89 protein-coding genes and 6 tRNA genes are annotated in these 106,510 nt (G+C 41.5%); 61 read left to right on the top strand and 34 right to left on the bottom strand.

Annotation, left to right across the window (positions count from 1 at the left end; genetic code table 11):
* The first annotated feature begins 77 nt into the window (after positions 1-77).
* From R2S08_RS27190 to R2S08_RS27165, 6 genes are all read left to right on the top strand, one after another.
* A complete protein-coding gene (locus tag R2S08_RS27190) occupies positions 78-1,511 on the top strand; it encodes a glycoside hydrolase family 30 protein (RefSeq protein ID WP_316838048.1) in 1,434 nt (477 codons plus the stop codon).
* A 6-nt stretch (positions 1,512-1,517) separates the two neighbouring features.
* Entirely contained in the window at positions 1,518-3,227 is a 1,710-nt protein-coding gene (locus R2S08_RS27185; protein ID WP_316838047.1) for a cellulase family glycosylhydrolase, read from the top strand.
* Positions 3,228-3,315: 88 nt separating this feature from the next.
* Positions 3,316-4,575: a prephenate dehydrogenase gene (locus R2S08_RS27180; RefSeq protein ID WP_316838046.1), complete on the top strand. Its 1,260-nt coding sequence runs from the start codon at positions 3,316-3,318 to the stop codon at positions 4,573-4,575.
* Between the two features lie 27 nt (positions 4,576-4,602).
* The gene (locus R2S08_RS27175; RefSeq protein ID WP_133778875.1) at positions 4,603-5,169 is read left to right on the top strand and encodes an HPP family protein; all 567 of its coding nucleotides are present in this window, start codon (positions 4,603-4,605) and stop codon (positions 5,167-5,169) included.
* A 10-nt stretch (positions 5,170-5,179) separates the two neighbouring features.
* Positions 5,180-6,469, top strand: coding sequence for a M28 family metallopeptidase (locus R2S08_RS27170; protein WP_316838045.1), 1,290 nt, complete (start codon positions 5,180-5,182; stop codon positions 6,467-6,469).
* A gap of 33 nt (positions 6,470-6,502) precedes the next feature.
* Positions 6,503-8,398: a TonB-dependent receptor plug domain-containing protein gene (locus tag R2S08_RS27165; RefSeq protein WP_316838044.1), complete on the top strand. Its 1,896-nt coding sequence runs from the start codon at positions 6,503-6,505 to the stop codon at positions 8,396-8,398.
* 9 nt (positions 8,399-8,407) lie between these two features.
* Here the strand turns inward: R2S08_RS27165 and R2S08_RS27160 are convergent, their stop codons facing one another.
* The 3 genes from R2S08_RS27160 to R2S08_RS27150 form a co-directional block, all read right to left on the bottom strand.
* Positions 8,408-9,130: a ThuA domain-containing protein gene (locus R2S08_RS27160; RefSeq protein WP_316838043.1), complete on the bottom strand. Its 723-nt coding sequence runs from the start codon at positions 9,128-9,130 to the stop codon at positions 8,408-8,410.
* Positions 9,131-9,159: 29 nt separating this feature from the next.
* A complete protein-coding gene (locus R2S08_RS27155; RefSeq protein ID WP_316838042.1) occupies positions 9,160-11,229 on the bottom strand; it encodes a TonB-dependent receptor in 2,070 nt (689 codons plus the stop codon).
* A 756-nt stretch (positions 11,230-11,985) separates the two neighbouring features.
* Positions 11,986-13,221: an NADP-dependent isocitrate dehydrogenase gene (locus tag R2S08_RS27150; protein WP_133778870.1), complete on the bottom strand. Its 1,236-nt coding sequence runs from the start codon at positions 13,219-13,221 to the stop codon at positions 11,986-11,988.
* Between the two features lie 131 nt (positions 13,222-13,352).
* Here R2S08_RS27150 and R2S08_RS27145 point away from each other — a divergent pair, with 131 nt between their 5' ends.
* On the top strand, positions 13,353-13,778 hold the full coding sequence (locus R2S08_RS27145; protein WP_316838041.1) for a hypothetical protein: 426 nt from the start codon (positions 13,353-13,355) through the stop codon (positions 13,776-13,778).
* 2 nt (positions 13,779-13,780) lie between these two features.
* Here the strand turns inward: R2S08_RS27145 and R2S08_RS27140 are convergent, their stop codons facing one another.
* Positions 13,781-15,571, bottom strand: a complete 1,791-nt coding sequence (locus R2S08_RS27140; RefSeq protein WP_316838040.1) for a DNA polymerase III subunit gamma/tau — start codon at positions 15,569-15,571, stop codon at positions 13,781-13,783.
* 128 nt (positions 15,572-15,699) lie between these two features.
* Here R2S08_RS27140 and R2S08_RS27135 point away from each other — a divergent pair, with 128 nt between their 5' ends.
* The 4 genes from R2S08_RS27135 (at position 15,700) to rplI (ending at position 18,114) form a co-directional block, all read left to right on the top strand.
* Positions 15,700-16,947 (top strand): outer membrane beta-barrel protein, encoded by a 1,248-nt coding sequence (locus R2S08_RS27135; protein ID WP_316838039.1) that lies wholly within the window; start codon positions 15,700-15,702, stop codon positions 16,945-16,947.
* Between the two features lie 90 nt (positions 16,948-17,037).
* Complete coding sequence (gene rpsF, locus R2S08_RS27130) at positions 17,038-17,397, top strand: 30S ribosomal protein S6 (RefSeq protein ID WP_316838038.1); 360 nt, start codon at positions 17,038-17,040, stop codon at positions 17,395-17,397.
* Positions 17,397-17,660 (top strand): 30S ribosomal protein S18, encoded by a 264-nt coding sequence (gene rpsR, locus R2S08_RS27125; RefSeq protein ID WP_012780908.1) that lies wholly within the window; start codon positions 17,397-17,399, stop codon positions 17,658-17,660. Before rpsF ends, rpsR begins: the two co-directional genes overlap by 1 nt.
* 10 nt (positions 17,661-17,670) lie before the next feature.
* Positions 17,671-18,114 (top strand): 50S ribosomal protein L9, encoded by a 444-nt coding sequence (gene rplI, locus R2S08_RS27120; RefSeq protein ID WP_108549805.1) that lies wholly within the window; start codon positions 17,671-17,673, stop codon positions 18,112-18,114.
* Positions 18,115-18,182: 68 nt separating this feature from the next.
* Here rplI and R2S08_RS27115 read toward each other — a convergent pair whose 3' ends face one another.
* Entirely contained in the window at positions 18,183-18,473 is a 291-nt protein-coding gene (locus tag R2S08_RS27115; RefSeq protein ID WP_316838037.1) for a hypothetical protein, read from the bottom strand.
* A gap of 132 nt (positions 18,474-18,605) precedes the next feature.
* Here R2S08_RS27115 and mtgA point away from each other — a divergent pair, with 132 nt between their 5' ends.
* The 8 genes from mtgA (at position 18,606) to R2S08_RS27075 (ending at position 30,559) form a co-directional block, all read left to right on the top strand.
* Positions 18,606-19,328 carry a monofunctional biosynthetic peptidoglycan transglycosylase gene (mtgA, locus tag R2S08_RS27110; protein ID WP_316838036.1) on the top strand — a complete coding sequence of 241 codons (723 nt, stop codon included), beginning with the start codon at positions 18,606-18,608 and terminating at the stop codon, positions 19,326-19,328.
* 177 nt (positions 19,329-19,505) lie between these two features.
* Positions 19,506-22,097: a DUF5686 and carboxypeptidase-like regulatory domain-containing protein gene (locus R2S08_RS27105; RefSeq protein WP_316838035.1), complete on the top strand. Its 2,592-nt coding sequence runs from the start codon at positions 19,506-19,508 to the stop codon at positions 22,095-22,097.
* 28 nt (positions 22,098-22,125) lie between these two features.
* Positions 22,126-22,674, top strand: a complete 549-nt coding sequence (locus R2S08_RS27100; RefSeq protein WP_166643982.1) for an RNA polymerase sigma factor — start codon at positions 22,126-22,128, stop codon at positions 22,672-22,674.
* 74 nt (positions 22,675-22,748) lie between these two features.
* On the top strand, positions 22,749-23,858 hold the full coding sequence (locus R2S08_RS27095; RefSeq protein ID WP_316838034.1) for a FecR family protein: 1,110 nt from the start codon (positions 22,749-22,751) through the stop codon (positions 23,856-23,858).
* A gap of 31 nt (positions 23,859-23,889) precedes the next feature.
* Positions 23,890-27,243, top strand: a complete 3,354-nt coding sequence (locus tag R2S08_RS27090; RefSeq protein ID WP_316838033.1) for a SusC/RagA family TonB-linked outer membrane protein — start codon at positions 23,890-23,892, stop codon at positions 27,241-27,243.
* A gap of 10 nt (positions 27,244-27,253) precedes the next feature.
* Positions 27,254-28,654 (top strand): RagB/SusD family nutrient uptake outer membrane protein, encoded by a 1,401-nt coding sequence (locus R2S08_RS27085; RefSeq protein WP_316838032.1) that lies wholly within the window; start codon positions 27,254-27,256, stop codon positions 28,652-28,654.
* 10 nt (positions 28,655-28,664) lie between these two features.
* Positions 28,665-29,690: an isoaspartyl peptidase/L-asparaginase gene (locus R2S08_RS27080; RefSeq protein ID WP_316838031.1), complete on the top strand. Its 1,026-nt coding sequence runs from the start codon at positions 28,665-28,667 to the stop codon at positions 29,688-29,690.
* A gap of 8 nt (positions 29,691-29,698) precedes the next feature.
* A complete protein-coding gene (locus R2S08_RS27075; protein ID WP_316838030.1) occupies positions 29,699-30,559 on the top strand; it encodes a cyanophycinase in 861 nt (286 codons plus the stop codon).
* A 15-nt stretch (positions 30,560-30,574) separates the two neighbouring features.
* Here R2S08_RS27075 and R2S08_RS27070 read toward each other — a convergent pair whose 3' ends face one another.
* The gene (locus R2S08_RS27070) at positions 30,575-31,054 is read right to left on the bottom strand and encodes an ABC transporter ATPase (protein ID WP_133778859.1); all 480 of its coding nucleotides are present in this window, start codon (positions 31,052-31,054) and stop codon (positions 30,575-30,577) included.
* 51 nt (positions 31,055-31,105) lie between these two features.
* Here R2S08_RS27070 and R2S08_RS27065 point away from each other — a divergent pair, with 51 nt between their 5' ends.
* Complete coding sequence (locus R2S08_RS27065) at positions 31,106-31,582, top strand: hypothetical protein (protein ID WP_316838029.1); 477 nt, start codon at positions 31,106-31,108, stop codon at positions 31,580-31,582.
* On the opposite strand, the gene R2S08_RS27060 is transcribed toward R2S08_RS27065, so the two are convergent.
* The 5 genes from R2S08_RS27060 to R2S08_RS27040 all read right to left on the bottom strand — a co-directional run bounded on the left by R2S08_RS27060 (position 31,494) and on the right by R2S08_RS27040 (position 36,718).
* On the bottom strand, positions 31,494-32,345 hold the full coding sequence (locus R2S08_RS27060; RefSeq protein WP_316838028.1) for an MBL fold metallo-hydrolase: 852 nt from the start codon (positions 32,343-32,345) through the stop codon (positions 31,494-31,496). The two genes, R2S08_RS27065 and R2S08_RS27060, sit on opposite strands and share 89 nt — an antisense overlap.
* Positions 32,335-33,135, bottom strand: coding sequence for a (Fe-S)-binding protein (locus R2S08_RS27055; RefSeq protein ID WP_133778856.1), 801 nt, complete (start codon positions 33,133-33,135; stop codon positions 32,335-32,337). Before R2S08_RS27055 ends, R2S08_RS27060 begins: the two co-directional genes overlap by 11 nt.
* A gap of 12 nt (positions 33,136-33,147) precedes the next feature.
* On the bottom strand, positions 33,148-34,443 hold the full coding sequence (locus tag R2S08_RS27050; RefSeq protein WP_316838027.1) for a 4Fe-4S dicluster domain-containing protein: 1,296 nt from the start codon (positions 34,441-34,443) through the stop codon (positions 33,148-33,150).
* Positions 34,444-34,961: 518 nt separating this feature from the next.
* Positions 34,962-35,034 (bottom strand) — tRNA-Phe (locus tag R2S08_RS27045).
* 217 nt (positions 35,035-35,251) lie between these two features.
* Positions 35,252-36,718 (bottom strand): PLP-dependent aminotransferase family protein, encoded by a 1,467-nt coding sequence (locus R2S08_RS27040; RefSeq protein ID WP_316838026.1) that lies wholly within the window; start codon positions 36,716-36,718, stop codon positions 35,252-35,254.
* 78 nt (positions 36,719-36,796) lie between these two features.
* Here R2S08_RS27040 and R2S08_RS27035 point away from each other — a divergent pair, with 78 nt between their 5' ends.
* Entirely contained in the window at positions 36,797-37,234 is a 438-nt protein-coding gene (locus R2S08_RS27035; protein ID WP_316838025.1) for a carboxymuconolactone decarboxylase family protein, read from the top strand.
* A 55-nt stretch (positions 37,235-37,289) separates the two neighbouring features.
* On the opposite strand, the gene R2S08_RS27030 is transcribed toward R2S08_RS27035, so the two are convergent.
* Both R2S08_RS27030 and R2S08_RS27025 read right to left on the bottom strand, forming a co-directional pair.
* Entirely contained in the window at positions 37,290-39,026 is a 1,737-nt protein-coding gene (locus R2S08_RS27030) for a thiamine pyrophosphate-dependent enzyme (protein WP_316838024.1), read from the bottom strand.
* A gap of 30 nt (positions 39,027-39,056) precedes the next feature.
* Positions 39,057-40,322 (bottom strand): MFS transporter, encoded by a 1,266-nt coding sequence (locus R2S08_RS27025; protein WP_316838023.1) that lies wholly within the window; start codon positions 40,320-40,322, stop codon positions 39,057-39,059.
* A 151-nt stretch (positions 40,323-40,473) separates the two neighbouring features.
* Here R2S08_RS27025 and R2S08_RS27020 point away from each other — a divergent pair, with 151 nt between their 5' ends.
* A complete protein-coding gene (locus tag R2S08_RS27020) occupies positions 40,474-41,793 on the top strand; it encodes a PepSY-associated TM helix domain-containing protein (RefSeq protein ID WP_316838022.1) in 1,320 nt (439 codons plus the stop codon).
* On the opposite strand, the gene R2S08_RS27015 is transcribed toward R2S08_RS27020, so the two are convergent.
* The gene (locus R2S08_RS27015; protein WP_316838021.1) at positions 41,786-43,024 is read right to left on the bottom strand and encodes an MFS transporter; all 1,239 of its coding nucleotides are present in this window, start codon (positions 43,022-43,024) and stop codon (positions 41,786-41,788) included. The genes R2S08_RS27020 and R2S08_RS27015 overlap by 8 nt on opposite strands.
* Before the next feature lie 99 nt (positions 43,025-43,123).
* Here R2S08_RS27015 and R2S08_RS27010 point away from each other — a divergent pair, with 99 nt between their 5' ends.
* Positions 43,124-43,999: a LysR substrate-binding domain-containing protein gene (locus R2S08_RS27010; protein WP_316838020.1), complete on the top strand. Its 876-nt coding sequence runs from the start codon at positions 43,124-43,126 to the stop codon at positions 43,997-43,999.
* A 2-nt stretch (positions 44,000-44,001) separates the two neighbouring features.
* On the opposite strand, the gene R2S08_RS27005 is transcribed toward R2S08_RS27010, so the two are convergent.
* The gene (locus R2S08_RS27005) at positions 44,002-44,577 is read right to left on the bottom strand and encodes a thymidine kinase (RefSeq protein WP_133778847.1); all 576 of its coding nucleotides are present in this window, start codon (positions 44,575-44,577) and stop codon (positions 44,002-44,004) included.
* A 101-nt stretch (positions 44,578-44,678) separates the two neighbouring features.
* Here R2S08_RS27005 and R2S08_RS27000 point away from each other — a divergent pair, with 101 nt between their 5' ends.
* Positions 44,679-45,746, top strand: coding sequence for a hypothetical protein (locus R2S08_RS27000; protein ID WP_316838019.1), 1,068 nt, complete (start codon positions 44,679-44,681; stop codon positions 45,744-45,746).
* On the opposite strand, the gene rodA is transcribed toward R2S08_RS27000, so the two are convergent.
* The 8 genes from rodA to R2S08_RS26960 all read right to left on the bottom strand — a co-directional run bounded on the left by rodA (position 45,739) and on the right by R2S08_RS26960 (position 55,069).
* The gene (gene rodA, locus R2S08_RS26995; RefSeq protein WP_410479541.1) at positions 45,739-47,004 is read right to left on the bottom strand and encodes a rod shape-determining protein RodA; all 1,266 of its coding nucleotides are present in this window, start codon (positions 47,002-47,004) and stop codon (positions 45,739-45,741) included. The two genes, R2S08_RS27000 and rodA, sit on opposite strands and share 8 nt — an antisense overlap.
* Complete coding sequence (gene mrdA, locus R2S08_RS26990; protein WP_316838017.1) at positions 47,004-48,953, bottom strand: penicillin-binding protein 2; 1,950 nt, start codon at positions 48,951-48,953, stop codon at positions 47,004-47,006. The genes rodA and mrdA overlap by 1 nt, the downstream gene beginning before the upstream one ends.
* A complete protein-coding gene (locus R2S08_RS26985; RefSeq protein WP_316838016.1) occupies positions 48,953-49,468 on the bottom strand; it encodes a rod shape-determining protein MreD in 516 nt (171 codons plus the stop codon). The genes mrdA and R2S08_RS26985 overlap by 1 nt, the downstream gene beginning before the upstream one ends.
* Positions 49,461-50,297 carry a rod shape-determining protein MreC gene (gene mreC, locus R2S08_RS26980; RefSeq protein WP_316838015.1) on the bottom strand — a complete coding sequence of 279 codons (837 nt, stop codon included), beginning with the start codon at positions 50,295-50,297 and terminating at the stop codon, positions 49,461-49,463. Before mreC ends, R2S08_RS26985 begins: the two co-directional genes overlap by 8 nt.
* Positions 50,298-50,326: 29 nt before the next feature.
* Positions 50,327-51,349: a rod shape-determining protein gene (locus R2S08_RS26975; protein ID WP_048907325.1), complete on the bottom strand. Its 1,023-nt coding sequence runs from the start codon at positions 51,347-51,349 to the stop codon at positions 50,327-50,329.
* Between the two features lie 88 nt (positions 51,350-51,437).
* The gene (purH, locus tag R2S08_RS26970) at positions 51,438-52,964 is read right to left on the bottom strand and encodes a bifunctional phosphoribosylaminoimidazolecarboxamide formyltransferase/IMP cyclohydrolase (RefSeq protein WP_316838014.1); all 1,527 of its coding nucleotides are present in this window, start codon (positions 52,962-52,964) and stop codon (positions 51,438-51,440) included.
* A 72-nt stretch (positions 52,965-53,036) separates the two neighbouring features.
* Complete coding sequence (locus R2S08_RS26965) at positions 53,037-53,615, bottom strand: phosphoribosylglycinamide formyltransferase (protein WP_316838013.1); 579 nt, start codon at positions 53,613-53,615, stop codon at positions 53,037-53,039.
* 866 nt (positions 53,616-54,481) lie between these two features.
* Positions 54,482-55,069: a phospholipid scramblase-related protein gene (locus R2S08_RS26960; RefSeq protein ID WP_316838012.1), complete on the bottom strand. Its 588-nt coding sequence runs from the start codon at positions 55,067-55,069 to the stop codon at positions 54,482-54,484.
* 264 nt (positions 55,070-55,333) lie between these two features.
* Here R2S08_RS26960 and rpsT point away from each other — a divergent pair, with 264 nt between their 5' ends.
* From rpsT to R2S08_RS26920, 8 genes are all read left to right on the top strand, one after another.
* Positions 55,334-55,588, top strand: a complete 255-nt coding sequence (gene rpsT / locus R2S08_RS26955) for a 30S ribosomal protein S20 (protein ID WP_110833310.1) — start codon at positions 55,334-55,336, stop codon at positions 55,586-55,588.
* A gap of 60 nt (positions 55,589-55,648) precedes the next feature.
* A complete protein-coding gene (radC, locus tag R2S08_RS26950) occupies positions 55,649-56,347 on the top strand; it encodes a RadC family protein (RefSeq protein ID WP_316838011.1) in 699 nt (232 codons plus the stop codon).
* A gap of 37 nt (positions 56,348-56,384) precedes the next feature.
* Complete coding sequence (pheT, locus tag R2S08_RS26945) at positions 56,385-58,784, top strand: phenylalanine--tRNA ligase subunit beta (RefSeq protein WP_316838010.1); 2,400 nt, start codon at positions 56,385-56,387, stop codon at positions 58,782-58,784.
* A gap of 41 nt (positions 58,785-58,825) precedes the next feature.
* On the top strand, positions 58,826-59,116 hold the full coding sequence (locus tag R2S08_RS26940; RefSeq protein ID WP_108553160.1) for a hypothetical protein: 291 nt from the start codon (positions 58,826-58,828) through the stop codon (positions 59,114-59,116).
* Between the two features lie 31 nt (positions 59,117-59,147).
* Positions 59,148-59,438, top strand: coding sequence for a cell division protein ZapA (locus tag R2S08_RS26935; protein WP_108553161.1), 291 nt, complete (start codon positions 59,148-59,150; stop codon positions 59,436-59,438).
* A 298-nt stretch (positions 59,439-59,736) separates the two neighbouring features.
* On the top strand, positions 59,737-61,299 hold the full coding sequence (gene rny / locus R2S08_RS26930) for a ribonuclease Y (RefSeq protein WP_316838009.1): 1,563 nt from the start codon (positions 59,737-59,739) through the stop codon (positions 61,297-61,299).
* Between the two features lie 117 nt (positions 61,300-61,416).
* The gene (locus R2S08_RS26925) at positions 61,417-61,917 is read left to right on the top strand and encodes a DUF962 domain-containing protein (protein WP_316838008.1); all 501 of its coding nucleotides are present in this window, start codon (positions 61,417-61,419) and stop codon (positions 61,915-61,917) included.
* Between the two features lie 237 nt (positions 61,918-62,154).
* Complete coding sequence (locus tag R2S08_RS26920; RefSeq protein ID WP_316838007.1) at positions 62,155-65,445, top strand: TonB-dependent receptor; 3,291 nt, start codon at positions 62,155-62,157, stop codon at positions 65,443-65,445.
* Positions 65,446-65,540: 95 nt separating this feature from the next.
* Here the strand turns inward: R2S08_RS26920 and R2S08_RS26915 are convergent, their stop codons facing one another.
* On the bottom strand, positions 65,541-65,903 hold the full coding sequence (locus tag R2S08_RS26915) for a hypothetical protein (RefSeq protein WP_316838006.1): 363 nt from the start codon (positions 65,901-65,903) through the stop codon (positions 65,541-65,543).
* A 305-nt stretch (positions 65,904-66,208) separates the two neighbouring features.
* Between R2S08_RS26915 and R2S08_RS26910 the strand changes: the two genes are divergently transcribed.
* From R2S08_RS26910 to R2S08_RS26890, 5 genes are all read left to right on the top strand, one after another.
* The gene (locus R2S08_RS26910) at positions 66,209-66,874 is read left to right on the top strand and encodes a DUF6266 family protein (protein ID WP_316838005.1); all 666 of its coding nucleotides are present in this window, start codon (positions 66,209-66,211) and stop codon (positions 66,872-66,874) included.
* 158 nt (positions 66,875-67,032) lie between these two features.
* Positions 67,033-68,277 (top strand): C40 family peptidase, encoded by a 1,245-nt coding sequence (locus R2S08_RS26905; RefSeq protein ID WP_316838004.1) that lies wholly within the window; start codon positions 67,033-67,035, stop codon positions 68,275-68,277.
* Entirely contained in the window at positions 68,267-69,406 is a 1,140-nt protein-coding gene (locus R2S08_RS26900; RefSeq protein ID WP_316838003.1) for a dipeptide epimerase, read from the top strand. The genes R2S08_RS26905 and R2S08_RS26900 overlap by 11 nt, the downstream gene beginning before the upstream one ends.
* Before the next feature lie 36 nt (positions 69,407-69,442).
* Positions 69,443-72,637, top strand: coding sequence for a SusC/RagA family TonB-linked outer membrane protein (locus R2S08_RS26895; RefSeq protein WP_316838002.1), 3,195 nt, complete (start codon positions 69,443-69,445; stop codon positions 72,635-72,637).
* A gap of 9 nt (positions 72,638-72,646) precedes the next feature.
* On the top strand, positions 72,647-74,065 hold the full coding sequence (locus tag R2S08_RS26890) for a SusD/RagB family nutrient-binding outer membrane lipoprotein (protein ID WP_316838001.1): 1,419 nt from the start codon (positions 72,647-72,649) through the stop codon (positions 74,063-74,065).
* Between the two features lie 152 nt (positions 74,066-74,217).
* Here the strand turns inward: R2S08_RS26890 and R2S08_RS26885 are convergent, their stop codons facing one another.
* Positions 74,218-75,969, bottom strand: a complete 1,752-nt coding sequence (locus tag R2S08_RS26885) for a lysophospholipid acyltransferase family protein (RefSeq protein ID WP_133778809.1) — start codon at positions 75,967-75,969, stop codon at positions 74,218-74,220.
* Positions 75,970-76,048: 79 nt separating this feature from the next.
* On the opposite strand from R2S08_RS26885, the gene R2S08_RS26880 reads away from it, so the two are divergent.
* The 4 genes from R2S08_RS26880 (at position 76,049) to R2S08_RS26865 (ending at position 79,666) form a co-directional block, all read left to right on the top strand.
* Positions 76,049-76,951: a ComEA family DNA-binding protein gene (locus R2S08_RS26880; protein ID WP_316838000.1), complete on the top strand. Its 903-nt coding sequence runs from the start codon at positions 76,049-76,051 to the stop codon at positions 76,949-76,951.
* 2 nt (positions 76,952-76,953) lie between these two features.
* On the top strand, positions 76,954-77,481 hold the full coding sequence (locus R2S08_RS26875) for an adenine phosphoribosyltransferase (RefSeq protein ID WP_133778994.1): 528 nt from the start codon (positions 76,954-76,956) through the stop codon (positions 77,479-77,481).
* Between the two features lie 166 nt (positions 77,482-77,647).
* Positions 77,648-78,820: an acyl-CoA dehydrogenase family protein gene (locus tag R2S08_RS26870; protein ID WP_316837999.1), complete on the top strand. Its 1,173-nt coding sequence runs from the start codon at positions 77,648-77,650 to the stop codon at positions 78,818-78,820.
* Between the two features lie 228 nt (positions 78,821-79,048).
* Positions 79,049-79,666, top strand: coding sequence for a porin family protein (locus R2S08_RS26865; RefSeq protein WP_316837998.1), 618 nt, complete (start codon positions 79,049-79,051; stop codon positions 79,664-79,666).
* A 55-nt stretch (positions 79,667-79,721) separates the two neighbouring features.
* On the opposite strand, the gene R2S08_RS26860 is transcribed toward R2S08_RS26865, so the two are convergent.
* Positions 79,722-80,111, bottom strand: a complete 390-nt coding sequence (locus R2S08_RS26860; protein WP_133778805.1) for a hypothetical protein — start codon at positions 80,109-80,111, stop codon at positions 79,722-79,724.
* Positions 80,112-80,590: 479 nt separating this feature from the next.
* Between R2S08_RS26860 and rpsU the strand changes: the two genes are divergently transcribed.
* From rpsU to R2S08_RS26770, 18 genes are all read left to right on the top strand, one after another.
* Entirely contained in the window at positions 80,591-80,785 is a 195-nt protein-coding gene (gene rpsU, locus R2S08_RS26855) for a 30S ribosomal protein S21 (protein ID WP_110833360.1), read from the top strand.
* A 149-nt stretch (positions 80,786-80,934) separates the two neighbouring features.
* Positions 80,935-81,819 (top strand): tyrosine-type recombinase/integrase, encoded by an 885-nt coding sequence (locus R2S08_RS26850; protein WP_316837997.1) that lies wholly within the window; start codon positions 80,935-80,937, stop codon positions 81,817-81,819.
* 14 nt (positions 81,820-81,833) lie between these two features.
* Entirely contained in the window at positions 81,834-82,181 is a 348-nt protein-coding gene (gene hpf / locus R2S08_RS26845; protein ID WP_133778803.1) for a ribosome hibernation-promoting factor, HPF/YfiA family, read from the top strand.
* Between the two features lie 211 nt (positions 82,182-82,392).
* A tRNA-Thr gene (locus tag R2S08_RS26840) sits at positions 82,393-82,465 on the top strand.
* Between the two features lie 38 nt (positions 82,466-82,503).
* Positions 82,504-82,586, top strand: a tRNA-Tyr gene (locus R2S08_RS26835).
* Positions 82,587-82,596: 10 nt separating this feature from the next.
* Positions 82,597-82,669 (top strand) — tRNA-Gly (locus R2S08_RS26830).
* Positions 82,670-82,753: 84 nt separating this feature from the next.
* Positions 82,754-82,825: transfer RNA gene (locus R2S08_RS26825), tRNA-Thr, on the top strand.
* Positions 82,826-82,946: 121 nt separating this feature from the next.
* Positions 82,947-84,134 (top strand): elongation factor Tu, encoded by a 1,188-nt coding sequence (tuf, locus tag R2S08_RS26820; protein WP_108552536.1) that lies wholly within the window; start codon positions 82,947-82,949, stop codon positions 84,132-84,134.
* 107 nt (positions 84,135-84,241) lie between these two features.
* Positions 84,242-84,312, top strand: a tRNA-Trp gene (locus R2S08_RS26815).
* A gap of 13 nt (positions 84,313-84,325) precedes the next feature.
* Complete coding sequence (gene secE / locus R2S08_RS26810; protein ID WP_108552538.1) at positions 84,326-84,523, top strand: preprotein translocase subunit SecE; 198 nt, start codon at positions 84,326-84,328, stop codon at positions 84,521-84,523.
* Positions 84,524-84,537: 14 nt separating this feature from the next.
* Positions 84,538-85,080 carry a transcription termination/antitermination protein NusG gene (gene nusG, locus R2S08_RS26805; RefSeq protein WP_108552540.1) on the top strand — a complete coding sequence of 181 codons (543 nt, stop codon included), beginning with the start codon at positions 84,538-84,540 and terminating at the stop codon, positions 85,078-85,080.
* 101 nt (positions 85,081-85,181) lie between these two features.
* Entirely contained in the window at positions 85,182-85,625 is a 444-nt protein-coding gene (rplK, locus tag R2S08_RS26800; protein ID WP_108552542.1) for a 50S ribosomal protein L11, read from the top strand.
* Between the two features lie 23 nt (positions 85,626-85,648).
* Positions 85,649-86,347 (top strand): 50S ribosomal protein L1, encoded by a 699-nt coding sequence (gene rplA / locus R2S08_RS26795; protein WP_133778802.1) that lies wholly within the window; start codon positions 85,649-85,651, stop codon positions 86,345-86,347.
* A 2-nt stretch (positions 86,348-86,349) separates the two neighbouring features.
* A complete protein-coding gene (gene rplJ, locus R2S08_RS26790; RefSeq protein WP_133778801.1) occupies positions 86,350-86,871 on the top strand; it encodes a 50S ribosomal protein L10 in 522 nt (173 codons plus the stop codon).
* 61 nt (positions 86,872-86,932) lie between these two features.
* Positions 86,933-87,307, top strand: coding sequence for a 50S ribosomal protein L7/L12 (gene rplL / locus R2S08_RS26785; protein WP_133778800.1), 375 nt, complete (start codon positions 86,933-86,935; stop codon positions 87,305-87,307).
* 156 nt (positions 87,308-87,463) lie between these two features.
* Positions 87,464-91,267: a DNA-directed RNA polymerase subunit beta gene (rpoB, locus tag R2S08_RS26780; protein WP_316837996.1), complete on the top strand. Its 3,804-nt coding sequence runs from the start codon at positions 87,464-87,466 to the stop codon at positions 91,265-91,267.
* 72 nt (positions 91,268-91,339) lie between these two features.
* Positions 91,340-95,626 (top strand): DNA-directed RNA polymerase subunit beta', encoded by a 4,287-nt coding sequence (gene rpoC, locus R2S08_RS26775; RefSeq protein WP_133778798.1) that lies wholly within the window; start codon positions 91,340-91,342, stop codon positions 95,624-95,626.
* Between the two features lie 1,034 nt (positions 95,627-96,660).
* Positions 96,661-96,975 (top strand): DUF3467 domain-containing protein, encoded by a 315-nt coding sequence (locus R2S08_RS26770; RefSeq protein ID WP_108555739.1) that lies wholly within the window; start codon positions 96,661-96,663, stop codon positions 96,973-96,975.
* Here R2S08_RS26770 and miaA read toward each other — a convergent pair.
* The 6 genes from miaA to R2S08_RS26740 form a co-directional block, all read right to left on the bottom strand.
* Positions 96,972-97,877 carry a tRNA (adenosine(37)-N6)-dimethylallyltransferase MiaA gene (gene miaA / locus R2S08_RS26765; protein ID WP_316838050.1) on the bottom strand — a complete coding sequence of 302 codons (906 nt, stop codon included), beginning with the start codon at positions 97,875-97,877 and terminating at the stop codon, positions 96,972-96,974. The two genes, R2S08_RS26770 and miaA, sit on opposite strands and share 4 nt — an antisense overlap.
* Positions 97,878-97,885: 8 nt before the next feature.
* Positions 97,886-98,542: an IS1096 element passenger TnpR family protein gene (locus R2S08_RS26760; protein WP_316837995.1), complete on the bottom strand. Its 657-nt coding sequence runs from the start codon at positions 98,540-98,542 to the stop codon at positions 97,886-97,888.
* Positions 98,543-98,601: 59 nt separating this feature from the next.
* Positions 98,602-100,005 carry a CCA tRNA nucleotidyltransferase gene (locus R2S08_RS26755; RefSeq protein ID WP_316837994.1) on the bottom strand — a complete coding sequence of 468 codons (1,404 nt, stop codon included), beginning with the start codon at positions 100,003-100,005 and terminating at the stop codon, positions 98,602-98,604.
* Positions 100,006-100,097: 92 nt separating this feature from the next.
* On the bottom strand, positions 100,098-100,664 hold the full coding sequence (locus R2S08_RS26750; protein ID WP_316837993.1) for an L-threonylcarbamoyladenylate synthase: 567 nt from the start codon (positions 100,662-100,664) through the stop codon (positions 100,098-100,100).
* Positions 100,665-100,676: 12 nt separating this feature from the next.
* A complete protein-coding gene (locus R2S08_RS26745; RefSeq protein ID WP_316837992.1) occupies positions 100,677-101,798 on the bottom strand; it encodes a glycosyltransferase family 1 protein in 1,122 nt (373 codons plus the stop codon).
* A gap of 3 nt (positions 101,799-101,801) precedes the next feature.
* Positions 101,802-102,620, bottom strand: coding sequence for a 2,3,4,5-tetrahydropyridine-2,6-dicarboxylate N-succinyltransferase (locus tag R2S08_RS26740; RefSeq protein ID WP_208300830.1), 819 nt, complete (start codon positions 102,618-102,620; stop codon positions 101,802-101,804).
* Positions 102,621-102,736: 116 nt separating this feature from the next.
* Here R2S08_RS26740 and R2S08_RS26735 point away from each other — a divergent pair, with 116 nt between their 5' ends.
* The gene (locus R2S08_RS26735; RefSeq protein WP_316837991.1) at positions 102,737-103,135 is read left to right on the top strand and encodes an RNA-binding S4 domain-containing protein; all 399 of its coding nucleotides are present in this window, start codon (positions 102,737-102,739) and stop codon (positions 103,133-103,135) included.
* Between the two features lie 14 nt (positions 103,136-103,149).
* On the opposite strand, the gene R2S08_RS26730 is transcribed toward R2S08_RS26735, so the two are convergent.
* Together R2S08_RS26730 and R2S08_RS26725 are read right to left on the bottom strand one after the other, a co-directional pair.
* Positions 103,150-103,632, bottom strand: a complete 483-nt coding sequence (locus tag R2S08_RS26730; RefSeq protein WP_316837990.1) for a nucleoside deaminase — start codon at positions 103,630-103,632, stop codon at positions 103,150-103,152.
* Positions 103,633-103,706: 74 nt separating this feature from the next.
* Entirely contained in the window at positions 103,707-104,312 is a 606-nt protein-coding gene (locus R2S08_RS26725) for an OmpH family outer membrane protein (RefSeq protein WP_316837989.1), read from the bottom strand.
* Positions 104,313-104,532: 220 nt separating this feature from the next.
* On the opposite strand from R2S08_RS26725, the gene gyrB reads away from it, so the two are divergent.
* Entirely contained in the window at positions 104,533-106,491 is a 1,959-nt protein-coding gene (gene gyrB / locus R2S08_RS26720; RefSeq protein ID WP_316837988.1) for a DNA topoisomerase (ATP-hydrolyzing) subunit B, read from the top strand.
* Positions 106,492-106,510: the final 19 nt, after the last annotated feature.

Genomic DNA, 106,510 nt, shown 5'->3' with positions numbered 1-106,510 from the left:
TTGATCAGGCTGGAGGGCATTTTTTAATGCCCTCCCCTTAAATTTGCCCAGAATTATTATTTATTATACTTAGATACATGAAGCAATTTTTTTTAGCCCTTGTCCTGGTACCCTCACTTTTAATGGCACAAAGCCGGGGAGCAGGAGAAAAGTCCGTAACCGTTTACACTACGGCAGACCAAACAGAACTCCGGATTTCAGAAACAGAAAAACTACATTTTAAAACTTTTAAACAGCCGCTGGAAACGCAGATCAGTGTCTTTGTAGATCCCGCAAAAACCTTTCAGACCTATATGGGGATTGGAGGAGCTTTAACAGATGCATCTGCAGAAACGTTTGCCAAATTACCTAAAACAGCGCAGAAGGAATTTTTAGCGGCTTATTACAGCAAGGATAAAGGAATCGGTTATACATTGGCCAGGACCTCTATTGCAAGTAGTGACTTTTCTACGGAGAGCTATGGTTATCTGGCAGAAAATGATGCGAGTTTAAAATCATTCAATGTCAGTCACGATAAAAAATACCGTATCCCTTTTATTAAACAGGCTATCGAAGCTGCCGGTGGAAAACTTCCTTTGTACGTAAGCCCGTGGAGTCCACCAGCCTGGATGAAAGACAACAACAATGTACTTCAGGGTGGAAAGTTGAAACCTGAATTCAGACAAAGCTGGGCTAACCATTATGTCAAATTTATCAAAACCTATGAAGCCTTAGGAATTCCGGTTTGGGGTTTAACGGTGCAAAATGAACCTATGGCCAAACAGAAATGGGAATCATGTATCTATACCGCAGAAGAAGAAAGAGATTTTATCAAAAATTTCTTAGGACCGACGCTTCACAAAGAAGGTTTGGCAGACAAGAAATTGATTGCCTGGGACCATAACCGTGACTTGATCTTTCAACGCGCAAGTACCTTACTTGAAGATGCCGACGCGGCTAAATACGTCTGGGGTATTGGTTTTCACTGGTATGAAACCTGGACCGGAGCCGGAATGCAGTTTGAAAACCTGAAGCGCGTTGCAGAAGCTTTCCCGGATAAGCACCTGATCTTTACCGAAGGTTGCGAAGAAAAATTTGACGCGGGCAGGCTAAAAGACTGGGCTTTGGGCGAGCGCTATGGCTATTCCATGATCAACGACTTTAATGCAGGGACAGTAGCCTGGACAGACTGGAATGTATTATTAGATGAAAACGGAGGGCCCAATCACGTGGGCAATTTCTGTTTCGCACCAATACATGCCGACACAAAGACAGGAAAACTCATCTATACCAATGCTTACTATTATATAGGCCAGTTTTCAAAGTTCATTCAAAATGGAGCAAAAAGAATTTCCAGCTCTGCCAGCCGCGACAATTTGTTGACCACCTCCTTTCTAAACCCCGACGGGTCAGTCGTTGTGGTGGTCATGAACCGTACTGACAAAGCCGTTCCTTACTACCTTTGGATGAAAGGCGAAGCCGCTGAAACCACCAGTATGCCGCATTCCATCAGTACCTTAATTATTAAATAAATGAACATGAACCAGATCAGGAAAGTTGCAGGAGCACTTTCCTTTTATGCGCTTTTATGCGCGATCCCTTTGTATACAAACGCACAGGGTTTCTTAAAGGCGGATGGGACAAAAATAGCAGATGAGAAGGGAAAAGAAGTTTTGCTCCGGGGCGTTGGCCTTGGGGGCTGGATGGTACAGGAAGGCTATATGCTGGGGCTCCAGCAGGAAGGGCAGCAATATAAGATCAGAGAAAGGATACAAGCCTTAATCGGCGAAACAGAAACGGCAAAATTTTATGAAGGCTGGCTCAGTAACCATACCACAAGGCAAGACATCAAAGCGATGAAGGAATGGGGTTTCAATTCTGTCCGTCTGCCCATGCATTATGACTTGTATACTTTACCCATAGAAAAGGAACCTGTAGCAGGAAAAGATACCTGGCTTAAAAAAGGCTTTGCCTTAACAGACAGCCTTTTGAACTGGTGCAGGGAAAATAAGATGTACCTGATCCTCGACCTTCATGCTGCACCAGGCGGGCAGGGAAATGACCTGAATATTGCCGATCGGAATCCTGAGCATGCCTCCTTATGGGACAGCAAGGAGAATCAGCGTAAAACTGTAGCCCTCTGGAAGAAGCTTGCAGAAAGGTACGCTTCAGAGTCATGGATTGGCGGTTATGATATTCTGAATGAGCCCAACTGGGGATTCGAGGATCAACAAAATGATGCCCATGGCACAAAGGAACAAAAGAATGTACTTTTAAAACAAGTACTCATCGACATTACCAAAGGCATCCGGGAAGTGGATAAAAAACACCTGATCATTATTGAAGGGAATGGCTGGGGAAACAATTATAATGGCATGCTTCCACTATGGGACAACAATATGGTCCTGAGCTTTCACCGCTATTGGAATTATAATAATGCAGAGTCCATTAAGGGAATTCTCGAAAAGCGGGAGCAATACAAAGTGCCTGTCTGGGTTGGTGAAACAGGGGAGAACTCCAACGTTTGGTTTACAGAGTCCATCTCGCTGCTGGAAAAAAATGACATCGGCTGGTGCTGGTGGCCTTTAAAAAAACTAGGTTTTAATAATCCATTGGAAGTTCCGTCTAATCCCAACTATCAGCAGGTATTGGCTTACTGGAATAAAAAAGGTCCGGAGCCATCCAAAGAAACCGCTCTTAAAGGCTTAATGCAATTGAAAGACGATTTGAAATTTGACCACAATATCCAGCATCCCGATGTGATTGATGCCATGTTCAGACAGGTAAACACCACCTCTACAAAACCATTCAAGAACTGGGTGTTAAAAGAAAAGGGAAGCCTGGAGATCCTGGCTGTAGATTATGATTTTGGAAGAAACGGCTATGCCTATTTTGATAAAGACACCGCGGATTACCACAGTTCTACAGGCCTGACCACCGCAGGCAACCGCGGAAGGGTATATAGAAACGACGGGGTAGATATCAAAAAGGAATCAAAACACCAATATTATGTCAGCGACACAGAAGAGGGGGAGTGGCTTCAATACACTTTTACAGTAGAAAAAAACGGGCTTTACGCGATTGCACTGGAAACCTCTTCCAAAGGTAAAGCCGTACTGACAGTTGATGGCCGGAAACAAACAGGGATTCCAGCAAAAGTTAAACTGAGTAAAGGAATGCATCAGTTAAGAATTTTTATCGAACAAGGCGGTATAGATTTGAAAAAAATCACTTTATCTGCACTTTAAATGAAAAGATATCGGTTTTATCACTGATATCTTTTCATAATTCAAATAATTGTCCTTACTTGGTACATATTTTATATTTTCAGGTGAAATGGATGTAGGAATTATTGGATTAGGAGACATGGGTAAATTGTATGCGAAGTGTTTTGCAAAGGCAGGATATCAAGTATATGGGTCTGATTTACCCCAGTTCAGAGACAGGTTAAAAGAAGAGCTTGACCCTTTTGGTATCGGCATTTTGGAAGACGGTCATGCCGTATCACGCAGATGTGATGTCATCATTTATGCTGTAGAAGCAGAAAAAATAGCAGATGTCCTCAGTCAATACGGGGCATCAACTAAGTTCGGCGCCATTGTCGGCGGACAGACCTCCATCAAACATCCGGAAATAGCCGCATTTGAACGGTACCTGCCCGCAGATGTAAATATCGTTACCTGTCATTCCCTACATGGTCCTGCCTTTGATCCGGTAGGTCAAACCTTGATTATTATTCCTCACCGTACCACTAAAGAAGCCTACCAGCGAATGACAGATCTGCTGTCTTCTCTTGGATCCGATATGGTAGAAATCCCGGATTTTCATGTTCACGACCAGATTGTGGCCGATACCCAGGCAGCTACACATGTCGGTTTTGAAAGTATGGGCACCGCCTGGAAAGAGGCCGGTTTCTTCCCATGGGAAAACGACTCTTATATCGGAGGCATTGATAATGTGAAAATTCTGACCACCTTAAGGATCTTTAGTTATAAAGCGCACATCTACGGTGGTTTAGCCATTCTCAATCCCTATGCCCGCCAACAGGTGAAGCGTTATGCACAGTCTGAATCCGAACTGTTCAAGCTGATGATCATGGAAGAAGAAGCTCAATTCAGAACGCGTCTGTATAAAGCCCGGGACTTTATCTTTCATGAAGACCAAAAGCCCTTGTTGCTGGATGATAAAGTCATGAAAGAGTTTTCACTGGCCGGCAGCCCAGGTACAAGAAAACCCAATTCTCACCTGAGCCTGCTCAGTATGGCCGATGCCTGGTACAGCCTTGGGGTAAATCCATATGACAACCTGATCTGTCAAACACCCCCGTTTAAATTGAGATTAGGCATTGTAGAATACCTTTTCAGAAATGAAGAACTGCTGGAAGAATCCATCACTGCTGCATTGTATGATAAGAAAATCCGTGCCGACGATCTGGAATTTCATTCTGCAGTAAGGGAATGGTCCTCTATTATTGGCTATGGCGATATGGAGGGATATAAACAACATTTTGAACAAACCAAACAGTTTTTCGGCGACAGGCTTGAACAGGGCCGGCAGCGAAGCACAGAAATGATCCGAAGACTAAATATGGATTAATTTTGTAGTACGATCATTATTTTAATTATGCCAGCAAAGAGATTTAGAAAACATTACCGCCGTGCCAGATATGTTCTATACCGGGAAACCTTAATTGATACTAAAGAGCATATTTTAACTTTCCTTGGGTCTTTTACCGGAATAGCCTTGATCTGTTTGCTCAATAGTAAATATTTTGTGGCTAGTGATAACCTATTTCTGCTGGCCTCTTTTGGGGCCTCTTCGGTATTAATTTATGGTATTATCAATAGCCCTCTTGCACAACCCAGAAATTTAATCGGAGGTCATGTTGTATGTGCCTTAGTTGGGGTTACTGTACATAAATTGATTCCTGGCGAAATCTGGCTGGCCTGTGCCTTGTCTGTTTCCATTTCTATCGTATTGATGCAGGTAACTAAAACTTTGCATCCACCGGGGGGAGCGACTGCATTACTGGCCAATGTTGGTGGGAAAAAAATCCTGGATATGGGCTATCTGTTTGTCCTTACGCCGGTGCTCAGTGGCGTGTTGATCCTGTTGGCAGTGGCGCTGATCTTTAATAATCTTCGCCACCGCAGGTATCCTCATCATGGCTGGTTCAGTAAAAAAAGATAAATATACTCCTATGAAGAAACTGATTTTAAGCGCGCTTCTTGTGAGTTGTTCCTGGGGAGTATTTGCTCAGGACATGGACTATGCCAGAAAGATCGTAAAGACATTGGCCTCTCCAGCATTTAAAGGTCGGGGATATGCGGAAAAGGGAGATCAGATCGCCTCAGCATTTATAGCCGGAGAATTTAAAAAGTCAGGCCTGCTCCCCTTAAATGGAAACGCCTATTTTCAGGATTTTGATCTTTCAGTAAACACTTTTCCTGGCGATGTGAAGGTTGAGCTTAACGGGAAAAGATTGACAACGGGAGCCGATTATCTGGTAGAAGCCTCCAGCCCCTCTATCCAGGGGCATTTTCAGGTGATCACAGCAGACCGGACTTCTCTGAACAGTGTAGAAAAAGTACTTGCTCTGGTAGAAAAGGCAAAAGATGCCTTTATACTCCTGAACGATCAGGTTAAGCCTTCAGAAGAAGGCCCTGAAGAAAGAAAAATAATCTCTCAGGCCATAGAAGCCCTGAAATACGATGAGAACTTAAAATTTAAAGGGCTGATCGTTTGCACAGCTGATAAACTGACCTGGACTACTTTATCTTTCCAAACCATCCGTCCGGTCATTGTTGTGAATAATAAAGGTCTTGATCCTAACAGTATCCAAAATATAACACTGAACATCGAAAGCCGTTTTATCCCGAAATACACCACCAGAAATGTAGTCGGAATGCTTAAAGGAACATCCGGATCCGATTCTACATTAGTGATCTCGGCCCATTTTGACCACCTGGGCTTAATGGGTAACAAAGTCTATTTTCCCGGAGCGAATGACAATGCCAGCGGCACGGCCATGCTGCTGAGTTTTGTAAAGGAATATGCTCGGCATCCACCAAAATACAATACTGTATTTCTGGCCTTCTCAGGAGAGGAAATTGGACTTTTAGGTTCAAAAGCATTTGTTGAACACCCGCTTACCGACCTGAAGAAAATTAAATTCCTGGTGAATTTTGACCTGGCCGGAACGGGAGAAGAGGGCATTAAAGTTGTGAATGGCAGTATTTTTAAAGCGCAGTTTAACCGTTTGGCCAAACTCAACCAGCAAGGCCACCTGCTGCCTAAGGTAGAGATCAGAGGTGCGGCCTGCATCAGTGACCATTGCCTCTTCTACGAAAAAGGCGTTCCTTCCTTCTTTATTTATACCCAAGGTGGGATTAAAGCCTATCACGACATCTACGACCGGTCGGAAACTTTGCCGCTCACAGAATTTGCACATTATTTCCAGTTGATACAAAGATTTTTTGCTGGTTTTTAAACTATCTTTGCCGCTCAAAACCAAACCACTATCATGCGTTTACGTGACCTGATTTTTTCTGCAGTTTTAGCGAGTCTAACTATACCAGCGCTTGCACAACAGGAAAATAAAATACAGTCTAATAAGGATACCATCAATAACCTGAATGAGGTGATGGTGAAAGAAAACCGGCTTAAATTGCCTTTCTCCAAACAAAACCGGAACATTTGGATCATCGATAGTGAAAAGATCAAGAGCTTGCCTGCCAGATCGGTTAGCGAGCTCCTGAGTTATGTTTCAGGCGTTGATGTCCGCCAGCGGGGCCCAGGTGGCACACAAGCGGACATCAGTATGGATGGAGGAACCTTTGACGAGACACTGGTCCTGATTAATGGGATTAAAGTATCAGATCCGCAAACCGGACATAATATGATGAATCTGCCCATTACCATGGAGGATATTGATCATATCGAAGTTTTGCGTGGCTCAGCCTCCCGAATCTATGGTATTAATGCCCTCACAGGGGCCATCAATATCGTCACCCGCAATCCTCAAAAAACAGGGGTGTCCGCCAACCTGTTTTCTGGAAGCAGTTTCAAGAAAGACGAAGTTTCGGGAAATACCTACGCCAATTACGGTATCCATGCCAGTGGAACGCTGGTGCAGAATGGGGCAAGTCATCTCTTGTCCGTAGGTCAGGAAGCCGGGAATGGTTACCGGTACAATACTGCTTTTAACAATCAAAAAGTATATTATCAGGGGAAATTACCAGTTGGAAAGACAGACGTTCTGGACCTGCTGGCAGGTTATACGCACAATAATTTTGGCGCAAACGGATATTATTCCGCTCCCGGCGACAAAGAATCTGAAGAGACGGTGAAAACAGCCCTGGCCTCTGTTTCTTATACCACAAAGCTGAGTGACAAGTGGACTATGGTGCCCAGGATCAGTTACCGGAACAATGTGGATGACTACCTGTACATTAAACAGACTCCGGATAAGTTTCACAATCATCACCAGACCAATGTTTTTGACGCTGAACTGAACAATACCGTTCAAACCAGTATCGGCACCTTTGGACTCGGACTGGAAGCCCGTACCGAAAACATCAATAGTACAAATCTGGGCAAAAGGGATCGCCGCAATGCGGGAATCTTTGGAGAATACAAATTTGAGCCTATAGAGCGGTTACTGATCAACGCCGGGGCGTATGTCAATTACAACTCTGATTATGGCTGGCAGGCCTTTCCTGGTTTAGACGCAGGATATAATTTTTACGGTAACTGGAGGATTTTTGCGAATCTGGGGACCGGTCAGCGCTTACCTACTTACACCGATCTCTATTATAAAGGGCCTACCAATATTGGTAACGACCAGCTTCAGCCTGAAAAATCGAAATACGCAGAAGGAGGGATAAAATTTAACGATGAAAAGCTGGCTCTGAATGCCAGTTATTTTATAAGAAGAATAGATAATTTTATTGACTGGGTCAAAGCACAGCAAACGGATCCATGGCAGCCGCAGAACTTTAGTCAGGTCAATACCAAAGGATTTACCCTGAGTGCCGATTACACGCTTAAAGCGATGGAAACAGATGTGCTAAGCCGTTTTAGGTTGGGCGCTTCTTATACAAACCTTGATCCTAGTTTTAAAACGACACTTGCAACAGCTAATTTTTCCCGTTATGCATTGGAAAGTCTAAGAAATCAGCTTAGCGGAACCCTAAATGCAGAATTCTATAACCTTGTTGCGGTAACGCTTACCGCGCGTTACAACCAACGGATCAATTATAAAGATTATACCGTAATGGATACCAGGATAACGTTTAAACAAAAGCATTATAGTATTTATGCCGATGGTGCGAATCTCTTTAATGTACAGTATATAGAAGCCGGAGCTGTACCTATGCCCGGTTCCTGGTTTACTTTAGGCATAAAAGCAGGAATTTAATTCCTGCTTTTATTTTTTTAGTTCCATTTTCTTTGTACCGGTCGCATATAATATACCGCCAAGTACATGCTTCAGGAACAGTGGGTCTGTATAAGAATCTTCCATATGACCTAACCCTGTGTAAAAGGCTCTGCCACCATCAAAATCATGGTACCATGCAAAAGGATGCGGATCCCCGTTTATACCACCTGTATAAGTCTTTTCATCCAGGGTCATCAAGATATGAAGGTCGGTTTGTATTTCTTTGAAATTATACCATTCGTCCTTTCTTTTCCATTCATGGGGTAAATGTCTGGTGGCAATTGTATTTGTGTCAATGACATGAAGGACGGCTTCTTGTTGCGCAGGGTGGCTAACGAAATAAGCACCAACGAGTTTTCCATACCATGGCCAGCCATATTCGGTATCTGAAGCAGCGTGTATCCCGACAAAGCCACCTCCCTGATGTATATAATCCTCAAAAGCTTTTTGCTGTTGGTCATCCAGTACATCGCCAGTAGTGTTCAGAAAGACAACAGCGGCATATCTTTTTAAATTTTTCAGTGTAAACTGGCTGGGATTGGTCGTGGTATCTGCCACAAATTTATGCTCAGCAGCCAGTTTCTGCAGCGCAGGAAAACCATTGGCAATGGATTGATGATGGTAGCCCGCCGTTTTCGCAAAAACGAGCAGACGTTTTTGTGCAAAAGAAGCTGTGCAGTGAAAAAACAGGAGTAGGATTAAGATTCTCATAATTAAAGATGCATAAATAATTACAAAAATTAACGAATAGTGTTCATTTTTAGGGCAATACTCCCATAAAAGTTTCTTGTTGCGGCTGTATTAAAATATCTGCCGTTTGCTGCATTCAGGTCATTGCCCAGGCTGTATTTCTGGTTCAATATATTGTCTACTCCTGCAAAAATCTCTATCGGTACACCAGAAATGTGAATATTTTTACAGCCAATTCTAGCCTGAAGCAGGTGATAGCTTTTGGCGTAGACAGTATTGGCATCATTGAGGGGAATCTTTGAGGTGTAGTTGTGCTCGATAAACACATAAAAATCTTTTGGCAGCTGCAGGTCTGCGCTGCTCACCAGTATATTCTTAGGCACACCCGTCAAGTCATTTCCAGAATAGCTGATCGTTTTATCCAGGTAATTCTTAAAATTAAACCTGCTCAACGTATATGCTGTCTTGAGCTGCAGCCCCTTAACCCACCCATCAGATTCTGGAGAAATGACCCAACAAGACATACTGGTTTCCAATCCCCATTGCCTGGTGCCGCCAGCATTAATAAAATATTCGGTATCGTTATTATTTAATCGTCTTACAATCGCATTTTTCAGGTTGTAAAAGAAACCAGTCACATCAGCAAAGAACCTTTTGTTTAAACCTTCATACCTAAAACCACCTTCATAGTTCCATCCATACTCTGGTTGCAGGTCTACATTAATGACATTGTTTGAAGCCCTGACTTCTGCAAGAGTTGGAGGAGAATAGCCTTTACTAATGGAACTGCGTAGTGATAGATGCTGGTCGAAGAGGTAGGAGAGTGCAGCCCGGGGCATGAACTGTGTGTTAAACTGATTCGTTTTTTGGCTGATTTCTATAGGGAAGCTGCTTCTATAGCGGTATTTATAGAGATTTGCACTCCCTGACAGTTCCAGGAGCCACTTGTTCAGGAAATCAAAGTCCATGTGTAGAAATGCGACATTGGATATGGCCTTTAGACGATCCGCAGCCTGTAATTTACCTGGAATTCCTGAATTATTGTCGGAGTTGTGGTAGTCGGTGGAAGTCTCCATGCTTTCCAGTCCAAGATCAAACTTCCAGTTCAGGTCTTTTAATTTTCTTTCATATTGTACATAAGTACGCAGGCCCAGTGTGAATTCTTTTCTGTGCTCGTAATTGGTGATAAAGGGATTCTTAAAATCGGTATAGGAACTGAACACAGAGGCTACGTGTTTAAATCCTTTGCTGATTTGCCAGTTGTTGGAGAGGCCTCCATAAAGTGTTTTACTGTAGATGGCTGCCTGCTGATCCGCCGCACTTTTAATCGCGCCAGCTGCAGGCCTGGATTGTTGTGGATTCTGATTATTCTGAACTTCCGTTAACCCGCCTGGGGTATCATAATGAAGGTCTGAGTAAAAAAATAAGGCTTTGACATTGGCAACAGCAGCGTAATCCAGCTTCTGGGATAATTGCACATATTTACGGTCCATCGCACTGTGGTCGCGGTAACCGTCACTATGCTGATAAGCCTGAACCAGGTTAAACTGATATTTCCCAAGATTTTTCCCAAACCGCAGGTTCTCCTGAAAAAGTCCAAAAGACCCACCCTGAAGTTTAAAATCCAATGCAGTTTTTCCTCCTGTCAATTCGGCAGGGCTAATCAATACCACTCCTCCGGAATTTGCACCGTAAAGGCTGCTTTGTGGGCCTTTGAGGATCTGTATCTGGCCAATAGCATTCACGTCGAGTGCATTCAGATAGGTGTTTCCACCAGCGTCTGTTAAAGGAAAATCATCCAGATAGATCTTTATATTTCTGATTCCGAAAGGGGAGCGGAGTAGACTACCCCTGATAGATAGGCGATAGCTGCCGGGAGAGCGTTCTTCCATTCGGATTCCTGGTACGGTGTTCATAGAGGAGACCAAACTGGTGCCTTGTTGCCGGCTAAGTATAGTGGAGTCGAGCACAGCTACAGATCCCGTAGCCCTGAGTAGCGGTTGCGGGGAAAAATACGGACGGATAATGACTTCTTTTAGTCTTTTTGTTGAATCCTGAATAGTTTGTGTATAACCGGAAAAAAACAGAAATAGAAAGAACAAGGTCAGGCACTTCTTCATAGCTTCAATATTAGTAAAGATAATTCAAAAAAACGGTCTGTGATGATAGGAGGGAGGTGAATTTTTTGGAAAATTCTGTACAGCTGCTTCAAGACTAACGATATCAGGCGGCTGAAGAAGCCGCAGATCTCTGAGGTCTTTCCGCAACGTACGAGAATTTTCCGTAGCAAATTGCAGAGGAGGGAGGAGACCAGGCAGGGCGCAGCTTTTCCTATTGTTTCGGTTTACATTGGTTGATTATTGAGCTGATAATGGTTTAAGGTAAATAAATATTGAACAAATAATATATAAGGGAAAAGTAAGGAGCAAACAGGAAGTTTATCCCTGCTTTATCCCTGTTTGGTCCCTGTTTAGTGCCTGTTTGATCCCTATTTGGAATAAGCCAATTGTTTATTTGGACAGAACCTGAACAGGACCTGTATGTGCGCGGATCTAAGCTTTTTGTTTTTAATTTTCCTGGTAGTTTTTTAGGGCTGGGTATGTGCTGGCGGATAGAATAACCGATGGATTTATACGGGAAATCAGGCTATGCTCGAAATCCAGAAAAAAAGAAGGTGTAAGGGAGAAGGCCTTTTAAGGTTTGCGGGCTTTTTCTGCCCGCCTAAGCTTAAGCAGCCTTCGAGCTTACCCTTCTTTTTTTAAAATTAAGCACCCTGTTGAAGCGACCCGGTTTCTCAGCTAGTCAACCAAAGATTTAGCCACAAAAAAGGATGTCCCAAACGAGACATCCCTTTCCAAATAAAAGTTAACAGGAAATTATCCTAATCTGCTTTGCAAATTCTCATCAATTGCAGCAAGGAATTCTTCTGTATATAAGTAATCTTTACCATGTTCCACTTTGTTACCATGGATACAAACAGCTAAATCTTTAGTCATTTTACCGCTTTCTACAGTTTCGATACAAACCTGCTCTAAAGTATGGCAGAATTTGATCAATTCCTGGTTGTTGTCTAATACACCACGGAATTCCAAACCTCTGGTCCATGCAAAGATAGACGCAATAGGGTTGGTAGAAGTTGGTTTGCCAGCCTGGTGATCACGGTAGTGACGAGTCACAGTACCATGCGCAGCCTCAGCCTCCATTGTTTTGCCATCCGGAGTAACCAGAACAGAAGTCATCAAACCTAATGAACCAAAGCCCTGAGCAACAGTATCCGATTGAACATCACCATCATAGTTTTTACAAGCCCAAACAAAGTTACCATTCCATTTCAAGGCAGAAGCCACCATGTCATCGATCAAACGGTGCTCATAAGTAATACCAGCCTCAGCAAATTTAGCTTTAAAGTCGTTTTCATAGATCTCTTCAAAGATATCTTTGAAACGGCCATCATATTTCTTAAGAATGGTGTTTTTTGTAGATAAGTACAGAGGCCATTTTTTGCTTAAAGCCTGGTTAAAACAAGCATTAGCAAAACCACGGATACTCTCATCTGTATTGTACATGGCCAAAGCAACACCATCACCTTTAAAGTTGTAAACATCAAAAGACTGAACCTCACCACCATCTTCAGGAGTGAAAGTTAAAGTCAGTTTACCTTTTCCTTTGGTTACCAAATCTGTAGCACGGTACTGATCACCAAAAGCATGACGGCCAATGCAGATCGGAGCTGTCCAGTTTGGAACCAAACGAGGAACATTGCTCATTACAATTGGTTCACGGAAAACAGTACCATCAAGAATATTACGGATGGTTCCGTTAGGTGATTTCCACATTTGTTTCAAATTAAATTCTTTAACGCGCTGCTCATCAGGAGTGATGGTCGCACATTTAATCCCTACACCATATTTTTTAATGGCTTCAGCGGCGTCAATCGTTACCTGGTCATCAGTTTCATCACGATACTCAATACCCAGGTCATAATATTTAATATCAAGATCTAAATAAGGAAGGATCAGTTTGTCTTTGATGAATTTCCAAATGATGCGGGTCATCTCGTCACCATCTAACTCTACAACGGGCTGGGTTACTTTAATTTTTTGTACAGACATATTATGGATTCAATTTTAATTGATTATAAAAAAACAAAGATATAAATTTTGAGTTTATAGCCTCGGTTTCCGGCAAATTCCGAAAACAATTAAAGATTTAATAACGTTATTATGATATAAAATTAAGCATCATGAGTACAAACAACAACAGCACCGGCGGAAATCAAAAGTCGAATGGCAGATTACATGGTTTTGAATTGGGGGAGACCAGAGATTTCAAGAATCTCTCTTACGATGAAGAGAAGAACAGTTTTGAGTACGATGTAAAAGGGAATGATAAAGAATATGATCATCCTTTGCCTTACGATACAGCGGCCGCAAATGGGGGTGATGAGAATTCAGATTATGATGAGGCCAATCCCTATATAGGAGATGAATATGCTAAACCTGCAGATAAAGCAGAACAAGGTTTAGTTGATTTGGGAATGCATGTGGATAATGGCAGTATTGTCGAGGTGGAGCCGGAAGATGAATTCCTGGCCAGAACACCCGAAGATGATCGCCCGGATCTGGATGAAGAGGGTTACCCAATCAATGATGCACCACCTAGAAAATAAAATCAGATAATATCGAGATTAAAACGTTTACGCATTTCTTCCAGCTGAGGATTCTTTTGTGCCAGGTACTGGTATTTTTCAATACTGGTATAAAGCCTGTTTTTGAGCTGGACCTCAATTTTTTTGGTTTTGATTTGTATGCTGAAGTTTTTTAGCTGAGACCTTAGAAAATTCAGAAAATAGACCATCTCTTCGTGGAGCAAGCCTTCCTGTATTTTATTTTCTATTAATACAGTGATCTCGTGCTGCTCCAGTATCGGTTCGTTACTGGTCAGTAAGGTAAATATATTGATCTTGCCTTCATCTTTGGCTTTATGGGCATAACTATTCCATAAAGACATCAGCTGCTCAAAGGTGAAAGAATCTTTATCATGACCATCTATGTATTTTGGCTCTTTGCTCTCCGCTTCCGAGGCCAGGCTTTCCAGCGAAGTTAAAGATGGAATCAGCGTGCCACCCGTCTTATTGACCAAAGGCTGCGGCTTTAAAACAATTTTATCTGTTTGAGTGACTGGTCTTGCTGGCTGAGGGGTGTTGCTTGCTGGTGCCTGCGGTGCCGGAGCAGGTTTTTCAGGTGCTTTTGGAGAGATGCCTGCAGATGGAACAACGGCAGGTATTTCAGTTTTTACATCAGTTTTTTTTTTAATCTGATCGTTGTCAGTTAAGGAATTGGATGCCGGTAATTGAGCCAATTGCAATACTGAGGGGATGTGACACATTTTGATCAGCGCCAATTCCACCTGAAGCCGCTGATTTTTGCTGTTCTTGTACGAGAGGTCAGTTTGATTGGCCAGATTCAGTGCCGTTAAAATAAAGGAGACTGAGGTTTGCTGGCTTTGATTGATGTATTTTTGTTTGATATTCTCGCTGACTTCAAGAAGTTTAACTGTCTGCGGATCTTTGCCAACCAATAGGTTTCTGAGATGGCTTGCCAATCCGTTAATAAAATTGTTGCCATCAAAACCATTGTTTAAGATCTCATCAAACAACACCAGAGACTGGCTAACATTTGCAGAGGTCAGGTATTCTGTAAGTTTAAAATAATAATCGTAATCCAGGATGTTTAAATTATCGATAACAGATTTGTACGTGAGGTTTTTGTTGGTATAACTCACAATCTGATCGAACATAGATAAGGCATCCCTCAATCCGCCATCTGCTTTCTGCGCAATAATATGCAGACCGTCTGCTTCTACAGCAATATTTTCGCGCTGAGCGATTTTATTCAGGTGGCTGGCAATATCTTCTACCTGGATACGATTGAAATCGAAGATCTGACACCGCGACAATATAGTGGGCAGGATCTTGTGCTTTTCTGTCGTTGCCAGAATGAATATGGCATAAGACGGTGGTTCTTCCAGCGTTTTTAAGAACGCATTGAATGCATTTGCAGAGAGCATGTGAACCTCATCTATAATATAGATTTTGTATTTTCCTGCCTGTGGCGGAATCCTTACCTGGTCAATCAGGCTTCTGATGTCGTCAACCGAATTGTTGGAAGCCGCATCGAGTTCATGAAAGTTAAAGGAATGTCCGGTCTGGAAAGAAATACAGGATTCACAGGTGCCGCAGGCCTCCTGTTCCGGTGTTAAATTGGTACAATTGATGGTTTTTGCCAGGATACGGGCGCAGGTTGTTTTTCCTACCCCCCTTGGCCCACAAAATAAAAAGGCCTGGGCCAGCTGGTTATTTTTAATGGCATTCTTTAAAGTTCCGGTGATGTGGTGCTGTCCTACAACGGTTTCAAACGTTGCCGGGCGATATTTACGGGCCGATACTATAAAATTCTCCATTCGACAACGAAATTATAAAATTTTTACGGAGCAAAAGATTTTTGTGGAAAATAAACGCGATCCTGTGCAAAATGAGATTCTGATTAGGAAATATGAGGAGAAAAAGTAATTTTGCTTAAAAATCAAATATGAAACGCTTTCTTGTTGGTCTGTTGATGGCTATCCCCGTGCTTTCTTTTGCGCAATCCAATTTTCAAAAAGGTTATCTGGTTACCAATAACCAGGATACCATCAAAGGATATGTTGATTATAAAGAAAGGAGTGCAAACCCATCTTCTTTTAACTTTAGAACAGATTTAAACAATGAAATAAAGGTTTATGGTGTTAAGGAATGCTCAGCCTATGGCATTGACGGAATAGAATCCAGTCAGCGTTATGTAGTCAGGATCAGTCAGAGCAGAATGACATTGAACGATCTTTCCACTGGCTTGGATACGAGCTCAAAAACAGATACGGTATTCCTGAAAGTGCTTCAAACTGGAAAAAACATCACCTTGTTTTCTTATGAAGACAACATTAAAAGGAGGTTCTTTATACGAGAAAGTGGTATGTCTGAGCCTTATGAACTGATTCAGAGTTTTTTTCTGGCGCCAAATAAGACAGGCGTTTTTGTAACCGATAATAAATATGTGCGGCAACTTAAGGAAGTTACAGAAAAATTCGGGATGGATATCTCTGAAGAAAAATTAAAGTACTATAGGTATTCTGGTGCCGATCTGATAAAGTTATCTTCCCGGATCAATGGAGACGCTGCGGTTAAGAGTACATATAAATTAACCCGGTTTTATGCCGGGGGCGGTTTAAGTATCAGTAAGGTTTCTTTTCAGGGACAAAACGATCTGGCTTCAAAAGCAGCGATTAATAATAGTTCAGCCATGCCATCATTCCAAGCCGGAATTGACCTGTTTCTCAATCCTGCCATTAGGAGATTTATTTTTAGGACAGAACTTTCCTTTTTTAGCAGTAAGAACAAGGTTTCGCTTAATGAACCGATTAACGAATATATTTCTGATCAAAGTCAGGCCTTTGACCAATTGTCACTTTGCCTGACCCCACAGTTCATCTACAACTTTTATAATACCAGTGCTTTGAAAGTTTTTCTGGGCGCAGGACTGGGATGTAACTTCTCCAAATATTCGAATGTGATTTCTTCCATGTATAATTCGCTCAGGAAAGAGTTTGATATACAGAAAGATACTTTTAAGCCAGAGAAGTTTAATTTTTCCTTTCCGATTTCTGCGGGCGTAGTTTTAAATAAAAAGATAGAAGTTTCTGCGATGTATAGTATGCCTACCTCCATTACGACTTATACGATGTTCAGTGCATCTATGCAGAGGTGGAAGTTTGGGGTCAATTATCTGTTTGGGAAGAACTAAATCTTTTGATACTCTTTGTATTAATAGAAAATAATTAATACATTTGCAGCCCCGTTCGTAGCGGGAATTAAATTATAAAAACAAATAACAATGAATCAGTACGAAACTGTTATCGTTCTAACCCCGTTGTTATCAGAAGAAGTAGCTAAAGAAACCATCGCGAAATTTAGCAAAATCATTTCTGATAGCGGAGCCGAAATTGTTCAAGAGGACAATTGGGGTTTGAGAAAATTAGCATATCCGATTGAAAAGAAAGCAAGCGGATTCTTCCACCTTACAGAATACAAATGTTCAGGTGAATTAATTAACAAGTTAGAGTTGGAGCTTAAACGTGATGAGCGTGTTTTGCGTTTCTTAACTGTAAGATTAGACCGTCACGCGGTTGCTTACAACGAGAAAAAACGTAGCGGAGCTTTTAACAAAAAACCTAAAACGGAGGCTGCAGTATAATGGCAAAGGATCAAATACAATATGTTACCGCTCCAAAAGTGGACGATAACAGAAAAAAATATTGCCGTTTCAGAAAAAATGGTATTAAATATATCGATTACAAAGACGCAAACTTTTTGTTAAAATTCATCAATGATCAAGGTAAAATTTTACCTCGCCGTTTAACCGGTACTTCATTGAAATTTCAGCGTAAAGTAGCTCAGGCTGTAAAACGTGCTCGTCACATCGGTTTGTTACCTTTTGTTGCTGACCAATTAAAATAGGAACTGAGAGATGGAAATTATTTTAAAACAAGATATCAAATCCCTAGGGGAAAAAGATGATATCGTTACAGTAAAGCCAGGTTATGGTCGTAACTACCTGATTCCTCAAGGATTTGGTCAGTTGGCTACACCTTCAGCTAAAAAAGTATTGGCTGAAAACCTGAAGCAAGCTGCTTTTAAACAAGATAAAATTAAGAAAGATGCTGAAGGCATTGCTGAGCGTTTAACTGAGGTTAAATTGACAATCGGTGCTAAAGCTGGTGAGACAGGTAAGATTTTTGGTGCTGTAAACACGATTATGATTGCTGATGCATTGAAACAACAAGGTTTTGATGTTGACCGTCGCCGTATCACTTTCGAAACTGAACCTAAATTTGTTGGCGAATATGTGGCTAACTTAAACTTACACAAAGAAGTGAAAGTTAAAGTTCCTTTCGAAGTTGTAGCTGAGTAATCTTAATACGACATAAAAAAAAGCTTCCTGATTTTCAGGAAGCTTTTTTTTTGCCTTTATTTTAGGATCTATCTCCGCCTTTTGCTTCTCGCTTCATCAATCATTTGTCTGATCGTTTTGATGTCGCTTTTAGAAAAACCGCTTACTTCTACCTTATTTCCGTTCAGGAAAAGCCGCAGCGTAGAAAAACCAATCATAGGCGTATCTACTTCAATAGACGTAATGTCTTCATAGTTGAGGTATTTGGAATCTCCGCTGAATAATCCCGGTGATTTAATCTCAATACTGTTTTCTTCTAAATAAATCTCAGTTGGAAAAACCTTGTTGCCTTCTGAAAGACGGGATGCTGTAAACTTCATATCAATTTGTTGTCAGTTAAGACTTGGTTAAGGGGGTCTGTGCAAAGGCAAATTTAGAGAATTATTTAGGAACTTGGAGTGGAGTGAACAAGGATTTATAAAGCGAATTGATGTTTTTATTACCTTTGGGCAATGGCACAAAAAAAACGTTCAACGGCAAAGACTAAATCACCTCTTTTAAAAAAAATAACTTCCATACTGAGCCGGATACTGATCTGGTTTTTAAGTGTGAGCATTTTATGGGTGTTGGCTTACCGCTTTATCAATCCGCCAATTACCTTGCTGATGATTGAACGTAATATTGAGCGGAAGGCTGATGGAAAGACCTTCAAAACCGATAAAAAATGGATGCGCTTCGAGGATATTTCAGACAATATGAAAAGGGCAGCCGTATCGGCCGAAGACCAGCTTTTCCTGAAGCATATGGGTTTTGATATTAAAGCAATTGAAAAAGCCTATGAAAGCAATGAAAAGGGCAAAAAGGTAAAAGGAGGAAGTACCATTTCTCAGCAGACGGCTAAAAATGTATTCCTTTGGCCAGGACGCTCCTGGATCCGTAAAGGTTTTGAAGCTTATTTTACCTTGCTCATAGAGATGCTGTGGAGCAAAGAACGAATATTGGAAGTTTACCTGAACGTGATCGAAATGGGAGATGGGATCTATGGTGCTGAAGCGGCTTCCCAGGCTTATTATGGTAAATCCTGCAGCTCGTTAAGCCGTGCTGAGGCTGCATTGATCGCAGCTTGTTTTCCAAATCCTTTACGCTGGACACCGGCACACCCGACCCGTTATATTCAGCACCGTCAATACCTGATCATGCGAAATATGCGCAGATTGGGGCCGCTTGACTTCTAATTCATTAATAAACATTTACAATTTTTTTAAACTAGTCCTGTGGGCGGTGACGGTTGTATATTAAGATGTACATCTTCCGGTCCATGGTGTCTCTTCGTATTTCTTTCTTAAAGGAGTAAGGGTAAAATGGAGGTAAGTTGTCCTATTGTAAATGCATTATTATATTAAATTTCTTTTATGTCCTTGTTCTTAAGGTTGCTGCTCGTACCCCGGTTTTTTTATGCCATTTCATATTTTCGTTATCTATCACGTATTATAGGTTGTCGATCCGTCCTTCTGTTGCTGTTCCTTTTCTCTGCGGTAAAAGTTACCGGACAAATCATTACGGTGGCAGGTACCATTAAAGATAAGGTTACAAAGCAACCAATTCCATCTGTGAATGTCGTTTTCGCGGGAATTCCAGGCGGTGTAGTATCTGGTTCTGATGGACATTTTAAAATCAGAACGGCTAAGGCCGCAAAAATCATCAGGTTCTCCGCTATAGGATTTAAAACCCAGGAGCATCATCTGGAGCATTTGGTCATGGAGAATCTACTGATCGAACTGGAAGAAAATGCCCAGCAGCTGGAAGGTGTAAGTATCCAGGCCAGTCAACGTCCCCGTTATAAGAACAGGGGCAATGAAGCCGTAGAGTTGATCCGGAAAGTGATTGCACATAAAGAACAGAACATTGGTCCTTCCAACCAGGGAATCAGTTTCAGACAATATGAAAAATTGAATTTATCGGTCAGTATATCGAATGAACTGAGGTCAAAATCTTCCCTTTTGCGTAAATTTCCCTTTTTGGCGAAAACAGCGGATACTACTCTTCAGCCTGGAAAAACGCTGGTTCCGGTTTTTATGCAGGAAAGGTTAAGCCAGCATATCCGGAAGGAACAAGCAGATAAAGATAAGGTGAAGCTTTTAGATAGTAAGGAGTCCAGGATTGATCAATATCTTGACGAAGACGGTATTGATCAGTATCTGGAAAGGATTTATCAGCCTATAGATATTTATGATCATGATATCGGCCTTGGGGGGCAGAAATTTCTGAGCCCGGTCGCTTCACTGGCACCTGAGTTTTATAAATATTTCATTATAGATACCCTGAAACGTGAAGCAGGGTCTGTGGTGCACCTCATGTTTAGTCCCAGAAATAAGCAGGACATCCTGTTTATGGGAGAACTTTATATTAGCCTGGATGGCCGTTATGCGGTTCAGCACGCAAGCCTGTCTATCAACAAGGAGATCAATCTCAATTGGGTTAAGGACCTGCAGATTAAAGTCAGTTATGGGCTTGCATTGGATGGTAAATACCACATTTCTAAAAGTGTAATGGCTATGGATCTTGGGCTTTTTAAAGGGAAGTACAGCATTTTCGGGGAAAAGACCATTTTAAATGACAACTATCGGACTGGTTTGGCCATGCAGGATCTGGAAGCTGTCTTGAGCCCGGGAACAAGTGCTCAAAAAAATCTTCCTTTTAGCCGGCCTGAAGAATTGTCTCCCCTGGAAAAAAATGCTTATAAGAATATAGACAGCTTAAAGCAATCTTCCAGGTTCAAAACCATTATGGGATTTACCGCCTTTGTCCTGTCAGGGTATCAGAAGGTCGGCTTTATGGATATCGGCCCTGTCGGTTCGTTTTATAGTTTTAACCATGTAGAAGGCCGGCGGTTCAGGCTTAGCGGGAGGACAAATGATGACTTTAGTCAGAAAGTGGTACTGGAAGGGCATCTTGCCTATGGCCTTAGGGACGAACAATGGAAATATGCTCTGGGCGCCACCTATTCTTTTAAACCTTCGGGCGTCTACCAGTTCCCTGTAAGTACTTTTACACTGCGGCATAGCTATGAGACGCAAATTCCGGGTCAGGATCTGAATTTTATAGAGGATGACAATTTTTTGCTGTCGTTTAAAAGGGGCTTAAATGATAAATGGCTGTATAACCGGAAATGGTCTGCAGAATATTTTCAGGAAACCAAAGATCATTTTTCTTTGCGTGCTGGTTACAGGAATCAGGAACTTGACCCCGCAGGAGGATTGGTCTTCAGAACAGGTCATCCCCAAGAACGGATCATTAAAAATATTCAACTCTCTGAATTTGTGACAGAACTGCGGTGGGCACCCCATGAGCAGTTTTATCAGGGCAAGCGTTTTCGCAGACCTATCAGGAATGAATTTCCCATATTTACCCTAAGAGCTGGCGCCGGATTTAAAGGTTTTCTTGGCGGTGATTACAACTATCAGAACGTTTCTCTGAATATTTTTAAGAGGTTATATCTGGCTCCATTTGGACATTCGGATCTGATGCTGGAAGGCGGTGCCGTTTTTGGTCAGGTGCCCTTTCCTTTGCTGGTGATCCACAGGGCAAATCAAACCTATGCCTACCAGCCACAATCCTATAATTTGATGAATTTTATGGAGTTTATGAGCGATCGCTATGCCAGTTTGCATATTGACCATGCCTTTAACGGGTTCTTTTTAAACAAAATCCCTCTGGTAAAAAAACTACAACTGCGTGAAGTTGCCTCATTCAAAGTTCTGTACGGTGGCATTTCAGCGAAAAACCTTCCACAGAATGATCCGGATCTTTTTCGTTTTCAGCGCGACCGTGAAAACAGGCAAACTTCTTTTGCACTGGGTAGAACGCCTTATATGGAGGGTAGCGTTGGCATTTCAAACATCTTTAAAATCCTTCGTGTAGACTATGTGAGGAGATTTACCTACCTGGATCACCCGAATGTACCCAAATGGGGAATTAGGGCCAGGATACATGTGGATTTCTGATCCGGTTTTCCTATCTTCAAAAGCAAATATGCTTTTTGAAGAGGATGACCGTAATTTCTGGGAACAAATGCGACTGGGCGACAAACAGGCGCTTTTTGAACTGTACAACCTCATGTACTTTCATTTGATTCGTTATGGGCTGAAAATACAGCCTGACCATGAACTGGTTAAGGATGCTGTCAATCAAATATTTTTGAATTTATGGGAAAAACGTTCCCGACTGCCACAGGTAGACCATGTCCGGTCGTATTTGATGACTACGCTAAAACGGTGTATCCTAGACCAGATCTTTTACCAGGACCGGACCAATAATGCCCTGAGTAAAATGGTAGCAGAGGAAGAGGAGGAACTGTCTTATGAGGAGATCCTGATTCGTGTGCAACAGGATGATGATCTGAAAAAGAAACTTAGCATAGCTATTCAGCAGCTTAGTCCAAGGCAGATGGAGTTGGTCCGGCTTAAATTTTTTGAGGGGTTGACTTACGAACAGATCGCAGAGCGTACTTCCCAAACCATAAAAACTTCTTATAATACCATTTACGATGCGATTAAGGTGCTTAGAAAGCTGCTGAAGTAACCACCATTAAAAAAAATAAAATTTCCTTAGGAAAAAAGTAAGATTTCTCCGTCTGTATAGTAAAGACTTTTGCTATGCAACTTCCAGAAGATAATTTTAAGGTAGAAGACCTTGTTTGCAGCGAATCTTTCCAGCGTTATTGCCTCGGGACAGATTTGAAAGATGAATTGTTCTGGAAAGAGTGGCTTGTCCGCTTACCACATAAGCTTGCGGAAGTGGAAGAGGCCCGGCGTCTGATTCATTTGTTGAATGCTGAACAGGGCAACAGGGCAGAACAACTGGAACAATTAAAGGAAGGTTTGGCGCAAAATGGAATTTTTAAAGAGCGCTTTATGACCGAAATGGCACCAGAACCAGCGGCCAAAATCACAAGACGCGTTAGCAGCGGCTCTTTTTATTGGTACTCGGGTATCGCCGCCACCATCCTGATGGCCTTTATACTGGTCTATCTCTTCCGTCATCCCTTTGAAAATCAGATCAACAATACCTATCAGGGAGGGGAACGTTTTTCTTCTGGAAAAGCATTACGTAAAACGATTGTACTTAAAGATGGCACCGTCATCACCCTGGCAAGAGAAAGTGCCATCAGTCTTTTGAAAGATTTTGATCAGGAAAACCGGGAGCTCTGGTTAAATGGAGAAGCTTTCTTTGACGTAAAGCACGATTCTGCACATCCTTTCATTGTACACACCGCTTTTAATGATATTAAAGTTCTGGGAACTTCTTTTAATGTAAAAGCTTACCCGGCGTCAAAATCTATGGAAACCGCCTTGATCCGAGGAAGCGTACGTATAGATTCCAGACAACTTCCTGGCTATTTTGTTGTGCTAAAGCCTAATCAGAAGCTGTTCACCAAATACTTACCAGAGCAGCATTCAGCAGCGACAGTTAAGAAGGCTTACAAGATATCAGAACTCAAAACTACAGGTTCATCAAAGGCGCCTGAAGAGATCCAATGGATTAAGAAACGACTTGATATTGATAATCTTCCACTGTCTGTGATTGCCAGGAAACTTCAGGACTGGTATGGAATTCAAATCGTTATTGCAGATGAGGAGGTTGGAAATTATCACTACTCCGGTGTTTTTGAAAACGAAACCATTTTGAAAACGCTGGAGGCCCTGCAACTCTCTTACCCTTTCCATTTCAGAACAGAAAGCGACCGTATTGTCTTGACAAAATAACCTAAACTAACCACAACTAAACCAAACAACTATGAGAAAACACCTACTTTTAGAGCGTTTTGGCCAATATTCCTTAACCAGCAGGATATGGCTAAGTATGAAAATCACAGGCTGTATGCTGCTTTTCTTGTGCATGCAGGTTTCTGGTGCCGGATTTGCGCAGCAGAAGATTACCTTAAAAGCCAGCGGGACAAGTGTTAAAGTCTTGCTCAAAGCAATAGAAAAACAAACCGAGTATCGTTTTGTGTACAGCGACAATACCGAAGCCATTAATAACAAGACTTCACTGGATGTGAGAGATGTTTCGCTGGAGGAGGCACTGGGCCAGATCCTGAAGGATACCAGACTTACGTATAGCCTAAAGGAAAGCAATCTCGTGGTCATTTATCCAACAGTAAGCCTGGAGAAAAAGGAGGCTGTGATCACTGGTAAAGTCGTAGACGAAACCGGCTTGCCTTTGCCTGGAGTTTCGGTAAAAGTTTCCGGCTCCACTGTGGCCGTGGCTACGGATATAAATGGTCAGTATTCGATACGTGTAGCCGATGCGGCCGCCAGTCTTGAATTTTCTTTTATAGGTTATACCCGACAGGTACAGCAAATTGGGGCCAGAAAGGTGATTGATGTGGTCCTTAAAACCGATAGCCAAAGTTTGCAGGAAGTAACGGTGACTGGATATACCAATTACAAGAAGGAACAATCGGCATCTTCTTCTTCCCTGGTTACAGGAAAAGAAATGAGCCAGGTACCTTTATCTACCTTTGATCAGATTTTGCAGGGCCGGGTACCTGGGTTACAGGTGTCTTCTGGTTCCGGGCAACCGGGTACCAGTGCTACAGTGATCTTAAGGGGTGTGGGTACCATTAATGGAACTACCTCTCCACTGTATATTGTAGACGGTGTACCCATAGAAGCCGATTATTTTCAAACCTTAAATCCTTCTGATTTTGAATCCGTAACGGTTTTGAAAGATGCAACCTCTAAAGCGCAATATGGTTCTAAAGGTGCAAACGGGGTGATTGTCATCACGACTAAAAAAGGGAAATCCGGCAAAGTTCAGTTCAACTATAAGTCCCAGTATGGAATTTCCAAGCTGACCTCGCCAAAGTTTGACATGATGAACACCACGCAGCGCCTGCAGTTTGAAGAGGAAGTGGGCCGGGAAACTGGATCTGACATTGGGCCGGGATGGACGTTCTCTAAGAACAACCCGGATTATGCCACAAAATCAACGGCTGAAAAGCAGCGTGCTGATTTTATCCTAGACAGTATTGGTAAGATCAATACCAATTGGAAAGACATCTTTTTCCGCACAGGTAAATTCATGGAACAGCAGGTAGACGCCAGTGGCGGGAATGAGAATGTACGTTTTTACAGTTCCCTTAATTATTATAAACAAGACGGAATAGCCGTGAGGTCAGGGCTACAGCGTTACTCTTTGAGAAATAACGTAGATTTTAATGCCGGTAAGTTTTCCGGAAGTATCAATACCAGTCTGGGGTATTCTGAGTCCAGCTATATAGAACGGGAAGGCTCAAGCAGGGGAGTCAATCCTTTGGCGGCCCTTTTTTATGCATTGCCTTATGAAAATCCATACGCCTCAGACGGGACATTAGTACATTATGGCAATGAAGACCAGTACGAAATCTACGATCAGCGGGAAGGAAGTAATGCATTGGAAAGGATGTTGAACACCACGAGCAAGGACAACCAGTACAAAACCTTATTGAGTGCCTCTTTAAATTATAAGATTACCCCAGAACTGACGGCGAAGACCAGACTGGGTATAGATTTCAGAGAAACGACTACAGAAAATTCAGTTAATCCGGATTCTTATTCCGGATCGAACGAAAACGGGGAAAAGGGAAGTTTTGGAGAAGGTTTAAAACGTAATTTTTCCATGATCTCTACCTCCGGATTAAGCTATCAAAAAACGATAGACAAGCACAATTTTGAACTGACAGCGCTCTATGAGATTACGAAACAACATTACCGTAATTTCGGCTATAAGGCTTATGGTATAGATCCCCGATTACAGGGAACACCTGCCGGGGCCACTCCGGGAACATCCGATAATAATTTTATCCCCGAATTTAATGGAGGACGTACCAGAAATGCATTGATCTCCTATATTGCTTTGGGAAGATATACCTTTGACGACCGGTATACCTTAAATGCGAGTTACCGTTATGACGGTTCTTCTACCTTACCTGCCAAAAACAGATGGCACGGATTTTATTCCCTGGGTGCAGCCTGGAACATGAAGAAAGAAAACTTCCTGGCTTCAAATGAGCTGATCAATGACCTGCGGTTCAGGGTAAGTTACGGAACCACAGCCAGTCCTTTTCCTGGTAACTTCACCTACTTGTCTACCTATTCTACCACGACTTATGGTGGAAACAGCGGGATTTATCCTTATGCCTATGGAAATGCAAACTACGATTGGGAGTATGCCAAGGATTTTAACGCTGGATTTGACCTGGATATCTGGAACAACCGTATTCATTTGACCACAGATGTATACAGCAAGGTGACCAAGAACCTGTTCCTGGATCTTCCGGTATCCCTGACTTCTGGTGTGGACGTATTGAACCTGAATGCTGGTTCGATGCGCAACAGAGGGGTCGAAGTTGACTTTAAAGTAGATGTGATCCGCAATACCGACCTGAAATGGAATGTTGGCGTTAATTTCGCTTACAACCAAAACCGGGTAACCTCTCTGGGTGGGTCAGAGGGCTTCGAGATGAATACCACCGAGTTTGTACAAGTAGGCTTGCCGTTTGGTTCGCATTATGCACCTAAATGGGCTGGTGTAGATCCTCAGACGGGAGATCCTTTATATTATACCAAAGATGGCGTTAAAACGACCGATTACAATGCAACCACGATGAGCGTGTCTCAGTTTGGGTCGCTTTATCCTCCGTTTACCGGAGGCTTTAATACCATGTTAAATTATAAAGGACTTTCATTAACGGCCTTGTTCAGCTTCGCAAATCATGTGTACCGCTATAATAATGAAGATTATTACAATGAAAATCCAAGTTTTGCAACCAGTAACCAATCGGTTAGAATGTTGTACGACAGGTGGGAAAAACCAGGTGATCAGGCCTTGCTGCCAAGGTTTGATGCCAAAAGGAGCTACTCTTCAAAAGACATTCAGGATGCTTCATACATCAGGCTCAGAAATGTAAACTTAAGTTATGCGTTTCCGAAGTCTTTGCTTTCCCGCACTAAATTTATCAGTGGAGTAAGCGTATTTGTTCAGGGTAGCAATTTGCTGACCTGGACAAAATGGAAGGGCTTTGATCCGGAGGACAGCAATGGCGAGGCCATGTTTGACTATCCCAATTCCAGAACATATACCCTTGGTTTAAATGTTAATTTCTAATCCTGCGATCATGTTAAACAGCAATAAATTCTTTCTTTACACCGCGCTTTTGATTGGTTTTGTGGTGTCTTCCTGCAGTAAGGAACTGGATATCCAGCCCACTGATACCATCGACGATGCCAAAGCTTATCAGACTGTAGCCGATTTGAACAGCGGCTTGCTGGGCGCTTATGCTTCACTTAACGGCACAACCATAACCAATGTATCCCTAACTTCCGATGAATGTACCCTGCCTGGAGAAAACAGTACAGGCCGTGGGGTGGCCACTTACCGCTGGCAGTACGATGGCAGCAGTGGAACGATCACTGCGGGATGGGCCTATGGATATATTACCATAGACCGTGTGAACCGCGTTTTGAACTATGTGGATAAAGTGAGCTCTAAACCAGCAGATGCGGCGATCAAGAGCCAGTATAAAGGAGAACTTCTGGCTTTACGGGCCTATAGCCACTTTGAACTGCTTAGAAATTTTGCGTCTAAATATGAAGCTTCGGCAATGGGCGTTCCCTATATGGAAACCTCGGTGGTTTCTAAACCTTCCAGACTGAGTTTTGGAGAAACGGTGGCCAAGATTAAGGCGGATCTGCTTGCTGCGAAATCACTGATTCCGGCCTCGTTTACAGACCATACTAGAATCACCTTGCAAGCCATTTCAGCTATTCAGGCACGTGTAGCCTTATATGAGAAAAACTGGGATGATGCTGTAAAATACAGTACAGAGGCCATTAATGCGACTCCGCTTGCCAGCAGCAGTACATTTACAGACATCTGGACGGATGCGAGCAATGACGAAGTGATCTGGAAACTTAAAAGGGTAGAAAGTGATTCGGAACGTCTGGGTGATTTTTATTATGACATCAAGAACATCGTTTTGTATGCGCCTGCTTTTGAACTGATCAATACCTATGACAAAGCTAATGATGTACGTTACAGAGCCTATATTAAATTTGACAATACCCGCGGGATTGGTAAATCTAATTACATGGTCAATAAATATCTTTCAGGCAGTTCTGGTCTGCCAAATTTAACCGATATTAAATTGTACAGGACAGGGGAGATGTACCTGATCCGTGCAGAAGCTTATGCACAGAAAAATAGCCTTGATCTTGGAGCAGCTGATTTAAATGCTTTGCGTTCTGCCCGTATTGATGGCTATACCGCTGTTAATTTTTCGGATAAAACGGTTCTGCTGAATGCTGTTTTGCTGGAAAGGTATAAAGAACTGCCTTTTGAAGGGCACCGCTTCTTTGATTTGAGACGTAATAATTTGCCGGTGACCAGAGAGCCTGCTGATGCGACCAACGCGCTTGGTGCGGTTACTTTATCGCCAGGGACTAAAGAATATGTTTATCCAATCCCCAATGCAGAGATCAGGGCCAATTCCAATATGATCCAGAACCCATTGTATTAATCTAAAGAATATGAAATTGAAATTCGGTTATTGTTTTGTAGTACTCCTTTTCTGTGCAGGCCTGACCACTTATGCGCAGCAAAAATATGTGATGGTGATCCACGGCGGCGCAGGCACCATCCTTAAAAAGAACATGACGCCTGAAAAAGAAGCCGCTTATACGGCTGCTTTGACCCTGGCGCTTCAAAAAGGCTATGAACAGATCAAAGCGGGCAAGACCAGTTTGGATGCGGTAGAAGCTGCGATTCATGTGCTGGAAGATTCTCCTTTGTTTAATGCAGGCAAAGGTGCCGTTTTTACACACGATGGCAGAAACGAAATGGATGCGGCCATCATGGATGGTAAAACCCTGATGGCTGGCGCGGTTGCCGGAGTGACCGTGATCCGGAATCCGATTAGCGCAGCAAGGGCAGTGATGGAAAAATCTGAACATGTGATGATGGTTGGCCCCGGAGCCGAAGCCTTTGCGAAGCAGGCCGGACTGACTATTGTAGACCCTAAATACTTCTTTACTGAAGAGCGCTGGAAAGGATTGCAGGACGCTATTAAAGAAGATTCTGTAAAAGCGGTGCTCGATCATGGAAGCAAAAAATCTATGAAACTGGGAACCATCAACAGAGATTATAAATTTGGAACGGTAGGGGCAGTTGCACTAGACCATATGGGGAATCTGGCCGCAGGTACCTCTACCGGAGGAATGACGAATAAGAAATATGGACGGGTTGGTGATTCTCCTATCATTGGCGCCGGGACGTATGCCAATAATGAAACCGCAGGGATTTCCTGTACAGGTTGGGGAGAATTCTATATCCGCAACGTGGTTGCGCATGATATCTCAGCGATGATGGAGTATAAAAAAATGTCTGTATCTGAAGCTTCAAAAGCCGTACTGGATAAAGTTGGGAAAATGGGAGGAGACGGTGGATTGATAGCGATGGACAGAAAGGGAAATGTAGCTACGCCGTTCAATACCGAGGGAATGTACAGAGGAACAGTTACTGCAGAGGGTAAAATAGAAATCCAAATCTATAAATAAACAAACAGATGAGTTATAGAATTTTCAGGCCGTTTATCCTGGCCGTGCTGGTGTTATTTGTTGGAGCAAAAGGCTGGGCTCAGTCTGGTGCTGCAGCTAAAGGGAATCTTTTTATTATAGGTGGCGGCCTTCGTTCGGCAGAATTGGTTCAAACGCTGATTAAAACAGCCGGGTTAAAAGAAAAAGATTATATCATCGTGCTCCCCATGTCTAGCGGGGAGCCGGAAGCTTCTTTTAAATCTATTTCCAAACAGCTGTCTGCAGCCTCCGTTAATGCTATAGGTTGCCTGAATTTTGATGCCTCTACGGTCAATAATAAGCAGTGGCTTGATTCATTAAAAGGAGCAAAGCTGGTTTTTATTACCGGAGGCGATCAGAACCGTTTCATGAAGGTTGTTCTGCATACCCCGGTTTATAAAGCCATTCATCAGGCTTATCAGAATGGAGCCACGATTGCGGGTACAAGTGCCGGAGCGGCCGTTATGAGCAAGTATATGATTACCGGCGAGCAATTGCTGGGCGATACCACTTATCATGCGACCTTTGATAAGCTATGGGGCGGAAATGTAGAATTTGAAGAAGGGATGGGCTTGGTTGAAACAGTGATCATTGATCAGCATTTTATGAAACGAAGCCGCTACAACAGGTTGTTGTCTGCCTTAAACGCGCATCCTGATTTTGATTGCATTGGAATAGATGAAGATACCGCAATCATCATTCATGGGAAAACAGTTAAAGTTGCCGGAACCAGCCAGGTCTTAAGGATAGCAGATCCGGTGAACTTAAAGACAGACAAAAATCACCTGATTAAAATGGATGGTCTCAAATTTTCCATTTATACTCCGGGAGATCAGTTTAAACTCAAATAAAATTAAGACAGCTGGTTACAACAGATGTGCAAACAGCGTGTTGTGCCAGCTTTTTTCAAAAGGAATCTCCCATTTGGTCTCAAATTCTTCCAGGGTTTGAACCAGGTTATTGAAAACAATGGTTTTGGGCCCGATCTTTTTAATATTGACCAGTGTCTCGAAATCTTCTTTATTGTTGACGGCTACTTTTTCATCAATTTTGAAAGCCATATTAAACCGGTTGAACAGATCAACTTTATAGGTTTGCTCGATGTCTTTCAATATGCGTACAGAAGCATCAATAGAGCATCCGGTAACCCCTGCTGCGGCTTCATCTACAGTAATGACGATAAAAAAGTTATAAATGACCTCCGCTTTCGCTTTTAGCTGATGGCCGTGTGCCTTCCATTGCTCAGTAAAGGCATTCAGTTGTTGTTGAATTGCAGCAGCCTCTGTGTTGCTGAATTCACGGTCGCTTTGGTAAACCCAAACTTTAGATTGTGGAGAAAAACTCATACTACAAATTTAACATTTTATTTAAATTAGGATAAGTAAATGCCTGACACAATGAAAAAGTTTACAATAAACTTAAAATCAGTGGTATTGGCTTGTTCAGGCCTGGTTTTTTGTGCCTTTTGCGCATCAAACCTGATCGACGAAGAGGCGCTCTATGTTCAAAAGAAATTAACAGATCATTATGACATCAGCCATCAGGGTGCAGATGTTAAGCAATATGAGCTCTATGTTACCAACAATGGGTTTTGCCGGTACAAGCGCCATTTCAGCAATGGAAAGATAGAATATTTCTCTTTCAACTTCAGTAAATTTAAAGATCTGGATTATTACGGCACCGTAAAAAACGGACGTTTATTTATGCGAACCAATGGAGAAGATGTTATTGTACAAACCTATAACGATAAAAAAGGAGACATCGACAGCATGGCTTCTTGTCTCTCTATCCCGCTGAAGGATATGGAACCTGAAGATCTTGCAGAAGTGTCGGCACGTTTTCACCGGATGAATGTCCAGCTGGCTGCCCGATAGTGAAAACTGGGCTCTCTTCATATCTGGATGCCACGACCACATGCGTGTCCTGGGCATGGGTATTGAAGAGCTCCTGAACCAGTTCAGGGGCATTGTTGTCCCGGGAAAGGTGGGCCAGCAGTAAATGGGTCATATAGGCGGGCTTGTGTTCCAGGAAAAGTGCCAGTGCCTGTTTATTGGATAAATGGCCCTGTCCGCCGCTGATGCGTCTTTTTAAATAGTAGGGATAACTTCCCTGGTGAAGCATCTCTTCGTCGTAATTGGCCTCCAGAAAGGCTGCATGGCATTGTTTAAAGTGGTGTATCAGTTGCTCACAAACAACGCCGAGATCGGTAAATACCCCAACTCTGGTCTCCCCGCAAGCCACCACAAAGCTATGTGGTTCTGCAGCATCGTGAATTTTTGGAAAAGAGCTGATACTTAGGTTGCCAATTTGAATAATTTGTTCGCCACTTAGTGGCCTGATCAGGTCATCTTTTAGTTTTACTTTACAGTTTAATAGAGTTCCTGCAGTAATATATACCGGAAGCTGGTATTTCTTCGCGAGTACGGTAAGTCCTCTGATGTGATCGGAGTGTTCATGGGAGATGAAAATGGCCTTGATATTATGCATGGATAATCCGAGTCGGTTCATCCTGATCTCTGTTTCCTTACATGAAATACCTGCATCGATTAAAACGGCTTCTTCATGGTTTCCCACATAGTAACAGTTTCCATTGCTTCCGGAATTCAGGGAAGTGATAAAGAGTGTATTACAATCCATTTGCTCTGGCTGTTATTTCTGCAATGTCCAGAACCTTTACATGTTCTGACTGGTCCTTCAATTTTACCCCATCACTCAGCATGGTCATACAGAAAGGGCAGGAGGCTGCTACGATTTGCGGATTGGTTTCCAAAGCTTCCTCGATGCGTTCGATATTGATGTCCTTATTGCCTTTTTCCGGCTCCTTAAACATCTGGGCGCCACCTGCGCCACAGCAAAGGCCATTAGATTTACAGCGTTTCATTTCGACAAGCTGGGCATCTAGTACCTCCAGGGCTTTTCGGGGAGCTTCGTATACATCATTTCCACGGCCCAGGTAACAAGGGTCATGATAAGTGATCTTCTTGCCTTTGAAACTTTCACCACCTTCGGCTTTTAATTTTCCTTCGTCTATCAATTGCTGGATCAGCTGGGTATGATGGATAACCTCATAACTTCCACCCAGTCCGGGATATTCATTTTTTATGGTGTTGAAACAATGCGGGCAGCCGGTTACAATTTTTTTGATGTTGTAGCCATTCAATACCTCAATATTGGTCATTGCTTGCATCTGGAACAGGAATTCATTACCTGCGCGTTTTGCAGGGTCTCCTGTGCAACTTTCTTCCGTACCTAATACGGCATATTTTAAACCAACATGATGCAGGATCTTACAGATGTCACGGGTAGTTTTTTGTGCGCGTTCGTCATAGCTGCCGGCACAACCTACCCAAAATAAAATCTCTGGTTCTTCGCCTCTGGCTATCAGTTCTGCCATTGTTGGCACTTCAAAATTTAATTGCTCGCTCATCTTCAGCTCTTTTTAGTTTTCTTTAGCCCAGTTTAAACGGTCCGCAGGAGAATATTTCCAGGGCGCACCATTATTTTCAATATTACCCATCATTGCATTTAAGCTTGCAGGAGATTGTGATTCTTCCATGACCGCATATCTTCTCAGTTCGGTGATAATGGCCAGTGGATCGATATTGATCGGGCAGGCATTGGTACAAGCATTACAACTGGTGCAGGCCCAAATTTCTTCTCGGCTAATATAGGTATCTAATAAAGATTTGCCATCATCAAATCCATTTCCAGACTTATCTATGTTTTTTCCAACTTCAGTTAACCTGTCGCGGGTATCCATCATGATCTTTCTTGGTGAAAGTAATTTACCGGTAATGTTGGCCGGGCATACCGAAGTACAGCGGCCACATTCAGTGCAGGTATAGGCATTCATCAGATTAACCCAGCTCAGGTCATTCACATCCTTGGCTCCAAAACGACCGGGCTCTGCAGGCTCTGGTGTGAAAGAAGGATCCAGCATGGCTTTCACTTCGTTGGTTACACTTTGCATATTGCTGAATTCGCCTTTTGGTTCCAGATTAGAGAAATAGGTATTTGGAAAGGCAAAAAGAATATGGAAATGTTTTGAATAAGGTAAATAATTCAGGAAAGCCAGAATGCCAATAATATGGAACCACCAGCAGCCACGCTCGATGGCCACAAGGGAAGAAGCGCTGTCCGGCAATAAGTTTTGAAGGAACTGGCTCACAGGAAAAGCACCTGCAGTAACATAATGTTCATAGCCTAATGCCTGTAATTTTGCATCAGCTGCATTCATTGTTAGAAAAGCAGTCATCAGCAGGATTTCTGTGATCAGGATGTAATTTGCATCCGATTTAGGCCAGCTGGTCATCTCTACACCACTGAATCTTTTTAATTTAAGTACATTTCTGCGGATTAAGAACAATGCACAGGATACCCAAACACCTAAAGCGAGAAACTCAAATGCGCCAATAAGGACATTGTATAAACTGCCAAGGCCATGAAAGATTCTATGGGTGCCGGCTACTCCGTCGATCATGATTTCGAGTACTTCTATATTCACAATAACAAAGCCTGCATACACCAGTAAGTGAAGAAAAGCAGGAATAGGGCGGAAGAACATCTTCGTCTGACCAAAGGCCACCTTCAGCATGGTCATCAATCTTTTTTGCGGTTGATCTGAACGGTCCGCTGGCTTACCGAGGCGAATGTTGCGGATCACTTTTTTTGCATTATAGCTGAATAAGGCTACAGCAGCAATAAAGAGGGCTATAAACAGGATTTGTGCTATCATTCTTCAAAATCTTTGGTCACGCTAAGTTAAGCTAATTCACGTAAAACAAGATTATTATGCATGCATAAAATGTGAAATTTAGAAGAGTTTTAAATAAAATTCGGCCCATAGTGGTTGTTGCCCAATTAAATAGTTAAAATCAGGAGGTTTAAAAATTTTTAAAATTTACGATTTAACCGATGTATTGAATTGCTGGATCTACTTGATCCATACATAGCGGTTGGAGGTGCACTTTGGGCACCAATAGATTCTTACCGGAAGAAAACCCAGTACATGTTTTAAGAAAAAGGAGCGTGGTACCTGATAATGGAAATCTGTTCCACACTTACGGCATTTATGATCCTGGTAACCCATATTGTTTTGTTTAAGAGCTAAAAAGGTTATTTAAATAATTTATAATTTGTGTATAGCAAAATTAAAGCCAATAAAGGAAGTCTTTGTGGATGCTTTAATTCTGTTAATGACAATGAACGTCGGGGAAACAAAAAAAGCCCCAGATTTCTCTGGGGCTTTTGAAGTGGTGTGGGCCGGGATCGAACCGGCGACACAAGGATTTTCAGTCCTTTGCTCTACCGACTGAGCTACCGCACCATTTTGTTTTTGTGTAATTCCCTTCGGTTGGGAGTGCAAATGTAGTTTCTTTTTTTTTAACTCCAAATTTTATTTGAAAAAAAGTTGAAATAAATAGTTGGGGAAATGATTTTAATTGAGAATGAATATACGTTACGTATGGTTAAGTTTCTCAAGGTGAATTATTTAGAGGAAAGTTTTTTTGGAGAAAAAAAACATAAATTTTTTTTTAAAAAAATCACCTGCTGGCCTCTTTCAGGATCAATATTGCCTTTTCCATTTCTGCAGTCGTCAGGGAAGCGAAGCCAATTCTTAAAGAATTGTAGGAAATTTCATGTGTATTGTATAATTCGCCGTCAGAAATCTGTAATCCTTTGAGGGCAGCACGAAAAGCAATGTCTTTTAAAATTAAGGGATCTTTAAATTTTACCCAGATGGCCATTCCTCCATCAGGCTTCTGGTACTCCACTACACCTTTCAGATGCCGGTCCAGCAGGTTACAGCAATGATCCCTGCGCTCCAGATAGGTCTTGTTTGTTTTTTTTAAATAGCGGCCAATATCTCCGTTATCGATCAGTGCAGCTAGCGCATCTCCAAGTAATTGATCACTTCTGAGGTCTATAAGGCGTCTTCTGTCTCCTGCTTCATTGATGAAATCAGGATGAGCAATCATAAATCCAATCCGTACATTGGCAGATAAGGTTTTAGAAAAGGATCCGATATAGATGATCCTGCCCTCATGCTTGCTGCTGGCCAGTGGAAGGTAGGGGGCGGAACTGTAATGAAAATCATAATCATAGTCATCTTCCACAATTGCAAAATTATAGCGGGCGGCAAGTTCCAGCAAATGCATACGACGTTCCGGGCTTAATGTAACTGTGGTGGGATGGTGGTGGTGAGGAATCACATATAGCATTCTGATCTTGTTTTTTGTGCAAAGTTTTTCTACTGCCTGGATATCCATGCCTTGCCCGTCTACCGGGACACGTAGAATTTGTGCCCCAGTCTGTGTAAAAACTGCATTAGCGAGAAAATAACTTGGCTCTGCAACAATGACTTTATCTCCTGTTTTTAAAAGCAGGTTTGCAGCCAGATAGATGCTCATTTGTGCACCCTGGGTAATCATGATATTCGAACTGTCTACTTGTAGCCCCCGGGTTTCGGCCAGATAGGGAACAAGACTTTCTCTAAGAAAGAGTGAACCTGTAGCCTGGCCCTGAACCATTTTATTGGAAGAGGCACTTTTTTGCCGGCTGCGGTATTCTCTGAAGAGCAGATCGAGCGGTGCCAGTCGGGTGTCCGGCAGTCCTTCATTGATCACCAGATCGGGGGCAATGATTGGTGGAACAGGGAATTGAACTTTGTGTGGGGAACTATAAAAGGAAACCGCCATTTTTCCTTCATAGCCGGTTTTGGGTTCCGTGCTCCAGGACCTGGCTTTAAGTCCAGGTAAATTTTGTGCCACCCTGGTGCCCTTTTTAGGTTCGACTTCTATCCAGCTTTGCGCATAGAGTTCATCGTAGGCTGCAATAATAGTTTTTCTGTGCACCTCCAGTGATTTCGCCAGTTCCCTTGTCCCTGGAAGCTTCGTTCCAGGAGTCAGGAGCCCCGAACTGATTGCATTCACGAGGCTGTTTGATATTTGAAGGTACAAGGGAATCGTTGAAGATCTGTCGAGTGAAACAAAGGTTGGGAAAGGCAGCATCTGGACTATTTGATTTTTAAAAACTGGATGCTAATTTAGTCCATAGGAGCGGTAATTTTGAATAAAATATTTAACATCATGTCAAAAAGAAAAACAATACCTGAATCCGATCCGAAAGCTTATAAAGCAATGCTTGGACTAGAGAAATACCTCAATGAAAGTAGTTTGGATAAAATTCATGCAGAACTGATCAAGATCAGAGTATCTCAAATAAATGGCTGTGCATTTTGTTTAAACATGCATACTAAAGATGCCCGGAATCTTGGAGAAACAGAACAACGGATCTATTTACTGGATGCCTGGAGAGAAGCTGCTTTTTATTCAAAAGAAGAACGTGCGATTCTGGCACTGGCAGAAGAAATGACCCTGTTGTCTAAACATGGCGTATCTGATGCTGTTTATGACCATGCCCTCGAACTGCTTGGCCAGCAATACCTTGCCGAGGTAATTATGGCTGTTATCACCATCAATTCCTGGAACCGTCTTGGAATTACGACCGGCCTTCATGCAGAATAGCAGGAAGGGTAATACTTAAAGAAGTGGGCGAAAAAACAACCCACTTCTTTAATTTTTAAAACATTTCTTTCAAATGTTTATAGTTTGATTTTACCGTTGCAAGAACCTCATCCATTTTTCCACCCAGGATCATTTTTCCCATGGTTACTGCATATCCTTTCATTTGTTCAAATTCTATTTTAGGTGGCATAGCCAATGCTTCGGGATCTGTAAATACATTGACCAGGACTGGTCCATCGTGTTGGAAGGCTTCAGTTAATGCCGATCTTACCTGGTCTGGCTCCGTAACCGTAATTCCTTTGAAACCCATGGCTTGTGCCACGAGTGCAAAATCGGGATTGATCATATCCGTTTCATTATCCGGGAGTCCGGCAACTTCCATTTCGAGCTTCACCATACCCAAAGTGCGATTGTTAAAAACAATCAGCTTAACAGGCAAGTTGTATTGTTTTATAGTAGCAAGATCTCCCAAAAGCATAGATATCCCCCCATCTCCACACAAGGCAATGACTTGTCTGCCCGGATTGGATAAGGCGGCACCTATTGCCATGGGCATCGCATTGGCCATAGACCCGTGATTAAAGGAGCCCAGCAACTTTCTTTGCCCGGTAGCCTCAATATAGCGCGCACCCCAAACACAGCACATTCCGGTGTCAACGGTGAAAATAGCATCCCTGTTGGCCAGCTCATTGATCAATGAGGCTACAAATTCAGGGTGAATGGCTTCTTTTTTGCCATTATCCTCCACATAGGTCAGCAGGTTCTCTTTAACCTTATCGTAGAGATGAAGATGAGCTTTAAGAAAGCTGTCATCACTTTTGACCTGGAGTAAGGGGAAAAGGGCTTTCAGGCTATCTTCTATCTTACCGCATAAACCCATGTCCAGTTTCGCACGGCGGCCAAGTTTTTCTGGTTTCTCGTCTATCTGTATGATTTTTTTGTCTGTCGGAATGAATGGTGCATAAGGAAAGTCTGTACCCAACAAGAGCAATACATCTGCTTCATGCATGCTGTGATAAGCTGCGGGAAGCCCCAGTAAGCCTGTCATACCCACTTCGTAGGGATTGTCATATTGTATCCCCATTTTTCCTCTGAAAGAATAACCAACGGGGGCTTTCAGAATACGGGCCAGTTCCACGACGTCATCGTGTGCTGCTTCCGCACCAATTCCGCAGAAGATGGTCACTTTAGAGGCACCGTTCAGGATTTCAGCCAGCTGGCTCAATTCTCCATCTGAAGGGCGGATCACTGGCGTATTCAGGTAATTTTGAGTGGAAGCAACACTTTCTTCAGCAGGAAGTGAGGCCACATCACCTGGAAGTCCAAATACAGCAACACCTTTTTTATGAATGGCGTGCTGTATAGCTGCCTGGAGCATTCTTGCAGCCTGCATAGGGGTATTGGCAATCTGGTTGTAATGACTGCAGTCATCAAAAAGCCGGATGGTATTTGTTTCCTGAAAATAGTCCGTGCCAAATTCGTGGGTTGCACAAGTAGAAGCAATGGCAATCACCGGCACACCGGAACGATGGGCATCATACAGTCCGTTGATTAAATGCACATGTCCGGGGCCACTGCTTCCGGCACAACAGGCCAGGCCATTCAGCTCGGCCTCTGCTGCTGCTGCAAAAGCCCCTGTTTCTTCATTACGCACATGTACCCACTTCATGCGGCCGTCTCTTCTGACAGCGTCATTCAGCTCATTTAAGCTATCACCGGTAACTGCATATATTCTTTTAATGCCATTGCCAGCCAGCATGTCTACAATTTGATCTGCAACCTTTTTACTCATGACTGTATTTTTAAGTGAATATGATTTGTTTTAAACTGTAACGGGATTAACTGGTGCTTTGTTTGCACCTTGTCCTGTTTCTTTGAGGAACAGGCTAACCGCTACAGCCAGTCCGATACCAGCAATCCAGAATAGTCCTGCAGATTGGAAATGCCCTGTCTTGTCTGTCGCCGCTTCGAGGGTTTTACCAAAGAACCTGCTGAACAAAGGGTTCAGTAAGGTGGTTACTCCAAATGTGATAAAATTGATGGCACCCGTAGCACTGCCTTTTACATGGTCGGGATTGGACTCTTTGATTACAGAATAAGGAATCATTGCCGCTCCTGAAGCTAGCCCTAAAATAAATGTGCTCACAAATGCAGGAACAAGATCAGGAAGGAACAGCAACTGGATCAGGCTCAGGATCATCAGTAAAGCACCTCCAATCAAAACGGGTTTGCGCCGGCCGATTTTGTCGGTCAGGTAGCCCAAAAGCGGACAACCAAATACCCAGCCCATAGCAACCATGGCACTGGACAGAGTTGCGGTATGGAAGTCCATGTTCCGGTCTTTTTGAAAAAATGCAACGCCCCATGTCATGGCAAAAATGGTAGTTGGCGCAAAAAGCAATCCAGATATAATGCCGCAAAACCAGGATTGTCTGTTGGAAAATACCACTTTGTAAGGGCTTAAAAAGCCAGGCGCATGAAGATCTTTGGATGTCGTATGTTCCTGTCTGTTGTGTGGCGTAATCAGGAGTAATCCAACTGCAACCAGTATGGTGACCAGACCAGCGGCAGTCCAGAAATGAGTTTCATCCATTCCGCTCTCCATTAATGGACCTATTACAAATTGACCTGCAGATCCGCCCAGCATCCCGAGGCATTGTGTAAAACCTATAGCCGTAGCCAGAGACCTTGGAGAAAACCCCTTTGTGGCCAGATAAACACAGCCAGGAAAAGCGAAGGCGCATCCCGCACCCTGCAATAACCTGCCGATTACCCCAGTGTAATAGTTGGAGATTACAAAAAGCAGGCAACCCAGACCGAGAATTAAGGCCCCTGCGAATAAAGAATATTTAGCGCCAAATCTATCCAGGGCAATACCAGCAATCAAACTACAGGTAGAGTAGGTGTAATAATAGGTGCCCACAATACTAACGAGCCCAACCGTGGAAACACCAAAAGCTCCGGAGAGCTGGGGGATCATGACAGCTGGAGAAGAACGGACTACATAATCCAGAAAATAAAATAAGAGCCCGAAAACCCAGGCAATAACATAGTACTTTGTAGGAGAGGTTGTTTTTATAGTGTCCATTTTGGAAGGATTAACTAGTCAAGTACTTGCTTATAAGCATATAAAACTGTGCCAAGCCTGTCATTTTGAATTTAATTTTTCATCAGATTTATTTATTTTAATTCCAAATAGTATTTTTGGGGAAACAAATAATTCCCATTAGCTAAATACAATGAAGAAGAAGGATACCAACTGGGCAAAAACGCGCAAATTTCTGAATGATGTCCATTTATGGATTGGCTTGGCTATAGGCTTGGTTGTATTGGTGGTTTGTTTCTGCGGAACGATCTATGTCTTTAACGATGAGATCCGGGAAGCGGCCACACCAGAATTGTACAAGGTTGAACAAAAGGCAGGTCAGCATGTCCTGTCTGCTGAACAGTTGGTGTCTGTTGTGGAAACGGCAAGTAAGGGAAAGGTTGTTTCTGTAAGAATACCTGCTGATGCCGGACGTTCCTGGCAGTTTGGCGTTAGAAAAAAAGAGGGCGACAAGAAAAAAGAGGAGCATAGAAGAGCAGATAAGCACGAGGGTAAGGAGAACGGTAAAGAAAAAGGAAAAGAAAAGGGAAAAACTAAACCTGTTGTCTATTATGTGAACCCTTATACCGCTCAGATACTGGGCAATTCAAAAGAAGTTAAATCCGTAACGGTTAATTTCATGACCACCATTTTCAGCTTGCACAGGTGGTTGTTGCTGGATAAAATTGAGAAGCCAATTTTTGGGGAGCTGGATAACCGTAAATTAGGAGGCTATATTACCGGAGTTTCAGCTATTCTTTTTACCATTGGAGTGCTTTCCGGGATCGCACTTTGGGTACCCCGGAAAATCAAATCCTGGAAACAGGGTTTTAAGATAAAAACCGGCGGAAGCTGGAAAAGAACCAATCATGATTTGCACAATGCCCTTGGATTTTATGCTTGTATTTTCCTTTTTTGCATGGGATCTACTGGCCCGCAATGGGGCTTTGACTGGTATAGGACCGGATTAAGGAAAATGCTTGGAACCTATGCTCAGGAAAAGGATGAAAAGGAAAAAAAAGGGCCGCAGTCGGTGGTTCCTAAAGAGGAGATAGAGAAACCCCTGATTGCGGATTACCTGCATGCTGCATCCCGGGTATTGGATTATCCTGGAGACTACCTGCTTAACCTGCCTGCTGATTCTGCTGCCGCACTGAATATCAGTAAAACAAAGATCGGTTTCTTTGCACCTGCCGCCGCTGACCGTATCGTCATGGATCAGTATACGGCGAAGGTGATCAAAACAGAACGCTTTGCTGATCTGCCTTTCAACCAGCGGGTTTCCGGGTCGATCAAAGCGATTCATACCGGGGAGTTGTATGGAATGTTCACCAAGATTATTTATTTCTTTGCTTGTCTTATTGCGACCAGTTTGCCTGTTACAGGTACACTGATCTGGGTGAACAAGATGAAGAAGTCAAAATCAAAAAAAACCGTGCCTGCACCTAAACGTTTGGAGCCTGCGGTTATCTAAGATGAAGCAGATTTTGCATGGAGATCTGACGGCCGGAGCGTTTGGTTTTGTAGACCACAAATAGTCCTGTTGCACAAAGACCAATCAAGCCCGCAAGACAAACTGCCAGTCTTGGTCCAAAGGCTTGTGCTGTCCATCCAATAATCAAACTTCCTATCGGGATCATCCCCTGGTAAGCCATAATGTAATAACTGATGGCCCTTGCCCGCATCGCAGGGATGGTATGTGTTTGTATGTAAGTGTTGATTGCTGAGGTCTGAGCCATCATTCCAAGGCCGCTAAAGGTCATAAAAACCAAGGCCAGGGATAAAACTCCTGAATAAGCCAAAAGAATCAGGCTTACACCAAATACGGTACTGGCAATTACCATGATCCGCATTAAAGGTTTTGCAGATCTTAAATTGGCCAGGTACATGGCGCTGATTACAGAGCCCAGCCCCGCAGCACTTTCGAACCAGCTGAACGTACCTGCATTTCCATGAAACAGATCTTTAGCAAAAATAGGCATCAGGGTGTTGAACGGGATGACGAACAAACTGCTTACCCCGATCATCAAAATCATACTGCTCAGTTCACGGTCACCTGAAACGTATTTAAAACCTTCCTCCAGCTCTACCCAGATGCTTTTCTGAGGTTTTTCCACCACACTAAGGTTCAGTTTCATCATAAACATACAGGCCAGTACAGGAATATAACTAAGAAAATTACCAATAAAACAAATGTCCTCACCGAAAGTACTGAGGATGACTCCTGCAAAGGCAGGTCCTACAATACGCGCCATATTGGACATGGTCGAATTAAGCGCAATGGCATTTGGGAGGTCCTCTTTCTGATCCACCATTTCGACCATTAAAGATTGCCTGCAGGTGACATCAAAGGCGTTGATAATCCCTTGTATCAGACTTAGAAAGATGATACATGGTATATTGTAAAACTTGAAGAAAATAATTGCAGCAAGTGCACCCGCCTGGAGCATAGAAACTATCTGGGTAATGACCAGGATTTTATAACGGTTGTGTCTGTCTATTAAACTCCCAGCATAAGGAGAGAGGATCAGAGAGGGAATAAGACTGGCAAAAGCCACCAGGCCTAGTAAAAGTGCAGAACCCGTTAAGCGGTATACCAGCCAGCTTACTGCTGTTTTTTGCATCCATGTTCCTATTAATGAAATGCTTTGGCCATAAAAAAAGAGTTTGAAATTACGGTACTTTAAAGATCTAAATATATTCATGTTTCACAGGTGTCTTAAAGACATTGCAAATTTCGGTATAAACTATTGAGTTGTAAAATTGATTGTTTTAATGATTTTGATTAGTTTTAACGATTAATTATGGAGATCAGACAACTGAATTATTTTGTAAATGCAGCAGAATACCTTCACTTTACTGAAGCTGCGGCTGCCTGTTTTGTTACCCAGTCTACTTTATCACAGCAGATCAAACAGCTGGAAGAGGAATTGGGAATGCTGCTCTTTGACCGGATTGGAAAGCATGTCCGGCTTACGGAAGCGGGGACTGTTTTTTTGTTGCATGCCAAGAAAATACTGCAGGACGTAAAACGCTCAAAGCAGGCCATCAATGAGCTCAATCATCTCGAAGCAGGCGATCTGAAGATCGGAGTAACCTATGCTTTCAGTTCTATGGTGCTGCCGGCACTTTCTCCATTCTCTTCCAAGTATCCGGGAATTAAGATTTTTATTGAGTATGGTACGCCCGAGTTATTGGAGTCAAAACTCAAAGCTGCAGAATTGGACATTATTTTAACCTTTCATGAAGAATCCGATAATGAAGGGCTCGAAATGCAGCCCCTTTTTTCATCCAGGATCATGATGGTGGTCTCCAGGAAAAATCCCCTGGCCTCGCTTAAAAAAATCTCTGTAAGCGAACTGGCAACATTGGAATTGATCCTTCCCGGAAAAGGCTTCAGCTCCCGGGATTATGTGAATGAATTGTTCAGTAAGAAGAACATCAAGCCTAAAATCAGGATAGAGATGAATGAGGTTAACTCCCTGCTCACACTGGTTGAGAGTACTTCCTGGGTCACGATATTAAACGAAAAAGCCATTTTAACCTGGGACAGCCTGATCGCTATTCCTATTGCAGGTAAAGAACGGTATAAACAAGCCTTTATCTTATGGCAAAAAGGGGTATACAAGAAAAAGGCAGCTACGCTGTTCCTGGAAGAACTGGGTAAAATTTTGTGGTAAATTTAATCTTTGGTATGGTAGCAGTAACGGCATCTGGGCTCGTAACTTTCTTTTTCTCCAAGCAATACCCTGGCCTCACTGGCTACTTTCCGGTAAGAATACATCGCCGGGCTACCACAGCATACACATACAGCGTGTACTTTGGTTACGATTTCAGCAATAGCCATTAAAGCAGGCATAGGTCCGAAAGGCTTGCCTGAAAAATCCATATCCAGACCGGCAACAATTACCCTGATGCCTTTGGCGGCAAGTTTATTGCAAACCTCAGGAAGATCTTCATCAAAGAACTGTGCTTCATCAATTCCAACAACCTGGGTATCGGCATTCAGGAAAAGAATAGCTGAAGAGTTATCAACAGGGGTAGACTGCACGGAATTCAGATCGTGGGATACCACGGCAGTTTCATCATAACGGATATCGGTTTTAGGTTTAAAGATCTCCACCTTTAATTTTGCAATTTCTGCCCTTTTAAGCCTTCTGATGAGCTCTTCTGTCTTTCCGGAAAACATAGAGCCGCAAATTACTTCAATGCTCCCACGGTATGCTCCCCTGCTGTAATTTTGTTCGCTGAATAACATCTTGTCTGTTGAATCTTTAGAGCCGGCTAATATCGAAATTTTGTAGTACTTTTGAGTGTCAAGTTACCAACATAAAACAGCCATTTTACCGTTATTAATCTATGATGAACCAAGAGGATCTTTTTAAAAAAATCGGACTGATACTTTCAGAACTTCAGGAGCAATACCAGTTTTTAGCTCAAAACCCTCAAAATCTCAATGAATTAGAGTTAGAGTTGTTTCTGGCCAATGCCAATTTCTTAACTGACCATGTGCAGATTGTGAGAAAGGCAAATCATGCTGCAGCAGTTAAAACACAGCCAGAACCAGAGGAAGTTATTGCAGAACAGCCCTTAGTTGTTCCTGCAAAAGCAGAGGAAGCTGAAGAAATTCCCCCTGCTGTTCAGAAAGAAGAAGAAGAACCTGCTGTAGTTCATCAGCCCCTGGAAGAAGAGCCTGTAATCGTTCCTCCTAAAGCAGCAGTATTGAATGAAGAGATTTTTAAACTGGATAAAGACCCTGCAACTTTTGAATTTATTTTAAGCGAACACCCGGTGTCTGATAAGTTTGAATTCGAAGAGAAGGAGGTTGGTGATATTTTTGACAGACCTTTAAGTGAAGAAGAGCAGCGCATCATTGCTCAAAAGCAAAAACTCAGGGAGAAGAAAGAAGAAGAGCCTGTTGCTCCTGAAGATGAGGATGAATTGGGCCCGGAACCTTTTCTTGTAGCGCATGAAGAGAAAATGGTTGAAGAAATTCCGGCTCAAAATATTGTGGAGGCTCCAATAATTCCAGCTAAGGAAAGTATACAACAACAAGATTTGTTTAAAGAAGAGATAGCGGAAAGAAACCAGCAGCCAGTGCAAAATACCATCCCTGATGCGCCGGTTAAACCTACATTGAACGAATTACTGGGCGGTGGAATGAAATCAGAACCTGCCCAGGCAGAAGTTGCTGATCTGAAGCAGGCGATTAGCCTGAATGATAAATTGCTGTATATTAAGGATCTTTTTAACGGATATAACCTGGCTTATGCAGAGGTCATCGATCTGGTCAATAAAATGCCTGATTTCAAAACAGCAGATACTTTTCTGCAAAATAACTACGCGGTAAAGAACGACTGGAAATCGAAGCAGGCTACTGTAGATCGTTTTTATGAATTGCTGAACAGGCGTTTCCCGGTTAAATAAAGCCCATCCGGTTAGAGTCCAGTTTCAGAAAGATAAAGATCAATACGGTAAAACTCCACAGGGAAGAACCTCCGTAGCTAATGAGCGGGAGGGGAATTCCTATTACCGGCATTAAGCCTATGGCCATACCGATGTTTATAAATACGTGGAAAAAGATAATACAAGCCATACTGTACCCATACACCCTGGAAAAAACAGATCGCTGTCGTTCGGCAATATTGACTACCCGGACCAGTAAGAAAACATACAAACCAATTACAACAAAACATCCGGCAAAACCCCATTCTTCACCAATGGTGGAGAAAATAAAGTCGGTACTCTGTTCCGGTACATAACCATATTTGGTCTGCGTACCCAATAAAAAACCTCTGCCCAGTACCTGTCCCGAACCTATGGCAATTTTACTTTGGTTCACATTATAACCTGCACCTTTTGGATCTGTTTTAAGCCCCAGGATCAATTCAATACGTGTGCGCTGATGAGGCTGCAATACCTTTTCAAACAAGACCTTGGCCACAAACAGATAACCTATTGCGGAAAAGACAATCACAGCAATCAAGATCATCTTTTGTATCTTCTTCCTGTTGAAAAATATAAAAAGAGCACCCAGTACCAATATAGAAGAAATCAGCACAACAGGCTGAAGGTAAAGATTCAGGATAAACAAAACCACAGCACCCCAGAAAATGACCAGTAAATAACCTGGTAGGCCTTCTCTGTATAAAGGGAACATAAAAGAAAGGAAAACCAGTGTAGACCCCGCGTCCGGCTGCAGCATGATCAGCGCCATTGGCAAGAGAATAATGGTGGCCGCAATAAGTATAGGTTTTAAATTGGTCAGCTTTGGATTAAAAGAGCTGATGTATCTGGCCAGCATCAGAGCTGTTCCAAATTTAGCAAACTCAGAAGGCTGTATACGAAAACTACCCACGGGGATCCAAGCCTGGTTACCACCAACATTTCGCCCAACCACCAGTACCACCAGGAGCAGGAACATGGTGATTCCATAGATCACCGGGGCAAATATACTGAAGAATTTGGCATCCATCAGCAGGATGGAGAAGCCCAGGATTAAACCAGTCCCAATGTAGATGAGTTGTTTCCCATAATTACTGCCGAAATTGAACACATCACTTATTTCAGGATTGTATTTAGAAGCGTAAATATTTACAAAACCCACAGTACAGAGTGCAATATAAATCAGGATGGTTACCCAATCTACATTAAAAAAAAACCTGTTGCTTTGCTGCGGATTGATCATGGTGTAGCTGCTGTATTTTTAGTATTAAGGGCCGTTTTATGCTGAGGTTGAGTAACCGGAACTGGTGGCTGTTTTCCAGTAGAATCTGTATTTTTTGGGAGAACCTTGATCTTTGGCTTTGGCAATTCAGGTAAGGCACTTTGTTTTTTCATCCACTCTACCTGATCCAGCCTTCCTGCCGAAATGTTACCTGTTAAATATTTCTCTGTCAGATAACTGGCAATCGGTGCCGCATATGCACTTCCATAACCTGCGTTCTCCACAATGACTGCAATAGCAATCTTTGGATTATCCCTTGGTGCAAAACCGATGAAAACAGAGTGGTTCTTGCCATGAGGATTTTGTACCGTCCCTGTTTTTCCGCACATCAAAATGTTTGGAATCCGGGAAGCTGATGCTGTTCCCCAGCCACTGTTCACTGCATCCTGCATACCATCAATTACGGGTTCAAAATGTGCCGCATCTACATCTACATAGTTCTTCTGAACATAATCCTTCTTAATGATGTGCTTATTTCCAATTGATTTGATCAGGTGGGGTTTGATGTAATAGCCTTTGTTGGCAATAATGGCCATAATGTTCGCCATTTGCAATGGTGTGGCATTCATTTCGCCCTGTCCAATGGCCAGAGAGATTACGGTGGTAAAACCCCAATACTTGCCAAATCTTTTGGTATATTGATCTGAAGTAAACAAGGTCCCTTTACGTTCAAAAGGCATGTCGATATCCAGTTTCTGTCCTAAGCCAAATTTCCTCACCTTGGCTTGCCATTCATCATAAGCTTGTTTCGTACTTTTAAATCGGCCTTGGGTCATCAGTTTCTGAAATACATGGCAGGCATACACGTTACAGGAGCGGGCCAAACCCCTTCTTAAACTGATGTTACCATCTACGTGTTCACATTTTACAGGATGGTTACCTGCCCAATAAACGCCTGGGCAATTAAAAGTCATATCCGGGGTAATTACACCCTCCTGAAGGGCAATCAAGTCATCCAGAGGCTTAAAAGAGGATCCGGGTGAATAATACCCTGAAATTGGCCTGACCAGGAAAGGCCTGTTGGCCTGGCCAAAAATATCCATATAATTGTTGCCCTGCTGGCGGCCCACCATACGGTTGGGATCGTAACCAGGGCTGCTCACAAAAGCAAGAACTTCACCGGTTGAGGGTTCTATGGCTACAATACTGCCAACCTTGTTGGCCATAAGCTGTTCGCCCAGTTTCTGGATCTCAATATCCAGGGATGAAACGACCTTTTCCCCAGATTTGGCCAGGGTATCGAATTTGCCTTCCAGGTAACTGCCCTGAGGCACGTTCTTTGCGTCATACAACATATTGATGACCCCGCGTTCCCCGCGCAGTACATCGTTGTATTGCTTTTCAACGCCGGCTTTTCCAATATAGTCACCCGGTCGGTAATAGCCGTCATTGTCGTCAATATCTTTTTGGGTTACCTCTTTCACATAGCCAAAAAATTGTCCGGCAACGCTATCCGGGTAGTGCCTCACCGTTCTTCCCTGAACAAAAAAGCCAGGAAAGCGGGAAAGTTTTTCCTGCAGAGCTGCATAGGTTTGAACAGACAATTGCTTTTCAAAAGTAGAAGGCTGGTAGCGGGATTGAACAGTCGCTTTATGAAAACGTTTTCTAAAACCCGGCATATCAATACCAATCAGATTGCAGAATTCTACCGTGTCAAATTCTTTGACCTGGTTAGGGATTACCAGTAAATCATATACCGGTTCATTCTGTACCAGTACTTTACCTTTCCGGTCAAAGATCACACCGCGGGCAGGGAAGGTATAGATTTTCTTGAGTACATTGTTATTGGATAAAAGGAAATACTTATCGCTAAGCACTTGCATATAGAACAGCTTGCCGATCAGGACCAGGGCAAGGACAATGAAAATCCCCTGTAATACGTATTTACGGCTAAACAGATTATCCATTAGCGTTGCCTCCTGTTATAGAATAAGAATTCGATCAATATAATCAGCAGCCAGGTAAAAGCTCCGCTCATCAAACAGCGCAGCAGGGTATAAGACAGCTCTGCAGGTTTGAAAGATTCCAGTACAAATAAAACCAGGTGATGAGAAAATATACACAGTAAGGCATACAAAGAGAACCATTTAAAACCCATATTACCTAAACTAGGCTCGGGTTCATCAAAACCGTCCCTGTTCACACTAATCGAGATGAAAGTGATGCGTACAAAGGTTAATGCAACGCATGCTGCTGTATGAACGCCCAGCGTATCGTAAAAAGCATCCAGAGTTAATCCTGTACCAAAAGCAATAAGGTACAAGACCAGGTTCGGAGTGCTAAAAGGAAGCAGGAGCAGGAATAAAACGTAAACAAAAGGCGTAGCCAGGTCGTAAAAACTCAAATTTCTTAACAGAAGAATCTGAATGAAAAGGAGGATAAACCACCTCAATATGTTGATCAGGACTAGTCTGCTATTCATTTGGTAATTTTGATTCTAAAGCTTTTTGCTCTTCGGCAAATTTATCTTTTATAACGTAAACATACTGTAAGGTACTAAAATCGTTAAAAAGATTGATTTCAATTGTTAAAAAATTATCTCCTGTCGCAATGCCGGCATTGCTTACCCGGCCAACAGGAATGCCAGGAGGAAAGGAAGCGAAACCTGAAGTTACAATCGTATCACCCAGATTTATCTTAAAGTGGTTAGGAATATCCTTAATATAGGCTTTCTGATAATTGAAGTTTTTTTCTCCCCAAACCAGGGAACCCAATGCATTGTTCTTTTTAGTTGTTACACTGATCTTGGTGTCCTTGTGCAGTAAAGACTGTATGGTGGCCAGGTGATCGGACACTTCGCGGATAAAACCAACAACACCCTTTTGGGGTGAAATAACAGCCATATCCTTTTTAATGCCATCCAGGCTTCCTTTATTGATGGTGATGATGTTATTTCTAAGCGTGATCGAATTCTTAATGACCCTTGCTGCAAGATAAGTATACTGTTGGTGTGTAGTCGTATCTTTAACTGTGGTGTTTTTGGCACTGTCTATATTCTTCATCTTCAGGAGCTGGCTATATAGTTTGGCGTTTTCATTTGCTAAACTATCGTTTACCTGCCCCAGGTTCATATATCGTTTGAATACGTTCAGTTTCTCATAGGCCTGTCCAACCACTTCATTTGTAGAATTCAGGGTTACACTTCGCTGGTAAGCATTGTTCTTAACAGTAAGAACAATGCCTATGGTAAAAAAGATGATAAATAAGAAAAATGCGTTATATCTGTTTATAAAGATCCAAAGGTTACGCATATTTTTCTACGATGTGATTACATCAATCTTTATTGCATTAAAAATTTAAATCCACCGATGTTTTTAAGTGCGATACCGGTTCCGCGCACTACTGCTCTTAACGGATCTTCAGCAACGTGAACAGGCAATTTGGTTTTTGCAGCAACACGTTTGTCCAGCCCGCGTAGTAACGCTCCACCACCTGTCAGGTAGATACCTGTCTGGTAAATATCGGCTGAAAGTTCCGGAGGAGTGATTTCCAGGGCTTTAAGGATCGCTTCTTCAATTTTGGAGATGGATTTGTCTAAGCAGTGTGCAATTTCTGTGTAAGAAACCGTAATCTGTTTAGGTACACCTGTCATCAGGTCTCTTCCCTGTACTGCAAAATCAGCAGGTGGATCTTGTAATTCAGGTAATGCCGCACCTACTTCTATTTTGATCTTTTCTGCCGTACGGTCACCAATCATAATGTTGTGCTGACGGCGGATGTAATTCACAATATCAGAGTCAAAATTATCTCCTGCAACACGGATAGACTGATCGCATACAATACCCGAAAGCGCAATTACTGCGATTTCAGTTGTTCCACCACCTATATCAATGATCATGTTACCCATAGGTTCCTCTACATCGATTCCAATACCAACTGCAGCAGCCATAGGCTCGTGGATCAGGTATACTTCTTTAGCACCGGCAATTTCTGCAGAGTCACGTACGGCACGTTTTTCTACTTCAGTAATACCTGAAGGAATACAGATTACCATTCTTAACGAAGGGAACATCCAGCCTTTACCGCCGTTCAGCATTCTGATCATACCTTTGATCATGGCCTCTGCGGCATTAAAATCAGCAATAACACCATCTTTTAAAGGTCTCACCGTACGGATATTATCGTGGGTTTTACCTTCCATCTGCATGGCTTGCCTTCCTATAGCTATAATTTTGTTAGTCTGTCTGTCAAATGCAACGATAGAAGGTTCATCAACAACCACTTTATCGTTATGTATAATCAGGGTATTAGCGGTGCCCAAATCGATAGCAACCTCTTGCGTAAACCAGTTAAATAAACCCATTTATAGGTGATAATTATAATTTAAAAAAAATCTATGTATTATACTAATGTAAAACTACGTCTTTTTATTGTATTTGGGGATAAAAAAATTAGTGTTTAAAATGTCTTACACCCGTAGTAACCATTGCAATACCTTTCTCGTTGGCTTTATTTATAGAGTCTGCATCTTTAATGGATCCACCTGGTTGTAAAACCGCTGTAATCCCCGCATCAGCCGCGATTTCCACACAGTCAGGGAATGGGAAGAAGGCATCCGATGCCATTACAGCACCTTGTATACTGAAACCAAAGTCTTTTGCCTTAACAATGGCTTGTTTAAGGGCATCAACTCTGGAAGTTTGTCCTACGCCGCTGGCAATCAGGCAATCGTTCTTTACAAAAACAATGGTGTTAGACTTGGTGTGTTTTACAATTTTATTGGCGAAGAACAAGTCTTTTAATTCTTGTGCTGTTGCCGTTTTCTCTGTTACTGCAGTCATTTGTTCAGGACCTTCGATCACTAAATCCTTATCCTGCTCTATAACGCCATTTAAAAGTGTTTTAAATTGTTTTTTGGAAAGTTCTACGTCATTTCTTTGCAGGATAACACGGTTCTTTTTCGCTTTAAACAATTCTACGGCTTCTGGTTGATAAGAAGGGGCAATCAGTACTTCGAAGAACAGTTTATTGATTTCTGTTGCTGTAGCCAGATCAATTTCGCGGTTGGCAATCAGTACACCACCAAAAGCAGAAACAGGATCACAAGCCAAAGCATCGATCCAGGCGTTTAAAATGTTTGGTCTTGAAGCCAGGCCGCAAGCATTGGTGTGTTTCAGGATCGCTACAGTAGGCTCCTGGAATTCATCAATTAAAGCTACAGCTGCATCTACGTCTACCAGGTTGTTGTAAGAAAGTTCTTTACCATTCAGTTTGGTGAACATTTCATCCAGATTGCCATAGAACACGCCTTGCTGATGCGGGTTTTCTCCGTAACGCAGGGTTTGAGCAGTATGGATACTTTGTTTAAATACATTCAGGGGTTCTTCAGTATTGAAATAATTGAAGATGGCTGTATCGTAATGAGAAGAGGTATGGAAAGCTTTTTTAGCATAGGCTTTGCGCTGTGCTAAAGTAGTTTCTCCGTTTTGCTCTTCCAGTTGTGTCTGAAGTGTTGCGTAATCGTCTTTAGAGGCTAAAATGACAACATCATTAAAGTTTTTAGCTGCGGCCCTGATGAGAGAAATGCCGCCGATGTCAATTTTTTCAATGATGTCTGTTTCAGAACCACCGCCTTTAACTGTTTCTTCAAAAGGATAAAGGTCTACAATAACCAGATCAATTTCCGGAATCTCGTATTGCTCAATCTGTGCTTTGTCGTCATTCAGGTTTCTCCTGTTCAGGATACCACCAAAAACCTTTGGATGTAAAGTCTTTACACGGCCGCCCAGGATGGAAGGATAACCCGTAAGGTCTTCTACTGCGGTAACAGGCAGATTTAAGTCTTTTATAAACTGTTCTGTGCCTCCGGTGGAGAATAATTGAACACCTTGTTGTGCAAGCAGGCGAACCAAAGGTTCTAAACCGTCTTTGTAATAAACTGAAATTAAAGCGTTTTTGATCTTTATTGAATGGCTCATCAGAGAAAAATTTTGAGCCGCAAAATTAGGATTTTTAAGCGATAATTTTTTAAGAGAATTTAATAAAAATAATTACTTTCTGATCTTTTTTAAAATAGACTCCACAACGCGGGGATAATGAAGGTGTTCCAGCTGCTGACCTTTGAATTTAATCATCTCCAGATTGTCCTCTTTATCAATGCGGTATTTGGCCTGATAAATGTATTCTCCTTCGTCATAATTCTCATTCACATAATGAATCGTAATCCCGCCTTCTGGTTCTTTGGCTTCCATTACTGCCAGGTGGACATGATCTCCGTACATGCCTTTTCCTCCAAACTTTGGCAGAATGGCAGGGTGGATGTTCACAATTCTTCCCGGATATTCGTGAATCAGACTTTTAGGAATAAGCCATAGGAATCCTGCAAGCACAATGAGGTCTATGTCGAGATTTTTAAGTAGTTCTACAATATGATCTGTTTTGTAGAATTCATTCTTGTCAAAAATATGGCTTGGGATTTCAAAATTGTCGGCGCGTTGTAATACGTAAGCATCTGGATTATTAGTGAGTACCAGGGCAATTTCCACTTCTGAGCTGTTTTTGAAGTGTTCCATCAATTTTTGAGCATTTGAACCCGAGCCTGAGGCGAATATTGCAACGCGTTTTTTCATAGTGTGTATTTGTTCTGGTATTCAAGCTGGCTGCGCAGGTTTTCATTTAGCTGGCTTGATTCGTTTTCATCTGTGTGTATGTGTATTCTGAACCAAAAATAGCATTTTAAGTGTTTAGATTAAAATTAAGCACTACTAAAAGGGATATGGGGGTGAATTGTGTCGGGAAATTGTGGCGGAAAATTCTGTACAGCTGCTTCAAGACTAACGATATCAGGTCCGCTGAAGGAGCGGACAGATCTCTGAGGTCTTTCCGCAGCGTACGAGAATTTTCCGTAGCAAATTGCAGAGGAGGGTGGTGACCGGGTATGGCGCAGAGACAGTTTATACCTGCTGGTACGTTAAATTGTCGATAGATAGGTCTTAAAGCGCCGATTGCTCGATAGAACCGGGGTGTTTACCTAAGTTACGGCGCAGGAGTAGCGGAGAAGCGGCGAACTATCCCTAAGCCAGGTGTAAGTGTCCTATTCTGGAATAAGGTTGCAATGAGGGGGTGAATTGTGAAGGAAAATTTTGTACGACTGCTTCAAGGCTAACGATATCAGGTCCGCTGAAGGAGCGGACAGATCTCTGAGGCCTTTCCGCAGCGTACGAAAATTTTCCGTAGCAAATTGCAGAGGGGAGGGTGGCCAGGTATGGAGCAGAGAAGGGGTCGAAATGTTTTTTTGGTTTGGGTGGATTGTTGGCGGGTTGTGGATCCGGAATAGCTGGCGTGAAATCCTGGGCGCCTGGAAACAAATGAATTGCGTCTGTGAGAATGCCTTTTAAGGTTTGCGGCCTTTTTTAGGCCACCTAAGCTTAAGCAGCATTCGAACAGATCGCTTTCATTTGTTTATATATTATCTATTTATCTATATGTTAGCTGCTTAACTTTCTTTAAGTACCATGTCGATGGTGATGGCTGCGGAAAGAATGGCCACTTTATGCTTGTTCTGGCTGTAGAGCGGATCAATATGGACATTATATTTATCTGCAGTGGTAAAGATTTCTTTTAGTGCGCCAGCCCATTTTTTACTGATAGAACCCATTTCAATCTGGTTACTGTCTTTAATTACAAAATTCCAGGCCTTCCAGTCTCCTGTGATCTCTGCAATCAGTTCTCCGTCGGGTTGCTCGATCTTAAAAGTCGGTTTGAAAAATTTAAATTTCTGTTTGATGATGGCAATGGGGTTTTCATAAGCATCATTGATGATGATCTTAGACATGAAAAAAGTGAAACCTCTGGAGATGACCGCCTGGAGTTCGTCGTCATTATTGACAATATTCAATTTAAAAGGGAGCATGCGTTTGTCTACTAAAAAGCGGAGCGCTTTCTGTCCAAAGGTCAGGATTTGTTTTACTGCGCCAATGTTTTCTCCCTTTTCATCAAAAATTTTGTAAACGTTTTCAAATTTAAATAGATTTACTTTTTCGTCAATAAAATAGTCGTGACCGTCAAAAAAATTACTGTTCATAGGTATTATAGGATTTTAAATGCAGCCCCAAGATAAAGAGTTTTCCTCATATGACCCTGCTTCTTCTGAAGGTAAATGGCTAAATGAGACGCTCAGGATCTTAGCTGTGACTTAACAAATTGATTGATAAGGGCATGATTGCTTCGTTGCCATTGAAAAAAAATAACAAACAGATGAAAAATAATTGCGTAATGATTTTGCAATTAAAAACATAAGTCCTATATTTGCAGTCCGAAAAAAATAGAAAACAAAGGCTAAAGAACAATGGCAAATCATAAATCAGCTTTAAAAAGAATAAGAGCAAACGCAACTAAACGTCTACGTAACAGATATCAGGCAAAAACTACACGTACCTTTATCAAAAGACTTCGTGCTGCTGAAGATAAAAAAACTGGATTGGAATTATTACCTAAAGTAGTTTCGATGTTAGATCGTTTAGCTAAGAAAAATGTTATTCACAAAAACAAAGCTGCGAACAACAAATCAAAATTGACTAAATTTGTTAATGGCTTAAAATAAATATAGCTTTACAATATTCAGAACGGGATAGGCACTGCTTATCCCGTTTTTTTTGTTCCTATGACAATATACGAACAAAAAATAGGGATAAAGCACTGGGCAGAAGAAGACCGCCCGAGAGAAAAACTAGTACTTCAAGGCAGAAGGCATTTAACTGATGCAGAACTGTTAGCCATTCTGATTGGCTCTGGAAACCGGGAAGAAACCGCTGTTGACCTCAGTAAGCGTCTGCTTCTTTTTTATAAAAATGACCTGGACCAGTTGGGGAAAGCATCCATCACTGAACTGTGTAAATTTAAAGGAATTGGAGAGGCCAAGGCGGTTGCGATTGTGGCTGCCCTGGAGCTGGGCAGAAGAAGAAAGGAAAGCCTGCCTGCAGAAATCCTGAAAATTACAGGAGCAAAAGATGCCTTTGATATTCTTTCTCCTATTCTTTCTGATCTTCCCCACGAGGAATTCTGGATGCTTATCCTGAACCGAGCCAATCATGTAAAGGATAAAGTGCTCATTAGCAGGGGAGGTCAGTCTGGAACGGTGGTAGATACCAAAATCATTTTTAAAAATGCACTGGACAAGAATGCCAGCTATCTGATCCTGGCCCATAATCATCCCTCAGGAAATACCAAACCGAGTACGGAAGACCTTAGGCTGACCAGAAGGATTTCAGAAGCAGGAAAAATCCTCGATATCCCCATCTTAGATCATATAATCATTGGAGACCGTTCATTCTTTAGCTTTGCAGATGAAGGATTGGTTTGAGATTTTATATCTTTGCATTTTATACGGATAATATAACATGAAGATCTCTTATAACTGGCTTAAACAATTCATTCAAACAGATAAAACACCACAGGAACTTTCACTGATTTTGACCAATATAGGTCTGGAAGTAGAAAGTCTGGAAAAAGTACAGCCCATTGCAGGCGGACTTGAAGGTTTGGTGATCGGTAAGGTGCTGACTTGCGTGCAGCATCCGAATGCAGACCGTTTAAGAGTAACTACTGTAGATGCAGGAGGAGCAGAACACATCCAGGTGGTTTGTGGTGCACCCAATGTTGCCGAAGGACAAAAAGTGGTTGTGGCCACTGTAGGTACTACAGTGTATCCTAATGAAGGAGAGCCTTTCAAAATCAATAAATCGAAAATAAGGGGAGAAGTTTCTGAAGGTATGATCTGCGCAGAAGACGAGATCGGTCTTGGCGGTTCTCATGCCGGTATCATGGTGCTTCCTGAAGATACTCCGGTAGGTATTCCTGCAAAAGAATACTTTAAAATGGAAGACGATTATCTGTATGAAATTGGTTTAACCCCAAACCGTGCAGATGCAGCCTCCCACTTGGGCGTTGCTCGTGATCTGGCCGCTTATTTCCGCACCGAAATAACGATGCCTGATGTTTCCTCTTTTAAAACGGATAATGAAGACCTGGATATTAAAGTACAGGTTGAAGACGAAGATGCCTGTCCGAGATACAGCAGTGTCAGCATCAGCGGTGTAACTGTGGCCGATTCACCAGACTGGCTGCAGGATAAGCTAAAAGTGATTGGCATTCGTCCCATCAATAATATCGTAGACATCACCAATTATGTTCTGCATGAATTAGGGCAACCTTTGCATGCTTTTGATGCCGGTCAGATTACCGGAGGAAAAGTTTTTGTCAAAAAAGCGACAGAAGGCGAGCCTTTTGTTACCCTTGATGGCATTGAACGTAAACTTTCGGCAGAAGACCTGATGATCTGCAATGCAGCAGCACCTATGTGTATCGCAGGTGTTTTTGGAGGTAAAAGTTCTGGAGTAACAGCAGAAACCACTAAGGTATTCCTGGAGAGTGCTTATTTTAACTCCGTATCGGTACGTAAAACATCTAAACGTCACAACTTAAAAACAGATGCTTCGTTCCGGTACGAAAGAGGAACTGATCCTGAAATTACAGTCTATGCACTGAAAAGAGCAGCTTTGCTGATTCAGGAGATCGCTGGTGGTATGATTTCTTCCAATGTTTCAGACCTGTATCCGAACCCGGTTAAACCATTTGAGGTAGAGGTTTCTTATAAAAATATCAACAACCTGATTGGGGCTTCTATCCCGGACGCAGAAATTAAGGCCATTATTACCGCTTTAGGAATTGCTGTGGCAGAAGAAAAAGAAGGTCAGCTGTCTTTACGTGTGCCTAATTACAAGGTAGACGTGACCAGGGAATGCGATGTGACTGAAGAAGTTCTTCGGATCTATGGTTACGACAATATCGCCATTCCATCCAAGATCAATGCTTCTTTGTCGTACGGCTCAAAGCCCGACAGAGAATTGACCCAGCACATTATAGCGGATATGCTGACCGCAAACGGCTTTCTGGAAATCTGGTGCAATTCTTTAACCAAAAGTACCTACTCTAAAAATATTGATGAAGCCGTACACTTGCTTAATCCACTGAGTTCTGACCTCAATGTAATGCGTCAGAGCTTGCTGATGCCAGCCCTGGAGAGTGTGGCTTATAACCAGAACCGTAAAAATCAGGATGTGAAATTCTATGAATTTGGAAAGACCTATCACCTGATCAATGAAAAATATGTAGAGCGTCCGCGCCTGCTGCTCCTGATTTCGGGCACCAGCCTGCCTGAGCAATGGAACCATAAAGTCAATCCGGTGAGTTTTTATCACTTGAAAGCTGCAGTAGACGCCATTACAGGTCGTTTGGGTATCAGTACCTACCAAACGGAAGAAGTGAACGACGAAAACTTTGCTTATGGCATGCGCTATTTCCGCGGAGACAAAACTATTGTCACTTTTGGTGCTGCTACCGCTGCAGACAGAAAAAAAGGAGATGTGGATAAAGAGGTATTCTATGCTGATTTTGACTGGGCGTTGTTGCTGGAGATGATTAAAAAGAACAGAATCATCAACAAAGAAGTTCCAAAATATCCTTCCGTACGAAGAGATCTTTCTATGTTGGTGGATACTGAGGTCACTTTTGATGATTTGAAAACCATTGCTTTCAAGACAGAAAAGAAACTACTTAAAAACGTGCAGGTGTTTGATGTGTATAAAGGGGATAAATTGCCTGAAGGTAAAAAATCTTACGCTTTGAATTTTACTTTGCAGGACGAAGAGCAGACTTTAACCGATAAGCAAATAGATGCGGTTATGCAAAAGATTATATCTAACTTAGCGCAAACAGCAAAAGCAGAGATCAGAAAATAATTTATTGAGTAGAATTTCAGATAAAAATAAATTTTAATACCATGACTTCGGTTGCAGAACAATTAAATTCAGTACTACATAAAACAGCTCGTTTAATTGAGCTGTGCGGTGCTTTACAAGAAGAAAATGAGTTATTAAAGCTTGAAAATCAATCTATAAAGACTACTTTGGACGCTGCTAAAAATAAGAACACAGACCTGGAAGAAAAGCTCCGTGTATTGAAATTAGCGAAAAGTATTGAGGGAACTAGTGAAAAGACTCTTGATATAAAGCAAAAAATTAACGATTTTGTGCGTGAAATAGATAAGTGTGTTGTGTTGCTGAAGAAATAAGGCATCTGGAATAGTGAAATAAAGCTAAGAAATGGGAGAAATCTCGATAAAAATAACTATCTCTGACCGTATCTATCCCTTAAAGGTAAATACGGAAGAAGAGGAAATTGTAAGGCGGGCAGCCAAGATCATTAATGAGCGCATAAAGGACTATCAGGAAAATTATGCGGTAAGGGACAAGCAGGATTTACTCTCCATGGCGGTATTGCATTACGCAACAGCGGTATTAAGAGTAGAAAATAAGGCCCAGGATCAGGATACTGCCGTTGCCGATAAGGTGGAAGAGCTGGATAGTTTATTAAACGATTTTTTTTCAAAATAGGATTGTTCTTTATATAAGTTATATTAGCAAAAAGGTATAGCCGCAGCTAGACTCTTGAGTTTCATTATTTTTTAAACTTAACACTTCAATATTTATAGGGTTGAGAGCGTACATTTCATCTGCATTTGCACCTGAAAATAACGTAAATCCTAATTATGCTTACGTTGAAGTTTACAACATATGGAACAGAAAGAGTTTAGTTGCGGTTTTTTTTTACAAAAATTTTGAAAATAGAGCGTGCTTAAGCCAGCCTTTAAAGAGGGGATTTAAGCTTAGGCATGTTTTAATATATAATTAAATGGAAATAGTTGGAATAATAGGATATGTGCTTGCCGGCCTCGCCGTCGGTATATTAATAGGGCGGTACCTGCTTCGAGGCTTGCTGAAGAAACAGGAAATCGCAGCTCAGACAAAAGTTAAAAAGATTCTTAAAGATGCAGAGAGTAATGCTGACATCTTAAAAAGAGACCGTTTACTGGAAGCCAAGGAGAAATTCCTGCAGCTGAAAGCAGAACACGAGCAAGAGGTCAATACAAAGAACAACCAGATCAATCAGCGTGAGAATGCGTTGAAGCAAAAAGAGCAGAGTTTAAACCAGAAGATCGAAAACGCGACCCGTAAGGAACAAGACCTGGATGGCCAGAAAAAGAACCTGGAAAAACAAACCGATATCGCGGTTAAAAAGCAGGAAGAAGTTGATGTTCTGAAAAGTCAGCATGTAAAACAACTGGAAGCTATAGCTGGATTAAGTGCCGATGAAGCTAAAAATCAGCTGATCGAAAACATGAAGGAAGATGCCCGCTCTCAAGCCATGATCCAGGTAAAAGATATCGTTGACGAAGCGAAACTGACCGCTGGAAAAGAAGCTAAAAAAGTAGTGATCCAAACCATTCAGCGTACGGCTGTGGAAGCGGCTATTGAAAATACGGTCTCTATATTTCATATCGAAAGTGATGAGATCAAAGGCCGTGTAATTGGCCGTGAGGGTAGAAATATCCGCGCACTGGAAGCTGCAACAGGTATTGAGATCATCGTAGACGATACCCCGGAAGCGATTATTCTTTCGGGCTTTGACCCGGTAAGAAGAGAAATTGCCCGTTTGGCCCTGCATCGTTTGGTTACAGACGGACGTATCCACCCTGCACGTATTGAAGAGGTGGTGGCCAAAACCAAGAAACAAATTGAAGAAGAGATCGTAGAGATCGGAGAACGTACCGTGATTGACCTGGGAATCCATGGTCTGCACCCTGAACTGATCAGGATGGTTGGGCGTATGCGTTACCGTTCTTCTTACGGACAAAATTTATTGCACCACTCCCGTGAGGTAGCCAATTTCTGCGCGACCATGGCGGCAGAACTGGGCTTAAATGCGAAAATGGCCAAACGTGCCGGTTTACTACATGATATAGGAAAAGTGCCTGATGACAATCCTGAATTGCCTCACGCTATTCTGGGCATGCAGCTTGCAGAAAAATATAAAGAGCATCCAGAAATTTGCAATGCAATTGGTGCCCACCACGATGAAATTGAGATGACTTCTATGATCTCTCCGATTGTACAGGCTTGTGATGCCATTTCTGGCGCACGTCCGGGTGCAAGACGTGAGGTGGTAGAAAGTTACATCAAACGTTTAAAAGAACTGGAAGAGCTGGCTTTGTCATATCCAGGTGTAGAAAAAACATTTGCTATACAGGCCGGACGTGAATTACGCGTTGTTGTAGAAAGCGAGCGTGTAACCGATCAGCAGGCAGAATTACTGGCGGCTGATATTTCAAACCGCATACAAACAGAGATGACCTACCCAGGTCAGATCAAAGTAACCGTGATCAGGGAAACCCGTTCGGTTGCTTTTGCAAAATAAGATAAATACTGCGGAGCAGTAGGAAGCGGTGGAGCAATCCACCGCTTTTTTATTTTTGCGCCATCCTTAAGAATGCTTAATTTTACATCTAACAATTAAAGAGAATAAAATAAATAGATGAAAGCACAAGAGAAAAGCCAGGTTGATGTTCTTTTTGATAAGTATGCAGAAAGCCATCAGAATCACTCCAATGAAATTATTCACTGGGTATGTGTGCCATTGATCGTGTTTAGTTTGCTCGGCCTGATCTGGTCCATTCCCTTTCCTCACCTTGCTTTTCTGGGCAAGTATAATGGATACCTGAACTGGGCTTCTTTTCTGATCGCCTTTTCTATCTATTATTATTATAAACTTTCCCCGGTCATGTCCTACCTGATGCTTATCCTTATATTTATCATGTCTATGGGCATCGTGAAAATAGAGCAGGCACAAGCCAATGGAGGCCCTGCTTTATGGCTGGTGTGTGCGGTTATCTTCGTGCTGGCCTGGATAGGGCAGTTTATCGGGCATAAAATAGAAGGAAAAAAGCCCTCTTTTCTAGATGACGTTAAGTTCCTGTTAATTGGTCCAATTTGGCTGTTGCACTTCATTTGTAAGAAGATAGGTCTGAGATATTAGGCAAAATCTCGCTTGTTAACATAAACATAACATTAGATTAATGCTTTCTTAGTGCTAATTTAACGCCTTTTGCTGCTTTTTCCACTTTGTAAAAGTCCCTGTTCAAGCTGAAAAAGCCATTTTTTTCGCTATTTTAACCTGTTTTTAATTTAATATTAACTGTATCATGCATTAATGTAAGCTTAATATTAAGATCATGTTGCCTGTTTAGCTTTGTAAAAAAAATAATAGCAGACAATGAAAACAAAGCTACTAACCAATAATGTTTCCTATGTTCTACTGGCATTGCTCCTCCTTTTTGGAATAGGTGCAAACGCCCAGGTAACAACATCAAGTGCAAACGGAAAAGTGCGGGATGCAAAAGGCATCGCAATTCCAGGAGTAAGTGTGTTGATCGTACACGTTCCTACTGGTACTAAATATGGTGCAATGACCAATGCGGATGGTACTTACCGCGTAAACAACTTAAATCCGGGTGGTCCATATAAAGTAACGGTAAGTTATATTGGTTATGCCAAACAAGAGAAAGATAACATCAACCTAAGTTTAGGAGTAGATCAGCGTTTAGACTTTACCTTGCTGGACGAAGGTCAGCAGCTGTCTGAAGTGGTGGTTACAGGTGTAAAAGGTGGAACTAAAATGGGTACAGGTACCCGTATCGGTGAAGAACAGATCAAAACTTTGCCTACCGTAAACCGCAGTTTAACTGACGTAACCCGTTTAACTCCTCAGGGAAGTAAAGACAACTCCTTTGTCGGAACCAACTTCAGATATAATAACGTAACAATTGATGGTGCCATAAACAATGATGCGATTGGTTTCAGTCCTTCACTGGGCGGACAGAGCGGAAGCTCAGGTATGCCAGGAAGCAGTACAAGAACAAGTCCGGTTTCTTTAGATGCGATTCAGGATGTTTCTGTATTGTTAGCTCCTTATGATGTAAAGATCGGTAACTTTACCGGTGGTAGTGTAAACGCAGTAACCCGTTCTGGTACTAATGATGTATCTGGATCTGTTTATGGTTACGGACGTAATGCTTCTTTAATCGGTAGAAATAAAATCGGCGATAACTCTAAAGAACCTTCTGGATTCCATGATTATCAGGCTGGTTTCAGATTAGGTCTTCCTATCATTAAAAACAAGTTATTCTTCTTTACTAACGAAGAGTTGACCCGCCGTCAGGATCCTGTGATCTTAGGTGCAGGTTCGCCAGATATGCAGGTGATTACCTTAGATCAGGCTCAAAAGATCTCTGATCGCATGAAAAATGTATACGGCGTAGATGCTGGTGCTTTCAAAAATACAGATAGCTATAATATTTATGCAAAGTCTAACAAGTTTTTCAATCGTTTAGACTGGAACATCAATGATAACAACCAGTTAACGATCCGTAACAACACGATCAGATCAGAGGCGACGAATTTAGAGCGTGACCAGGCTAACTTCAGGTTTGGTGGAATCGATTTTGTACAAAACAACAATCAAAGTTCTACTGTTGCAGAATTGAAAAGCAGGTTATCTAACAATGCTTCTAACAGTTTAGTTATTGGATACTCTAATATCCATGATTACAGAACGCCTACTTCTAATCCGGCACTACCTCAAATAGAGATTACCGGAGCAAAAGGAGGAACGATATTCTTAGGTACTGACCGTGAAGCGAGTATCTTTGATATGAAACAAAAAACGTTTGAATTTACAGATAACTATACTTTTACTAAGGGAAAACACACTTTCACTGTTGGTACACACAATGAGTTGTACAACATCACCTATGGTTTCGTAAATGCATGGAATGGACGTGTGGCTTATGGAAGCGTGGATGATTTCCTGAACAACATGCCTAGTCGTGTTCGTACCAATTATAATTATGCAAATAATACCAGAGATAACATTATCGCCAATCCTCCTGCGCAGTTCAAAATGAACATGTTCAGTTTATATGGCGAAGATGAATTCCAGGTTACAGATCGTTTCAAATTAACTTACGGCGTGCGTTTTGACATGGCTGATATGCCAAACAAACAACCCTTAAGTGTTAAAACAACAGGTGCTCCTGTAGATCCAAACTACGGTGCTACCTATACTTACACTAAACCGAAAGACATTAAAAATGATTTCTTTGGACAAGTACAGGTTTCACCACGTATCGGATTCAACTACGATGTTAACGGAGATCAGAAAATGATCTTACGTGGAGGTAGCGGGTTATTTACTGGACGTGTTCCTTTTGCCTGGTTAGGTTATGCTTATTACAACAATGGTGTAACTTACGGTGCATATGACCAGAAATATTCATACCGTAATACTGACCCTAAAAATGACAAGTACCAAGCTGCAGGTACCGATCCAATCAGAGATGCATTGAACGGTAATGGCGAGGCTGGTTATGTAGCTAAACAAGGTAAAAATGTTAATGATGCAGCCGGTGCTACGCAAGTCGATCTGATTGACAACAATTTTAAAATGCCTAAAACCTGGAGAACCAGTTTAGCTTTTGATTACAAAACTGATGATCAGTGGAAATTCACAGTAGAGGCTATCTATACGAAAGTGATCCATGATTTAAAATTCCAAATGGTTAACCTTGTAGATGCGCCTGTATATTATCCTTATGATGTGAACCATCAGCAACCGATCTATCAAAAGGTGAACGGAACTCAGGCCATCAATCCTTTATATACCAATGCTTACTTGCTTTCTAATACCAATCAAGGATATCGCTACAGTTTAACAGGACAAATCAGTAAGTCTTTCCCTTTTGGTTTAGATGTAATGGCTGCTTATACCTATGGACAGTCTAAGGACATCACCAACGGTATCCGTAACTCTATGGAGTCTAACTGGCAGTTGAATCAGTCTTTAAATCCAAATAATCCTGGACTGGCTTATTCTAACTTTGATATTCGTAACCGTATCGTATCTACCGTGAATTTCAGACACGCATGGGATTCAAGGAATAAATATGTATCTAATTTCTCTTTGTTCTTTAGCGGACAATCTGGATCACCATATTCTTATGGCTTCCTGAATGCAACCATCAACGGAACAGGACAAAACGTAAGTTTAGTTTATATTCCTAAAGCAGGCGAAACATCTAAATTCATTTTAGATGCAACTCAGGCAAGTGCTTTTGATGCCTTTATTGATGGTGATAAATACCTGAAAACAAGAAGAGGTCAGTTTACAGAAAGAAATGGTGCTCGCACACCATGGAATGTACAGGCTGACTTCCGTTTCTCACAAGATTTCGTAGTAGTAGGTAGTGGTGCTAAAAAACAGACCCTTACGTTTACTTATGACATCGTGAACTTAACGAACTTGTTGAATAAAAACTGGGGTGTTCAGTATTTCTCTCCAAACACATACAACTCTATGGCTAGTGTAGGGCTGAAAGCTGTTGCCGGAACTGGTTCAGCAAGCGCTTATCCTAACTATACTTTTGATAAAGCAAATACAAGTACTTATTCTAAAGACTTCTTTGCATCACGTTTCCAAATGCAATTTGGCTTGAGATATAGCTTCTAGTTTAGCAATAAAAAATAAACAGAAAAGGCGGAGATGTAATCTCCGCCTTTTCTGTTTAAAGTATCTGGTGAAACCGGGTCTTAAAAGGGATGTTATTATTTGCCGTCTGTCAATTCAGAAGGATCGAAATCCCTGCTGAACAAAACTCTAAATTCCGGACGACTTGGATCGGCTAAGGGAATGTTTCCTTCATATTTCCAGCCTAGCCCGGTCATGTAATTCAGCGCCTGCACAAAATTCTCTATTGCTTCTACTCTGTTTAGCTTTTGAATAAAGATTGAATCCTTTAAAGGTGTATATCTTTTAGTCTGACCATAGTCTATTCTCGGATTGCGCCAGAGGCTATAGTTACCACCATAGGATATTGTGCAAAATTTTTTAACTTTTTCCTGCGCATTTGACCGGGAAATGAAGGCTAAGGAAAGGAGTGCCATCAGTGCGAGAGATTTGTAATTCATGATTTTAGCATTAGAGAATGAGTGTTTAATTTTTAATGAAATTAACGATCCAATATAAAATTATTGTTAAGAGAGTAGGGAGGAACTAAGTGTGGTATCAGGCGGAAGCCAGCGTCCATATTCTCTGTGCTTTCGCTAAGGCTTCTCTTCGGCTCCTCTTTGGCTATGCTTCGGCTATAGCCAGATCAAACAACTATAAAAATCTAATTCTAAACTGATTGAAATTTAACCGGATTTGGATTCTTTATGAATTCTGATTAACTTGTTGTAAAGATCAGATTTTTAACCTGTTAAACAAAACGCTCATGGCAAGATTAAAAAATGGAATTTTTGGCCCTATCATTGGCAAACTTGCCAATGTTGTTGGCTATGTCAGATTAGGACAACCTGTTCTCCGCTCAATTTCCCCAAGTGTACCCAGAAAAAGAACGCCAGCCCAACTGGCGGTTAATGAAAGATTTAAAGTTGTCATGGCATTTATTTCGCCGCTAACCAGGTTTATCAATGTAAGCTTTAGGGTTGAGGTTTTAGAAACTACCCAGATTGCACAAAATGCAGCAGTTTCCTATAATGTAAAAAATGCGATTAAAGGAACTTTTCCTGGTCTTGAAATGGATTATACCAAAGCCCTGGTCAGTAAAGGTATACTACCACCTGCATACCATCCTACTGTTGAATTTTCTGATGGCTTGCTTACCTTCCACTGGGAGCAAGATCCGGAAATAGAAAGGACGAGGGATCGGGACCAGGTGATGATGGTGGCGTTTCTTCCGGCAAACAATCGTGCTTATTACTCCTTAAGTGGTGCGAGAAGGAAAGCAGGCAGTGATGTTCTTGAGGTACATAGAATAGAAAAAGAAGATGGGAATATCTATAAAAAGGATTTCTATATAGAAACCTATATCGCCTTTATTTCTGATGACCGGCAAAGTATTTCTGATAGCGTCTATGTAGGGCGGATTGATTTATAGATATTTCTATAATTTAAAAGCGAAAGGCAAAATATTGCCTTTTTGCGTTTTTGTGCGTTATTTGTCGATTTGTTTTGCGGTTATTTGCGATTATTGCTAATAAAAATTACATTTAGTTATTGCAAATAGTTTCTTAACCTAAATCAAACCACCAGAATATGCGACCGAAAAACTATATTTCTCTCTTTTTGCTTGTTTTTCTAACCACCAATCTGCATGCTTCTGCGGTTTTAGATACTTTATTGCTTAAGAAAATTAAAGCCATTGCTGAAAATGTAGGAAGAAAAGAAGTTCCGGATCAAAGAACCGATATCTTTAATCTTGAAGTTACAGGAACGGAGAGACCCCGGGTAGAAGTAGAAACTACTTTGCCACAGGCCGCAGAAAACTTAAGAGCTGCGTTTGCAAAAGAAGGTTTACAAGTTGATGTTGTTGAGCATCTTCTTCCTTCTGCTGCGCTGGATGGTCAGGTATACGGTGTGGTGCGTCTTTCTGTGGCAAACAACCGGAAAAATCCTGCCCATTATGCCGAGATGGTCACTCAAATGATTCTTGGGACACCTGTTCAAATTTTGAAAAAGGAAAAAGGGTATTCGCTGGTCAGATCACCGGACAGGTATATAGCCTGGGTAGAAACCGAAGCACTGGCTGTGATGGATGCGGCGGGTTTTGAACAATGGCGCAGAGCAGATAAACTGGTCTATACAGATGACTATGGTTCTGCTTACAGCCGGGCAGATGTGACATCAGAACGTGTATCTGATCTGGTAAAAGGTAATTTACTGAAATTGCTGGGTAAAGAAAAGAAGTTTTATAAAGTGGCCTTTCCAGATGGACGTATCGCCTTTATTCCATTAAAAACTGCACAAAAATACAAACAGTGGCTTTCCCGGCCTAATCCGGATGCACGGCAAATCTTGGCAACGGCTAAAACCCTGATCGGAACACCCTACCTCTGGGGAGGAACATCTATGAAGGGGGTAGATTGCAGTGGCTTTATCAAGACCAGTTATTTCTTAAATGGGATCATCCTGCCAAGGGATGCTTCTCAGCAAGCACTCATAGGTGAGCCCGTTGATATCTATGAGGCAGATACGGTCAGTCTGTCCAAATGTTTGCAAAACCTGCAAGCGGGAGACTTACTTTTCTTTGCGGCAGCTAAAGGTAGGGCAGCTCATCCCCGGGTTACACATACGGCGATTTATATGGGAAACGGAGAGTTTATTCAGTCGGCAGGAATGGTCCGCATCAACAGTATGGTTCCTTCTGCTGCAGATTATGCGGATTTTGAATCGCGTACACTGGTGAGTGCACGCCGTATTTTGAATGAGATTGGAACTCCACAAATTACACGTATCGATCAACACGAATTATATATACAACCAACCAATAATGAACAATAGAAGAGATTTTTTGAAATCGACCAGCTTGCTGGCCGGAAGTACACTTGTTTTAGGGGCTTCTCCACTGCTGGTGAGTGCAAGCCAGGAGTTTGGCGGGAAAGGAAAGTTAAAACTTCGCTTTAAGCCCTATACACTGAACCTGAATCATGTATTTACTTTATCAACCAGCTCGCGTTCAACGACGCCGGTCGTACTTACGGAAATTGAATATGACGGAATCATTGGTTATGGGGAGGCGTCGATGCCACCATACCTGGGCGAATCTCATGAAACTGTTTTGAAGTTTTTATCTAAGGTAGATTTGTCTGCTTTTGATGATCCTTTTGAGATGGAGAATATCATGGATTATGTGGATCATCTGGAGGCTGGTAATAAAGCAGCTAAAGCTTCAGTTGATATTGCTCTGCATGATCTGGTGGGTAAAATTATGAAACAGCCCTGGTATAAAATATGGGGTTATGATCCCTCTAAAACACCCAATACTTCTTATACCATCGGAATTGACACACCTGAAATGATTCGTAAGAAGGTGAAAGAAGCGGATCCTTATAAAATATTAAAGGTGAAATTGGGGCGGGATACCGATAAGATGATGATCGAGACCATCAGGGAAGTGACCGATAAACCTTTGTGTGTGGATATTAATCAGGGTTGGAAGGATAAGGCTTTCGCGCTGGATATGGCACACTGGCTACATGAAAAAGGAGTCGTGTTTATTGAGCAGGCTATGCCGAAAGAGCAGGTGGACGACAATGCCTGGCTAACGGAACATTGCCCCGTGCCAACCATTGGTGATGAAGCGGTGCAAAGACTGGAAGATGTGGTGAAAGCGCATAAAGTATATAGCGGAATCAATATTAAGCTAATGAAGTGTACCGGGATGCGCGAAGCTCATAAGATGCTGGAACTTGGGCGTGCTCTGGGCATGAAGATCATGATTGGCTGTATGACGGAAACTTCCTGTGCCATTTCTGCGGCTTCGCAACTGGCACCGATGGTAGACTGGGCAGATCTTGATGGCGCCCTGCTGATCAGCAATGATGTATATAAAGGAATGGAAGTGGTGAATGGTAAAGTGAGGCTGAATGATCTTCCAGGTCTTGGGCTGAAAAAAATAAGAAGCTATTAGAACATAACAATCCACAAAATACCTAACCTAAACAAGATGAAGAAAACCATTACTTTACTCATTTTACTATTCTACTGTACGCTCCGTTTATGGGCCCAGGAGAAAGAAATCAGCGGTAAAATTACCGCTTCCGACGATGGACAGCCAATTTCCGGGGTGAGCGTGACCGTTAAGGGAACCAGCAGAGGGACAGCTACGGACGTCAATGGAAATTTTTCCATCCGTGCCGGCGCAACAGAAACGTTGCTGTTTCGCTCCATTGGTTTTTTGCCTAAAGAAGTGCTGGTGGGCAGCCAGTTGAAAATCAGTGTGGCTTTGGCTTCAGACAATCAAAATTTGTCGGAAGTGGTGGTCACAGCGCTGGGAATTAAACGGAGTGATAAATCGCTTGGTTATTCTGTGCAGCAAGTGAAAGGCGATGACCTCACTCTAACCAAACAACAAAACGTCATTGGAGCGCTTGCCGGAAAAGTAGCGGGGGTACAAGTGGTCGGTTCTTCGGGAGCAAGCATGGGCGGAACGCAGAAAATTAAAATCAGAGGTGCCAACTCGCTGACGGGGAAAGATCAACCCTTAATGGTGGTAGATGGAACGCCTGTCTCTAATCAGAATTTTTCCAATAGTACCTCAAATGGTGCTGACTATGGAAATCTCGCCCAGGATATTAATCCTGAAGATATAGAGTCTGTAAGTGTTCTGAAAGGTCCGGCAGCATCTGCATTATATGGCTTGCGTGGCCAGTATGGTGTGATTCTGATTACAACGAAAAAAGGAAAAAAAGGTGCTAAACAAATCGATATTCAATTGAATTCTGCCTTTTCAATTGAAAAAACCGGAAATTTTATGCCATTACAGAACATCTATGGTGTTGGTAACAGCCAGAGTTTTCTTACTCTAGCTAACGGACAAAAATACCTGGACGGTAACGACGAAAGCTGGGGGCCAAAAATGGATGGTACACCAGTGCGGATGTATTATAGTTTTTACCCGCAGGATGCCCGTTATGGACAACTGACACCCTTTGTCCCTCATCCTGACAACATTAAAGATCTTTATGAAACAGGGTACAATTTAAATAACAACCTTTCAGTAGCCGGAGGAAATGAAAACTCTGCCATAAGGTTTAGTTACAATAATGGCTATGTAAATGGAGTTTTGCCAAATACCTGGTTAAAGAAAAATAACCTGAGCGTTAACGGTTCTTTGGACATTACCAAAAAGCTCACAATTGGCGCAAATCTAAACTATGCAAATAATAGTGCTCAAAGGCCAACTGAAGGATATCAGGGCTCTGGAACTGGTTCTGTTCAGTGGTTTCAAAGAAATATTGATATCAATGAACTTCGGAACTATAAATATCCGGATGGAACTATCCTGAACTGGAATGTAAACCCAAATAAAACAACAGGTACTATAACCAATGCAAACAATAAGCCAAGTGATTGGAATAACCCCTTCTTTGATTTGTATGAAAATCTGAATAATGACAACAGGGATCGTTTTTTTGGAGATGTGAATGCAAGTTTTCAGGTGCTTCCTGAATTGAAGCTAAGTGGATTTATTCGTTCCGACAGGTTTACCCAAAATCTATCACATCAGGAAGCCTTAGGTGGACGTAATGTAGATGGTTATTGGACGGGTAAGTACCAGAATACGGAAAACAATTATGAATTTTTGGGGCAATATAACAAGACCTTTGGAGAATTGTCTGTCAATGCAAATTTGGGAGCCAATATTCTAACCCAGCAATACTCCTATGTACGTGGAGAAACACAGGGTGGGTTATCCAGCCCTGGTTTTTATAGTGTTGAGGCTTCTGTTGACAGGCCTTTGGCCACTTCTTATCTGCGCCGTAAACAGGTAAGAAGTATGTATGCGACAACTTCTTTCGGATACAAAGATACTTATTTCCTGGAGGGTACAATTCGTAACGATAATTCGTCGGCGCTTCCAAAAGGTAAAAACTCTTATTGGTATCCATCGGTATCGGGAAGTTTTGTGTTTAGTGAACTGGTAAAATGGACACCTTTAAGTTACGGTAAAGTAAGGATGGGATATGCCATTGCCGGATCAGATTTAGCAGCCTATCAAACTTCATATTATTATGAAACGGGTGCGGTTTACAACAACGGTACCACACCTATAAACACACAGTATGTTCCTGACCAGTTAAATAATCCAGATGTTAAGCCGTCTTTTGCCCATTCTTTTGAGGCTGGGATTGATCTTCGGTTTATTAAGAATAGATTGGGTTTGGAGTTTACTTATTATAAACAGGAAAACCAGGATGAAATTATACCTTTAACTGTATCCGGTGCTACAGGATATTCGAGCTATTTGGTCAATGCTGGAAAAATTGAGAATAAAGGTATTGAAGTCACTTTAACAGGCAAACCTGTGGTCGCTAAAAGATTTAGCTGGGATGCTACTTTAAATTTCAGCCGGAACAGGAGCACGATTAAAGAATTATATCCTGGCATAGATGTTTATCAATTGGATGCAAATGTTTATTCGAAAGTAAATATCTATCTGAATGCAAAAGTTGGTGCGCCTTTTGGAAATTTGGTAGGACAGGGCTATCGGCGTGATGCAGCAACTGGTAAGATTCTTTTGGATAAAGATAACTTGCCTATGTACGAAGCCAATCATGATTTTGGTTCCGTACTTCCCAAATTTACAGGGGGTTTTGTGAATAATTTTCATATTGGTCAGTTTGACATTAGTGCAATGATTGATTTTCAGTCTGGAGGTAAGTTTTTTAGCTGGAGTAAAATGCTGGCTGTTAAATCTGGACAGGCTGCAGAAACAGCGGCTTTAAATGACAAAGGAAATAATGTCCGGGATGCAGTAACAAATGGTGGTGGAGTGAAGGTGGACGGGATATCTTCTGTTACAGGCCAGGAAGTTACAGCGTATGTGGAGGCAAGAAACTATTATCGGAATATTCTTGGAACGCAAGTTTACGAGGAGTGGCTGATGGATGCTTCTTATGTTAAATTACGGGAAGTTAGCCTGGGTTATAACTTGGGGAAAAAGATGTTGAATAAGTTGCCTTTTAAGTCCGTTAAAGTCGCTTTAATTGCGCGGAATCCTGTGATGATCTGGCAAAAGGCACCTAAAGGACTTGATCCTTCTGACCTTTCTGCGGGTAGTGCCTCTATCAGTTGGATTGAAAAAGGACAATTACCAACAGTTCGATCTTTTGGGGTAAATCTTAATCTCACATTTTAATTACAGGTCATGAAAAGAATAAATAAATTAATAGGGATACTTGCAATTGGGCTTTTTTTTAGCGCCTGTTCCAAATTTGATGATTCCATTAACACCAATCCAAATAAGGCAAGTGTCGCATCTGGGACTAAGCTTATTGCCAATGCTGAACTATACTTACCAGATATGAGTTCTAATGCTTACGGTAATCTTTATCCTCAGTATCTTTCTAATACAACTTATACCGAAGATGCGAGGTATGCTACCGTATATTTTAATTTTTATAGCTGGTATTATCAGCCGCTGATTAATTTGGAGACCGTGATTAATTCCAATACGTTAGATGCAAATGAGGGGCCTGTTGTAAACCAGCTGGCTATAGCCAAAATATTGAAGGTCTATTTTATGTGGCACATTACAGATAGGTGGGGTGACTTGCCTTACAGTGAGGCTCTGAAAGGAAAAGCGGCGGTTAATCCAACTTACGACAAACAACAGGCTATTTATACTGCTTTATTTAAGTTGTTAGATGAGGCGAATGCAGCATTGAATGTTTCTGCTGGTACTATTAAAAATGATATCTTGTATGGTGGTGATATCTCCAGCTGGAAAAAATTAGGGAATACCATTCATATGCTGATGGCTTTGAGGCTGTCTAAGGTTGATGTTACAATTGGTAAAGCGGAGTTTAATAAAGCCCTTGCTGCTGGCGTTATTGACGATAATAAGTTTAACTTGGTATATAAACACCTTGCCGAACAAGCTAATGAAAATTATTGGTACAATTCATTTACACGGCTTGGAAGGAAATGGTATGCAGTAAGTAAAACACTGGTAGATAGGATGAAACCGTTTGATGACCCTCGTTTGAAAGTATATGCGGATAAGAACCTGTCGGGTAATTATACAGGACTGGAATATGGCTTAAATACATCTGTAATAGTGGATGATTATTCTTTGCTTGGTGCGGCAATCCGTCAACAGAATTCACCGGTATATCTGATTACTTATGCGCAAGCTTTGTTTGCACAGGCGGAGGCAGCGAAAATTGGATGGATTGCCGGGGGGGATGCTACTGCTCAGGTAAATTATGACCTGGCAATTGAACAATCAATTCGACAGTGGAATGCAAATGATATCAGTGGTTTAGCTGCATTTAAGGCACATCCTGAAGTGGCTTATGATGCTAATAATGGTCTTGCTAAGATTGCTACACAACGTTGGGTGCATCTGTTTATGAATGGTTATGAGGCTTGGGCAGAATGGAGGAGAACTGGTTTTCCGGCATTAAGTCCGCCGACGGGTCTGGGTAAGCCTATTCCAAGACGAGAGGGGTATCCAACTCAGGAACGCTCTGCAAATACTGCAAATTACAACGCAGCGGTGGCGGCTTTTCCTTATGGTGGTGCAGATGACCTGAACGCCAGGGTATGGTGGGATAAGCCTTAAACTGCTATGTTAACTTTATTCATATATAATCAGTTATTAACCTTTGCTTAACATGGCCGGTTTACTTTTGTGATGTAAATATTTGGTTAGTATTTATAAGTTTAGGTTTAGTTGATAACAAAAAGCCACGATGGATGTCGTGGCTTTTTGTTTTAGAAGTTTTTCCCGATTTTTTCCAGCATTTCAGCTGGGATATTCTGGGTATCCACGAGCAGGAAGCCATCCAGGCAATCAGAAAATTTAGGATCTATATTGAAGCAAATGATTTTTGCATTCAGGTTCATGTACTGACGAAGCAGTACAGGGATTTTAATATGGGTATTCTCTATGTCAGAGATCAAACTGTCCAGGTCTTTCAGGGATTCGCTGCTTTCAATCAGCAGGTCTTTGTCGATAGGGGTCAGATCGGCCTTGAATTTATTCTTTGGCTTTACATAGTGGGCCAGTTCATAGTCAAAGTGGTTTTTGGTGATGTAATCCACAATAAGTGACTTGGAAAACTTAGAGAAATTATTGCTGATGCTCACCGGACCAAACATGTATCTGTACTGGGGGTTATCGAGCAGGTATTTTAAGATACCTTTCCAGAGCAGGAATAGTGGAAGTGGTTTTTGCTGGTATTCTTTACGGATCCAGGAACGGCCCAGTTCTATCCCTTTGCGTAGGATCGGATAAAAAGGCTCTTTGATTTTAAAAAGTTCGGAAAGGTAAAAGCCCCGGCGGCCAAGCGTGTTCAGGATCTCATCTCCTTTACCAATTCTGTAAGCACCCACAATGTTCTGCTGCTCTTTGTCCCAGATGAACAGGTGGTGATAGTAGATGTCGTAATTGTCGAGGTCAATTTTTTTATTGGTGCCTTCTCCAACTTCCCGGAAGGTGATTTCTCTCAGGCGCCCGATTTCTTTTAAGATGTTTGGAATGCTGGCGGTAGGGGTAATGTATACCTCATAGTTCTTTTCTACCCAGACACGGAAACTTTCCAGTTGTTCTACCTCTTCCACGATCAGGTGCCGTGGTGTTTCTTCAATGACCGGTTCTGGTTTCTTTTTGATCTTGAAAAGATTGATCGGGTTGAATAATTTTCTTTCCTGTTCCAGGCCTGTTCCAAGGGCATAGGTCCTGGCCCGCAGAAAGTCCAGTAATTTATTGGTGTTGTTCTTATAGGAAATATCGTCAATCTGAATGGGCTTGCCTATCCTTACTTTCATTTTAAGCCCATGCTTGTTCAGGAATTCTGAAGGCAGTTTGGCTGTTCTTAGGGTAGGATGTATGAAACTCAGGATATTGAACAAGATGCCGTTATTGCCATGAAAATAGATTGGGACAACGGGTACTTTGGCTCTGGCGATCAGTTTTCCTACAACCGGATGCCATATTCTGTCGGTGATCTCCTGTTTGTCGAGGCTGAAGGTGGATACCTCGCCTGCAGGGAAGATCCCAATGGGAGTTCCGCTCTGGAGCAGGTCGAAGGTGGCCTTTAAGCCGCTGATGCTGGAGGAATGCTGTACGTTTTCAAAAGGGTTAACCGCAACAAAGAATTCGTCGAGATTAGGGATCTTCTTCAGAATGAAGTTGACCATAACCTTTGCTTCCGGCCTTACGGTACATAATAATTTAACGAGCGCTAAGCCTTCGACACCACCATAAGGATGGTTGGCGATGGCAATAAATCCACCTGTTTTAGGAATATTTTTCAGATCATCTTCATCGAAGTCTATACTTACACCAATGGTTTCCAGTATTTTATCTACAAATTCGAGACCGTTGAAATGTTTGTTTTGTGAAAAGACCTTGTTGATGTCGTTTAATTTCATCACTTCCATCAGCAAGGCAGCCAAACCAGGAACGCCAAGTTTGTCGATTTTTGTGGCCTTGGCGAATTCTTTAGTGGTTATGATCTTCATTTAAATTTTTTTATGGATTGGAAAGCAACCTCAAAAATAAGATTTATATTTCTAAATATCGGTAGTACATTAGCCGGGTATGAGAAAATGGTTAAATAACTACTTCGATCTTACAAAAGGGGAGTTCAATGGATTGCTGCTCCTGTCGGGGTTCATTTTGATGCTGCCTTTCTACCCCTATGTTGTTGCCTGGCTTTGGCCACCGGTAAAAGATCCGGCAGATGAAGCATTTATGCTGCAGGTACTTGAACAAAAGATGGATTCTGCTGTGGCTTCAGATACCAGGAGGGCTGGCTGGACTAAAAAGAAGAAGGGCAGGTCTGCGGTGTTGTTTCGCTTTGATCCGAATATACTTTCCCAATCGGGTTGGGAGAAATTAGGTTTTTCTGCCAGACAGGCACAATCTATATTAAGATATGTGGAAAAGGGTGGACGGTTTCGCCGGCCGGAAGATCTGAAGAAGATGTATGTGGTGGCTCCGGATCAGTATAAGACATTGCTTCCTTATATAGATATTAAATCTTCTGTACCTGATTCTATAACTAAGGTCGTTCATAAAAGGGCAGCTGTTGCCCGGCCAGTTTCCGTGATGGTGGAGATCAATACTGCAGATACACTGGAACTGGATAAGATAAGGGGGATTGGACCTGCCTTTGCAAGACGGATTGTAAAGTACAGGGAGCGATTGGGTGGTTTTTACAGGAAAGAGCAGCTGCTGGAAGTATTTGGTCTGGATTCTGCTAAGTTCGAAGAGATCAGGGATCAGGTTCGCGTGGATGCTTCGGCTATCCGGAAATTGAATATCAATACTGCGGGGTTTGAAGACCTGAGGTCTTGTCCTTATTTAAAATATAATCAGATCAATGCGGTGTTACAATATAGGAAACAACACGGAAATTATGCTAATATTGCAGACTTAAAAAAGGTGGTTATTTTGACACCCCAGGTGCTGGAGAAACTGGAACCTTATCTTATATTTTAATGATGATTGAAGCAAAAATAAAACAGACCGTTAGAGATGTACTGGATTTTCCTAAACCCGGCATCGTTTTTAAAGACATTACACCAATATTGAAAGATTCTGTGTTGTGTGGTGAGATTACGGCTGCGCTTGTTGAGCAGTTGCAGGGCCTTGATATTGATGTAGTTGCAGGGATTGAAAGCCGTGGCTTCTTATTTGGAATGCTGTTGGCCCAGGCGCTGAAGGTGCCTTTTGTTCCAATCCGCAAGGCAGGGAAACTGCCTTTTAAGACGATACAGCAAGCTTGTAACCTGGAATATGGAAGTGCTGTACTGGAATTACATGAAGATGCCTTGTTGCCAGGACAAAAGGTACTGGTTCATGATGATCTTCTGGCTACAGGTGGAACAGTGGTGGCTGCTTCTAAACTGGTTAAGCAATTGCAGGCAGAGGTAATTGGCTGTTCTTTTATTATTGCCCTGGATTTCTTGAATGGGAGAGAGCGGTTAAGTGAATTTGCTCCTCAGACTTTTTCTCTTGCATCGTATTAAAATTTATTGATTTTTTTTAGAGGTTTATTTCGCTGTTTTTAGTGCCCTGAGGGAACTTTGTCGGGTTAATGAACTAAATACCATTTTGTTCTGTTTTTGGGAGAATATTTTTCTAGTGATGCTGTTGATTTATTTAATTATAATTGCTCAAATTCAATAAAAAAACATGCAAGAAGTGCTAGATAGTTCGTTAGGATATAATTTTACAGTTTCTGAAAATCAGGAGATGATCAGAAAAATGGTGAAAGATTTTGCGGAACGGAACATCCGTCCAAATGTGATGGAATGGGATGAGTCGCAGTATTTTCCGGTAGAGGTTTTTAAAAAACTTGGTGAACTCGGATTGATGGGGGTATTGGTTCCTGAGGTTTATGGTGGATCGGGATTTGGGTACCAGGAGTATGTAGATGTTATTGTAGAGGTGGCAAAAGTTTGCGGCTCTGTTGGCTTGTCGGTTGCGGCTCACAATTCATTATGTACCGGTCATATTCTGGCTTTTGGAAACGAAGAGCAGAAAGCTAAATGGCTGCCAAAGCTGGCTACAGCCGAATGGATTGGTGCCTGGGGCTTGACAGAGGCGAATACCGGTTCTGATGCCCTGCGGATGATGACCACTGCAATTCTTGATGGAGATGAATATGTAATTAATGGCTCAAAAAACTGGATCACTCACGGGAAATCGGGAGATGTTGCGGTTGTGATGGTGAGAACCGGTGACATAGGGGATTCTAAGGGGATTTCTGCAATTGTTGTAGAGAGGGGAACTCCTGGTTTTTCAGCCGGAAAAAAGGAAAATAAACTGGGCATGCGTGCGTCAGAGACAACTGAAATGATCTTTGACAACTGCAGGGTGCCTAAAGAGAATCTCCTTGGCCGCGTGGGTGAGGGTTTCAAACAAGCGATGAAGGTGTTGGATGGAGGAAGGATCTCTATTGCCGCTTTGTCTTTGGGGATTGCGAAGGGGGCTTATGAAGCTGCACTGGCGTATTCTAAAGAGCGTCATCAGTTTGGACAGCCGATTTCGAGCTTCCAGGCGATCAGTTTTAAGCTTGCGGATATGGCTACGGAGATTGAAGCTGCGGACTTGTTGATCAGGCAGGCTGCAGATATGAAGAATCGTGGTGTAAAGATGACCAAAGAGGCGGCTATGGCAAAATATTTTGCTTCAGAGGTCTCAGTCCGTGTTTCTACGGAGGCGGTACAAATCTTTGGTGGCTATGGTTATACGAAGGATTTTCCGGTAGAAAAGTTTTATCGTGACAGCAAGCTTTGTACTATTGGAGAGGGAACTTCGGAAATTCAGAAAATAGTTATTGCAAGAGAAGTTTTAAATGCATAACTTGTATCCGCAATTTATTTAAACCAGCATATTCTAACCAAATATAAAATTCAAGCACCCGGTGATCAAATGATCACCGGTTTTTTTATGCCTGTTCATTTTTGGTCTCCGTATGTGATATTTGATCTTGCTTGTAAAACGCATGTATAATTTCTTTTTAGTTACTTGGTTGTAGATTTATTGTAAATATTTATATATTTGCGATATCTTAATTAACAATCAAAAAATATGAAAAAATTATTTACAATTTTGCTTTTAACCGCCTGTAGTTATACTGCATTTTCACAGCAAAAAGGCAGTTTTGAATTTGGATTTAATACTGGTGTGAATTTTGCGACGGTGCAAAGTGAATCAGCGACTAATACTAAATTTAGAACCGGACTTAACGTTGGGATTTTTGGAGATTACTTTTTCTCTGACAGGTGGAGTATTAAAGCAAAACTAAGTTATGATCAGAAAGGTTGGAACAGAGGTTTTATTATTGATTTAGATAAAAATCAAACCGCTGTAACAGATTATCATTTTGATTATTTAACCATCCCGGTAATGGCCAACTGGCATTTTGGTAAGACAAGGAACTGGTATCTGAATTTCGGTCCCTACGCAGGAGTTTTATTGAGTGCAAAAGAAACAGCCTTGAATAGGGATTTAAAAGATTTTTCAAAAAGTCTCGATCTTGGCCTGGCTTTGGGAATAGGTGTGAAAATACCGGTTGCAGATAGGGTTAAAATTATATTGGAGGCTGATGGACAGAGTGGTCTTACTGATATTTTGAAAAACAACCAGGGATCTACGATTAGGAATTCCAGAAGCAGCCTGAACGCAGGTGTAGCTTTTAGTCTTTAAAATTTAAATTATAGTATAAAAGGAGGGTGCAGGGATACCCTCCTTTTTATGTTTATTATAGTTTTGGTGCATTTTGGGAGGAAACAACGCTGTCTACTACAAATACGCTGAAACCTCTCCAGGGCAAACTGGAATTGTATTCTTTGTAATGTAACTGGTAGACCTTTCCGCTGTTGGCCATGAGTTGCTCTGCGAGTTTCTGGTCTGCAATTGAAAATTCAAATTCGTTGGATTGCAAGGTGCCGATTTGCTTGGATTGTATTCCGGACTGGATCAATTTGCCTTCATAGGTTTTAAAGAGATATCCTTTTTTTACTACATAATTGAGTTCTCCGGATTTGACCCCTTCTCCTAAAACAAAGTAGTAATGATAGTAGGCCAGGGATCCGATCACCAGGACTGCGATGATGATACCGTAAGTAAGTACTTTTTTTCCTGTTGTCATAAGTTTATATATATAAGCTAATTTACATTTTATTCATATATAATTATACCAAGTTTTGTGATGTTAAGCGTGGTATGAAAAATAATATACTCTTCGGAGACTACGCTTTCTACGCTGTCGCTATGCGACCCGCTTCGAAAGCTGAGGTCTCCTCTGAGTAATATTATTTTTTTCGAAGTGTTTATGTTTTTATTTGTTCTCAAGAGCTCGCGGGCTCGGTTTTCTGGGTGCTTAATTGAGAGGTGATCCGGGCTTAATTCTATGCACCAGGCCTGGATACCCTCCCCTTAGGCGTCATGAAAAAAAAATAATGTTGCTCAGAGGAGACCTTGGTTTCGTAGCAGCCGCGCAGCGGCGCTTAGAAAACTCAGTCTCCGAAGAGCACATTATTTTTTTATTTATAAGATTTTTTATTTACATTTGCATCCCTTCTAAGAATGAAGGAATTAAACACACCGAGAGGAGGTATTTTCAGCGTTATGATTATCATTAATATTAAAGACGGCGAATCATTGGATAAAGCCCTTAAACGTTTCAAAAAGAAATTTGAAAAAACTGGAGTTTTGAGAGAACTACGTAGCCGTCAAGCATACGAAAAAAAATCTGTTACTCGTCGTACTCAGGTTAAACATGCAATCTACAAGCAAAATATGCAATTAGAAGGAACAGTTTAAGTTCTGACTGATTTTTATGATATAAAAGCACTGCTGATATTCGGCAGTGCTTTTTTTATGTCCGTTTGTTTTGTCATTATTTCAAATAAAACTTGTTTATATGCGATCATTTTGTATATTCACTTTACAGGTTTTTAGAAGCAGAATATATGTCAATAGAAACATTTCTATCTTACTTACAGCACGAGAAACGTTATTCGCTTCACACCATTGAGTCCTACAAAGTAGACCTGACCCAGTTTAATACCTATCTCCTGGAAACATTTGAAATGGAGATGCTGGAGGTGCAACCTATACACGTGAGGAATTATATAGTGCACCTGATGGAGCAGGGGATAAGCGCGAATTCTGTGGGCAGGAAGATGTCTGCGTTGAGAAGTTTTTATAAATATCACCAAAGGCAAGGAGAGATCGCTTCTAATCCTGTTACCCATGTAAAAACACCTAAGGTTGCAAAACATTTGCCGGTGTTTATTGACGACCAAAAGCTGGATAGCCTGCTGGACTCAGGGGAATTCTTTGATGACAGCTTTCCTTCTGTCCGGGATAAAATGATCATAGAAGTTTTATTTGGTACCGGTATGCGTCTGGCAGAGCTGCTGAATCTTAAAGATCAGGATATAGATTTTTATGGAGAGACCGTAAAGGTACTGGGTAAAGGAGGGAAGCAGAGAATTATACCGATGGCCCGGCCACTGGTGCAGCAGCTGAAAGATTACATCAGTTTAAAAAGCTTACAAAATTTCGACAACAAAACCGCATCCTTATTCGTTACTAATAAAGGAGCGAGCGCGCACCGGAATTTTATTTATAAAACAGTAAAGAGTTATTTGACATTTATTTCCACGCAGGATAAAAAGAGCCCACACGTTTTAAGGCATTCTTACGCAACAAGTCTGCTAAACAGAGGTGCAGACCTCAATGCGATAAAAGAGTTGCTTGGGCACGCCAGTCTGGCCGCTACCCAGGTATATACGCATAATTCCATTGAAAGATTAAAAACTATATATAAACAAGCCCATCCAAAGGCATAAAAAAGGAGGACAACATGAAAATCAGAGTTCAATCGATCCATTTCAATGCAGATAAAAAGTTGTTAGATTTTATACAAAGAAAGGTAGATAAGCTGGATCAGTTTTTTGACCAGATCATAAGTGGAGAAGTTTATTTGAAACTGGAGAATGTAGACGATGAGGCGAATAAAATTAGCGAGATCAAACTGATCGTTCCTGGCGGAACATTGTTTGCGAAGGAGCAGTGTAAAACATTTGAAGAAGCGACAGATTTGTCGATTGAGTCCTTAAAAAAACAAATTACTAAACATAAAGATAAGACAAGAACAAAATTAAGTGAACATAAAGTGATTTTAAGTGCGAATGAAGTATCTGATTATTAGATATATATTTGTTTTAAGATTAAAAAGAGGGATTGACGGTGTAAAAACCGTCAATTTTTTTTTGAAAATAATTTTGGATAGAAGATTTATTCTTGTAGATTTGCATTCCATTTCGGAACAGGGGTTACCTCTTAAAGAAACGGAAAGGTTCTGTGAAAGTTTAAAATTTATATCAATTACATTAGTTTTGCGAAACAAATGTAGCATATAAGCCTCCTTAGCTCAGCTGGTAGAGCAACTGACTTGTAATCAGTAGGTCATTGGTTCGATCCCGATAGGAGGCTCTTTTAATCCGCGTAGTGATACGTGGCGGTTAAAAGATGGGGAGATACCAGAGTGGCCAAATGGGACAGACTGTAACTCTGTTGTCGCAAGACTTCGAAGGTTCGAATCCTTCTCTCCCCACAGTAAAAAAGCGGAAGTAGCTCAGTTGGTAGAGCGATAGCCTTCCAAGCTATAGGTCGCGAGTTCGAACCTCGTCTTCCGCTCTAAATTGGAAAAGTTGGGCAGTCGGCAGAGATTGTGGAGTTAAGTCTTAAATGACTTAAATGATCATGCTGCTGAGATTAAAAGCCGAAGTAGCTCAGCGGTAGAGCACTTCCTTGGTAAGGAAGAGGTCGTGGGTTCAAGTCCCATCTTTGGCTCAGGAAATAAGGAACTTTGTTAAATCTGTAATAAAGGCAGGGTGAACAAGGTTTTTTGTATTGAAATAGTATCAAAACAATAAATTAAAATAAAAGTTAACCTACTAATAAGTATAAAAACATGGCAAAAGAAAAGTTTGACCGCAGTAAGCCGCACTTAAATATCGGTACAATCGGTCACGTTGACCACGGTAAAACAACCTTAACAGCAGCTATCACTAAGGTCTTGGCTGATGCTGGTTTAACTGAGGCTCGTTCATTTGATTCGATTGACTCAGCTCCTGAGGAAAAAGAAAGAGGTATCACTATTAATACAGCACACGTTGAGTATTCAACAGCTAACCGTCACTATGCACACGTTGACTGTCCAGGTCACGCGGATTACGTGAAAAACATGGTTACTGGTGCTGCGCAAATGGATGGAGCTATCATCGTAGTTGCTGCTACAGATGGTCCAATGCCACAAACTCGCGAGCACATCCTATTGGCTCGTCAGGTAGGTGTTCCTTCATTAGTTGTATTCATGAACAAAGTGGATATGGTTGATGATCCTGAGTTATTGGAATTAGTAGAGATGGAAGTTCGTGAATTGTTATCATTCTATGAATTCCCTGGTGATGATATTCCTGTTATCCAAGGTTCTGCTTTGGGTGGTTTGAATGGCGATCCGAAATGGGTTGGTAAAATCATGGAATTAATGGATGCTGTAGATAGCTACATTCCAATTCCTCCACGTTTAACTGAGCTTCCATTCTTAATGCCTGTTGAGGACGTATTCTCGATCACTGGTCGTGGTACTGTTGCAACTGGACGTATTGAGCGTGGTGTAATCAACTCTGGAGATCCTGTTGAGATCCTGGGTATGGGTGCTGAAAATCTTAAATCAACTGTTACAGGTGTTGAGATGTTCCGTAAGATCCTTGATTATGGTGAAGCTGGTGATAACGTAGGTTTATTGTTACGTGGTATTGAGAAAACTGATATCCGTCGTGGTATGGTTATCTGCAAACCAGGTTCTGTAACTCCTCACACTGATTTCAAAGCTGAGATCTATGTATTATCAAAAGCAGAAGGTGGTCGTCACACTCCATTCTTCAACAAATACCGTCCACAATTCTATTTCCGTACCACAGACGTAACAGGTGAAATTTCACTTGCTGAAGGAACTGAAATGGTTATGCCAGGTGATAACGTTACGATCACTGTTAAATTGATCAACGCTATTGCAATGGAAAAAGGTCTACGTTTCGCTATCCGTGAAGGTGGTAGAACAGTAGGTGCTGGTCAGGTAACTGAAATCTTGAAATAGTAAACAGAACAACTAAATACATCGTATTTAGTTAAGTATAAAAACTTAGTACTTAGACACAGAAGTTTAAGTTAAACCAAAGGTTTAAGTACTAAGTTATTTCATACACGGGCATAGTTCAATGGTAGAATAGAGGTCTCCAAAACCTTTGATCAGGGTTCGAATCCTTGTGCCCGTGCAAAAACTTAAATATGGCTAGCGTAGTTCAATTCATTAAAGAATCATATGAAGAAATGACCCAGAAGGTTACTTGGCCTGCATGGGGAGAATTGTTAAATTCTGCAGTGTTGGTTCTAGTGGCTTCATTCATCATAGCAATTGTTGTGTTTGCGATGGATAAGGGCTCTACTTTTGTTTTAGATACTTTTTATAAATCACTTTCTAATTAATATATATAGCTAAAATGAACGATCAGTTAAAGTGGTATGTAGTTAGAGCTGTTAGCGGAAAAGAGAAGAAGGTTAAGCAGTATATCGATTCTGAAATTAGTCGTTTAGGTTTTTCACATCTTGTTCCTCAGGTATTGATCCCAATGGAGAAATACTATCAGATGAAAGATGGTAAGAAAATTGCTAAAGAACGTAACTTCTATCCTGGTTATGTTTTGATAGAAGCTATATTAGACGGAGAGTTGGAGCACATTATTAAAGGTGTTAATAGTGTGATCGGCTTTTTAGGAGATAAAGGCGGAAATCCGGTACCTATGCGTCAGGCAGAGGTTAATCGTATTTTAGGTAAGGTTGATGAGATGAGCCAGCAAGGTGAGACCATGAACATTGCTTATTATGTTGGAGAGAATGTTAAGGTTATGGACGGGCCGTTTAATGGTTTTACCGGCGTAATCGAAGAGGTTAACGAAGAAAAGAAAAAATTGAAAGTTATGGTTAAGATCTTTGGTCGTAAAACACCACTGGAACTGAACTATATGCAAGTAGAGAAAGAATAAAATAATGATCTGAAAAGATCGTTATTTTATTCTATATAAGAGCTTAAATGTTACATGCTTCCAATATTTAACATTGAGTATTACAATTAACAAAACAAAAAATGGCAAAAGAAGTCAGTGCGCTTGTTAAATTACAAATCAAAGGTGGAGCTGCAAATCCATCACCTCCGGTAGGACCTGCATTGGGTGCTAAAGGGGTGAACATTATGGAATTTTGCAAGCAATTCAATGCTCGTACCCAAGATAAGCCCGGTAAAGTATTACCAGTTGTAATTACTGTTTATGCTGACAAGTCTTTCGAATTTATCATCAAAACCCCTCCTGTAGCCATCCAGTTAAAAGATGCTACTAAATTACAGAGTGGTTCTGCTGAGCCCAACCGTAAGAAAGTTGGTTCGGTGACTTGGGATCAGGTTAAATCGATTGCTGAAGATAAGATGACAGACTTAAATGCCTTCACTATCGAATCAGCAATGAGTATGGTTGCCGGTACAGCACGCAGTATGGGAATCACCGTTAGCGGTGACGCACCCTGGAACAATTAATTAACAAAAAACAGTTTACAACAGTGGCTAAATTAACAAAAAATCAAAAAAAGGCACATGCTAAACTAGAAGCCGGTAAATCGTATTCTTTACAGGATGCGGCTGCTTTGGTAAAAGAGATCACTACTACTAAATTTGACGCTTCGGTTGATATCGACGTTGCTTTAGGTGTAGATCCACGTAAAGCCAATCAAATGGTACGTGGTATTGCTACTTTACCTCACGGCACTGGTAAAACTGTACGCGTTTTAGTTCTTTGTACTCCTGATAAGGAAGAAGAAGCTAAAGCTGCCGGTGCAGATTTCGTAGGTTTAGACGAGTATGTAGCCAAGATTGAAGGTGGATGGACTGATGTTGACATTATTATCACTACTCCTGCTTGTATGGCAAAAGTAGGTAAACTAGGACGTGTTTTAGGTCCTCGTAACCTTATGCCAAACCCTAAGTCAGGTACTGTAACCAACGAAGTTGGTAAAGCAGTAACTGATGTAAAAGGTGGGAAAATTGATTTTAAAGTTGACAAAACAGGTATCATACACGCTTCAGTAGGAAAAGTATCATTCCCAGCAGATAAAATATATGAAAATGCCCTTGAAGTTCTTCAGGTAATTTCTAAATTAAAACCATCTGCTGCAAAAGGAACTTATTTTAAGAGCATTCATGTTTCTTCAACAATGAGTCCTGGAATAGCAGTCGAAACTAAATCAGTAGCGGGGATCTAATTATGAACAGAGAAGAAAAACACGAACTAGTTTCAGCTCTTCAAGAGAAAATGCAGGAGTTTGGCAACTTTTATATTGCCGATACTTCAAGCTTATCTGTTGAGAAAGTAAATAATATCCGTCGCAAATGTTTCGAAAGCGGTATCGAAATGCAGGTAGCTAAAAATACTTTGATCAGAAAAGCGATCGAAGGATTAGAAGGCGATGCATCAGAGATCTTTGCAGCACTTAAAGGTCAGTCAGCTTTATTATTCTCAACTACAGGTAATGCTCCGGCAAAACTGATCAAATCGTTGAGAAAAGGATCTGATAAACCAGTATTGAAAGCGGCTTATATCGATTCATCAGTTTATGTTGGTGATAACCATTTGGATGCATTAGTAAGCTTGAAATCAAGAGAAGAGCTTATTGGAGACATCATTGGATTATTACAATCACCAGCTAAAAATGTTGTTTCAGCCCTTAAATCAAGTGGTGGCAAAATTGCAGGAATTGTTAAAACTCTTCAAGAAAGAGAAGGTTAAGGAACACCTTATAAGTTCATATTATTAAATTATTTTACGTAAATTTTTAAAAATCTATAAAATGGCAGATTTAAAAGCGTTTGCTGAGCAATTGGTAAACTTAACAGTTAAAGAAGTTAACGAATTAGCTCAAATCTTAAAAGACGAGTATGGTATTGAACCAGCTGCTGCTGCAGTTGCTGTTGCAGGTCCTGCTGCTGATGCTGCTCCTGCAGCTGAAGAAAAAACTACTTTTGATGTAATTTTGAAAGAAGCTGGTGGTTCTAAATTAGCAGTTGTTAAATTGGTAAAAGACTTAACTGGTTTAGGTTTGAAAGAAGCTAAAGACTTAGTTGATGGTGCACCTAAAGAATTAAAAGCTGGTGTTTCTAAAGACGAAGCTAATGCTTTGAAAACTCAATTAGAAGAAGCTGGAGCTGTAGTTGAAATTAAGTAATCGCTTAATTTTAATATAACTTTAACTATAGACTCCGACTATTACAGTCGGAGTCTATACCTGTTTATAAACATTTCATTTAGTTTGATTGATGAGATGCATGTAACGGCAAATCAAACAAATAGTTTATTCTTAAAGTAAATTAACTTTAGTCCATTGGCAAATAAAGTCGACCAAAGAGTAAATTTTGCACGTAGTAAGCACATCATAGATTATCCTGATTTTCTTGATGTACAGTTGCAATCATTCAGAGAATTTTTTCAGATAGAAACCACTTCAGACAACCGTCATACAGAAGGACTGTTTAAGGTATTTGCTGAAAATTTCCCAATCACTGATTCCAGGAATATTTTTGTTCTGGAGTTCCTTGATTATTTTATTGATCCACCGCGTTATGATATACCTGAGTGTATTGACCGTGGATTGACTTATAGTGTTCCATTAAAAGCAAAGCTGAAGCTTTCTTGTAATGATGCTGAACACGAAGATTTTGAAACCATCATCCAGGATGTTTATTTAGGCACCATACCATATATGACGCCTAAAGGTACATTTGTGATTAATGGTGCAGAGCGCGTTATTGTTTCGCAGCTGCATAGATCTCCGGGTGTGTTCTTCGGTCAGAGCCGTCACACCAATGGTACTAAGCTTTACTCTGCCCGTGTAATTCCTTTCAAAGGGTCTTGGATTGAGTTTGCTACTGATGTGAACAACGTCATGTATGCTTATATCGACCGTAAGAAAAAATTCCCGGTAACTACTTTATTGCGTGCTATCGGTTACGATTCTGATAAAGACATCCTTGAATTGTTTGACCTGGCCGATGAGGTTAAGGTTAGCAAATCCGGATTGAAGAAGTATATCGGCCGTAAACTTGCTGCAAGGGTATTAAGAAAATGGGTTGAAGATTTTGTGGATGAAGATACCGGTGAGGTAGTTTCTATAGATCGTAACGAAGTGATCTTAGACAGGGATACTGTTTTAGAAGACGAACACATTGATCTGATCATTGATGCTGGTGTTAAAACGATCATCTTGTCTAAAGATGATGGTGCCAGCCAGGCAGATTATACCATTATATATAATACTTTACAAAAGGATACTTCTAACTCTGAAAAAGAGGCTGTTGAAAACATCTATCGTGCTTTGCGTAATGCAGAACCACCTGATGAGGAAACTGCAAGAGGTATCATTGAGCGTTTGTTCTTCTCGGATAAACGTTATGACTTGGGAGATGTAGGTCGTTACCGCATCAACCGTAAGTTGAAAATGGATACTCCGGATGATGTAAAAGTATTGACAAAAGCGGATATCATTGCGATTGTTAAATACCTGATCAAGTTAATCAACTCTAAAGAAGAGGTGGATGATATTGATCACTTGTCCAATCGTCGTGTGCGTACAGTAGGTGAGCAGCTTTATGCCCAGTTTGGTGTAGGTCTTGCCCGTATGGCCCGTACGATCCGTGAGCGTATGAACATCAGAGATAACGAGGTATTTACACCAACTGATTTGATTAATGCCCGTACTTTATCGTCGGTGATTAACTCTTTCTTTGGTACCAACCAGTTGTCTCAGTTCATGGACCAGACCAACCCATTGGCGGAGATTACGCACAAGCGTCGTTTATCAGCCTTAGGTCCAGGTGGTCTTTCACGTGAGCGTGCAGGATTCGAGGTACGTGACGTTCACTATACGCACTACGGTCGTTTATGTACGATTGAAACGCCAGAGGGACCAAACATTGGTTTGATCTCTTCTCTTTGTGTTCACGCAAAGATCAATAACTTAGGATTTATAGAGACCCCGTACAAAAAAGTTGAAAACGGTGTTGTTGCTGTAGATGAGCCGGTTATTTATCTTTCTGCTGAAGATGAGGATGGTAAAACTATTGCTCAGGCGAATGCTGAATATGATGATAAAGGTAATTTCACCACACCACGTGTTAAAGCACGTTATGAGGGTGACTTCCCGATCATTGAACCAGAGAAACTGGATTTAATGGACGTGGCACCAAATCAGATTACTTCTATTGCCGCTTCATTGATTCCTTTCCTGGAGCATGATGATGCGAACAGGGCCCTGATGGGTTCCAACATGCAACGTCAGGCCGTACCATTGTTACGTCCTGAAGCGCCGATTGTTGGTACTGGTCTGGAAGGCCGTGTTGCACGTGACTCCAGAACTTTGATCAATGCTGAAGGTAATGGTGTAGTTGAATATGTTGATGCAAATGAGATCACCATTAAATACGAAAGAAATGACGGCGACCGTTTAGTTTCTTTTGAAGGTGACAGCAAAACTTATAAATTAATTAAATTCAAGAAAACCAACCAGAATACTTGTATCAACTTGAAACCAATCGTTAAGAAAGGTCAGAAAGTAGTAAAAGGACAAGTACTTTGCGAAGGTTATGCTACTGAAAACGGTGAGTTGGCATTAGGAAGAAACTTAAAAGTTGCTTTCATGCCTTGGCAAGGGTATAACTTTGAGGATGCGATCGTAATTAACGAACGTATTGTTAGAGAAGATATCTTTACTTCATTGCACATTGAAGAGTTTGAATTGGAAGTACGTGATACAAAACGTGGGGAAGAGGAGTTAACACCAGACATCCCTAACGTCTCTGAGGAAGCTACTAAAGATTTGGACGAAAACGGTATTATCCGTGTAGGTGCTGAAGTTAAAGAAGGAGATATCCTGATTGGTAAGATCACTCCTAAAGGAGAATCTGATCCTTCACCGGAAGAAAAACTGCTTCGTGCCATCTTTGGTGATAAAGCGGGAGATGTAAAAGATGCTTCTTTGAAAACTCCTCCTTCCATTAAAGGTGTGGTTATTGACACCAAATTATTCTCCAGAGCTAAGAAAACGACGAAAGCAGAAGAGAAATCTGCGATCGAGAAATTAGACAAGAGATATAACCTGGCTGTTGAGAACCTGAAAAATGAACTGGTAGATAAGTTGTTCCAGATCGTAAACGGTAAAACCTCACAAGGTGTATTTAACGTTTACAAGGAGCTGTTGTTCCCTAAAGGAGCGAAATTTACACAGAAGAGCTTGGCGGAACTGGAATATGCCCACATCAATCCATACAAATGGACTACTGATGATGATAAAAACGATCAGATCAAAATGTTGTTGCACAATTATGGTATTCGTGTAAACGAAGAACTGGGTGCTTACAAACGTGATAAGTTCGCGATCAGTGTTGGTGATGAGCTTCCTTCCGGTATTGTTCAGATGGCTAAAGTTTATGTAGCGAAAAAACGTAAACTGAAAGTAGGAGATAAGATGGCGGGACGTCACGGTAACAAAGGTATTGTTGCACGTATTGTACGTGATGAAGACATGCCTTTCTTAGATGATGGAACTCCGGTTGATATCGTATTGAACCCACTGGGTGTACCTTCACGTATGAACTTGGGACAGATCTATGAAACTGTATTGGCATGGGCCGGAAAAGAACTGGGTGTTAAATTTGCGACCCCGATCTTTGATGGTGCTAAACATGATGAGGTAGAAGACTGGATCGCTAAAGCTGGTGTACCTGCTTCAGGAAGAACTTATTTAAACAATGGTTTAACTGGAGACAGATTTGATCAGCCAACTACGGTAGGTATTATCTATATGCTGAAACTGGGACACATGGTTGATGATAAGATGCACGCCCGTTCAATCGGACCGTACTCTTTAATTACCCAGCAGCCATTAGGTGGTAAGGCTCAGTTCGGTGGTCAGCGTTTTGGTGAGATGGAGGTTTGGGCATTGGAGGCATTTGGTGCTGCCAATATCCTGCAAGAGATCTTAACTGTGAAATCTGATGATGTGATCGGAAGAGCAAAAACCTACGAAGCGATTGTAAAAGGTGAAAACCTTCCTACGCCAGGTGTACCAGAATCATTCAATGTATTGGTTCATGAGTTACGCGGATTAGGTTTAGATATTACGTTAGACTAATGTTTTAAGTATTGAGCAGTGTCTGCTTCGGCCGGCACTGCTTAAAACTTGAGACTTACAACTCAAAAAGATATGTCTTACAAAAAGGATAATAAATTAAAAAGCAACTTCACCTCGATTACCATTAGTTTGGCCTCTCCTGAAGCAATTCTGGAGCGTTCAAGTGGTGAGGTGTTGAAACCTGAAACCATTAACTATCGTACTTACAAACCTGAACGTGATGGTTTGTTCTGCGAGCGTATTTTTGGTCCGGTTAAAGATTACGAATGTCATTGCGGTAAATACAAGCGTATCCGTTATAAAGGTATTGTTTGTGACCGTTGTGGTGTGGAAGTAACAGAGAAGAAAGTACGCAGAGAGCGTATGGGACACATCAATTTGGTGGTTCCTGTAGCGCACATCTGGTATTTCCGTTCTTTACCGAATAAAATCGGATACTTATTGGGCTTGCCAACCAAGAGATTGGACCTGATCATTTACTACGAACGTTATGTAGTAATCCAGGCTGGTTTAATGGGTGAACAGGGTATTCAGTACATGGATTTCTTAACTGAAGAAGAATATTTAGATATTCTGGATAAGTTGCCTAAAGAAAACCAGTACCTGGATGATAAAGATCCTAACAAATTCATCGCTAAAATGGGTGCTGAAGCGTTAGAGGATTTACTGAAACGTATTGATTTAGATACTTTATCATATAACTTACGTCACCAGGCTGCAAATGAGACTTCTCAGCAACGTAAAAATGAGGCTTTAAAACGTCTTCAGGTTGTTGAAGCTTTCCGCGGATCAAGAACTCGTATTGAGAATAATCCAGAGTGGATGATCATTAAGATTGTTCCGGTTATTCCACCAGAATTACGTCCTTTGGTTCCTTTGGAAGGTGGTCGTTTTGCGACTTCAGATTTAAATGATCTTTACCGTCGTGTGATTATCCGTAACAACCGTTTAAAACGTTTGATCGAGATCAAAGCTCCTGAAGTAATTTTACGTAACGAAAAACGTATGTTACAAGAGGCAGTTGACTCTTTATTTGATAACTCACGTAAGGTAAATGCTGTTAAAACTGAAGGTAACCGTGCCTTGAAATCTCTTTCTGATATTCTGAAAGGTAAACAAGGACGTTTCCGTCAAAACTTATTGGGTAAACGTGTGGATTATTCTGCCCGTTCTGTAATTGTTGTAGGTCCTAACCTGAAATTACATGAATGCGGTTTACCTAAAGATATGGCAGCTGAGCTGTTCAAACCGTTCATCATTCGTAAAATGATTGAAAGGGGTATCGTGAAAACGGTTAAATCTGCAAAGAAAATCGTTGACAGAAAAGATCCTCTGGTTTGGGACATCCTTGAAAATGTATTAAAAGGACACCCGGTATTGCTTAACCGTGCACCTACGTTGCACAGACTGGGTATCCAGTCCTTCCAGCCTAAGTTGGTAGAGGGTAAAGCGATCCAGTTGCACCCACTTGTATGTACGGCCTTCAACGCGGATTTTGACGGTGACCAGATGGCAGTCCACTTACCTTTAGGTAATGCTGCAATTTTGGAAGCCCAGGTATTGATGCTTGCTGCACATAACATTTTGAACCCTGCGAATGGTACGCCAATTACTGTACCTTCACAGGATATGGTTTTGGGTCTTTACTATATTACTAAAGGCCGTAGAACTGATGAAACAAGAGTAGTTAATGGACAAGATTCAATCTTCTATTCTCCTGAAGAGGTGATCATTGCTTACAATGAGAAACGTATTGATCTTCATGCATTTATTAAAGTTAAGGTAAATGTAAAAGAGAATGACGGAAGTATCGTAAATAAATTGATTGAGACTACAGTTGGTCGTGTACTGTTTAACCAAATGGTGCCGGAAGAAGTAGGTTATATCAATGAATTGCTGACTAAGAAATCTTTAAGGGATATTATTGGTGAGGTGGTGAAAATCACTGGTATGGCACGTTCTTCAAGATTCTTGGATGACATTAAAGAATTAGGTTTCCAAATGGCATTCAGAGGTGGTTTATCATTTAATTTACAAGATGTAAACATCCCTGTTGAAAAGCAAGCTTTATTAGAGCAGGCTTCTGCAGAAGTTGAAGAGGTAAGGAATAACTATAATATGGGATTCATTACCAACAACGAGCGTTACAATCAGATTATCGATATCTGGACTCGTATCAATAACCGTCTGACTTCTTATGTAATGACGCAGTTATCGAGCGATAACCAGGGATTCAACTCTGTATATATGATGCTTGATTCCGGAGCCCGTGGTTCTAAGGAGCAGATTCGTCAGCTGTGCGGTATGCGTGGTTTGATGGCTAAACCTCAGAAATCAGGTTCAGGTGGTGAGATCATTGAAAACCCGATCTTATCAAACTTTAAAGAAGGTCTGTCTGTATTAGAGTACTTTATCTCTACTCACGGTGCTCGTAAAGGTTTGGCGGATACAGCGTTAAAAACAGCTGATGCTGGTTACCTGACTCGTCGTTTACATGACGTTGCTCAGGATATGATTGTTAACTCTGAAGATTGTGGTACTTTGAGAGGTATGTATACTACTGCCCTTAAAGATAACGAGGATATCGTAGAGCCGTTATATGACAGAATTTTGGGTCGTATTTCTCTTCATGATGTATTCAACCCACTTGATGGTGAGTTATTGGTTGCAGCAGGACAGGATATTGACGAGGATATTGCAAGAGCAATTGACGAGTCTCCACTGGAAGGTGTTGAAATCCGTTCCGTACTGACTTGCGAAAACAAGCGTGGTGTTTGTGCACTATGCTATGGACGTAACCTGGCAACTGGTAAACGTGTTCAGAAAGGTGAGGCTGTTGGTGTTATTGCAGCACAGTCTATCGGTGAGCCGGGTACACAGTTAACTTTACGTACGTTCCACGTGGGTGGTACGGCGTCTAACATCGCGGCTGAATCTCAGATCATTGCGAAGTTTGACGGTGTGATTGAATTTGAGAATGTTCGTACAGTAGAACACGTTACAGAAGATGGTGCAAATCAAATTGTTCTTGGCCGTTCAGGTGAGTTCAAGATTGTAGAAGCTGGAACTGGTAAAGTGATCATGACCAACAACATCCCTTACGGTTCATTCCTATATGTTGAAGACGGTGCAAAAATTACCAAAGGCGATAGAATTTGTTCGTGGGATCCATACAACGCGGTTATTATTTCCGAGTTTGCGGGTAAAATCGAATTTGATGCGATCGTTGAGGGGGTTACTTTCCGTGAAGAATCAGATGAACAAACTGGTCACCGTGAGAAAGTAATTATTGACACTCGTGATAAAACTAAAAACCCTTCTGTAAGGGTAGTAGATAAAAAAGGTGAATTGATCAGAGCTTATAACATTCCTGTTGGTGCGCACATCGCTATCGACGAGGGTGAGGCGGTAAGAACTGGCCAGATCCTGGTTAAGATTCCTCGTGCAACTGGTAAAACCAGGGATATTACGGGTGGTTTGCCTCGTGTAACTGAGTTATTTGAGGCTCGTAACCCTTCAAACCCTGCTGTTGTTACGGAAATTGACGGTGTGGTAACTTTAGGTGGTGTTAAACGTGGTAACCGCGAAATGACCATCGAATCTAAAGACGGAGAAGTTAAAAAATACCTTGTTCCATTGTCTAAACACATCCTGGTTCAGGATAATGACTTTGTGAAAGCGGGTATGCCATTATCTGATGGATCTATTTCTCCTGCAGACATCCTTGCAATTAAAGGACCTGCAGCAGTTCAGGAATACCTGGTGAATGGTATCCAAGAGGTTTACCGTTTACAAGGTGTAAAAATCAACGATAAACACTTTGAAGTGATTGTACATCAAATGATGCAGAAAGTTCACATTGAAGATCCGGGAGATACTATTTTCTTAGAAAATAACCTTGCAGATCGTTGGGACTTTATGGTTGAAAATGATGAGATCTACGACAAAAAAGTTATTGTTGAGGCTGGAGATTCAGCTACAATGAAACCAGGCCAGATCGTTTCCCTGCGTAAACTTAGAGATGAAAATTCTCAGTTAAAACGCAGAGACCTGAAACAAGTTGAAGTGCGTGATGCAAGACCTGCAACAGCGAGTTCAATTCTTCAGGGAATCACTCGTGCTTCACTGGGAACTAAATCATTCATCTCAGCCGCTTCCTTCCAGGAAACTACAAAGGTGTTGAACGAAGCTGCAATTGCAGGTAAACGTGACAGCATGCTTGGATTGAAAGAAAACGTAATCGTTGGTCACCTGATCCCTTCAGGTACTGGTGTACGTGGCTACGAAAGAATCATTGTTGGTTCACAAGAAGAGTACGATAAATTGCTAGCTTCTAAACAAGAAGAAGCAGAAGCTTAAGATTCTTCAATCATCATAATTAAGCCCCTCCGCCCTAAAAGCGGAGGGGCTTTTTCGTGTATAGGAAACAGTATAGATCGTTTAAAATGAGATGTTTTGATATTTATGCATATAGATATAAATATATTTTATGTGTATTTAAGCTGCTTAATTTATATCTATTGATATGGTTATATTTTGATATTAATATATGTAGATATAAATGTTCTTTGAATATGTTTTGCTCTTTCTGGCGATATATATAAGTGCTTAAGTGTATAGATATAAATATATTTATATATATAGATGTGCGTGGCGCTGAGCTTAAGTTGCTAACTAATGATGAAGTATTTTCTATGAATTTATCAGAATTTACAACTGCTACTTAGGAGATATAAAAGGGTTTTTGGCTGGTTTTGTATATTGGTATATTTATATCTGAATAACGAAAATGGCTACTGGCTTATAATATGCTTGTATTAGTTGTCGTAATAGGTGTAATCCTTCATGCATGAATATTTATAATCATAGCAGATCTGTTTATTAACTTTTCGGAACTGGGTTCCTCTATTTTGTCCTTATTGGTTTTGATCTTTATCTGAGATTGAATATACTAGTTATGTATGTTGATCGATGTAAGACGCATATGTGTTTATGTAATTGTATGTTTATATCTCTACATATATATTATCATAACATAGACGTATAATTATATAAATATATAGTTTTTGGACTTCAATAAATATCTATGAGTCTAGATATATACATGTTAATAAATAAACATATCTACATATAAAGGTATGTTTATTATTAGTAATAGAGTATGGTAATGCAATCGGTTAAAGCGCCCAAAAAAATCATGTTACTCAGAGAGGACCTCAGGGCGCCTTGCCACAAGAGCGAAGCGCGGCAAGGAGTCCAGTCCTCGAAGAGTAACATGATTTTTATAACTGCCTTTAATATTCTAATCATGCATGCAAATGCTGTAAAACTTTCTATCCAAACATTTTTTTCCGAACTTTTTATCCCCAAGATTTTATAAGTAAGTTTGTACTATGGAAGAACGCAACAACGACAACCAGCTAAACATCGAACTTTCCGAAGAAATCGCAGAAGGAATATTTTCAAACCTTGCCATAATAACCCATTCCAACACAGAATTCGTATTGGACTTTATCCGGGTCATGCCAGGCGTACCAAAAGCAAGAGTAAAATCAAGAATCATTTTAACACCAGAACATGCCAAACGCCTGGTTCATGCCATGCAAGATAACATTGACAAATACGAAGCTGCAAACGGAAGAATCAAAACACAAGAAGAGCCTCCAGGTTTTCCAATGAACTTTGGTGGGCCAACAGCCCAAGCCTAAAGGTTTTTAAGTAAATAAGAAAGTATAGCAGGATACGCGTTAGGTTCAAACCACTGGGTGTCGGGATCTTTACGGAACCAGGTCAGCTGGCGCTTGGCAAAACGACGTGTATTCTGCTTAATCTGCTCCACCGCCTCCTGCAAAGTAAGCTCAGCATCCAGATAACGGAATAGCTCAGAATAACCCACTGTATTCAATGCATTAAGACCTTTATAAGGCACCAAACTGCGAACTTCGTCTAGCAGTCCCGCTTCCATCATTAAATCAACACGGTGGTTAATTTGCTGGTACAAATGCGAACGATCCATGTTCAACCCAATCTTTAGAATTTTAAAAGGTCTAATCTTTTTGCTGTTGGTGAGGTGAGAAGAAAGTTTTGTTCCCGTAGAGAGGAAAAATTCGAGCCCTCTGATCATTCGCTGAGGATTAGCCTGGTCTACTTTGTCATAGTATTCAGGATCTGCTGCACGGAGCTGATGTTTAATCTCCTCCAATCCCTGTTCAGCAAAAACATGATTTAAACGTTCTCTTACCGAAAGATCTGTTTCGGGGAGGTCATCCAATCCATTACAAACCGCATTGATGTATAAGCCTGAACCTCCAACCATAACTACCTGATCATGATTTTTAAAAAGCGAAGTGATGGTCTTCATCGCCTCAATTTCAAAATCTCCGGTACTGAAGAGTGTCTGGATACGATGAGAATTAATAAAATGATGGGGGGCTGCTGCGAGTTCTTCTGCTGACGGTTTTGCAGTCCCAATCTCCATTTCCTTAAAAAATTGCCTGGAATCGGCAGAGACGATTTCTGTTTTAAAATGCCGGGCCAGCTGAATGGCCAGTGAAGTTTTACCAATGGCAGTTGGCCCGACAATAACAATAAGTGTTTTATTTGACACGATAAAGAGATTTAGTAATCCTCTTCCTTACCGCCATAATCTTCATCTTCGTAGTTTTCATTGTCCGAAAATTCATCTTCTTCCTCATCACCAGTTTCCTCACTTTCTTCATCGCGTTCTTTGGCATTGATACCACTGCCGCCCATGGCTTCGATTTCATCTGTATCTTCAGGCACAAAGTCCATCTCATTCAGGAAGTCAAATTCATCAGAGACAGGATTGCTGGATACCGCAACAGGACTAGCGCTGTTCTTGTCAATGATTTTAGGCGCTTCTCCGGTACTTTTAAATACAAAAGGATACTCGATAGAAGGATCGGTTTCCAGAATGATCCTGATGAGTTCTACGTGGAAATCGAAAGGTCTGTCGAAATTATATGTATAATAAAATTTCTGATGAGGGTCTTCAATGAAATTGCTCAGTTTGGCTTTTTCCATTAAAGCAACACCTCTGTCTATCTTGCGCTGGTTAGGCAGATAAGCAATCTCGTCTCCTTTGATCCAGTTGTCTGCGCTTACATAAAATGAAGAAGATTTTTCAATAACATACCCCGTTGACTTATGAATGGCCCGGTGTAGGTCTTCAAATGTTTGCGTGGACTTAATGTCTATTTCTCTAACTACTTCGTCGAAATCTTCAAAACTTATTCTAAATCTATAAATTGCCATTTGAGCCCTTATTTCTCTATAAAATTAAAAAATAAAAATATATTAATTTGTTAAATGTCTTAATTCGCTGGTTGAAGTCCATATTCTTTCCCTTTCTCCAGCATAAACCTGAGGGCGTCTTCATAAGAGTTGGTGATTTCTCCTTCTAGTATAGCTTCCCTGATGGCATTTTTGATCAGGCCTACTTCTTTTCCTGCAGACAAGCCGAAGGCATTCATGATATCATTGCCGGTAATTGGGGGTTGCCAGTTTCGGATCTTATCCCGTTCTTCCACATCTTTGAGTTTCTGTTTAACCAGCTCAAAGTTATTGCGGTATTTTTTAACCTTATATTCATTTTTGGTGGTGACATCTGCATTGCAAAGCAGCATAAGGCTTTCAATATCTTCACCGGCATCAAACAATAAGCGGCGTACAGCAGAGTCAGTTACGACTTCCTGGGCCAGTACAATAGGGCGCAGATGGAGTTGTACGAGCTTTTGTACACATTTCATCTTTTCATTGAGGGGAAGTTTCAGCTGCGCAAAGATCTGGGGGACCATACGTGCTCCTTTATCTTCATGACCATGAAAAGTCCAGCCATGGCCTTCTTCAAATCTTTTGGTTGGCGGTTTGGCAATGTCATGCAGGATGGCTGCCCACCTTAGCCAAAGGTCATTGGTGTTTAGAGAAATATTATCTAAAACCTGAAGGGTGTGGTAGAAGTTGTCTTTGTGTCCTTTTCCATTGATAATTTCGACCCCATAAAGGTTGGCCATTTGTGGAAAAATAATGCGGAGCAGCCCAGTGTCAAACAAGTATTTAAAACCAACAGATGGAACCGGAGAAAGAATGATCTTATTTAGTTCGTCTGTGATACGTTCTTTTGAAACAATACTGATGCGCTCTTTTTGCTTTTTGATAGCAGAAAGAGCTTTGTCATCAATGGAGAAATTGAGTTGTGAAGCGAAACGGATGGCGCGCATCATCCTTAGGGGGTCATCTGAAAAAGTAATTTCCGCGTCGAGCGGAGTTCTGATCAGTTTTTCCTGAAGATCGTTAATGCCCTGGAAGGGATCAACCAACGCACCGTAATTTGCTGCATTTAAAGAGATGGCTAAAGCATTGATTGTAAAGTCACGTCTAAGCTGGTCGTCTTCAATAGTACCGTTTTCTACAATTGGTTTTCTGGAGTTTGCCCGGTAGGATTCCTTTCTGGCACCTACAAACTCAATTTCCAGGTCGTGGTATTTGAGCATGGCTGTACCAAAGTTCTTAAACACGGCCACTTTGGTTTTCAGCTGACGTCCGGCAAGTTCAGCGAACTCTATGCCATTGCCAAGAACCACAATATCAATGTCTTTTGACGGGCGTTCTAAAAAAATATCACGAACATAGCCTCCAATCACATAAGCTTCGATTGTATGTTGGGCAGCAATATCAGCAAGGACCTTGAAAACTGGATGTTTTAAGTGTTCTTTCATTCGTGTTCAATTATTAAATGCCCTGAATCTTGCGGAAGCAAAATTTCAATAGACAGAAGTATTGGGTTGAGTTTCTGCAAAAGTACTAAAAGTTACCTTCTAATAAAGGAAAATTGGCCGCCTGCTCCTAATTTCATAATGGTGGAAGGTTTTCTGGGAGTTTTGAGTTCTTGTTCCCAATCCACAGCATGGTCTACTGCTGCGAGAATGTTCTTGTCTATTTCGTCAAAGAATTTAGGTGCCGGTTGTCCGGAAATATTTGCTGATGTGGAAGTTATGGGTTTTCGGAACCGTTGCAGAAGTGGCGTGCAAAATTCATGTTTAACTACCCGTATACCCACGCTGCCATCTGCATTGATGACATTTTGAGCAAGGTTTTTCGCGCCGGAAAAAATAAGGGTCAAAGGGTTTTCTGCAAATTCAATCAGATCATAAGCCACATCCGGTACCTCGGATACATAACTTTGCACTTTTGCATCGGTGTCCAGAAGGATGATGAAACTTTTGTCGTCAGAACGCCCTTTGATGGCATTGATTTTGGCTGCTGCCGCCTCGTTTGTGGCATCACAACCCAGTCCCCAGACGGTATCTGTAGGATAGAGAATTACACCTCCGTTTCTTAAAACTTCCAGTGCTTTTTCGATTTCTGTTTTCAGCATGATACAAAGGTATCATTTTAGTATTTTTAAATAACAGTCCATCATCTGTTTTGCCAGTAAATGGTTGTCAAATTTTTGGACATAGAGTTGACCCATGGATTTCATGTGCTGCTGAAGCGTCTTATCGCCCAGAACACGGTTGGTTTGTTCTGCAAGTTCCTCCGGATTGTCGGGATGTACATATAGACTGTCTGGGCCTCCTGCTTCTTCCAGGCAGGATCCGGTGGCTCCGATAACGGGGATATTGGAATACATGGCTTCTATAATTGGAATCCCGAATCCTTCGTAATAGGAAGGATAAACGAAAAGACTGGCCATCTGGTAAATAGATGGGAGTGCAGAAAAGGGAAGACCCCGAAGGAAAAGGACTCTGTGACCAAGGTCCAGGCGCTCTATTTCCTGTTGTACAAGTTTGGCATAAGGTTGGTGTTTTCCAACGACGACTAAGGCATATTCCGGATCAATATCTTTTAATGCTTTAATAATGAGCATCAGATTTTTCCGGGGTTCTACAGTTCCAACGTTCAGAATGTACTTTTCCGGGAGCTGGTACTCTGCTCTAATGCGCTGGTGCAGGGAAAGGTCTGGTTCTTGTTTGAAAGTATCATCACAACTTTGAAAAATGACCTCTATTTTGGAGGGGGCAATTTGATAGAGTTCTACAATGTCACGTTTGGTACATTCACTGATGGCGATGATATGGTCGCTGTTGATACAGGCATACCTGGCTTTCAGGTGGTAGATATATCTGTCTGCAGGTTTGTAGTACTGTGGATAACGTAAATAAATGAGGTCGTGAATGGTGACAGCAGACTTGATTCCCGTTGCTTTTAACCCGAGGGGAATTTCCTGGCTAAGACCATGGAAAAGTGTGATTTTGTCTTTTAACAGCTGTTTTTTAATGCCATAACTTCTCCACATAAATTTAGGCCCTGCATATTGAGGCAGTTTAAGTGAGATCCTGGCATCCTCAAAAAAAGAACTGATCTGGGGATGATCCTTAATTTTCGGACTATAAACAAAATAATGGTTTTGATGAAAATAACGGGCCAGTTGCCCGATCAGCGAGCGGCTGTAATTGCCTAATCCGGTGAGATTATTCGCTGCCCTTTTTCCATCAAAACCAATATTCATTAATTATACAGCTACATTATTTTCCCTTAATGCATTGTTCAGGGATGTCTTTTTGTCTGTAGATTCTTTACGTTTACCAATGATCAGTGCACAAGGAACCTGGTATTCTCCTGCAGGGAATTTTTTGGTGTAACTTCCAGGGATTACGACAGAACGTGCAGGAACAATTCCTTTATATTCTACTGGTTCCGGACCGGTTACATCAATGATTTTTGTAGAGGCAGTCAGTACTACGTTGGCACCTAATACAGCCTCACGTTCTACGCGTACACCTTCAACAACGATTGCTCTGGAGCCCAGGAAGCAGTTGTCTTCAATAATCACTGGTGCGGCCTGGATCGGTTCTAAAACACCGCCAATTCCAACGCCACCACTCAGGTGTACATGTTTTCCGATTTGTGCACATGATCCTACTGTTGCCCAGGTATCCACCATAGTGCCTTCATCTACATAAGCACCGATGTTTACATAAGAAGGCATCAGGATAACACCTTTTGCCAGGTATGCACCATATCTTGCGATGGCATGAGGAACAACGCGAACACCTAGTTCTTTGTAATTGGTTTTTAATTTCATTTTATCATGAAATACAAAAGGACCAACTATAGTTTCTTTCATTTCTCTGATCGGGAAATAAAGAATTACTGCTTTTTTAACCCATTCATTGACACCCCATGAATTTAAAACAGGTTCTGCTACGCGGAGTTCACCGCGGTCAAGCATGATAATTGTACTTTCAATAGCTTCGCAATATTGACTATATTCTAATAAAGTTCTGTCTTCCCAAGCGGCTTCTACTAACTTTTTTAATTCTGCAATCATGATTAAATTTAATTTTTGACAAAATAAATGAAATTTATGTATTGGGCGATGGTTTCATCGGAATATTTTTGTTTTTAACTGTTAATTATGAAGCTTCTTACGTATTTTTGATGTTTATGACCGAGCAGGAAAAATTAAGGATAGATAAATACTTGTGGGCGATACGTTTGTTTAAAACCAGAAGCCTGGCTACAGAGGCGTGTAAAGCGGGAAGGGTAAAGTTCAACGGACAGAACATTAAACCTTCTGTCATTGTAAAACCGGGAGATGTGTATCAGGTTTCTAAAGGAATTGAAAAGAAAGTGATTGAGGTGGTAGAACTTTCCTATAACAGAACGGAAGCGAAGGTTGCAGTAACGAAATATAAGGACATTACTCCTCTGGAAGAAACTTATGCCTATAAGTCTACCTTTCATGCACCTGTGATGACCAGAGACAGAGGGGCAGGCAGACCTACAAAAAGGGATAGAAGAGAAATTGATGGCTTAACAGACAACTTCTTTGAAGAGGATTAAAGAAGCGGAGGATATTAGTAATCCGTCCGCATCGTTGATTGTTCCCAAAGTTTAAAAGCCTGCAGTGCTTCATCCCTCATCATCTGTTTGATGGGCAGACTGCGCGATTCCATCGGCTTTTCCAGTTCATCATAAATGAACTTATCGTCAAAACCAATATTTCCTGCATCTGTTTTGGTGTTGGCATAGTAGATTTTGCTGATTCTTGCCCAATAAATAGCGCTCAGGCACATAGGGCATGGCTCACAGCTGGTGTAGACCACGCAGCCCGACAGATCAAATGTACTCAGCGCAGTGCAAGCCAGTCTGATGGCCGAAACTTCTGCATGGGCAGTTGGGTCATTGCTTGAGGTTACCTTATTTCCACTCTGGGCTATGATTTCGCCATCTTTTACAATGACTGCGCCAAAAGGTCCACCCAAGCTTTCCAGCACATTTTTTTCAGACAATTCAATGGCCAGGCGCATGAATTTTTCGTGTTGAGTTGATTGTTCCATAATTTTTTCCAATAAAAGACCACAAAAAAAATGCCCCGAAATTCAGGGCATTCTAAATTTTAAAGGCCAGAGGATTATTTTTTCTCTGTTTTATAAGCCTCATTTAATCCAATGATCACTTCGCTGGTTACATCTAAAGATTCATCAGCAAAAAGAATCGCGCTATTTCCTTTGGCATAAGTTAATACCATTTTAAAGCCTTTTTTCTTTGCATAAGTTTTTAAATAGTCGGCTACTTTATCGTATAGTTTTTCTTGTTCTGCAGCCTGGTCACGTTGAAGTGCTGAACCTGCATTTTGCTGATAAGCTTGCAATTCTTGTTGTTTGCGGGCTAGTCTTTGTTCTGTTGCTGCTCTTTGATCTGCAGGAAGTGTGTTTTGTTGTTGCTGATACTGCGCAACTTCTCTTTGGAAAGCCTGTGTTTTAGCGCCCATGTCTCCCTGGGCAGCTTTGGTTTTGGTTTCCATTTTTGCCTGAAGATCTTTGAAGTATTGGTATTTGGTAAGTAAAGAGTCTGAGTTTACATAAACAATTTGGTCTTTACCTGTTACCGCAGCAGTTTCAGATTTTGTATTGGTAGTTTTAGTAGCTGCGCCTTCTTTATTTTGGCAGGAAGCCATAACGGAAACCAGAGCGACAGCAGTTGCAAGACCGCTTAGTTTTAGTGTGTTCATTTTCATTATCCTTTAATATATCTTGTTTTCTTTTCTTGTTATTTTAGGCCTGCAGGGTGCCAGCTGGCCTTTAAATTTAAGCAAATATAAAATTTACAATTTACTATCCTAAATAAAGTGATTTTAAGGCTGTTTTTATGTCATTTTCAGCCTAAATAGTTATCCACATTTACGGTTAATTGGGCATAATTCGTTATTTTTGTATTTATATTTTTTATTAAAATTTATGAGCGAAGAAAAAGATCCAAAGTCAAATTATTCGGCAGATAATATACAGGTATTAGAAGGTTTGGAAGCGGTGCGTAAGCGCCCTTCTATGTATATAGGAGATACCGGAGTTAAAGGTTTGCACCATTTGGTTTATGAGGTAGTCGATAACTCAATTGATGAGGCATTGGCAGGACATGCTGATACCATCTATGTAAATATTTTAAAAGACAACTCTATCCGGGTTGAAGATAACGGCCGGGGTATTCCAACCGGTATCAATACAAAAGAGCAAAAATCAGCTTTAGAGATTGTAATGACGGTGCTACATGCCGGTGGTAAATTCGATAAGGATACCTATAAGGTTTCCGGAGGTTTGCACGGTGTGGGGGTAAGTTGTGTGAACGCTTTGTCTACGCACTTAAGAGCCGAAGTACACAGGGAAGGTAAAGTCTGGGTACAGGAATACAATATTGGTAAACCTTTGTATGATGTAAAGTCTATTGGTGAAACAGAGAAAAGAGGTACGATCGTAACTTTTACTCCCGATCCGACGATCTTTACACAAACCACAGAGTATCGTTATGATACACTTGCATCCAGGTTAAGAGAGCTGGCGTTCCTGAATAAAGGAATTAAACTGACTTTAACAGATGAACGTGAAACTCTTGAAAATGGGGAATTCCTGACAGAGCTCTTCCATTCAGAAGGGGGATTAAAAGAATTTGTTCAGTTCCTGGATGGTAATCGTCCTTCATTGATTGAAGAACCGATCTATATAGAGGGAATTAAAAGCGGTATCCCTGTAGAGCTGGCCTTGCAGTACAACGATAGTTATACAGAGAATGTGCATTCTTATGTGAACAACATCAATACCCATGAGGGCGGAACGCATATTGCCGGTTTTAGAAGGGGTTTAACCCGTACACTGAAAGCTTATGCAGATAAGTCTGGTTTATTGAAGAATGTGAAGTTCGAAATTACCGGTGATGACTTCCGCGAAGGTCTAACTGCTGTGGTTTCTGTAAAGGTACAAGAGCCTCAGTTTGAAGGCCAGACCAAAACCAAACTGGGTAACTCTGAGGTAATGGGTGCGGTTGATGTAGCTGTTGGTGAGGCTTTAAATAATTATTTAGAGGAGAATCCGAGAGAAGCGAGGCTGATCATCAATAAAGTGATCCTGGCGGCAACTGCGCGTGCAGCGGCACGTAAAGCCCGTGAAATGGTTCAACGGAAGAGTGTAATGGGCGGTTCAGGACTTCCTGGTAAACTGGCCGATTGTTCAGATAGCGATCCGGAAAGATGTGAAATTTACCTGGTGGAGGGAGACTCTGCGGGTGGTACGGCAAAACAAGGCCGTGACCGTAATTTCCAGGCGATACTTCCTTTGAAAGGAAAGATCCTTAACGTGGAAAAAGCAATGGAACATAAGATCTACGAAAATGACGAGATCAAGAATATGTTTACTGCAATTGGTGTGAGTATCGGTACTCCGGAAGACGATAAGGCTTTAAATTTAACGAAGCTGCGTTACCATAAAATTGTAATTATGACGGATGCGGATATTGACGGATCCCACATTACAACATTGATCTTAACTTTCTTCTTCAGGTATATGAAGGCGCTGATTGAGGCTGGATATGTTTATATTGCTGCTCCGCCATTGTACCAGGTTAAGAAAGGTAAAGATTTTGAATATTGCTGGAATGATGTACAGCGCGATGCGGCTGTTCAGCGTTTAAAAGGTGCTGGTAAGGAAGAAAGCGTACACGTTCAACGTTATAAAGGTTTGGGTGAGATGAACGCTGAACAATTGTGGGATACCACTTTGAATCCAGCAACCCGTACTTTATTACAGGCAACGATAGAAAATGCTGCAGAGTGTGACCATACCTTCTCTATGTTAATGGGAGATGAGGTAGCACCAAGACGTGATTTTATTGAGCGTAATGCAAAATATGCGAAGATCGATGCCTAATTAATTGATCTTTATTGAA

Origin of the sequence: Pedobacter nutrimenti, from assembly GCF_032678445.1 — a bacterium.
GTDB lineage: Bacteria > Bacteroidota > Bacteroidia > Sphingobacteriales > Sphingobacteriaceae > Pedobacter > Pedobacter nutrimenti_A.
Note: the sequence above shows the minus strand (reverse complement) of the source record. Positions and strands in the feature narration are given on the sequence as shown.

Excerpts from the sequence above, each read along its gene's own strand:
- rpsT (WP_110833310.1), top strand. The coding sequence starts at position 55,334 with ATGGCAAATCATAAATCAGCTTTAAAAAGAATAAGAGCAAACGCAACT.
- R2S08_RS26885 (WP_133778809.1), bottom strand. The coding sequence starts at position 75,969 with ATGAAGATCATAACCACTAAAGAATTCGCCAAGGCCACAAAAATCGAC.
- R2S08_RS27175 (WP_133778875.1), top strand. The coding sequence starts at position 4,603 with ATGCCAGCAAAGAGATTTAGAAAACATTACCGCCGTGCCAGATATGTT.
- rpsF (WP_316838038.1), top strand. The coding sequence starts at position 17,038 with ATGAATCAGTACGAAACTGTTATCGTTCTAACCCCGTTGTTATCAGAA.
- R2S08_RS27000 (WP_316838019.1), top strand. The coding sequence starts at position 44,679 with ATGATGAACCAAGAGGATCTTTTTAAAAAAATCGGACTGATACTTTCA.
- R2S08_RS27060 (WP_316838028.1), bottom strand. The coding sequence starts at position 32,345 with ATGGATTGTAATACACTCTTTATCACTTCCCTGAATTCCGGAAGCAAT.
- nusG (WP_108552540.1), top strand. The coding sequence starts at position 84,538 with ATGAACGATCAGTTAAAGTGGTATGTAGTTAGAGCTGTTAGCGGAAAA.
- R2S08_RS26850 (WP_316837997.1), top strand. The coding sequence starts at position 80,935 with ATGTCAATAGAAACATTTCTATCTTACTTACAGCACGAGAAACGTTAT.
- R2S08_RS27020 (WP_316838022.1), top strand. The coding sequence starts at position 40,474 with ATGAAGAAGAAGGATACCAACTGGGCAAAAACGCGCAAATTTCTGAAT.
- R2S08_RS26965 (WP_316838013.1), bottom strand. The coding sequence starts at position 53,615 with ATGAAAAAACGCGTTGCAATATTCGCCTCAGGCTCGGGTTCAAATGCT.
- R2S08_RS26770 (WP_108555739.1), top strand. The coding sequence starts at position 96,661 with ATGGAAGAACGCAACAACGACAACCAGCTAAACATCGAACTTTCCGAA.
- R2S08_RS27010 (WP_316838020.1), top strand. The coding sequence starts at position 43,124 with ATGGAGATCAGACAACTGAATTATTTTGTAAATGCAGCAGAATACCTT.
- R2S08_RS27105 (WP_316838035.1), top strand. The coding sequence starts at position 19,506 with ATGTCCTTGTTCTTAAGGTTGCTGCTCGTACCCCGGTTTTTTTATGCC.
- rplL (WP_133778800.1), top strand. The coding sequence starts at position 86,933 with ATGGCAGATTTAAAAGCGTTTGCTGAGCAATTGGTAAACTTAACAGTT.
- R2S08_RS27185 (WP_316838047.1), top strand. The coding sequence starts at position 1,518 with ATGAACCAGATCAGGAAAGTTGCAGGAGCACTTTCCTTTTATGCGCTT.
- R2S08_RS26865 (WP_316837998.1), top strand. The coding sequence starts at position 79,049 with ATGAAAAAATTATTTACAATTTTGCTTTTAACCGCCTGTAGTTATACT.
- R2S08_RS27165 (WP_316838044.1), top strand. The coding sequence starts at position 6,503 with ATGCGTTTACGTGACCTGATTTTTTCTGCAGTTTTAGCGAGTCTAACT.
- gyrB (WP_316837988.1), top strand. The coding sequence starts at position 104,533 with ATGAGCGAAGAAAAAGATCCAAAGTCAAATTATTCGGCAGATAATATA.
- R2S08_RS26905 (WP_316838004.1), top strand. The coding sequence starts at position 67,033 with ATGCGACCGAAAAACTATATTTCTCTCTTTTTGCTTGTTTTTCTAACC.
- R2S08_RS26760 (WP_316837995.1), bottom strand. The coding sequence starts at position 98,542 with ATGGCAATTTATAGATTTAGAATAAGTTTTGAAGATTTCGACGAAGTA.
- R2S08_RS27150 (WP_133778870.1), bottom strand. The coding sequence starts at position 13,221 with ATGTCTGTACAAAAAATTAAAGTAACCCAGCCCGTTGTAGAGTTAGAT.
- R2S08_RS26890 (WP_316838001.1), top strand. The coding sequence starts at position 72,647 with ATGAAAAGAATAAATAAATTAATAGGGATACTTGCAATTGGGCTTTTT.
- R2S08_RS27190 (WP_316838048.1), top strand. The coding sequence starts at position 78 with ATGAAGCAATTTTTTTTAGCCCTTGTCCTGGTACCCTCACTTTTAATG.
- R2S08_RS27080 (WP_316838031.1), top strand. The coding sequence starts at position 28,665 with ATGAAATTGAAATTCGGTTATTGTTTTGTAGTACTCCTTTTCTGTGCA.
- R2S08_RS26935 (WP_108553161.1), top strand. The coding sequence starts at position 59,148 with ATGGGAGAAATCTCGATAAAAATAACTATCTCTGACCGTATCTATCCC.
- R2S08_RS26750 (WP_316837993.1), bottom strand. The coding sequence starts at position 100,664 with ATGCTGAAAACAGAAATCGAAAAAGCACTGGAAGTTTTAAGAAACGGA.
- R2S08_RS26910 (WP_316838005.1), top strand. The coding sequence starts at position 66,209 with ATGGCAAGATTAAAAAATGGAATTTTTGGCCCTATCATTGGCAAACTT.
- R2S08_RS27040 (WP_316838026.1), bottom strand. The coding sequence starts at position 36,718 with ATGCTGCCTTTCCCAACCTTTGTTTCACTCGACAGATCTTCAACGATT.
- R2S08_RS26730 (WP_316837990.1), bottom strand. The coding sequence starts at position 103,632 with ATGGAACAATCAACTCAACACGAAAAATTCATGCGCCTGGCCATTGAA.
- R2S08_RS26745 (WP_316837992.1), bottom strand. The coding sequence starts at position 101,798 with ATGAATATTGGTTTTGATGGAAAAAGGGCAGCGAATAATCTCACCGGA.
- R2S08_RS26740 (WP_208300830.1), bottom strand. The coding sequence starts at position 102,620 with ATGATTGCAGAATTAAAAAAGTTAGTAGAAGCCGCTTGGGAAGACAGA.
- R2S08_RS26860 (WP_133778805.1), bottom strand. The coding sequence starts at position 80,111 with ATGACAACAGGAAAAAAAGTACTTACTTACGGTATCATCATCGCAGTC.
- rplI (WP_108549805.1), top strand. The coding sequence starts at position 17,671 with ATGGAAATTATTTTAAAACAAGATATCAAATCCCTAGGGGAAAAAGAT.
- R2S08_RS26920 (WP_316838007.1), top strand. The coding sequence starts at position 62,155 with ATGAAAACAAAGCTACTAACCAATAATGTTTCCTATGTTCTACTGGCA.
- R2S08_RS27170 (WP_316838045.1), top strand. The coding sequence starts at position 5,180 with ATGAAGAAACTGATTTTAAGCGCGCTTCTTGTGAGTTGTTCCTGGGGA.
- R2S08_RS27070 (WP_133778859.1), bottom strand. The coding sequence starts at position 31,054 with ATGAGTTTTTCTCCACAATCTAAAGTTTGGGTTTACCAAAGCGACCGT.
- R2S08_RS27095 (WP_316838034.1), top strand. The coding sequence starts at position 22,749 with ATGCAACTTCCAGAAGATAATTTTAAGGTAGAAGACCTTGTTTGCAGC.
- R2S08_RS27015 (WP_316838021.1), bottom strand. The coding sequence starts at position 43,024 with ATGAATATATTTAGATCTTTAAAGTACCGTAATTTCAAACTCTTTTTT.
- R2S08_RS27050 (WP_316838027.1), bottom strand. The coding sequence starts at position 34,443 with ATGATAGCACAAATCCTGTTTATAGCCCTCTTTATTGCTGCTGTAGCC.
- R2S08_RS27115 (WP_316838037.1), bottom strand. The coding sequence starts at position 18,473 with ATGAAGTTTACAGCATCCCGTCTTTCAGAAGGCAACAAGGTTTTTCCA.
- R2S08_RS26880 (WP_316838000.1), top strand. The coding sequence starts at position 76,049 with ATGAGAAAATGGTTAAATAACTACTTCGATCTTACAAAAGGGGAGTTC.
- pheT (WP_316838010.1), top strand. The coding sequence starts at position 56,385 with ATGAAGATCTCTTATAACTGGCTTAAACAATTCATTCAAACAGATAAA.
- R2S08_RS27005 (WP_133778847.1), bottom strand. The coding sequence starts at position 44,577 with ATGTTATTCAGCGAACAAAATTACAGCAGGGGAGCATACCGTGGGAGC.
- R2S08_RS26735 (WP_316837991.1), top strand. The coding sequence starts at position 102,737 with ATGACCGAGCAGGAAAAATTAAGGATAGATAAATACTTGTGGGCGATA.
- R2S08_RS27155 (WP_316838042.1), bottom strand. The coding sequence starts at position 11,229 with ATGAAGAAGTGCCTGACCTTGTTCTTTCTATTTCTGTTTTTTTCCGGT.
- R2S08_RS26900 (WP_316838003.1), top strand. The coding sequence starts at position 68,267 with ATGAACAATAGAAGAGATTTTTTGAAATCGACCAGCTTGCTGGCCGGA.
- mtgA (WP_316838036.1), top strand. The coding sequence starts at position 18,606 with ATGGCACAAAAAAAACGTTCAACGGCAAAGACTAAATCACCTCTTTTA.
- R2S08_RS26975 (WP_048907325.1), bottom strand. The coding sequence starts at position 51,349 with ATGGGTTTATTTAACTGGTTTACGCAAGAGGTTGCTATCGATTTGGGC.
- rplK (WP_108552542.1), top strand. The coding sequence starts at position 85,182 with ATGGCAAAAGAAGTCAGTGCGCTTGTTAAATTACAAATCAAAGGTGGA.
- secE (WP_108552538.1), top strand. The coding sequence starts at position 84,326 with ATGGCTAGCGTAGTTCAATTCATTAAAGAATCATATGAAGAAATGACC.
- R2S08_RS26725 (WP_316837989.1), bottom strand. The coding sequence starts at position 104,312 with ATGAAAATGAACACACTAAAACTAAGCGGTCTTGCAACTGCTGTCGCT.
- rpsU (WP_110833360.1), top strand. The coding sequence starts at position 80,591 with ATGATTATCATTAATATTAAAGACGGCGAATCATTGGATAAAGCCCTT.
- R2S08_RS27180 (WP_316838046.1), top strand. The coding sequence starts at position 3,316 with ATGGATGTAGGAATTATTGGATTAGGAGACATGGGTAAATTGTATGCG.
- purH (WP_316838014.1), bottom strand. The coding sequence starts at position 52,964 with ATGAGCCATTCAATAAAGATCAAAAACGCTTTAATTTCAGTTTATTAC.
- R2S08_RS27100 (WP_166643982.1), top strand. The coding sequence starts at position 22,126 with ATGCTTTTTGAAGAGGATGACCGTAATTTCTGGGAACAAATGCGACTG.
- R2S08_RS27055 (WP_133778856.1), bottom strand. The coding sequence starts at position 33,135 with ATGAGCGAGCAATTAAATTTTGAAGTGCCAACAATGGCAGAACTGATA.
- R2S08_RS26985 (WP_316838016.1), bottom strand. The coding sequence starts at position 49,468 with ATGAATAGCAGACTAGTCCTGATCAACATATTGAGGTGGTTTATCCTC.
- R2S08_RS26960 (WP_316838012.1), bottom strand. The coding sequence starts at position 55,069 with ATGAACAGTAATTTTTTTGACGGTCACGACTATTTTATTGACGAAAAA.
- R2S08_RS26895 (WP_316838002.1), top strand. The coding sequence starts at position 69,443 with ATGAAGAAAACCATTACTTTACTCATTTTACTATTCTACTGTACGCTC.
- R2S08_RS27075 (WP_316838030.1), top strand. The coding sequence starts at position 29,699 with ATGAGTTATAGAATTTTCAGGCCGTTTATCCTGGCCGTGCTGGTGTTA.
- radC (WP_316838011.1), top strand. The coding sequence starts at position 55,649 with ATGACAATATACGAACAAAAAATAGGGATAAAGCACTGGGCAGAAGAA.
- R2S08_RS27025 (WP_316838023.1), bottom strand. The coding sequence starts at position 40,322 with ATGGACACTATAAAAACAACCTCTCCTACAAAGTACTATGTTATTGCC.
- R2S08_RS27065 (WP_316838029.1), top strand. The coding sequence starts at position 31,106 with ATGAAAAAGTTTACAATAAACTTAAAATCAGTGGTATTGGCTTGTTCA.
- rplJ (WP_133778801.1), top strand. The coding sequence starts at position 86,350 with ATGAACAGAGAAGAAAAACACGAACTAGTTTCAGCTCTTCAAGAGAAA.
- R2S08_RS27160 (WP_316838043.1), bottom strand. The coding sequence starts at position 9,130 with ATGAGAATCTTAATCCTACTCCTGTTTTTTCACTGCACAGCTTCTTTT.
- hpf (WP_133778803.1), top strand. The coding sequence starts at position 81,834 with ATGAAAATCAGAGTTCAATCGATCCATTTCAATGCAGATAAAAAGTTG.
- R2S08_RS27090 (WP_316838033.1), top strand. The coding sequence starts at position 23,890 with ATGAGAAAACACCTACTTTTAGAGCGTTTTGGCCAATATTCCTTAACC.
- R2S08_RS26870 (WP_316837999.1), top strand. The coding sequence starts at position 77,648 with ATGCAAGAAGTGCTAGATAGTTCGTTAGGATATAATTTTACAGTTTCT.
- R2S08_RS26925 (WP_316838008.1), top strand. The coding sequence starts at position 61,417 with ATGAAAGCACAAGAGAAAAGCCAGGTTGATGTTCTTTTTGATAAGTAT.
- mreC (WP_316838015.1), bottom strand. The coding sequence starts at position 50,297 with ATGCGTAACCTTTGGATCTTTATAAACAGATATAACGCATTTTTCTTA.
- R2S08_RS26755 (WP_316837994.1), bottom strand. The coding sequence starts at position 100,005 with ATGAAAGAACACTTAAAACATCCAGTTTTCAAGGTCCTTGCTGATATT.
- rpsR (WP_012780908.1), top strand. The coding sequence starts at position 17,397 with ATGGCAAAGGATCAAATACAATATGTTACCGCTCCAAAAGTGGACGAT.
- R2S08_RS27085 (WP_316838032.1), top strand. The coding sequence starts at position 27,254 with ATGTTAAACAGCAATAAATTCTTTCTTTACACCGCGCTTTTGATTGGT.
- R2S08_RS27035 (WP_316838025.1), top strand. The coding sequence starts at position 36,797 with ATGTCAAAAAGAAAAACAATACCTGAATCCGATCCGAAAGCTTATAAA.
- R2S08_RS27140 (WP_316838040.1), bottom strand. The coding sequence starts at position 15,571 with ATGGAGAATTTTATAGTATCGGCCCGTAAATATCGCCCGGCAACGTTT.
- mrdA (WP_316838017.1), bottom strand. The coding sequence starts at position 48,953 with ATGGATAATCTGTTTAGCCGTAAATACGTATTACAGGGGATTTTCATT.
- R2S08_RS27030 (WP_316838024.1), bottom strand. The coding sequence starts at position 39,026 with ATGAGTAAAAAGGTTGCAGATCAAATTGTAGACATGCTGGCTGGCAAT.
- rpoC (WP_133778798.1), top strand. The coding sequence starts at position 91,340 with ATGTCTTACAAAAAGGATAATAAATTAAAAAGCAACTTCACCTCGATT.
- R2S08_RS26940 (WP_108553160.1), top strand. The coding sequence starts at position 58,826 with ATGACTTCGGTTGCAGAACAATTAAATTCAGTACTACATAAAACAGCT.
- tuf (WP_108552536.1), top strand. The coding sequence starts at position 82,947 with ATGGCAAAAGAAAAGTTTGACCGCAGTAAGCCGCACTTAAATATCGGT.
- rny (WP_316838009.1), top strand. The coding sequence starts at position 59,737 with ATGGAAATAGTTGGAATAATAGGATATGTGCTTGCCGGCCTCGCCGTC.
- R2S08_RS26915 (WP_316838006.1), bottom strand. The coding sequence starts at position 65,903 with ATGAATTACAAATCTCTCGCACTGATGGCACTCCTTTCCTTAGCCTTC.
- R2S08_RS27145 (WP_316838041.1), top strand. The coding sequence starts at position 13,353 with ATGAGTACAAACAACAACAGCACCGGCGGAAATCAAAAGTCGAATGGC.
- R2S08_RS27135 (WP_316838039.1), top strand. The coding sequence starts at position 15,700 with ATGAAACGCTTTCTTGTTGGTCTGTTGATGGCTATCCCCGTGCTTTCT.
- R2S08_RS26875 (WP_133778994.1), top strand. The coding sequence starts at position 76,954 with ATGATTGAAGCAAAAATAAAACAGACCGTTAGAGATGTACTGGATTTT.